Annotated in this window: 64 protein-coding genes, 2 tRNA genes and 2 pseudogenes; 46 read left to right on the top strand and 22 right to left on the bottom strand. The window is 44.0% G+C overall.

Annotation, left to right across the window (positions count from 1 at the left end):
• The first annotated feature begins 379 nt into the window (after positions 1–379).
• The 11 genes and pseudogenes from AB4133_RS09880 to AB4133_RS09830 all read left to right on the top strand — a co-directional run.
• Positions 380–892, top strand: coding sequence for a hypothetical protein (locus AB4133_RS09880; protein WP_372224315.1), 513 nt, complete (start codon positions 380–382; stop codon positions 890–892).
• 70 nt (positions 893–962) lie between these two features.
• Entirely contained in the window at positions 963–1478 is a 516-nt protein-coding gene (locus AB4133_RS09875; protein WP_372224313.1) for a hypothetical protein, read from the top strand.
• A gap of 254 nt (positions 1479–1732) precedes the next feature.
• Entirely contained in the window at positions 1733–4228 is a 2496-nt protein-coding gene (locus AB4133_RS09870; protein ID WP_372224312.1) for a TcfC E-set like domain-containing protein, read from the top strand.
• A gap of 10 nt (positions 4229–4238) precedes the next feature.
• Complete coding sequence (locus tag AB4133_RS09865) at positions 4239–4961, top strand: hypothetical protein (protein ID WP_102321099.1); 723 nt, start codon at positions 4239–4241, stop codon at positions 4959–4961.
• Positions 4961–5992, top strand: coding sequence for a hypothetical protein (locus tag AB4133_RS09860; protein ID WP_065583729.1), 1032 nt, complete (start codon positions 4961–4963; stop codon positions 5990–5992). Before AB4133_RS09865 ends, AB4133_RS09860 begins: the two co-directional genes overlap by 1 nt.
• A gap of 1 nt (position 5993) precedes the next feature.
• Positions 5994–6791, top strand: a complete 798-nt coding sequence (locus AB4133_RS09855) for an outer membrane beta-barrel protein (protein ID WP_102332842.1) — start codon at positions 5994–5996, stop codon at positions 6789–6791.
• A 394-nt stretch (positions 6792–7185) separates the two neighbouring features.
• Positions 7186–7905 carry a hypothetical protein gene (locus AB4133_RS09850; protein ID WP_241910598.1) on the top strand — a complete coding sequence of 240 codons (720 nt, stop codon included), beginning with the start codon at positions 7186–7188 and terminating at the stop codon, positions 7903–7905.
• Positions 7906–8107: 202 nt separating this feature from the next.
• The gene (locus AB4133_RS09845) at positions 8108–10684 is read left to right on the top strand and encodes an Ig-like domain-containing protein (protein ID WP_372224310.1); all 2577 of its coding nucleotides are present in this window, start codon (positions 8108–8110) and stop codon (positions 10682–10684) included.
• Between the two features lie 90 nt (positions 10685–10774).
• Positions 10775–11266 carry a hypothetical protein gene (locus AB4133_RS09840; protein WP_108150751.1) on the top strand — a complete coding sequence of 164 codons (492 nt, stop codon included), beginning with the start codon at positions 10775–10777 and terminating at the stop codon, positions 11264–11266.
• Between the two features lie 192 nt (positions 11267–11458).
• Positions 11459–11599 carry a DUF1566 domain-containing protein gene (locus AB4133_RS09835; protein WP_137001855.1) on the top strand — a complete coding sequence of 47 codons (141 nt, stop codon included), beginning with the start codon at positions 11459–11461 and terminating at the stop codon, positions 11597–11599.
• 154 nt (positions 11600–11753) lie between these two features.
• Positions 11754–12119 (top strand): annotated as a pseudogene (locus AB4133_RS09830) (IS5 family transposase); the annotation flags it as partial.
• A gap of 75 nt (positions 12120–12194) precedes the next feature.
• On the opposite strand, the gene AB4133_RS09825 reads toward AB4133_RS09830, so the two are convergent.
• From AB4133_RS09825 to AB4133_RS09815, 3 genes are all read right to left on the bottom strand, one after another.
• Complete coding sequence (locus AB4133_RS09825) at positions 12195–12509, bottom strand: helix-turn-helix domain-containing protein (RefSeq protein WP_017061716.1); 315 nt, start codon at positions 12507–12509, stop codon at positions 12195–12197.
• A gap of 117 nt (positions 12510–12626) precedes the next feature.
• Positions 12627–12866: a hypothetical protein gene (locus AB4133_RS09820; protein ID WP_017061717.1), complete on the bottom strand. Its 240-nt coding sequence runs from the start codon at positions 12864–12866 to the stop codon at positions 12627–12629.
• A 338-nt stretch (positions 12867–13204) separates the two neighbouring features.
• Complete coding sequence (locus AB4133_RS09815; RefSeq protein ID WP_065583723.1) at positions 13205–13798, bottom strand: TfoX/Sxy family DNA transformation protein; 594 nt, start codon at positions 13796–13798, stop codon at positions 13205–13207.
• A 192-nt stretch (positions 13799–13990) separates the two neighbouring features.
• Between AB4133_RS09815 and AB4133_RS09810 the strand changes: the two genes are divergently transcribed.
• From AB4133_RS09810 to AB4133_RS09795, 4 genes are all read left to right on the top strand, one after another.
• Positions 13991–14299 carry an Hpt domain-containing protein gene (locus AB4133_RS09810; RefSeq protein ID WP_017061719.1) on the top strand — a complete coding sequence of 103 codons (309 nt, stop codon included), beginning with the start codon at positions 13991–13993 and terminating at the stop codon, positions 14297–14299.
• A 10-nt stretch (positions 14300–14309) separates the two neighbouring features.
• Complete coding sequence (locus AB4133_RS09805; protein WP_372224308.1) at positions 14310–16646, top strand: ATP-binding protein; 2337 nt, start codon at positions 14310–14312, stop codon at positions 16644–16646.
• 258 nt (positions 16647–16904) lie between these two features.
• On the top strand, positions 16905–17765 hold the full coding sequence (locus AB4133_RS09800; protein ID WP_372058423.1) for a helix-turn-helix transcriptional regulator: 861 nt from the start codon (positions 16905–16907) through the stop codon (positions 17763–17765).
• Positions 17758–18960 (top strand): EAL domain-containing protein, encoded by a 1203-nt coding sequence (locus AB4133_RS09795; RefSeq protein ID WP_372126947.1) that lies wholly within the window; start codon positions 17758–17760, stop codon positions 18958–18960. The genes AB4133_RS09800 and AB4133_RS09795 overlap by 8 nt, the downstream gene beginning before the upstream one ends.
• 54 nt (positions 18961–19014) lie before the next feature.
• On the opposite strand, the gene moeB is transcribed toward AB4133_RS09795, so the two are convergent.
• Entirely contained in the window at positions 19015–19767 is a 753-nt protein-coding gene (gene moeB, locus AB4133_RS09790; RefSeq protein ID WP_065583719.1) for a molybdopterin-synthase adenylyltransferase MoeB, read from the bottom strand.
• A 12-nt stretch (positions 19768–19779) separates the two neighbouring features.
• Positions 19780–21015 (bottom strand): molybdopterin molybdotransferase MoeA, encoded by a 1236-nt coding sequence (moeA, locus tag AB4133_RS09785; RefSeq protein WP_372224307.1) that lies wholly within the window; start codon positions 21013–21015, stop codon positions 19780–19782.
• 216 nt (positions 21016–21231) lie between these two features.
• On the opposite strand from moeA, the gene folE reads away from it, so the two are divergent.
• Positions 21232–21885 carry a GTP cyclohydrolase I FolE gene (gene folE, locus AB4133_RS09780; protein WP_017061725.1) on the top strand — a complete coding sequence of 218 codons (654 nt, stop codon included), beginning with the start codon at positions 21232–21234 and terminating at the stop codon, positions 21883–21885.
• A 301-nt stretch (positions 21886–22186) separates the two neighbouring features.
• Here the strand turns inward: folE and AB4133_RS09775 are convergent, their stop codons facing one another.
• The 4 genes from AB4133_RS09775 to AB4133_RS09760 all read right to left on the bottom strand — a co-directional run bounded on the left by AB4133_RS09775 (position 22187) and on the right by AB4133_RS09760 (position 25233).
• Positions 22187–22840: a hypothetical protein gene (locus AB4133_RS09775; RefSeq protein ID WP_240492681.1), complete on the bottom strand. Its 654-nt coding sequence runs from the start codon at positions 22838–22840 to the stop codon at positions 22187–22189.
• Positions 22833–23372, bottom strand: coding sequence for a YaeQ family protein (locus AB4133_RS09770; RefSeq protein ID WP_017061727.1), 540 nt, complete (start codon positions 23370–23372; stop codon positions 22833–22835). Before AB4133_RS09770 ends, AB4133_RS09775 begins: the two co-directional genes overlap by 8 nt.
• 117 nt (positions 23373–23489) lie before the next feature.
• Positions 23490–23699 (bottom strand): cold-shock protein, encoded by a 210-nt coding sequence (locus AB4133_RS09765; protein WP_010430417.1) that lies wholly within the window; start codon positions 23697–23699, stop codon positions 23490–23492.
• Between the two features lie 448 nt (positions 23700–24147).
• Positions 24148–25233: a PQQ-dependent sugar dehydrogenase gene (locus AB4133_RS09760; protein ID WP_017064438.1), complete on the bottom strand. Its 1086-nt coding sequence runs from the start codon at positions 25231–25233 to the stop codon at positions 24148–24150.
• A gap of 270 nt (positions 25234–25503) precedes the next feature.
• On the opposite strand from AB4133_RS09760, the gene AB4133_RS09755 reads away from it, so the two are divergent.
• The 9 genes from AB4133_RS09755 (at position 25504) to AB4133_RS09715 (ending at position 37796) form a co-directional block, all read left to right on the top strand.
• Positions 25504–26697 carry a multidrug effflux MFS transporter gene (locus AB4133_RS09755; RefSeq protein ID WP_372224305.1) on the top strand — a complete coding sequence of 398 codons (1194 nt, stop codon included), beginning with the start codon at positions 25504–25506 and terminating at the stop codon, positions 26695–26697.
• A gap of 478 nt (positions 26698–27175) precedes the next feature.
• A complete protein-coding gene (locus tag AB4133_RS09750) occupies positions 27176–27988 on the top strand; it encodes a crotonase/enoyl-CoA hydratase family protein (protein ID WP_017064440.1) in 813 nt (270 codons plus the stop codon).
• Positions 27989–28081: 93 nt separating this feature from the next.
• Complete coding sequence (locus AB4133_RS09745) at positions 28082–29272, top strand: OmpP1/FadL family transporter (protein ID WP_017064441.1); 1191 nt, start codon at positions 28082–28084, stop codon at positions 29270–29272.
• Positions 29272–29961, top strand: a complete 690-nt coding sequence (locus AB4133_RS09740) for a hypothetical protein (RefSeq protein WP_102393100.1) — start codon at positions 29272–29274, stop codon at positions 29959–29961. Before AB4133_RS09745 ends, AB4133_RS09740 begins: the two co-directional genes overlap by 1 nt.
• 287 nt (positions 29962–30248) lie before the next feature.
• Complete coding sequence (locus AB4133_RS09735; protein WP_032546839.1) at positions 30249–31361, top strand: NADH:flavin oxidoreductase; 1113 nt, start codon at positions 30249–30251, stop codon at positions 31359–31361.
• Between the two features lie 419 nt (positions 31362–31780).
• Positions 31781–32416, top strand: a complete 636-nt coding sequence (locus AB4133_RS09730; protein ID WP_017061734.1) for a CatB-related O-acetyltransferase — start codon at positions 31781–31783, stop codon at positions 32414–32416.
• Between the two features lie 178 nt (positions 32417–32594).
• Positions 32595–34241 (top strand): ABC transporter ATP-binding protein, encoded by a 1647-nt coding sequence (locus AB4133_RS09725; RefSeq protein ID WP_017066510.1) that lies wholly within the window; start codon positions 32595–32597, stop codon positions 34239–34241.
• Complete coding sequence (locus AB4133_RS09720) at positions 34238–36490, top strand: ABC transporter transmembrane domain-containing protein (RefSeq protein ID WP_372224302.1); 2253 nt, start codon at positions 34238–34240, stop codon at positions 36488–36490. The genes AB4133_RS09725 and AB4133_RS09720 overlap by 4 nt, the downstream gene beginning before the upstream one ends.
• Positions 36483–37796 (top strand): HlyD family type I secretion periplasmic adaptor subunit, encoded by a 1314-nt coding sequence (locus tag AB4133_RS09715; RefSeq protein ID WP_017061737.1) that lies wholly within the window; start codon positions 36483–36485, stop codon positions 37794–37796. The genes AB4133_RS09720 and AB4133_RS09715 overlap by 8 nt, the downstream gene beginning before the upstream one ends.
• Positions 37797–37872: 76 nt before the next feature.
• Here AB4133_RS09715 and AB4133_RS09710 read toward each other — a convergent pair whose 3' ends face one another.
• Positions 37873–47466: a VCBS domain-containing protein gene (locus tag AB4133_RS09710; RefSeq protein ID WP_372224300.1), complete on the bottom strand. Its 9594-nt coding sequence runs from the start codon at positions 47464–47466 to the stop codon at positions 37873–37875.
• A gap of 233 nt (positions 47467–47699) precedes the next feature.
• On the opposite strand from AB4133_RS09710, the gene AB4133_RS09705 reads away from it, so the two are divergent.
• From AB4133_RS09705 to AB4133_RS09685, 5 genes are all read left to right on the top strand, one after another.
• Positions 47700–48164: a hypothetical protein gene (locus AB4133_RS09705; protein WP_372224299.1), complete on the top strand. Its 465-nt coding sequence runs from the start codon at positions 47700–47702 to the stop codon at positions 48162–48164.
• Positions 48165–48263: 99 nt separating this feature from the next.
• Positions 48264–49706: a TolC family protein gene (locus AB4133_RS09700; protein WP_372224319.1), complete on the top strand. Its 1443-nt coding sequence runs from the start codon at positions 48264–48266 to the stop codon at positions 49704–49706.
• Positions 49707–49717: 11 nt separating this feature from the next.
• Positions 49718–51457 carry an efflux RND transporter periplasmic adaptor subunit gene (locus AB4133_RS09695; protein ID WP_372224297.1) on the top strand — a complete coding sequence of 580 codons (1740 nt, stop codon included), beginning with the start codon at positions 49718–49720 and terminating at the stop codon, positions 51455–51457.
• Positions 51454–54597 carry an efflux RND transporter permease subunit gene (locus tag AB4133_RS09690; protein WP_372224295.1) on the top strand — a complete coding sequence of 1048 codons (3144 nt, stop codon included), beginning with the start codon at positions 51454–51456 and terminating at the stop codon, positions 54595–54597. Before AB4133_RS09695 ends, AB4133_RS09690 begins: the two co-directional genes overlap by 4 nt.
• Before the next feature lie 106 nt (positions 54598–54703).
• A complete protein-coding gene (locus tag AB4133_RS09685) occupies positions 54704–55234 on the top strand; it encodes a cupredoxin family protein (RefSeq protein ID WP_372224294.1) in 531 nt (176 codons plus the stop codon).
• A 126-nt stretch (positions 55235–55360) separates the two neighbouring features.
• Here AB4133_RS09685 and AB4133_RS09680 read toward each other — a convergent pair whose 3' ends face one another.
• From AB4133_RS09680 to AB4133_RS09670, 3 genes are all read right to left on the bottom strand, one after another.
• Positions 55361–55618 carry a hypothetical protein gene (locus tag AB4133_RS09680; protein WP_017067599.1) on the bottom strand — a complete coding sequence of 86 codons (258 nt, stop codon included), beginning with the start codon at positions 55616–55618 and terminating at the stop codon, positions 55361–55363.
• Between the two features lie 307 nt (positions 55619–55925).
• Positions 55926–56000, bottom strand: a tRNA-Gly gene (locus AB4133_RS09675).
• Between the two features lie 38 nt (positions 56001–56038).
• Positions 56039–56113 (bottom strand) — tRNA-Gly (locus tag AB4133_RS09670).
• A 524-nt stretch (positions 56114–56637) separates the two neighbouring features.
• Here AB4133_RS09670 and AB4133_RS09665 point away from each other — a divergent pair.
• From AB4133_RS09665 to AB4133_RS09640, 6 genes and pseudogenes are all read left to right on the top strand, one after another.
• Entirely contained in the window at positions 56638–57801 is a 1164-nt protein-coding gene (locus AB4133_RS09665) for a threonine/serine exporter family protein (RefSeq protein ID WP_004731486.1), read from the top strand.
• Between the two features lie 179 nt (positions 57802–57980).
• On the top strand, positions 57981–58319 hold the full coding sequence (locus AB4133_RS09660; RefSeq protein ID WP_004731484.1) for a zinc ribbon domain-containing protein YjdM: 339 nt from the start codon (positions 57981–57983) through the stop codon (positions 58317–58319).
• Between the two features lie 72 nt (positions 58320–58391).
• Positions 58392–58885 (top strand): annotated as a pseudogene (locus AB4133_RS09655) (GNAT family N-acetyltransferase).
• Between the two features lie 92 nt (positions 58886–58977).
• Complete coding sequence (locus AB4133_RS09650; RefSeq protein ID WP_372224292.1) at positions 58978–59409, top strand: GNAT family N-acetyltransferase; 432 nt, start codon at positions 58978–58980, stop codon at positions 59407–59409.
• 140 nt (positions 59410–59549) lie between these two features.
• The gene (locus AB4133_RS09645; protein ID WP_372224290.1) at positions 59550–60911 is read left to right on the top strand and encodes a DUF1800 family protein; all 1362 of its coding nucleotides are present in this window, start codon (positions 59550–59552) and stop codon (positions 60909–60911) included.
• 8 nt (positions 60912–60919) lie between these two features.
• Positions 60920–62107, top strand: a complete 1188-nt coding sequence (locus AB4133_RS09640) for a DUF1501 domain-containing protein (protein WP_372148967.1) — start codon at positions 60920–60922, stop codon at positions 62105–62107.
• Between the two features lie 68 nt (positions 62108–62175).
• Here AB4133_RS09640 and AB4133_RS09635 read toward each other — a convergent pair whose 3' ends face one another.
• Positions 62176–62787: a LysE family translocator gene (locus AB4133_RS09635; protein WP_372224288.1), complete on the bottom strand. Its 612-nt coding sequence runs from the start codon at positions 62785–62787 to the stop codon at positions 62176–62178.
• A gap of 102 nt (positions 62788–62889) precedes the next feature.
• Between AB4133_RS09635 and AB4133_RS09630 the strand changes: the two genes are divergently transcribed.
• The gene (locus tag AB4133_RS09630) at positions 62890–63771 is read left to right on the top strand and encodes a LysR family transcriptional regulator (protein ID WP_017064462.1); all 882 of its coding nucleotides are present in this window, start codon (positions 62890–62892) and stop codon (positions 63769–63771) included.
• 63 nt (positions 63772–63834) lie between these two features.
• On the opposite strand, the gene AB4133_RS09625 is transcribed toward AB4133_RS09630, so the two are convergent.
• The 6 genes from AB4133_RS09625 to AB4133_RS09600 all read right to left on the bottom strand — a co-directional run bounded on the left by AB4133_RS09625 (position 63835) and on the right by AB4133_RS09600 (position 69766).
• A complete protein-coding gene (locus AB4133_RS09625; protein WP_372052167.1) occupies positions 63835–64779 on the bottom strand; it encodes an ADP-ribosylglycohydrolase family protein in 945 nt (314 codons plus the stop codon).
• A gap of 192 nt (positions 64780–64971) precedes the next feature.
• Complete coding sequence (locus AB4133_RS09620; RefSeq protein ID WP_029235910.1) at positions 64972–65898, bottom strand: amino acid ABC transporter permease; 927 nt, start codon at positions 65896–65898, stop codon at positions 64972–64974.
• A 128-nt stretch (positions 65899–66026) separates the two neighbouring features.
• Positions 66027–66836: a transporter substrate-binding domain-containing protein gene (locus AB4133_RS09615; RefSeq protein ID WP_017067595.1), complete on the bottom strand. Its 810-nt coding sequence runs from the start codon at positions 66834–66836 to the stop codon at positions 66027–66029.
• 12 nt (positions 66837–66848) lie between these two features.
• The gene (locus AB4133_RS09610) at positions 66849–67646 is read right to left on the bottom strand and encodes an amino acid ABC transporter permease (RefSeq protein ID WP_372154452.1); all 798 of its coding nucleotides are present in this window, start codon (positions 67644–67646) and stop codon (positions 66849–66851) included.
• On the bottom strand, positions 67646–68392 hold the full coding sequence (locus tag AB4133_RS09605) for an amino acid ABC transporter ATP-binding protein (RefSeq protein ID WP_029224268.1): 747 nt from the start codon (positions 68390–68392) through the stop codon (positions 67646–67648). The genes AB4133_RS09610 and AB4133_RS09605 overlap by 1 nt, the downstream gene beginning before the upstream one ends.
• Before the next feature lie 225 nt (positions 68393–68617).
• Positions 68618–69766, bottom strand: a complete 1149-nt coding sequence (locus tag AB4133_RS09600) for an iron-containing alcohol dehydrogenase (RefSeq protein ID WP_372224285.1) — start codon at positions 69764–69766, stop codon at positions 68618–68620.
• Between the two features lie 193 nt (positions 69767–69959).
• On the opposite strand from AB4133_RS09600, the gene AB4133_RS09595 reads away from it, so the two are divergent.
• From AB4133_RS09595 to AB4133_RS09565, 7 genes are all read left to right on the top strand, one after another.
• Positions 69960–70844: an AraC family transcriptional regulator gene (locus AB4133_RS09595; protein ID WP_017108095.1), complete on the top strand. Its 885-nt coding sequence runs from the start codon at positions 69960–69962 to the stop codon at positions 70842–70844.
• Between the two features lie 253 nt (positions 70845–71097).
• Positions 71098–71574: a hypothetical protein gene (locus AB4133_RS09590; protein WP_017082065.1), complete on the top strand. Its 477-nt coding sequence runs from the start codon at positions 71098–71100 to the stop codon at positions 71572–71574.
• Positions 71575–72154: 580 nt separating this feature from the next.
• Positions 72155–73402: a RidA family protein gene (locus AB4133_RS09585; RefSeq protein ID WP_372224283.1), complete on the top strand. Its 1248-nt coding sequence runs from the start codon at positions 72155–72157 to the stop codon at positions 73400–73402.
• A 213-nt stretch (positions 73403–73615) separates the two neighbouring features.
• Entirely contained in the window at positions 73616–73972 is a 357-nt protein-coding gene (locus tag AB4133_RS09580) for a hypothetical protein (RefSeq protein ID WP_017062659.1), read from the top strand.
• A 94-nt stretch (positions 73973–74066) separates the two neighbouring features.
• Entirely contained in the window at positions 74067–74216 is a 150-nt protein-coding gene (locus AB4133_RS09575; RefSeq protein ID WP_017062658.1) for a hypothetical protein, read from the top strand.
• A 118-nt stretch (positions 74217–74334) separates the two neighbouring features.
• The gene (locus AB4133_RS09570; RefSeq protein WP_017062657.1) at positions 74335–74799 is read left to right on the top strand and encodes an acyltransferase; all 465 of its coding nucleotides are present in this window, start codon (positions 74335–74337) and stop codon (positions 74797–74799) included.
• Positions 74800–74868: 69 nt separating this feature from the next.
• Positions 74869–75387: a GNAT family N-acetyltransferase gene (locus tag AB4133_RS09565; RefSeq protein WP_017062656.1), complete on the top strand. Its 519-nt coding sequence runs from the start codon at positions 74869–74871 to the stop codon at positions 75385–75387.
• A 115-nt stretch (positions 75388–75502) separates the two neighbouring features.
• Here the strand turns inward: AB4133_RS09565 and AB4133_RS09560 are convergent, their stop codons facing one another.
• Positions 75503–75949, bottom strand: a complete 447-nt coding sequence (locus AB4133_RS09560; RefSeq protein ID WP_017064470.1) for a DUF417 family protein — start codon at positions 75947–75949, stop codon at positions 75503–75505.
• A 267-nt stretch (positions 75950–76216) separates the two neighbouring features.
• On the opposite strand from AB4133_RS09560, the gene AB4133_RS09555 reads away from it, so the two are divergent.
• A complete protein-coding gene (locus AB4133_RS09555; RefSeq protein WP_004731436.1) occupies positions 76217–76579 on the top strand; it encodes a RidA family protein in 363 nt (120 codons plus the stop codon).
• Between the two features lie 120 nt (positions 76580–76699).
• Here AB4133_RS09555 and AB4133_RS09550 read toward each other — a convergent pair whose 3' ends face one another.
• The gene (locus AB4133_RS09550; protein ID WP_372154455.1) at positions 76700–78286 is read right to left on the bottom strand and encodes a BCCT family transporter; all 1587 of its coding nucleotides are present in this window, start codon (positions 78284–78286) and stop codon (positions 76700–76702) included.
• Positions 78287–78762: 476 nt separating this feature from the next.
• Here AB4133_RS09550 and AB4133_RS09545 point away from each other — a divergent pair, with 476 nt between their 5' ends.
• Positions 78763–81930 carry a chitinase C-terminal domain-containing protein gene (locus tag AB4133_RS09545; protein WP_372224280.1) on the top strand — a complete coding sequence of 1056 codons (3168 nt, stop codon included), beginning with the start codon at positions 78763–78765 and terminating at the stop codon, positions 81928–81930.
• Positions 81931–81972: the final 42 nt, after the last annotated feature.

Here is an 81972-nt window from a genome sequence, read left to right as displayed (position 1 = left end):
CCAATTAGGAAACAAAGCCCTTGTTCTAAGAAGTGTGCAAACGTGAGTGGCATTCTTTGTCCTCGATAATCTCTATTATGGTAAGTATTGTTCGATTTCTTATGTAATTCAATCTTCTTTTATTAGAATTTAAACTATAGCTTATCGGGCAGGTTTTTATTATAGATGTAGATAAAACGAAGGTAGGTATTACTAGCTTTACTGTTGATGGTTTTATCGAATCGGCATTTTCGGCAAATGGAAATTTCAAATGCCCAATATTTCTTTTCCAGTGTTCCGCATAATTTATTTCGTCCTGTCACCGATGAGCGTTAACAAATTTAAACGCAGGAGCGGGATTACTAATTTATGAAATATTTAATCTTTAAAGGAAAATAAAATGTTTAACTTCAAAAAAAGCGCACTAGCATCAGTTCTTCTTATGGGTATGGCAGTAAGTGCAGGTGCTAACGCATCTTCAAATGCTACTGTTATATGGAACGGCGTTGTTCCAACAACTAGCGCATCAGATGCACTTATCATCACTGGCCTAGGAGGTGATACAACAGCGCTTAACGGTACTATCACTCCAAGCACAGACGGTGTGTTTGAATCAGATACTATCGTACTTGAGTCTCACTTAAATGATGGTGATGCTGTTACTCCTGTTGTTGGTGCATTAGCTTCAGCTAACTGGACTCTAGTTGATGCATCAGTAGCTTTTGACGGTGTGGCAAACCCATCTCAAGCTGTTGAGATTAATGTAAATGGTGCACCAGTAGCCGTTGGTGATGTTGTTTCTGGTGAAGAAACTATTTCAACTAAAGTTAAGCAGACTGCTGTATTACCTGAATCTGAAGTAGGTGGAACTACTGTTCAAGCATCAGTAACGGTTATGGCTGACCTTGTTTAATTTGTAGAAAATTCCCGATTCAAAGGCTCGTAGTAATTACGAGCCTTATTTCTCTACGATGGTAGTCAATATGAAAAAAGTTTTAATACTATTGGCTTTCATGAGTATGAATGCCAACGCCGATTTCAAAGTGCTTTACATTACTACGAGCCTCGATGTAGGCAAACTTTATACAAATTCAATTAATTCTGTTGAATTTATTCCGGCAGTTCTGGAGTTGACGTCAAATCAAGACAAAACAAAATTTGATGATGTTAATACCACATTAAGAATTGAAACAGATATACCTTTTGAGTCTTCGGATATTCCTTATATTTCAACGTTAACAAAAAATACGTCAATTTGTACGGACTACTCTGGAGTGAGCAATGTTCAGGATGATTTCGTTACATTAACGATTGACGGGAAAAGTTTGTCAGAGGGTGAATCCGTCTCTTTTTCAAATTTCAATTTAAATGATGGCGACAATAAGTATAGTGAGCATGGCATTATATTAAGTTTTCAGTCATTTAAAGATATCATCACAGCGGGCCAAGCGGAGAGGTGTAATGGTGAGATAGAGTTCAATATAGAGGTAGATATATAATGTTCAGGTTCAAACTCATAACAATGGCAATTTTAGTGTTATTGCCTGTGTATTCGTATTCAAGTTATAGTCAAAATGTTCTTGAAGGTTTTGAAGAACTGTTTGAATTGAAAGAGTCAACAGTCCGTATACGTAACTTAGATGGTTCCCTTACTTCACCGATCCCATTTTTAACGTCGTTTAACACGTTAAAATTAGACTCGAATAATAAAAAAGCGATCGCACAGGTATCTGACTATTTAAATGATAATACAGTGTCGGCTGAGTACCAGCAGAAGATCATAGATCAATTAATGGTTGGCATACAAGATCAGTCTGAGTGTTTAGGTAAGCTCGATGAGTGTGAGTTGTACCCAGAAACGTTTGAGATCGTTCATAACTATAACGATCAAGAAGTCTATCTTTTTGTATCTCCACAGGTGTTGTCATACTCGAATCTCGATGAAGAACTGGTATACCACTCGTCTCTGAGTCAACACAATGGGTTAATCAATTCATTTGATCTGTACGTGAGTGAATATCAAGATCAAGACTCAATCGTTTCTTCAAATAATGAAACGACACTGGGGCTACCTTACGGATACCTCAAAACTGATTTCAATGCCAACAACAGTGATAACGGTTCTGAATTGTATGAAGCGGCATATCATTTAGATATCGATTCTTACTCAATAAAAGCGGGTCATTTTGAATTTGAGCCAGAGGTTAACTCAACTGACTTCCTGAATAACACCGCTCGAGTTGCTCAAAACTCGCTCACGGTAGGTACCTCTAAAAAGTTGCTCGTAGGCGGACATAATAACGACAAAGTATTGAGCTTTTATGCGCCAACAAGTGGCGGTGTACAAGTTCTTCGTGATGGTCGATTGATTTTTCAAGATAACGTACCAGAAGGGCAGAACTCAATTCCTTACAGCAAGTTACCATCTGGTCGCTATGAAGCTGTACTTGAGGTGACAAGTGGTGGGCAAGTTGTTAATACCCAGACTTATCAAGTATATAACACCAAAGGTGACTCTCTGACTCAGGGGGAAGTGGATTTCGTTGCCACTGCGGGTATGTTTTCAGGAAGCCATTACGACTACACGGAACATGGCATTCAAAATATTGAAGACGATGTTTATGGCAAGGCATTAGCTAACTACCAACTCACCCGTTCGTTGCAAGTAGGCTTGGGCGGCTTGGTCACGGACAGTGGCACAATGTACACCGTTGGTGGTGCATACAATCTGATTGATTGGGATTTGAGTACTGAAGCAGTGTACAGCCAATTCGAAGACGCATCTCACTTTAATGCTAATATTGGTATCCCTTATTTAAGTCTATCTTATGAGTCTCTTGATAATGAACTTGGTGATCCAGTTGCTTCTTATATGTACGGATATGCCGATTATTCACGTCTATCGTTGAATTCTTCGTACAGCTTCCGCGGTGGACAATCTATGTATGCGGTTTACTCGCTTAATAACGACAAGCAGTTAGACAATTTAGGTAACTCGGATGAACAGGAACAGCAGTTTATTTCCGTTGGTTACAGCACGCCCACAGTTTTAGATTCTCGAGTTAATATTAACGTCGATTACTCTGAGGCGACGGACGACATATCAGTTAATTTGTTATGGAGTGTCCCGTTGTCAGACACAGTAGAAACTATCGTGGGCCTGACGAGTGATAGTGATGACATTAATCAATTTAAAACAACAGTAAGACGAAATCAGTTAATTGACTCAGACTCCTTTAATACGTCGCTTGAGGTGAGTAACACCTACGATCGACAACAGGATGATATGTATCAAGATGCGTTATTGGCGACCAGTGGCACGACTAAATACGCTCGAATGAATGCCTCCGCCCATACGTCCACCAATGGCACGAGTGGTATCAATGCTGGCTTGTCTAGCACTCAAATCGTGACGACAGACGGCGTTTATATTACCGATAAAGCGGCAACGTCTTATACGCTTGTCGATATTCATCAGTCGCAGAATACAGAGCAGACGTTTGATGAAAAAGGTTACTTCTCTCTTAAAAAAGAAGGGCGAAACAACAGTAAGTTCATCGTATATAACGATGAAACCGTTGTGCCTTTGGAAGACTATAGTCAATATCGTGCGAAATTTGATTCAGAGAGCGTTGATCTTTACAACTCTGGTGATAGTAACGTAACCGTGTTTACACACCCAGGTACGGTTGCTTCTATTGAGCCAAGAGTTAGTCGCGTCGTTTCGTTTGTTAGCGCCTTTAATGACATATCAGAACAGCCGATTACAGAAGTGAAGTGTCATGGAGAAGGTTGTATTGAAGTCAATGAAATGGCCGACGGTGTTTATAGAGTAACCGTATTGGAAGGCATGAACTTTGAATTGTCAGCGAAAGAAAGCCAATGCTTACTGCCTTATGAATTTACTTCAACAAATCAGATGAACTTTGGTCAAAACTATTGTTTGCCAATAGCTCAAGAAAAGCAGATAGATTTGATTGATGCAGGTGAACGACTACAAGCGATGTATTTAGGTGCATACGAAAGCTCGATTGAACTGAATAAAGCGCTTAAAAAGCTCGAATTACACGGTTATCGAATTATTCAGAAAGAAGTGGGTTCGTTTAAGGCAATTTATATAGCGCATGAATCTATAAACATGGCGGAAACAATAGCGCTTCATAAAAGAGATATCGATCAGTTAAAACTGTTGGCAAAACGACTTTATCGCACCAACGCCATTACATACCCAGTCGCACAAGTTAATTAAGGAGTGGGAAATGAAATCCAATAAAGTTCTACTAAATTTAGTATCACTCACCGCTATATTGTTATCTATAAGTGTACAAGCTTTTACGGTAGATAAAATGGTTATTGTCTCTGATGATAAAGGGAACGGTATCGTTACGTTAACCAACGACGAGTCTCACCCAATTTTTATCCAAGCAAAGGTGGATGAAATAAATATTATTGATGGAGAACAGGTAGAAAAAAAACAATATACAAGAGACAACTTAAACGATTGGAAGGTGTCATTAACGCACCAGAAGGTAGTTTTGAACCCTGGTGAAGAGAAAGACATTGGCATACGTAGTTTATGCCACAACGCTGCATGCGATAATTCAAAAGATTTGATGTTTATGCTGTCTTTTTCTCCAAGTAAATACAGACCTGGTGAAGTAGTGAGTGGTGTGGAAATTAATTACGGATTCGCACCTGTTTATATTATTCCTACAACACAACCGAATTATTCTTACGAATTAACCAACAACGGTGATAGCCTTAGAGTCGAAAATAAAAGTAATACAATGCTCAATTTTTTTGTAGATGCATGTGTTGCTGAAAACAAAGCCCAATGCAAACAAAAATTTACGGTTGTATCGGGAAGGAATAAGACGTTCCCTTTAACCGAAACTATGCGAAATAACGAGTTGACCATTACCGTGACATCTCACGACAGAAGCTATTCAAAGAAAGAAATGGTGACGAGAGGTAAAATATAATGCCTAGACCTATCCTATATATTGTAGCGTTTATTGCATTAATGACGACAAGCATGGCTCAAGCTGCGTTTGAAGTTCGCGCGGAAGTGAAGGCTGGTGGTGTTCGTTGGGACAATGTGACACGTTACAATGGCAAAATGCTGCCAAGTACGTGGGAAACTCCTCCTATGTTGCAGGCTTCAGAAGCTTGGGCGGCCGCGACATTTTCGGGTACACCTCCAACAGAGATGACTTTAATTGGGGGAAATGGGAATACTTCACCGTCAATATCGATCGATATATCGGGCGTTCAATACAATACTACTGGAATTGAATTTGCCCAGTCAGCGAATACGGTAGGTGGTGGGTGCTCATTTGATGAAGTGTCACTACCGATTGTGACTGTTGAAGGTCCAAACTGTGTTTCGTCTGTTCGATTAATTAATAAACAAAAATCGAGCCCATTTATTTTCCTGAGACCTATTTTCGATATTAACGAAAGTGAAATAGTGTCGGCATTAAGTGGGCTACCAGAGGGGCAATATTCAGCTTCAGTGCCGGTAAATATTCGTTACTACTATGAAAATGACGGCATTATGACTTATCGCAACATCAATGAAGTGATGTTGTTTTCATTTGATTATCAGCCTGTTCAACTCGACAGTGTTTTTGTAAGTGGAGATGGTGTCATGACGCCAGTCTACGACACAATTGGCAAAAGAATAACATCGACAACGTCATTTGATATTACAGCGAACGGCTATTTTAATGACGGAATTGTTTTAACAATGCCCTTACAGTCATACGAATTGGTTAATTCAAGTAACCCTGGTGTGGTTATTCCTTACAGCATTCATTGCGATCAGTGCAGCTCTGGTAACTTAGTTGATGAAGGGCAATTAATGTATCAAACAACGGCTATTTCAGAAGGAGCTGGAGTGCAAACAAGTATTAACTTTACTTTAGACTTTGATTACGATATTGAGGGCAGTTCTGCTGTTTCCGGAGATTATTTTGATGAAGTAACGATCATGTTGGAGCCTGGTATTTAAGATGAAAAAAATGAACTTAATGTCATCGATTATCGCTGTGTTCTTATCCATAAGTGTATCAGCAGAGGAGCTGCCTATCCAGATGAGTGGTGGCATGACGTTTTCTGCATTTGATGACAACATGGGACAGACTGAAGCACTTGGTTATAAGGCGGCGGTTGGATATAACATTAGTGAAAACGTACTATTTGAACTTGGCTATGCTGATTATTCTGCTTTTTCTGATTCGGAAATAGATAGTTTACGTGCGGTAATGGTTGAAACCGACTTATTGCTACCCGTCAGTGAATTTGCCTCCTTGTATGCAGGAGTCGGGGGCGCGTTTTCTAGTGACGACACCAATTTTACGGCATCGCTTGGTCTTAAATACCAATTGAGTAAAAATTGGAGCGCCGACCTTGGTTACCAAGGCGTCTTTGATTTAGCTCGTCAACAAGACGATCTATACGCATTTAATGCACTGTTGGTTTATCGTTTTTCAAGCAATGAAGCCGCAGAAGGCCTTTCAGATATTAACCCAAGGCCCAATGTTGACCAGCTTGTTGAAGAGTCGACCCAAGTATCAAGGCCGAAAACCCAATTGGCGTCTATTGTCCCAATTAAGAAGGCGCCATCGTGTCAGCAGCGTTTAGTTGAATACCGAGTGGTTCCTGGCGACTATTTGCTCCGAATTGCAAGAGCATTTGATAGCTCACTTGATGAATTAGTCGAAGCAAATCCAAATCTTAATAATCGTGATTTGAATTTGATTTACCCTGAAGAGAAAATACTTTACCCGAAAGTTAGCTGTTTAGATTAAATTGCCTTCCTTGAAACAGAAACACTGCCAATTTTTTGGCAGTGTTTCTTTGTTTGTAGCAGAGAGTATCTCGCCAATGTAAATGATATCTACACTTGTTTAGCTATCTCGCATCTTGCGTTTTTGAAATTCAAGAGTGCCCAATACCTTCAAACCTGAACGCGCGATACTGTTCACCAATCGAGCTACTCACCTTTATCGTTTGGGCTCGTAAATATGAAAACTAATACCTCAATTATATGCATGAAGGTCAAATATAAGAGAGCGGAGTAATGATCGGACCAAATATTTTAAACATGTATGTACTCATTCTTTTCGCGCTTGGTGTTATATACGCGCTGAGCAAAATAGACGAGTAGTATCCTAAAATTTATTATTTTTAGTAGAGAGAAATATGAAAATTAAATATAATCTATTAACAGTATTCGCAATTTGTTCAGCAATGACTTCTACTGCTGCCAATGCTTTTAATGTCGACAAGATGATTGTCGTCGCGGATAAAAAGGGCAATGGTGTCGTGACACTTATTAATGATGAGTCTCACCCGATTTTTGTTAATGGAAAAGTACAAGAAATTCAGTTTATTGATGGCGACAAAATCGTTCGTAATAGTTATACAAGAAACAATCTAGATGATTGGAAAATATCTCTTACGCACCCAAGATTAGTTTTAAGACCTGGTGAAGAGAAAGACGTGGGTGTTCGTAGCTTATGTCACAACACGTCTTGCGATAACAGCAAAGATTTGATGTTTATGCTGCCATTTACTCCTAGTCGTTATAAAGAAGAGGGAGAGAAAATTCACGGTGTCGAGATAAACTATGGTTTTTCACCGGTTTATATTCTGCCTACGACAAAGCCAAGTTTTGATTATAAGATTTACAATCAGGGCGAGAATTTACGCATCGATAATAATAGTAATACGCTAATTGATGTTTATGTTAACTCATGTACAACAGAAAATAATACGCAATGCAAACAAAAGTTCACTGTTGTATCTGGTCGGGATAAAACGTTTTCTCTTGCGGAATATACGCAAAGTGAACAACTTAATGTAACCGTAACATCTTACGATAAAAAATACTCTAAAGAGATGCAACTGCCTATTCAGTAATAGGAACGCTGAAAATAGACATAATTATAGGCCTTCAATGATTAATGCTAATCAAGGACGATCAGCATTCATTACCCATGTTCAGTGCTAATTTTAGCCTACATGGCATCACTGTTATCAGCAAAGTGTAAATGCCCAATACAACATTAAATACAAATCATAAAATCAATTTTGAAATCAATAAAAAGTAAAGAGAAGTAATATGAACCTTTTAAGCAATAAGCCAGGAGGAAGCATTCCCCTGGGTTTTGTCGTCGCTACTACGCTTACCCTTTTTGGGTGTGGTGGAGAGGGCAGTGAAGGAAGCTCAGCAAGTGTTTCCCCTAATACTCAAAGCGCGACGCTTTCCGCTCAAAATGCTACCTACTCGACTGGCTATGCTGAATCGTTCGAGGTTGACCTGTCGTCAAAGGTATTTTCATCAACGGGTGGTGGCTTTGCGCTGAGTGAAGTCGAGGTCTTGTCTAATGATGATAGCTGCCAAGTAGAAAGTATGACGGAAACAGGGTTTGTAATTCAGGCCTTTGATACCAAGGTGTGTGACTATCGATATCATGTGACTCCTAAAACATTGTCGCCAATGAGCCGTATGCCTGAAGCGCCAATGAGTGATAGTAGTAGCTCAGAAGGTTCGAGTTCTGCGGTTACGCGCATTGCGGTAAGTAGTAATCCTAGCTCAACCGAACTGGTTCCAGTAAGTGCAACAACACTGATTAATGAAGATGTGAGTGTTTTACTGAAGGACGAATTGGAGAAAGTCGGCTTTACGTTAGGTGACGAGTTTGTATTAACGGAGCTTACACTACCGTACGGTCGCTCGAGCTCAGTTCAAATAAATAGTACAGATGACCAGACTATGGATTATACCCCGCCGTCAGGTTTTACCGGCATTGACCGTGTTCTTTATACGTTAGAAGACTCGGTTAATGGCCTTGTGCTGATGGGGGTTTTAGATGTTGCGGTGGGCTACGAAGCTAACCAAGGTTTTACGATTGACGATAATATTGTATATCCAGTTGTTGTCAACGTATTGACCGATGAAGAAATCGACATCAGCGGCTTTGTTTCCTCGGACGATAGTGATGATTATCAATTGGTGTATGTTGAATCGTTTAACGCAAAAGCGGTACCTAAAGATCCACTGGACACTCAGAATAAAACGATCGTCTTTCAAGCGTCACAACCAGGTTACCACTATATTAGTTTTGCGGTTAGTGATCATAATGGAGTGTATGACATGGGTTTGATTCGTGTTGAAGTGACCGATCCTAATCAGTCATCAAAATGGGACGACATTTCTCATTTGTTGGATCTCTATATTGGACCACCCACCGCACTTGATGCAGCCGGGCAAGGCTCGCCTTATGATATAAAACTGAACGATGATGGCTACAGCCCAGCGATTGATATGGCTGGTTTTCGTTATCCGTCGGCCGTAGCATACTGCGACACCATCGGTGGTTCAGTGCCGACGTTTGATCAACTTAAGCTGATGGCCACTGATACCGATGTTCAGGCGTTACATAACTGGCCTGTTAAAGCACAATACCTCGCTTATGATGACGGAGCAGATCTGGTTAAGTGGGTGGATCTTAAAGATGGCAGCACCCTTACAGGCGATGTCGATCCAACATCGGCTTATTATGTGACATGTGTTAAGCAAGGTTTAATTACTGTATTGCCTACCTCAAGCACGGAAGTTGTCGCGGATGGAGTTGATGTTGGTTCTGTATTTGTTGAGTTAAAACTCGGTCAAGAAGTAAGACCAGATACCCTTGTGACGGCTTTTGTCTCTAGCCCAAATGTGACATTGGACAGCGATAACGTTACCACAGACAGCTATGGTATTGCCGAGTTTCGCTTAACCAGTTTAAAAGCGGAAACCGTCACATTAACCCTTTATGTGGGTGGCATTACTCAAGACTATGAAGTTAAGTTTATTGGTGATGAAAAGACGGCTGCAGTGTCATCAGAAGCAACGATTGACACGGTACCTTATACGTCAGTGGAAGGTGGCCAGGTTACTGCGACCTTGACCGATCAAAATAGCAACCCAGTAGAAGGTTACTCAGTCATTTCAGTGGTAAGTACAGAACAGCACCCAGACACCGCAGAAATGGTTACTCCTATCCTTGAAGCGGAAACGACTCAAACCGATGAATCAGGTGAGCAAAAAGTGCGGGTAAAGTGGGATACAAACTATCAAACCCCAACAACGACCATGACCTTTGATGTGGCGTCATCTTACACCACAACAACCAATACACAGACTAATGCGATTAGCCAAGTTACCTTTCATGCCTATTTGTGTGGTGGCCAAGTTGGGGATGGGGATGATGATCAACAAAACGCCGCGGGTGCCTGTGTTAAAATCGTGGAAAACGATGGAAAGTTGTTTACCGGTACTCCAAGTGTCAGCTTTTTAAACGCTGTTGGTTATAGTGATTATAGCAGTACTGACGTAGAAGATGGCTCTCTTGGACCTTCAGGAACTTTTGCACGTTTTAATAATCCTGCAGCAAATAACCTTTGTGAGCATTATAATACACTTGAGCTTTACGAGAGAGATGATTGGGCTTTAGCAGAAAAATATGAGTTGGAGAGTCTTTTTAATAACTTTGGTAGCATGTTCCTTGCGAAGGGTTGGGCGACCCGCTACAGCTACTGGTCTTCGACGGCTAATGGTTCCACCTACTACGGCGTGTACCTCGTCGATGGCAGCGTCTACAGCTTCTACCCATCCGATCAGCGCTACGTCTCGTGCGTATCAGGTTCTTAGGGTTCAACGTTCAGAGTTTGCGGCCCGCAGGGCCGTTTTTTCTTTTTATAGAGGGTAGCGGTTTATTTTCTAAACTCAGTAAGGATTAATATGGATATTGAAACAAAACTCAAGCTTAGTCAGCAACAAGGTAAAATTATCGGCATACATGAAGGCATGTTTGTTCGTTTTTATGATCAAGCGCTGTTCGCATGGCAGCAGTGGGTGGTCACTCACCCCTCTTTGCCTGTTTTAAAAGTGTCAGCTAAAGTGGTTAAAAAACTCGGGTCACAATGTGTTCTATCGGGCGGGTTACCTGTAAGCAGCCTTGCAAAAGTAGGGGTGTTTCCTGACGAAAAAGGTATCATCAGCATTGGTTTTTATGCCGATATGTCTAATTGGGAAGAGTGGTATCTATCGCACAAAAACGACTTACCTGTACATGAACGGTCTGACTTAAATCCTAGACTAAAAATAGATAACAGCTTCGCTAAAGTTTGGATGCCACAGTGGTTAGTACACCAGCTAGACGAATGCACACCGGACACATCTAACCCAGAGGGTAGGTTGCTGTTTGATGTTATTCGTTGGACTGAACGGTAGCCTTAGTAATGTTTTTGATAAGGCGATACGCTAAAAACAGGGAACATAGCAGCGTTGCTGCGCCTAGAGAACACCTTTGTTACGGCATTGGTGAGCGGGCCCTGGTATGTTATCGGCACTTATGGCCTTATTAGAGGTAATAAAGGGGGGCAAGTCGAAAGGCAACACTCAGTATAAACAATAAGTGCAAACGTGAAGGGTTGGGCGACCAACAACAACTACTGGTCGTCGACGGCTAATGGTTCCAACTACTACAACGTGAACCTCAACTATGGCAACGTCAACAGCAACAACCCATCCAATCAGAACTACGTCTCGTGCGTATCAGGCTGACATATACTCAGTGTTGTCGCCTTATCAAAAATGACAAGAACGGAGCTTAACGCTCGTATAGTATGCATTGGCAGGGGCTTTGTTGCGTAATTCAATGGAACTAAATCAAGAACCTACGATCTGATCAGCTACCACCACTCTCTCTCGTAGCCTTATGCCTAAACCTTGTTACAAAACAACCAACTGGAAGCAATACAACCAATCGCTCATTAACCGTGGTTCTCTGACCTTCTGGATCGATGAAGAAGCAATAAGTGGGTGGGCGCAAAGCAAACAGAATAAGCGCGGGAGGCCACGTCGGTTCAGTGATTTAGCTATTACGACAGCACTCATGGTGAAACGAGTTTTTTCTATGCCACTGAGAGCGCTGCAAGGATTTATCGACTCGATATTTAGGTTAGCCCATGTGCCGTTAAGTTGTCCGCATTACACCTGCATCAGTCGTAGAGCCAAGCAAGTTGAGGTCTCATTTAAGACTAAAGCGAGAGGAGCGATACAACACCTAGCCATTGATGCAACTGACCGAATGCATTGGTCATATTCAAAGGCAAGTTGTAGGTTGGCGGCGCTGGTTTTTGGACGGGAGTGTTTAAATTCACTGCAAAACACATATTTTGTCAGTTTTATTTAAACTATAACCTATCTTGTAAATGGTATTGATTTCTATCCATCCACCGAGCCTAAGAAGCTTCTTTCTTAAAGACATGATCACCATATTCAATGCATTGTCACAGACGAATGAATTGGGCCATCCCATTTTTAGTAGATGGTGTTTGGTTAAATGCTCCCCTTGATGAGTGAGTAACTCTTTTAGAACTAAAAATTCACTGAGTGTGAGCTGGATGGGTTTTATCGTTGGGTGGTCGGCTAGCGAAATTCTTAGCGACCCTTTATGTAAGATTAAGTGCATAAACAAACAGCCAGTTTAATTATCATACCCGTATTATTTATTTGCTGCGATTACATGCAAGGTCAGGTTGAATATTAATCTGGCTATTATGCCTACTTAATGGGTTTTCCTTTCATATTACACATCAAACGAAACCATTTTATTTGCTGTTTTTGTATTAGTTATTTCAGTTTGTTTAAGTTCAACCTTACAACGTTCGCTTTGTGAGTTGAACGCGACTTGATTGCTAATAGGGTTTGAAGCGCAGTCAGAAGTCGGTACTTTCCCTGTCCAACGCACAGTGACATTTGCGGCCGCCGACTGAAAAGAGATAAGAGTTGCTAATACTGCTGTTGAAATAAAGATTAATGAACGCATATTTAGGCACCTTTTATTAGTGTTGTGTTGATATGCCTAGTTTGGTAGCGATAGGGCAGGTTGTAAAATAAATAGTTATAAATTCAGTTGTATTAAAACTTGAATGGTAATTTGTAGCAGAGGGAATAGTAGGAAACCAAAATAAAGGCTGGCAGTGAAAATTAAAACGGAGTGGGCGATCAAATGAAAGGGGAGGCTAATTTAAAGACGTTAAACTTGAGTGAAATCACTTAAGGACAGCGGGTTAGCCTAATGAGCCGTAGCTAGGAATAGCCACGGCATCAAATTGACCGCATTTGGATTTAACAAGAATCTAAGCTTCGTTAAAACAATATAGGCTAACAATAACTTTGAGCTTGGGTGCGCAATGCATTTTTTAGGTTCGTCGGCAGTTGTGAACGGTGTATACCCTGGATTGCACCCTCTAACGACCAAACTAACTCGATGGTTGGTTTATGGTGGGTATGCTGTTGGATAGCCTCTACAGCACCAATCGTGCCCAGGTTTTTGAGTTTCTCAATGGAGTTTATACCCGCTTTCTCAAGAAGTTGCTCAGTTGAGAATCGCATGTTGGGTAAGTCTTTGAGCCTTTCGGGAGCAGAAATATAACTGCTTCGTGATCTCTTTATTTGCTCTAGTGCGATTTCTGCTTCACATAGAGTCAAAGAATACTTGCTCCAAGGGTTTGCTGGCAACTTGTAATAATCCGCATTCTGACTTACTCCAAGTACGCTCGCATTCACCTTGGGGTAGCCCTTGTTAATAAAGTAGCCTTTTTGTGCCGGTGTTCCTCTGAGGTACAGCTCCCCACTTTTATGTAGGACGAGCAAAACGTGATCTACATAGAAGGCCGTTACGCCAAATATTTGTTTTATAGACACTCGACCTAATTGTTCCAAGCGTCTAAAAGTATGTCTGAAAAGTTGAGCCATTATTTTCACTCGATAATCATAAAAAGTGTGATCTATTGTCCAAATGTAGCCAGCAGTGAATATGGCATAAGCCAAGTTAAAAAACAGACAATGCCATTGGGCATTCCGGTTATTTAAATTCTCGATCTGCCATATCAGTTTTGTAACAGACGGTCAAAATTAAGGGGGGTCACGAAGGCGGGAGAAATTGGTATGTATAGCATCGACACAAATGTATTTTTAATGGCGACGGGTTGTAACTTTCAATCGGATATTGGCGTTCGATTTCGTCAGATTGCTATTAGAAGTTTGCACAAGGTTAATGATGATATTCTTCAAGGAGGTGAGTCCAATCGAGCGCTCGCCCATAAAGTGAAAGGCATTGCGTTATCTTGCGGGGCTACAGAGGTTGCAAGAATTTGTCTTAAATTGGAGCACTACGACGCGGTAATCAATGAAAGTGCCGGAAAAAAGATTTTGATGGATGTGTCTAACGCCATGATTCAACTTTTTGACGCTTAAGTTGGAGGATATGAACGTGTCTTTTAAAAATAAAATCATTTTCACCAACGCAACAATACTGGTTCTATTTGTGGTGTTGCTTACGTACTCCGCTATCGAAATCGTTCAGGTTTCTTCACAAAACCAATTTGAAGAGATAAAGGAGAGCATTACGGGAAATAACAAAAAGCTTCTACTTACCTTTGTGAAAGCTCAAAGTGTAACCCTTGATAAAGAGGTCGAGCTGATCACTGAGGAAGTGGAGCATGTAGCGATTGATTTTGCTCATGATTTTGCTCATGATTTTGTTAATGAATCGAAAAACGAGGCACTTCGTAATAAACAACTGGCTTATATCAACACAGAGCGTAAGCCTTTTATCAAAAAGGTGCTTTTTATTGACACTGAACGCAACCAAGAAGTCTCTATCACCGAAAATGGTATTGTAAGCCGCTATATTTCTGTCGATTTTAGTCGCATGATCCACTACAAGAATTTCTATATAGGGAAAGAAGTTAAAGTGGGGCACGTCACTAAGTTTGCCATTTATATCCGTCCAGAGCACTGGGATAACGCGTTACTCAAATTTGATTTAGATTTAGAGTATTTTTCTCGTTCACTGACTTTTGAAAATATGATCGATGAATTCCAATACCGTTATTTCTTAGTAGACGACAGCGGCAAGCTTATCGCGTCGAATCTACAACAGAATGTCGACCAATTGATGTCTGAAAGTGTTTTTGATGAACAAATTCAAAAGAGTGTCGGAAGCCATATCATGTCACATTACTTGGGTAGTTTTGTGGTAAGTGGCGAAAAAGGTGTTTTCAATGTCACTTTTGTTCAGAACCGTCAAACCGGTTGGAGGTTGATTTTAGTCACGCCAGAGCATGTGATTCGTTCCAGTTATGCGACCACCAAAGAGCTGGTTTTATCTGGTGATAACTCGTTGATCAAACGCCTGTTCTTTGCTTATATCCTTTTGCTTGGTCTGTTTTTAGCTATTAACTCAATCGCGGTGAATAAGATGCTGATACCTATTTCTAAATTGATCGCACAAGCTAAATATCTAAAGCAGCGTGATTTTAATAAATCCAGACATACTGTTTATAGTAATGGAGACGAAATTGAACAGCTTTCAAAGGCTTATTCTGAGGCTGGGATCCAGATTCAAAATTTGATTGAAGGGCTTGAATATGAAGTTGAAGAGCGAACGAAGCAGTACGAGATAGCAGCGCAAGAGGCGAGTGAGGCCAATAAACAGAAATCGGTGCTGCTTTCAAATGTGTCCCATGAGGTTCGCACGCCACTGAACGCGATTATTGGTTATACACATATGCTAAGCCATAGCAAAAACTTTGACGAATATCGCCATCAGCTGAACGGTATTTCGAGTGCGAGCAATACTATTTTAGGCATTGTGAATGACCTATTGGATTTTGAAAGAGTAAAAGCAGCAAGCTATTCATTAAACCCTAAATGCCTGTCAGTAATGAGTTTGATGCGCGAAATTGAAAATACGTTTTTTCCGCTTAGCGAGTCTAAACAATTGTCGCTTGATATTATATGCAATGTCGATGCTTCGACAACATTGATGATTGATGAGCTTCGTATTAAGCAAGCAATCAATAATATAGTTTCGAACGCATTGAAGTTTACAAACAAGGGAGGGGTGACAATAGAAGTTTCAACCGACGATAGAGCATTCAATATCTCCGTAAGCGATACTGGAGTCGGTATTCCCCAAGATAAATTGGATGCGGTGTTTAACGGCTTTGAACAGGTTAATCAAGAAGATCAACAGTTTGGTTTTGGCTTGGGCTTGGCGATAACTAAAACCATCGTAGAGTTAATGAAGGGTTCGTTGCGTGTTGAGAGTGTGCTCGGCACCGGTAGTACTTTTGTTATCTCACTCCCAGCTCAAGAAATTATGAATGTTCTTGAGTGTTCTAACGGTGTTGCTGAACAGGTATATAACGTTAGAGAGCGCTTAGACTGCACAAGTAAAAAAGCCTTGATCGTTGATGATGTTGAGTTCAACCGAGAAATTCTAGAGTTCCACTTAAACGAGCTAGGTTGTGAATGCATGACCGCGAATGATGGTTTGGAGGCTTTAGCACTCGCTTCTGAACATGACTTTGATGTTGTACTGACGGATATTTCAATGCCGGTTATGGATGGCATTGAGCTTGCTTCTGAGTTGGAAAAGCGTAAGCCATCGTTACCTATAATTGCCGTTACGGCACGAGCTACCATTCAAGAAGAGGCTCGAATGGACCAATACTTTTCGTGTTATCTAACCAAACCGCTCAACCCGAGCGATCTAAAGCTAAAGCTTCATTGCGCTTTATCAGGTGGTACTTGCTAACTTAGTTAAATACTCCTACCTATAACCTGAGGGTAAGCCATCTTCGGATCTTCATGTATTATTTTCATCTGTTTTTCTGAGAGTTATGGGCATTGTCATCAAGATAATGCCCAAACTGTTATGAAAATAACTATCATCCAATAAGTGTTGAGAGTAGCTGGGCATTTTCAAATTATTCAATCACAGCTTGCCCTTAGCTTTTGTTCGTATTTAATTAAAAATAAGCTAAATCACAATAACGAATAAGAAAATAAAGCTATGTTTGGAAATATTATACGTACGTTTCGTGTTAATAATGGTTTGTCTCAAACTAATTTTGTTGATGCGATTCAAAGAAGTAACTCTAACTTTAACAACCTGGACGTTGTGACACTAAGCCGTTGGGAAAGAGGAGTAACAACTCCCCACTTAAAACGTCAAAACGAGTTACTGGACCTTATTGGAGTCAACATATTTGATGTTTGGGAGGCAAACGACTCACAAACAGTTCTCACAGGGTTAACGAATAAATTTAATAATAACGGTTATATTGATATGAACATGCACGTCCAAACAGAAGTTACGGTGATTAACTCAAATAATTCATTCCTTCTTGGGAAGATTACCAAGTTAATTGATGTCATCTTTGAATATGAGGATAACGTTATGCTCAGTAATTTAGAAGATTTAGGTCTGAGTAGAAAGGTAATTATTGAAAAAATAATAAATCAATATTCTGGAGAGTTAACGCTCGTCACGGTTAATGGGCAATTAATCGGACACTTATTAAGTGCTAACTATAATCTTGCAGCAGATTTTTTGGAGCAAGTCTTAGTATCTAAAGAAGATAGAGCACATTTAGTTGTTACTTTTAACTGCACTCATTATTCGTCATTTACAGACACAATGGGCAGAGAGGCGTACAAGTATCTACAAAGCTTAAATCCAGATAAAGAGCTTTATATACTACTGAAAAGCAAAAGGATTTTTGATCTGTTTTTTTCATTGGGCTGCGAGTATCGAAGTGTAAGAAGTAACGATAGATCAATGAAGGTCATGAACTTGGATTCAAAGAAAATGAAATCACAACGCACTTGGATGGATATTATTGCAAACTATAAAGGTGAAGAGAATGAATAACACAGTATTGATTGTTGACGATGTTGAACTATCGAGAGAGGTCATTAAAAATGCGGTCTCTTTATCTAATAAAAAAACATCTGTACAGTTTGCAGAAAATGCGTTCGATGCAATGAGCAAAATGCAAAACGCATCATTTGATTTGGTGATTATGGACATCATGATGCCCAATGGCGATGGATTTGAACTCTTGAGTATGATGTCGCAACAAAATGTTGAGTCTAAAATAATCATTATTTCAGGTTTGGATAAATCCATTGTTAGCTCGGTGAGTATGCTTGGAAAGCTCTATGAGTTAAATGTTGTCGCTTCACTAGAAAAGCCTATTTGGGCTAACCAAATAAGTGAGTTGGTTGATAAAGCACTTGAAGTTGAAACCATAACCAAAAGCGAGCTTGGCTTTGGTAACCGTGCAACAATCATCGATGACGATTTTCCCATCAATCTGGTTTATCAGCCGCAAGTTGTTTCGGATATAAATGTTATTTCGGGGTTTGAAGTGTTGTCACGATGGTCTGATGAAAACGGGACCTTACTTCCACCGAGCTATTTTTTGCCAGTAATTGAAGAGCTAGGAAAGCAAAAGGTTTTTACCAATATCGTGATAAATAAATTCATTCAGGATTATCATCTCCACTTCAGTGAACTTGATAAATCGTTGAGGTTCTCAATTAATATCGATCCTAATTTACTGACTGATGAATCTGTTGTCGATAATCTACTCGAGATCTATAAGCAAGGTATTGAGCATACTATCGTTGTAGAGCTGACTGAAAAGGGGCTTTCAGGCAATATTGAAAAAGAATTGTTGGCAAATATTTTACGGCTAAGGTTGAATGGTTTTGAGATCTCTATAGATGACTTTGGGATGGAAGCATCGAATATTGAACGTATTGTCAAACTGCCTATTAGTGAGATAAAAATAGATATAACCATTACATGGGGACTTTGCCATAACATTGATTACATGCAAAAAATCGATGAAGTTAAGAAGCTCGTTTCGGTAAAAAACGCACGTATTATCTATGAGGGTGTTGAAAATAAAGACACCTGTGCATTTCTGGAAGCTCTAGGCGGCTTTAACCAACAAGGTTTTCTTCATGGGGTTCCATCACTACCTGAAATTGTAGTTGAGATGCTCGCAGAGCAAAAGGAGCTAGATTACGTCGCTTCTGAATATACTTCTAATCATTAACAACGTATTAGGGTAACGAGCCAAAGCCAACTCAATGGGCTTTGGCTCTTTTTATTACTTACCACACACCGAACAATTAGGCATCTTTATTAAATTCATTTCACGCCAGCTGTGAGACATGGCATCGAGAATCAAAAGTTTGCCTTGCTTTGGTTGTCCAAACTTGGCAATAACCTTGATAGCTTCCAAAGCCTGAGCCGCGCCTACCATGCCAACAACAGGTGCCATCACACCGGCTTCAACACAGCTTAGAGCAGCGTTGCCAAATAGAGCGCTTAAACACTGGTAACAGGGTGCGTCAGCATCTTGATAAGTGAAGACACTAATCTGACCTTCCATGCGAATCGCAGCGCCCGATACAAGTGGCGTTTTTGAGGCGTAACACAAACGGTTAAGTTGATTGCGCGTTTCAACGTTGTCGCTGGCATCAAGTACTAACGAATGCGCTTCAATGAGCTTTGCTAGTGCCTCGTCATCAAGTCTGTGGTCGACCGTTTCAACTCTAAGGTGTGGGTTTAACACCTGTAATGATTCAGCGGCTGAAACGACTTTCTTCTTACCAATATCAGCATCGGTGTGAAGCACTTGTCGTTGCAAGTTTGAAAGCTCGACAACATCGTCGTCGATCAGCATTAGCTTACCAATACCCGCAGTCGCAAGGTATTGAGCAGAGGCACAGCCTAAACCACCCGCACCTAACACCAAAATCGAGCTCTGTTTCAGCGCTTCTTGACCCTCAAAATCAAACTGCTTGAGAATGATCTGGCGGTTATAGCGAAGCATCTCTGCGTCAGACAGTATTTCCATCAGCAAGCCTCGTTAGTAAAGCGTGGAGTTAAACAGTTGAATCTGAACCGTTTCACCGACTTCAACACGGCCACGTTCGCGCTCTAGTACCACAAAGCAGTTTGCTAAGCTCATTGAGCGGAAAGCGCCAGAGCTTTGGTTACCTGTTGTTTCTACTACAAACTTACCGTTTTCAATCGAGTAAATACCACGTTGATAATCAGTACGGCCTGGGCCTTTTTTGAATGCAGATTTAGTGATCGCAGGAATCGATTCTGGTGCTGTCCACGCAGTGTGACCGGCAAGTTTAGCCAGCATAGGTTGAACTAACACGTACATGGTCATCATTGCAGACACTGGGTTACCCGGTAGGCCACAGAACCAAGCGTTGTCTAGCTCACCAAATGCGAATGGTTTACCTGGTTTGATTGCTAGTTTCCAAAAGCCGATTTCGCCAAGCTCTTCAAGAATGTCTTTGGTGTAATCAGCTTCGCCGACACTTACGCCACCAGAGGTGACAACTACGTCTGCCAGTTCTTGCGCTTTTACAAAGGTTTCTTTAAGCGTTGCAGGGCAATCAGGAATAATACCTAGGTCAATTGCTTCGCAACCAAACGCTTCAATCAGTGGTTTGATACCGTAGCGGTTGCTGTCGTAGATCTGACCATCTTCAAGAGGCTGACCTAATGGCTTGAGCTCATCGCCAGTAGAGAAGAAAGCGACTTTAGGTTTGTGTGCCACAGTTACATGACTCACACCGAGCGAAGCAATCATTGGAATGTCACGAGGTGTTAAACGTTCGCCACGGCTAAGAACGATATCGCCTTGCTTGATGTCGTCACCGGTAGGGCGAATGTTATTGTTCAGCTTGATGTCGTCTTGCTGAATCTCAATGCCAGCGTCAGTTTCAGCCGTGTTTTCTTGCATGATTACGACGTCACAACCTTCCGGGATCTTTGCGCCAGTCATAATGCGAATACAGGTGTTTGCTGGCCATTCACCTTCAAAAGGTTGACCTGCAAAGGACTTGCCCGCTAAAGGCAGCACTTTACTGTTCTCTAGGTCTGCTAAGCGCAGTGCATAGCCGTCCATTGCTGAGTTATCAAAAGGAGGGACGAAAATAGGGGATAGAATATCTTCAGCAAGTACGTAACCCAATGCTTCTGCTAATGGCAGTGATAAGGTCGTTTGAATAGGTTGAATTGGTGATAGCAGCTTATTTAGTGCTTCTTCAATTGGCATCAAGCCCGGAGCGTCGCAACAGCCCATAATTGAAATCCTTTGATCGTTATTATTTTGATTTGGCGGTTGGCAATAGGGATTCAATAGTTATCAAATCATGATGGTTCGCCAACGAAATTCTAGCCACTCTAGCACAGTTTAAGCCCCGTAAATAATGACCTCCCTTAAAATATGGGTGTATTTATTCAAAATTCCGAGTATCCTTGTTTGCCATCCAGAAGGGGTAATAAAAGAGGAAGTTCAATGTCAGGTCTTAGCGAATCAGCGAAGTTGGTTAAAGATGCGCTAGCAAGCCGTGGTTTAGAGACACCAATGAGTCCAAACCAGGTTAGCCGAGAAGAGAAAAAGGAACGAATCGAACACCATATGCGTGAGATTCTCACTCTCCTTGAACTTGATCTTACGGACGATAGTCTGGAAGAAACACCGCAACGTATTGCTAAAATGTACGTGGATGAAATTTTCTCTGGTTTGGATTACGCCAATTTCCCTAAAATTACGGTAATCGAAAACAAGATGGGCGTTCGTGAGATGGTACGAGTAAAAGACATTACCGTGACCAGTACTTGTGAGCACCACTTAGTGACGATTGATGGTAAGACTGCGGTCGCTTATATCCCTCGTGGGAAAATCATCGGCCTTTCAAAGATTAACCGTATTGTTCGATTCTTTGCTCAGCGTCCACAAGTTCAAGAGCGTATGACGCAGCAGATCCTTGTTGCACTGCAAACGCTACTCGAAACTGATGACGTTGCTGTAACCATGGATGCGGTTCACTACTGCGTGAAATCACGCGGTGTAATGGACGCGACTAGCGAAACGACAACAACAGCTCTGGGCGGTATCTTCAGATCAAACCCAGCAACGCGCCACGAATTCTTACACGGCCTGCGTTAATACGTTTCGTTATTGGATGCACGTGATTTAGCCTTTGTAAATTGAAGTTCGTTGAAAATATTCTAAGCCTCGCTTTATGCGGGGCTTTTTTACGCCTGCAATGAAGTCAACTGTAATGGCTGAGAATGCTGTTATTCCCTAAAGTGAAGAATGAGCGACTTATTCACTTTCGCCATTCCCTAAAGTGAGGAATGAACGTAATAGGGAATCTGTTGCGGCCAAGCAGAAAAAGCACGCTCTATATCTTAACGTTTGTTGAAAGCATATAGAGCGTAACTAGAATCAATCGCTGGTGGAGTGCTTAAGAAAGGTTAAACAAACGCTTTAAGTGGTGAACAATACCGGATGGCTTGTTCTCGGCTTGATAGATGCTCAAACCATCGTAAAAACTCGCCATGAACTCTACGCGAATCTCATCATCACTGCTTCTCGATATACGAGACAGTAGCGTAGCGGCTACAGCTGCGTGATCATTGGCTAGGCTGTAATCCATTCCTAGTCGTCCTTGAATGAACAACCACAAATGCGTGACTAGTTTTAACTGTTGAGCGTTAGAGTTTTGAAACTTGTCGCTGTGCTCAGTTCCCACTGTATTATCGAATACATTTTGCATCGCCTCATTCGCTTCTTTATTGCTTTCAAAGCGATAGCTTGCATCGATATGTTCCTTGGTTAGCAAGCCAAGCAACGTCTGACGTGCAGAGTTCTCCGGCTTGTTCTCGCAAGCGTGTTTAAACAAAGCGTGGTTTTCATCAATAAATGACGACAGCTCTTTCTCGTAGCCTGTCGAGAGCGCTTTGACTGAACCTAAACCTGCTTCTTTTAAACACTGGTGAAGCTTGGTTCTAGCTTGTTGTTTAGCTTTGATTTCTTGCTGCGCGTCGGCTTGTTGCTTGGCTTCTTCTAGCTGGCTAGCTGCTGTTTGCGAATTATTCGGGGTTGGACGCTCAGTCATTACTCTGTAGCTCTTCCCACGTTACTTCTGCCGATTGAGTATCGCTGTTAATGAAAGCAGAGTTACCCGTCAGCATGACTGAAAGATCCATCGTACGTTGTGTCATCGCCGCTAGCTGCTCAATACCATCGTTGTCTAGACGAACGATCTGAGCTTTTAGGTAGCCGAATTTACCTTTGTTCTGCTCCCACCAAACGTTTGATTTAGTGTTGAAGCTGAATACGCGTACTGATTTAGATAGGCGAGTTGCCTTCTTAACACGCTCTGGATCGGGTTCGCCCACATCGACCCATTCTAGGATTTGATCGTCTAACGACTTCTGCCATAAATCGGGTTCTTCAATGCTAGACAACCCTTTAGTGAACTCAAGTTCAGGAGACGCATTGATACAGAAAGCCATGATTCGAGCCATCATTCGCTGTTCTGTTTCAGAAGGGTGTTGTGCAACCGTTAGATTGAAAGAGTCGTAATAGTCGCGATTCATATCGGTTAAAGAGATACGAAACTTGTAGATTGTCGGTTTAAGAGCCATTGAGAGGGTGTCTTAGGTAGAAATAGTGAAGGGGAATATTACCTTAAATCTCTGAATAGCGGGTAAAAAAATAGCCAGCAGAGGCTGGCTATTTTTAGAAAGCTTTAAAATACTAGATTAAAGTACTTTGATGCTGTCAGCTTGTGGGCCTTTTTGACCTTGAGATACTACGAACTCAACTTTTTGGCCTTCAGCAAGAGTTTTGAAACCGTCGCCAGTGATAGCAGAGAAGTGTGCGAATACGTCTGGGCCGTTTTCTTGTTGAATGAAGCCGAAGCCTTTAGTTTCGTTGAACCATTTTACTGTACCAGTAACTGTGTTAGACATGATGATATCCTAAAATTAAATTTTTATTTTGAGCCAATTGTGGCACTGATAGCGTGGAAAAGTTTATTGCTATTGCGTACAACACAACGGGGTTACTAGTAATCCAACGAAATGTTTATATACAAAGAACTTTCTTTCTAGCCGGCAACGAGTCTAAATCAAATCAGGGGATAGTCAATCGAATACATAGGGAAAGGTTGCAGAAACTTGGGGGTAGTCAAACTTTGCATTCCTTAAATATCATGGAGTTACAGTTGTATGGTGATTTGTTGTAGTTTTTGTGAAAAAGGTGGTCGAAATTGATGACGAATTTGGAGTAAATGCACTGTTTTAGCGCATTCATTTTTGCAAATTTAAAGCCGCTAACTGGGCGTTGAGCCCACTTTTAACGGCTTATATTTATAAATGTCGTTGTAAGGTAAGTGCCTTTACTTGAACGAGGTCTCGGCTACTTTTTCAAGCGGTACAGGTTGCCATTATCAGTGCTGAAGAAGATGTCTCCGTTTGGTGAAGTTTCGATGTCTCTTACCCTTTCGCCCAAGTCCTCTAAAATGCGTTCTTCCTCGATTGCCTCACCTTGTTCATTGACTGTCACAATATTGATGTGAGTAAGTTTTAGTGCGCCAGCCAGCAGTTTGCCTTTCAGCTCTGGGTACTTATCGCCTTGGTAAACAATCAAGCTCCCCGGAGCGATTGAAGGAACATAGACTTTTTTTGGCGCTTCAATACCATCTTTGGTTTCCGATTCGCCAACGCTGATAGGGCCCCAATACTCTTTTCCGTGTGAGGTGACAGGCCACCCATAGTTGGCACCCGCTTTTATTAGGTTAATTTCATCACCACCGCGAGGGCCGTGTTCAATCGACCAAAGCTTTTGAGTCGGGAAATCGTAATACAGACCTTGTGGATTACGATGGCCAAAGCTCCAAATTTCATTGAGCACTTTGTTGTTATCCGTGAATGGGTTATCGCTTGGTGTGCTTCCATCGGCATTCAGTCGTAATATTGATCCGGCGTGAGTCATGGTGTCTTGGCCGTTGTCTCGATCACCTCGATCACCGATTGAAAAATACAGGTGGCTATCATCAAAGGTGATACGGCTACCAAAGTGACGTCCTGTGTCCGTTCTGGATTTAGTTACAAACACGTCTGTCCAATTGATGACTTCATTATTGCTGTAATTAGCAGAAGCCAGTGTTGTTACGCCTTCATCATCGATGTCTTTACTGTAAGTGACGTAGAACTTTCCGTTTTCAAAAGGGGAAAGTGCGATATCTAATAATCCACCTTGGCCTTTCGCCCATACATTGGGCAGCCTGAAGAGTGTGTGTTGATCGCCAGTTTTTAAATCGACATGTTTAATGACGCCTGATTTTTCTGTGACTAGCATGGACTTATCGTTGACATAAGCCAGTCCCCAAGGGATCACGAGTCCGTCGGTGATCTTCTCTGCCTGCCAAGCAAAGGCTGACGTTACAGGACCTGAGGCAAGCAGCGCCAAAGCACATGAAAAAATACGGTGATGAGTGTTCATTGAAGTCCCTTGATTATGAGCATCTAGTGTTAGTCTAGCGCTTGTGGCCGATAGGCGGAAAGCCGAGGTTGCTGAAAAGTGACTATTCACATATTTAGTTGAACGCCTATTGTATGATTATACAAGCTCACGTATGTTTACTCTGCCTTTCTCTATTTGATCCTGTCGGAGCATTATGAACAACTCACCAGCAGCATTTTCGCTATTTTCTCAGTTTTTATGTTGTGAGTTAGATACGCACGATTTTTCTTCGAACGGACCTATTAAACGATGAGTCGTGGATTTGATTTTAAATCGATCTTACTTGCGTGTTTGGTCATCAGTATCGGCCAGCTCAGTATGGGCTTGGTGTTTCCTTCTTTGCCTTGGATCGCAAAAGATTTTGATGTCTCGCTAGAGCAAGCCCAGCTTTTGGTGAGTGTGTATTTATTAGGCTTTGGCCCTTCCCAGTTTATTTATGGCCCTATTTCCGATGCTTTGGGACGCAAGAAGGTACTGCTAAGCGGTTTGTTGATTGCCATGCTTGGGTTATTGATGATCATCTTCTTCAGCCATTCGTTTACTAGCATGGTGATGGGGCGATTCCTGCAAGGCTTAGGAACCGGTTGTTGCGCGGTACTTGCTCGTGCTTCTACGCGAGACAGATTCAGTGGGGCAGACTTGCCTTTGGCGATGTCTTACATTGCTATGGTTGCGTCTATAACACCTTTGATCGCGCCCGTTATCGGTGGATTCATTAACTTCCACTTCGGTTGGAGCATGGTGTTCATCTCACTACTTGGCTATGTCTCATTGGCTTGGGGTGTATTGGCGTTCAAGTTTAAAGAAACTGTCACTCAGGTTTCGGCGATCCCTTCACCGAATAAAATGGTTTCTCAATATAAAGAGCTACTCACTTCTCGTTATTTTATGAGCTTTGCGAGTATCGGTTGGCTTAACTTTAGCTTGATGATCACCACTGTGTCGGTGATGCCATTTATCATGCAAAACCAGATTGGTATGACGTCAGATGAATACGCGATGTGGGCGGTGATTCCAGCATTAGGCATGCTTGGCGGAACAGGCTTATGTAACCGTATTCGCCCTATGCTGGGTAACAAGAAAACTCTGTTATGCACACCTGTATTGCACGTTGCTGCGGCCTTGTGGCTGTTCTTCTGTCCACTCGAACCTTTGTATCTCATGCTTGGCCAGTTCTTGATGATCCTTGGTAATGGTATTGCGTTACCTTGTGCTCAGGCGTTAGTGATGTTGCCTTATAAGAAGAACGCTGGCGCGGCGGCTGCGATGTCTGGTGGCGGGCAGATGGTGGTGTCTTCAATTGTGAGTATGGGCCTGGTTCAGTTAGGGTTAGGGGAAGCGTGGCATTTATCGCTCGTTATCATGCTGTTCACATTGATTACCCTGTTTAACATTTTGCGTGGTTTCAGTAGCCAAGAAGCGAGAGAGTCTCAGCTCAGTTAGTTGCTTAGGTAATTAGCTAGCTGCCTGGCTAGTAGGAACGAGAAGGCCATTGAAATGATGAATTTCAATGGCCTTTTTAATGTTCAGCGCTTTGGTTTAAGTTACCAGAATATATGCTATTTTCTGACTGCTTAGGGCAAGTGGTAGTGTTCCGAGCGCAGCTTGCGGCAGGGACGTTAGTTTCCATTATTGCTGGCAGCTACTTTATCTTCTTGCTACTGAAATCTCGAAGAACATAGGTTTTGCTCATGACCGAAAGCCATTGCTAATCAAAGCTACTGGCAATCAAAGCCATTGGCGATAAAAGCTACGGATGAAAAGCAGTGAATGGAGCGATCCATCACTGCTTTTTTGTTGATGTCGTTTGTGTAAAGGGAAAGACGTTAAGCAACACAGGTCTCGCTTCTTAATGTGCAAGTTTGGCATATGTTAATAAAATGTATAACCTAAAGGTCTGACCACTGATAAGGTAGCCACCATGCCAAACCTCGATCGTATTACTTGTTCTATCGATGAAAACCAAATTGCGACGGTTGTGTTGAATCGACCCGATAAGCTCAATGCTATTGATATGGCAATGTTTCAAGGCGTGAATAACATGGTGACTCAGCTGAAAAAGAACACCGAGATTCGTGCCGTAATAGTAAAAGGTGAGGGTTCTGATTTTTGTTCAGGGCTTGATGTTAAGTCCCTATTAACCAGTAAATCTGGGGCGATGAAGCTCTTGTTTAAATGGCTACCGACATTGCCTAACGCTGCACAACGCTTTTCATTGGGTTGGCGAGATATTCCATGCCCTGTCATTTTTGCGATTCATGGTCGTTGTTGGGGAGGCGGCCTGCAATTGGTCAGTGGGGGTGATTTTAGAATTGCTAGCCCGGATGCGAACTTCTCTATATTGGAAGCAAAGTGGGGTCTGATTCCAGACATGGGAGGCGCTATCGCTTTTAGAGAGCTGATGCGTAAAGATCACACCCTTGAAATGGCGATGACGGCCAAAGTGATCGACTGTGAAACCGCTAAAGAATATGGGTTGGTGACCAAGATTGCCGAAGATCCTTACGCTGAAGCCTATGCGTTGGCACTTGAGTGTGCGAATCGGTCGCCAGATGTCGTCGCTGCTAACAAGAAGCTCTACAACAAGACTTGGTGGTCAAGCCCGGGCATGGCTGTATTCTGCGAAACTTGGTATCAGATAAAGGTTGGGTTAGGTAAGAACAGGGCGATTGCTGCTCAACGTGAAATTCATCGAGACAAACCACGCCCTTACGTCGCCAGAAAGTTTAAATAGCGCTTGTACAGGAATAATGGATATTCCCTTTGTTTATTGAGCTTTGCGGTAACCTTAGAGCAATTTAATGTCTAAGGCTAAATGAGCGCTCTGATGAACAAAACTTTTACTTACTCTCTAGCTGCCACTGCAATTTTTACGAGCTTAAATGCATTCGCAAGTGGCCTGTTTTTGCAAGAAGCTGTCGTTGCCAACGCTGGTACTACTGGCGCTGGTGATGGTGTTTACACTCGATCTGCAGCGGCGATGTGGACAAACCCTGCCACTATGTCTCACATGGGCGAAAGCAAAACGACCATCAACACCATGGCATTCGATCTTGAAATGAAGTATCAAGATAACGGTGGTAATCCAGATGGTAAAGCTCATTCCGTAATGCCGTCATTTGGTGCCTTCCACGCTCATCAAGTCACAGACAAATTACACCTTGGTATCGCGCTTGGCGCTGTTGGCGGCTCTAGCCTTGATTACGGCAGTGATTGGGCGGGTGCTGCACTTCTAGAAGATATCACTCTTACTGCAATGCAAGTGAACCCATCACTGAGTTATAAGCTGAATGACCAATGGTCAGTAGGCGCGGGTGTGCAATTCAGTTGGGCTGCATTCCAACAAACAACGTCAATGCTTACTGCGAAGCAAGATACTGACTGGGCATACGGCTATAACCTTGGCGTAATGTACACACCGACAGATAAACTTAAGCTGGGCGCAAGTTACCGTTCTAAGCTAGAGCATGAGTTTAACAATGATGTAAATGGCGTTATTAACCAAGGCGTATTGAATTCATTATCAACTGATATTGCTTTACCTGAAATCATCGATGTCAGTGCGAGCTATGCTTTGAACTCTCAACTTGACCTGCTTGCTAGTATTCAGTTCCACCGTTGGAGTGAATGGGATACAACCGTTCTTGATTTTGGAATAGCAGGAAGTCCAATTAATGGTGTTCCGATTGAGCGTGACTGGGATGACGTTTGGAAATTTGCGGTAGGTGCGGATTATCAATTGAATTCAGACTGGCGTTTGAAAGCTGGCTTCTCTTACGAAACTTCTCCGCAAGACGATCCGTCAATGCAATGGGTTGACCTTCCTGTGGGTGAACAGTACCGCTACTCAGTTGGCGCATCTACCTACTGGGACGACATCTTAATTGATGTGTTCTATGAATACGCTGATTTGGGTTCAGTTGAGATGGATCGATATGGTCGATTTGGTCAAGTTAATCTGTTGAATGGTTCGTTCGATGGCCGTATCCACTTTGTTGGTGTTAGCGCGACCTTCTAATGACATTACGTAATCTACTAATCATTACTTTAGTGTCTTTATTTTCAACGGGTGCTTTTGCTGAAGAGAAGCACCCTGATGATCCGACTAAAATCGTAACCAAAGCTGGCGTTGCTTATAACGAAGATCTGCAGTTCTCTGGGTCTATTGGGCTTGATGAAGCACGAATGATCAATGCTCGTGTTAACGCAGATGGCGAAGAATGGCGAATAGGCGGCTCATGGCTGTTGCCTATGGGTATTGTTAACTTCAACTTTAGCCGTTCTGAATATGACAACGATGCTTATAAGAACAACTACAGTATTGGCACATTTATACCACTGAGCTATTTCGATATTGAGCCGTTCGGTTGGCAAATCTTCCCTATGGCTGGCTACAGTTATAATGATGGCGAAGTGGCGGTTTTCGATGATGATAACGTTGGCTCTGATTATGTATTGATGCCGAGTTCAACACATGGTGGCTACATTGGTGCCTTTGGTTTAAAAACGATTACGGATGAGTGGTCGATTATGGGCTTCGGTGGCGGTTCAATGGGGTCTGATGATTATTCAGGGTATTGGGCAGGCGTCGGTGCTAGCTACAAGTTGAGTGACGCTCAATCATTCAACTTCTTCACTATTTTTGCTGAGGACGATTTCGGTGAAAATAACAGTGTTGGCGCGTCTTACACCTATGAGTTCAAATAACTGTTAGCAGGCAGAAATTCGCAGGTGGACACCTCTCGTAAGAACCATTGACTTAGTCCAGATTAAATTGAACAAAGTCGCTTATTAAAACTTAGCGACTTTCTTTTGTTACCATTTCTCCAATCTTTTTTATCTCTTTTTGATGCTTTCTATATCTTTCTCACATGAGAGTGCCGCTCTCTTAATCTAGATTAAGTTTTCGCTGCCTTATTCTCTGTAGTATCCGCCTGAATCAGTGCCCATGCTTAATGGGTAACTTGCGTAACACGATTTTGAGAGGAAGACACTTGAGCACTTTGTTTACAGAAACCCACATTGGCAAGATGACACTAAAGAATCGCTTCATGAGAAGTGCAACGTGGGAAAATATGGCCACCGAAGATGGGCATATGACAGATAAACTGTACGCTATCTATGAAGAGTTGGCTCAAGGTGAAGTCGGCCTGATCGTGACGGGCTACGCGAACATTGTTGAAGAAGAAAAGCCGAATGCAGGCATGATGGGTATGTATAACGACTCATTCATTGAAGAGTATCAAAAGCTGACTCAACTGGTGCACGACAACGACTCTAAAATCGTGATGCAATTAGCTTATGGTGGCACCAAAACCACGCATGATCTTGGCGAACGAGTGATCTACGCACCAAGTGAGGTTCCAGAAAAAGGCACTCAAACACTAGGTAAAGCGATGACCAAAGACGAGATCGACTACATTGTTGATGCGTTTGCTCAAGCGTCTTTGAGAGCACAAAAGTCAGGCTTTGATGGCGTTGAAATTCATGCCGCTCACACTTACCTGATTAACCAATTTCTAAGCCCTTATTACAACCAACGTGAAGATGAATACGGCGGTAGCTTAGAAAACCGCATGAGATTTTTGTTAGAGATCTATACCGCGACACGTAAGCTGGTGGGTGATGATTTCCCTATCTTGGTTAAGCTCACGGCATCCGAGTTTTTTGAAGGTGGCGTCACCTTTGAGGAAACACGTATTGTCTGTAAAAAGCTTGAACAAGTGGGTGTGGATGGCATTGTCGTGTCAGGCAATATTCATGGCAAAGCAGACACTATGATTGGCGAGTCGCACGATGGTTTTACCATTCAAGCTGAAGGCTACTTCCATGAGTATGGTCACGCGATTAGCCAAGACGTTAATATCCCAGTGATCACGGTTGGTGGTCTAACGGATTTTGATGCTATCGAAGCGATTGCAAACAACACGGGCATTGAGTACTTCGCGCTTTCAAGACCGCTGCTTTCTGAACCCCATTTAGTGAAGCGTTGGAAGGAAGGGGATAGAAGCCCTGTTGAATGCGAACGATGCTCTAAGTGTCGTACTAAGCGCGGTAACTTCTGCGTGGTGAATAAAGACAGAAAAGTACAGCTTGCACGCATGTAGTCGCTGAGCCCAGCTCCAAGCGAGCTCCGAAGTTTATAGCTGAGTCTAAGTTTGAGCCTGTGTAATCGCGCAGGCTTTTGTTCATTCCGTATTCCACGAAACGAAATTTGAAACCTTATTAATCACATCTTCCTCTCAAATTGGCGCGACTAAACAGTTACACTACGCCTGTAAATTATCCAACCAAGTTATCGATAAAAACTGAGTAAACTTTGAAACTACTTCCTCTTCTTAAGCAACCTCGAATCCACTGACGTCTCTTTAGTTTTAGCGATATTGCTATGATTTAAGCGTGATACTCACTATTCATCCCAGTGAACCCTGTGTTTATAGGGCGTTAGTTTGTGCACCTTGGATTTGCATCGTCGAACATTTTGATAGTTAACGAATAAAACTTAATAGATCATTCAGAGGTAAAAATGCAAAAGAAGCATTGGTCCAAATTCGAGTTGCTGCATGAAGTCGTAACCAACCCCAATATTCACGTAAAAGGTCAACACAGTTATTACAGCGATTGCTGGGATAATGGGTTCGAGCAATCTGTCGTCCGTTATTTACATGGCGACGAAGTCAGCCGCCAGTGGGAGCCTCGATGGGAAATCGACGAACTCCATATCGGCGATTATGTCTGCATTGGCGCAGAGGTTGTGATTTTAATGGGTGGCAACCATACCCACAGAGTTGATTGGTTTTCGCTGTATCCATTTATGGATGTAATCGACGATGCCTACATTGGCAAAGGTGACACTCACATTGAAGATGGGGTGTGGTTAGGCATGAGAGCGATGGTGATGCCCGGTGTGACGATTGGCGAAGGCGCTGTGGTTGCAGCGAATAGTGTGGTGACTAAAGACGTCGCTCCATACAGCATTGTCGGTGGTTCTCCAGCTAAAGTCGTCAAATACCGCTTTGATGAGTCCGTTATTGACGAACTCATGTCATTCAAAATATACGAGTGGCCCTCAGATAAATTTGAAGCGCTGAAACCGTATTTATGTAACTCAGACTTTTCAAAGTTAAAGCAGGCGATAACGGATTACGACAATTGTTTGTAAGGAGCACTTGTAACGAGCGTTTGTAACGAGCGTTTTTAAGGTACGGGTATAGCCACAGATTTGTGTAGAAAGATCTGTGTCATATTTATATTGAAAAACACGTTAAATCAGTCCGTTACCTTGCAATACTCAACATGGTGTACCAATCTTATTTCATAAGCATGGATAAGGATTGTGTATGCCCGCAAGTTCAATGAAAAACAAAGGGGTGGTGGGGAAAGTCTTACTGCCTTCTTTACTCATAAATCTTCTCTCTCTCGCCGTTCCGTTAACGGTTTTGCAAATTTACGATCGTATTTTACCTAACCAAAGTTACGGTACTGCCACTTTGTTGTTGGCGGGTGCAGCGTTGGCTGTTGCCATGGAAGCATTGATCCGGTTTGTGCGTACTTGGCTTTTGTCAGCCGCGGCCAGCAATACCGAGAAAGCGACCTATCAAACTTTGGTTGAAAGAGTAACAACGGCTTCATCAGGCCATCTCCGCCACATTGGTGTTGGCGGCGTGGAAGAGGGGCTTGGTTCTGTATCCAAAGTCAAAGATTGGTATTCCGGTGGTGTGATTGCAGGCTTTATTGATTTGCCTTTTGCCTTGATCTTCTTGGGCTTGGTGGCTTACATCGGCGGTGAGCTGGTGGCGATACCTTTGGCAGTTTGGCTGATTACTCTCGGAATCGTTTGGTTATCTTCTATTCGCGTTAAAAGCTTAAGTGAAGAAGCTTCCCAAGATGAGCAGGAGCGAAAAGCGTTCTTGATTTTACTGAGCCAAACCATTCAAGGAATCAAACGTCAGGCTGTTGAGTCTCGAATCTTCAATCAGTTTAAATCCCTCAATAACGTTCGCTCTCAGTCTAAAGCGAGAGAAGAAGAACAGAACGCCTTTGCCCAAGAATGTATTCAGCTTGCCGCATTAGCCACGTCAGTTTTACTCGTAATTACGGGGAGCTTGTGGGTGTTGGATGGTCAGTTAACTACTGGTGGCTTGGCGGCATGTTCTATCTTATCTGGCAGAGCGGTTGCGCCTTTGAGTGCTCTGGTTGGGGTTAGAATCAAGCTTAATTCAATACACAGTGCCAATCAGGCAATAGAAAAATTGAGTGACTTATCATTATCGGAATCTTCAGATTCTGAGCAAGTTGAGAACCACTTATCTGACTTTGAGACGTTGGAAATCAAGCAAGCGACCGTTGAAAGATATGGTGAACTCTCTCATGCAGATGTCACACTGAATAAAGGTGAGTTGGTTTTGTTAGAGAGTGAGGATCGCCACACCAACAGTCATTTATTGTCGTCGATTGCAGGTATTGATGATCTAAAAGCGGGTGAGTGCTTCATTAACGGAGCTGCAGTTTCAATCGCATCCGTAACCAATATTGCTGCCTACTGTGGCGTTAAAGGGCAGTTGGTGTCGGGTACTATTCTCGACAACTTGTGCGGGTTTGACCCTGAGAAAACGCAAAGCGCCAGTGACTATGCAAAGCGTTTGGGTTTAACCAAAGAGATTACTCGATTACCCGATGGACTAGAGACACAAATTGGCCATACGAGTGCTTCTTTGTTGAGTATGGGTAACGTGAAAATGCTCAATATCGCGGCTCAATTGGCAAGTGATAAACCCATAATCATGTTGGAAAGGCCGGATTCTTCACTTGATTTAGACGCCCTTGGGAATCTAGCTAAGGTGTTGGAAGAAGAAGTAACGGCAGGACGCACGATACTGATGGTGAGCTACCATTCGAAGCTTCGCGAATTTGCTAATCGAATCATTACAGTGGAAAGTCGAGCTATTACGGTCGACAGCGAGAGCAATCAGGAGGCCGTCGTATGAATCGTTTAGATATTGGTAACCCTTCAGGTACGAACAACCGTGCAGATACCAGCGGTCGACAAGAGGTGATGAATCATTTAGAAACCGAGAGCCTTTCCGTTCTTAAGCAGTTGGAAGTTAATGCTAATATCCAGTTGTTCGCACATCAATGGGTCGATGAAAATGGCATTGAATCAATCGACGATATGTTTGCCTTGTTCGACAGGCTTGCACTGCCTTATCGCTTGGTTGCCAACCTAGATGAAGTTGGTGAACATAAATTGGTCTTACTGGTACTTGGTGAACATGAGCTGGTCTCTGGTCATTTGGAATCCAAGCAATTTGTTGCCTTTAATGCCAATAACGACATCACCGATGTCCCTCAGTTTTGTATTGTTATCGAAGGGCCACCATTAGAGAAGGCCTCTCCTGATTGGGTTGGTGAAAGGTTACATGCGTTTCGCCCCATCATTCCTAAATTGTTATTGGTCAGCTTTATCACTAACTTATTTGCGCTTGCTGTTCCCTTCATCACGATGTCGATTTATGACCATGTGATTGGTGGTGATGCAGGGCATGAGTTGCAAGGTATCGCCATTGGCGCGGCGTTGTTGTTTGTGATGATGGGTTGGTTGAGAACATTACGTAGCCGAGTGTTTGCTTCAGTTTCCAACCGAGTAAGTCGTGAGATTTCTCAATCCCTCGTGCAGCGTCTGCTTCGTAATAGCTATGCTCAAAATCAGCAAACAGCTTCTTCTAGTCAGCAAAACCAAGTGATGTTGTCAGAGCGTATTTCAGGTGTGCTATCGGGGCCATTAGGAAATGCGTTATTTGACCTACCATTCATTCTAATTTTTGTACTAGCGATAGGAGTTTTAGGCGGATGGTTGGTACTGGTTCCAGTCGTCTCTTTAATCCTTTATTACTTGCTAGCAAAACGCTCGATACGCTCTAGCAGCAAGCGCTCGATGCAATCGACAGTCGCAGGTACGAATCGTCAAAACATGACTAATGAGCTGTCATCCAAGCTTGCCTTTATTCGCAGTGCTGGATTCTCAGAGCACTGGATTCAACGTTTCAAAAAAGCCAATCTTCTTGCTTCAACAGTGACCTTTAATCAATCGGTTCTCCAGAGTCGGTACACCTCGATTTACTATTTCATTGGTGTGGGCTCGACACTCGCCGTGATGGGGTTAGGCATAGGACTTATTTTTGAACAAGTGATGACGCCCGGTGGTTTGATTGCTTCAATGATGTTGATATCTAAGGTGACGGGTCCTGCTCAGGTGTTGGCAAACAGCGCGATGCGTTTTAATAGCTTTAATCAATCCAAGCTGCAAGTGAACCGTATTTTGTCTCAGCCGTCTGAGCGTGAATTCAGTTACCAGCATCACCCGTTACCCGTGGTAGCGCCTAACTTGAAATTAGACCAAGTGACGCTGCGCTATCCCAAACAGAGTCGCCCCGCTTTGAATGGTGTGAGTTTTGATATTGAAGCCGGTGAAGTTGTCGCGATTACCGGCCCTTCTGGGAGCGGTAAATCAACATTAATTGAAGTGCTGTCTGGCTTGCAGCCTATCCAAAATGGCATGGTCGAGCTTGAAGGCGTTAACCTCGTTCAATACGACCCGCAGCTTTATCGCCACTGGTGTTTCATTCGAGCCGCATATCCTGATTTGCTTACGCTGAGTATTCGAGAGTGGCTAAACGACGGTCACAAAGTCAAAGATCAGAAAATGATCTCTGCAATTGAAATGGTCGGCGGAAAGCGTTGGTTCGAGACATTATCAGGTGGGCTCGATACTTCCATCAGCAGTATTCAGCCGGACAGCCTTTTTGACATGTTGTCTGGCAGCGTCGCGCAGATCCTAATTGATGCAAAAGCGCTGGTTTATGACTACCCAATGTTCTTAATGGATAATCCTGTGCCTGATGCTCACCCAAATGCTAAACGTATATTTGGTGAGTTTGTGCAGTCGAAAAAAGGAAAAGCAACGGTGATTTACACGTCCCACGATCCGGATTTAATCAAGCTTGCCGATAAAGTGGTGGTATTAAATGAAGGTGCAGTGGTTTATGCCGGTCCATTAGAGCCGGAGCAGTCTTCGAAGCAGGAACAGCCTTCAGAGCCTCAAGCTTCTCAAGAACCGCAGTTATCTGAGCAACCGTTATCTCAAGAGCTACAGCCGTCAACTCAAGAGGCGTCTGCTCAACAAAATGCAGCCCAACAAGAACAATCAGAGTCTAAGCAAGGAGTCGCTAATGACTAAACAATCTATCGAGAAGGGCAAGCGCTACGGTGAGCTTGTTGAATCACAAAATACGGCTCGTACATTGGCGCTGGCCACATGGTCGGTTGCCTTATGTGTTATTGCTTTTGCCACTTGGTCTGTAGTCACTCAAGTTGATGAAATCGCCAAAGCCAAAGGTGCTGTGATTCCGGAAGGCGAGAAGCAAGTATTACAAAGTGCGATTGGCGGTAAGTTAAAGCAAATTCTTGTTAAAGAAGGCCAGTTGGTAGAGAAAGGCCAGCCGCTTGTTGAGTTTGATGCCACTTTCCAGCGTACCGCCCTTGAAGAGCTAAAGTCCCAACAAGTGACGCTTCTAGCCAGTGTGGAACGTATGAATGCGCTGCTTGAGCAACGTGAGCCTAACCTTGCTGAGTTTGAGGTCGATTACCCAGAGATCGTCAGCCAGCAAAAAGCGCAGCTGAACGCGCAAAAAGCCCTCTACTTCCAAAAGCGTGTGGTGCTTGAGAAAGAGAGCGAGCAAATTGCAGAGCAGCTTCGTAGCGTAGAAAAGGCCTTGCCGAGTTATGAGAAAGAGTTAAATGCGACTAAGCAAGAGTTGAACATACTGGAGAAGGGTTATAAAGCGGGTAACATTTCACGTTTACGTGTGCTTGAAATGCGACAAAAATTGGCCAGTATCGAACAGAAAATCGAAGAAGCTCGTGGTAAGAAGTCGGTATTGATTAGACAAGCTGACAGTAATGACCAAAAAATCATACAGCTTCTGGCGGAAGCGAAAGCTAAAGTGAGCGATGATCGTTCTAAAGCCGTATCTGACTTATCAGCATTGAATGCTAGAGTTCGTTCAAGCCAAGCTAAATTGACGAACACTATGTTAGTGTCACCGCTACAAGGCTTGGTGCAAAGCATACCAAGCACGCAGGATGGTGGTGTTATTCAGCCGGGTGGCACGGTAGTTGAAATTGTGCCTGTCGGAGGGAACGCTGACTTCAAAGCACGTTTGTCCCCAAGAGATATTGGTTTTGTGAGTGTTGGGCAGCCCACTCGAGTCAAGATTGATGCGTTTGATTACAGCCGCTTTGGGGCTTTAAAAGGGGCGGTAGAGAGTATTTCACCGACCACAAGTCAAAGCGAACGTGGCGAGATCTATTATGAAGTTGTAGTGTCGGTTGATACGCCTTACTTCCGTGATAACCCTGAAAGCTTTTCCATACTGCCGGGTATGACGGGTGAAGTAGACATCACAACTGGCGAGAAGTCGGTGTTCCAATACTTATGGAAACCGATTTATACCAATGTTAGCGTGGCGTTTGGAGAGAGGTAAAGTCCTCCACTCTGGCTTGCATAAAAAAGGAGCACATGCCGTGCTCCTTTTTTTATCTAACCGAAGGGGTGATGTTCTAGTTATTTGGGTCTATGTCAGGCAATCCGTCAATATCATTATGATGGTGTAAAGAATCATCAAAAGATGGGCTTTCGGTATGGTGAGACAGTGCGTCACTCATACTGTCGTCAGTTTGCTCAGCCCCATAAGCACTCTCGGCATCACTGAAAATGATATCGATATCATGCGCTACTGGTACATTGTGTGACGGTGAATCTATAGACGGCGAGTCAGCATTAATACCCAGAGCGTCTAGGTAAGCATGGGCACCAGAACGCTGTTCGTGTTCGCCTATCGCTGTATGTTCTAGGTTTGCCGTCACCTCATCAAAATTAAGAGTAACTTCATCAGGGGTGCTGAAAGAGGCATCCGGTTCATCCGCTTGGCTCATGCCGGGTGCTGGAGGAGGTGGTGGAGCGATTGGCGATAAATCCATGCCAGTTAGTGTGGTTTGGTCAATGTGATGTCCGCTGTTTCCATGGACGGATTGCGAGTGCAAATGTAGGTGCACCGCGACTTGTGAATTTTGATTACCCCCTAACGTCAAAACAAAGGAGTCGGTTTCGTCTGTACCATTACCGTAAGAGCCTCCTGTATGTGTCTTAACGACGCCTGATGAAGGTTGTTGGTAATCGTAACTCAACTCTCCCGTTGCAGGATTGACATGCAAAGTACCAAATTGACCGTGTAATGCAGTGAGAGAATGTCCGTGGTGATCTGATATTCCCCAGCCTGTCATCGGCGTAGGCGTTCCTTGGTGAATAATCGGAGGGAAACCGATTGAGGCATGTAAATCTTGATGTCCAGCACTACCCGATATTTGTGCTGGTGCAACCAAAGTCGGCATAGGGGGAATATCGCTGTGACCATTAATACTCATTTCGATCTCTTGTTGGGTGACACCTCCATGGCCATCATCCACTAATATTGAAAATTTATCCGTTAACTTATCACCATCATTTAATGCATTTACTTTGGCATTATTATTATTGAGGGTGTAAACCCAAGTTTGGCTATTGTTGTTATAACTGACAGAGCCATATTGTGGTGGATGCTGTGAGTCAATGCTTACAGCATGTTGATCGCTATGATCAACATCACTGATAATAATTTGCCCAGAGGTCGCATTTGCAGCATCTTCATCAATGTTATGTGCACCTGCGATAACTTCAGAAATTATTGGTTTATCATTAGTACCATGGACATAGAGGGTAATAACCTGCTTATCACCGCCAGCAGTCGTTACTTCATATTGAACCTGCTCGACTTGCCCTGCCGCTAAGTGTTGAATATTGGCATTGGGAACCGAATAAGCCCAATCACCGGCTTTTCCAATGGTCAGGTGACCGCCATAGGGATCACTGATCGCATGGGCATTACGAGTGTCGTAAAAATGATCTTCACCGGCATCAGGATCGATAACATTCAACACGCCAGTGACAAATATCGTATGTTGGGCATCACCTTGTATGTGGCGATCTTCTGTTATTTGACCGCTTTTATCTCCGGCGAAGATCGCAGCATCGCCAACTGCCGAGAGTGTTGTTGATGCACCGGTGTGGGTCACACCACCGTGGGCATCTTTGACGTCATAGCTAAAATGGACATCGCCGTTATAGTCTTTTTCTGGCGTAAAGGTAAAGGTGCCATCGCCATTAATTAATATCGAACCATGGTCGGCGTGTAGGTTTTCAATGGATAGTTTGCCAATATCGTTATCATCGATATCAGTTGTGTTAGCCAGTAGCAGTGCTGGGGTGAGGACAATTTTGCTATCTTCTAAGCCATTCGCTAAACGCACTTCAGCCGAGGCAATTGGCGCATCATTGGTGCCATGAACGGTCACTGTAATATCTTTTTTAGCACTGCCATCGATAGATTCAACGGTAAAGGTTTGCTGGAAGCTTTCCCCTGCGCCTAAATGTTGGACTTTATCATTGTCAATATCGTATGACCAATGGCCCTTTGCGTTGATATTGAACCGACCACCTTCGGCGGTGGTGATGGTTTGTGCAATAAAACCGGCTTGGTCGTGATCGGGGTCAATCACGTGTAACGTGCCACCACTGCTGAGCTGATTAGTGGTATTGCCAAAGGAAGTGTGATCTTCGTAAACATGATTATTGAGGCTGGAGTAGGGCGTCACTGCAATTTTTGCTTGGTTATCTTCACCGGTCACCTTCACCATAATGGTGAGCTTTTGACCATCAGTGGTTTCGACTTCGTAGGGGAGCTCCATCGACTCGCCAGCATGTAGGCTACTGATTAGATCGTCCGGATGATGATTGGTGCCTGTATCTAATCTGAATTGATAAGTGCCATTAGGCCAAACATCAAGGTGACCAGGTGCAAAACCTTGACCTAAATACTTCCCGCTAAATACAAACTGAGTGTTATCACCACTATCAGGGTCAATCAGCTGAAGCTGGCCTCTATAGGATTTAAATTCACTATCCAGCGCTTGTGTTTCAGTGAGCTGAATGACATTAGAAACCAGTGTGGCTTTATCATCTGTCCCGGCAATCGTAAGCGTGGCGGTTTGTTGCGTACTTCCACCATGGCCATCTTCTACTTGATAGGTGATAGCGATTTGTTGCGACTGACCATTGGCCAAATGGTTAAATGCGGGATCAGTGGCATCAACAATTAATGTATGACCATCAGTATCTAAGGTGATACCTGCGGGGATTTTCCCTGCCTGAAGTTGACCATCGATGGCATATTCAAGGTGACTGACGCTTAAAGCGTCGCCGTCTTTGTCTGTGGCACCTACTAGCAGATTGAGGGTGTGATGATTATCGACCCCCTCACTGACACTGTCGGTTAAAGGTGTCACATCAGGGTTGTCGTTAACCGCAGCTAAGTTGGTGGTTGCGCCGGTGTGGGTTACACCACCGTGTGCATCTTTGACGTCATAGCTAAAGTGCACCGCGCCGTTGTAGTCTTTTTCTGGGGTAAACGTAAACGTACCATCGGCATTGTTTAGAATAGAGCCATGGTCGACATGGAGGTTTTCAATGGTTAGCTTACCGGCGTCATTGGCATCCACATCGACGGTATTCGCTAATAGTTGCGCAGTGGTTAAGGTTTGGCGTGTATCTTCACTGGCATTTGCAAGCACCACTTCAGATGAACAGTAAGGTCTGTCGTTACTGCCGTGAATGGTGATGACAATATCGTGTGTTGTACCATCTTTTGAATGGACTGTAATCGTATCGGTTAGGCTTTGCCCTTCACCAAGCTGGTCAATTGCAGTGCCACGCGTTGTGGGTCTAGCACCTATACCTGATAGATGCCCAGCATCGGCATGGTAATGCCAGGTGCCATCGGTGAGTAAGATTAGATCGCCATAGGTGCCGTGATAGTCGTAACCATTGCTGCCTTGGCGTTCAAATCCTGACTCGCCTACATCGGGGTCTGTGATGGTCAGCTTGCCATCCGCATAGAGTGTTGTATTGCCAAGTGTGGCTATGCCTGAGTGAGCATAGTCAGGTGACATGTCGACACCCGCGCTGCTTTCGGTTATTGAACCAGTATCAACGCCAGCGATTTGGGCAGCATCGCCAACAGCCGAGAGCGTCGTTGATGCGCCAGTGTGTGTTGTACCACCATGCGCGTCTTTCACATCGTAGGTGAAGTGGACGCTGCCGTTGTAATTGTGGCTTGGAGTGAAGGTGAAGGTTCCATCGTGATTGTCTTGAATCGAGCCATGGTCAGCATGCAAATTAGCGATAGTGAGCTTACCTGCATCGTTGGCGTCTACGTCAACAGTATTAGCGATTAGCTCGGTTGCTGTGATGGTTTGAGCAAGATCTTCTTTACCGCTGTTCAGTTGCACTTCACCAGAACAATACGGACGGTCGTTATCGCCATGAACGGTGACAACAATATCGTGAGTGGTGCCATCAGCCGATTTGACGGTGACAGTATCCGTTATCGATTCACCTTGGCCGAGGTGATCAATCTTTCTACCTGTTGCGTCTTGGCCTATGGAAGCGTAGTAGCTCCAATCTCCGTTACTCTGAAGTATGACACGACCATGAGTGCCGTAATAAACGCCGGTTTGGGCATGGCTTTCACCGGAGTCTGGATCAACAATGTTCAGGTGACCATCAGTGTGTATTTCGTCGTTCCATAATTTGCCGATGTTTCCATGCATATGATCTGGTGAGCGATCATCGACGTAGCCACCAGACATTGTACCATCTGGTGCTGTATAGGTATGCCCTTCATGAACATCTCCAGTATAGACACCGCCGATAACGGCAGAATTATTAACCCCTGTAATCGTTATTGAGAGGTTTTGAGTGCTGCTCGCATTATGCTCGTCTGTGACTGTTACTGGAACAGTCAATGTCTTCGTGACACCTGATGCTAACGATTGATAGCTAGAGTGAGCAGGATCGAAGCTATAACTGCCGTCCGGATTAACCACCAAGCCATCAATCTGCGGTGCGCTGTAAGTCAAGGCCGCACCGGTATCAATATCTTGGCCAACCATTTGTCCATTTAGAACGCTTCCACCTTCAGTCACTGAGTGGGACTGAGCATTGATGGTTGGGGCATCGTTGGTACCATGAACCGTTAGCTCTATCGTGTGTGTTGTACCATCTGCTGAGCGTATAATGGCTGAATCGTGTTTAACTTCGCCTTGCGCTAAGTTCTGTATATTGCGGTTGTCGAGGGTATAGGTGTAGTGACCGTCGCGCATGAGCAGTATGTGCCCACCCAGTTTGGTGTCGTAGCCAATACCTTGATAGGTTTGTGAGCCTATATTCGGATCAAACTGTGCCTCTCCCTTATCAGGGTCTTGGATGTTTAATCTGCCGTCGTAATGCAGTTGGTAGTGGGTATCTATATAGCCGCGATCTTCAGTTACTCCCCGTAAGTCTGCATTGGCTTGTGCGTCGGTAATAATCGCGTTATCTGGAGTTGCGATAAGATCAAACTTAGCTTGAGTGCTGACGCTGCCCCCATGGCCGTCAACCACATCATAGGTGAGTCGAATCTCACCATTGAAATCTTTATCTGGCGTGAAGGTATAAGTGCCATCTTTATTATCAGTCAGGCTACCGTGTGTCGCTTGCAAATTTGTCACGTGCAATACATCGCTACTATCCACATCGCTTGCATGTGTTAGCAAGTCAGAAGCCTTGATGGTTACGGGTTGATCCTCTTTACCCGCAGGAAGCTGAGTCCACGCACTGACAATTGGTTTGTCGTTGCTGCCTTGCACATCGATAACGACTTTATGAGGGACTGTCGCTCCTGTTGAATCGGTAGCGGTGATCCAGAATGATTCAGACTGATGTTCACCAGCCGCGAGTTTATCCGCGGCACCGCCGGTTGAATTGTCTAGCTGATAGTGCCAATGACCATGCTGATCAATCGACAGCGTTCCCCATTGACCTTGGGGTTGATTGATTGCCCACGTAACGGTGTCGGACTTATCTATATCAGTCGCGATTAAGCTCCCTGTCGCATCGGGGTTTCCTGCCGTGTTCAAGCCCTGTTCGATCACCGCGCCACTTGAGGTACCTGAGATAGTAGGGCGGTCATTGGTGCCGTTAATCGTCACTTTGATGGTGGACGGTGTGCCATCTACAGACGACACCGTGAAGGTTTCTTCGACTTTATCGCCGACGTTTAATTGATTAAACGCGCTGTTGGCGGTGAAGACCCAATGACCATTAGTATCAATAGTCAGGTCACCGTTGGTGCCTGAAATCGAATCCGGCGTGAACGCATTATCTGGATTATCCACGTCGGTACTGGTCAATGTTCCTGAAGTCGTTACTGCTTTGTCGGTTTCATCGATAGCAACGGTCGCACTGCTGACAGTAGCGGCGTCGTTAGTGCCGTTAATCGCGACTTTTATGGTCGAAGGTGTGCCATCAACAGACGATACAGTGAAGGTTTCTTCGACTTTATCGCCGATGTTTAATTGATTAAATGCGCTGTTAGCGGTGAAGAACCAATGACCATTGGCATCAATAGTCAGGTCACCGTTGGTGCCTGAAATAGAATCCGGCGTAAACGTGTTGTCTGGGTTATCCACGTCAGTACTGGTGAGGGTTCCAGAAGTTGTTATAGCGCTGTCCGTTTCATCCACACTGACTGTTGCGGTACTGACTGTCGCTGCATCGTTAGTACCGTTAATCGTGACTTTAATGGTCGAAGGGGTGCCATCAACGGAAGTGACGGTAAAGGTTTCTTCGACTTTATCGCCGACGTTCAGTTGATTAAACGCGCTGTTGGCAGTGAAGCTCCAATGACCATTGGCATCAATAGTCAGGTTACCGTTGGTGCCTGAAATAGAATCCGGCTGGAAAGCATTGTCTGGGTTATCTACGTCGGTACTGGTTAGGGTGCCTGAGGTTGTTACCGCTTTGTCGGTTTCATCGATAGCGACGGTCGCACTGCTGACAGTAGCGGTGTCGTTAGTACCGTTAATTGTCACCTTGATAGTGGACGGTGTTCCATCAACAGACGACACCGTGAAGGTTTCTTCTACTTTATCGCCGACGTTTAACTGATTAAACGCGCTGCTCGCGGTGAACACCCAATGACCATTAGCATCGATAGTCAGGTCACCGTTGGTACCTGAAATAGAATCCGGTGTAAACGTGTTGTCTGGGTTGTCTACATCGGTACTGGTGAGGGTACCTGAAGCTGTTACCGCTTTGTTAGTCTCATCGATGGCAACGGTCGCGCTGCTGACAGTAGCTGCGTCATTAGTGCCGTTAATCGTCACTTTGATGGTCGACGGTGTGCCATCAACAGACGATACCGTGAAGGTCTCTTCGACTTTATCGCCGACGTTTAATTGATTAAACGCACTGTTGGCGGTGAACACCCAATGCCCATTAGCATCAATAGTTAGGTCGCCATTAGCTCCAACAATGGAGTCTGGCGTAAATGTGTTATCAGGATTATCAACATCGGTACTGGTTAACGTGCCTGATGTCGTTACCGCTTTATCAGTCTCATCCACACTGACTGTTGCGGTACTGACTGTCGCTGCATCGTTAGTGCCATTAATCGTCACTTTGATCGTCGACGGTGTGCCATCAATAGACGAGACAGTGAAGGTCTCTTCGACTTTATCGCCGACATTCAATTGATTAAACGCGCTGTTAGCTGTGAATACCCAATGACCATTGGCATCAATGGTGAGATCACCGTTGGTACCGGAAATGGAATCGGGTGTGAACGCATTGTCTGGGTTATCCACGTCGATACTGGTTAGGGTGCCTGAGGTGGTTACCGCTCTGTCGGTTTCATCGATGGCAACGGTCGCACTGCTGACAGTAGCGGCGTCGTTAGTGCCGTTAATCGTGACTTTGATGGTCGACGGTGTGCCATCAATAGACGAGACAGTGAAGGTTTCTTCGACTTTATCGCCGACGTTCAATTGATTAAACGCACTGTTGGCGGTGAAGAACCAATGACCATTGGCATCAATAGTCAGGTCACCGTTGGTGCCTGAAATAGAATCCGGTGTAAACGCATTATCTGGATTATCCACGTCAGTACTGGTTAGCGTGCCTGATGTCGTTACCGCTTTATCGGTTTCATCGATGGCAACGGTCGCGCTACTGACAGTAGCTGCGTCATTAGTGCCATTCACCGTAATCGTAACTTGATGTGTTGTGCCATCGGCAGAATGAACGGTGATGGTGTCGGTAGCGGTTGCTCCTTTACCTAATGCTTGAACGGCAGGGTTTTTATTATCAAGATCGTACGTCCAAGAACCAGTATCGGTCAGATGAAGCGTACCAAACGAGCCTACGATATCGGTGTGAGAGAAGTGTGCCTCGCCAGTATCCACATCCGTTACCGCAAGTGTGCCCGAGGTCTGAAGTTGGGACTCTTCGGTTACCACTCCAGCACTTGTTCCGCTTATCACTGCTTTATCATTGGTGCCGATAACGGTAATTGTAATTTGATGAGGAGTGCCGTCGGCGGAGTGGATGGTTATGATGTCTGTTGTCGCAGAACCTTGACCAAGAGCTTGAACTTGTGGTTTTTTATTATCTAGGTCATAGGTCCAATCGCCATTGTCTTTAAGGTGTAAAGTACCCAGTGTCCCCTTGAGGTCGGAATTAGAAAAATGCGCCTCTTTTGAGTCGATATCGGTGATGTTGAGTTGGCCCGAAACCGTTAGGTTTTTATCTTCAGTAACTTGGCTTGAGCCATTACTTTTCCCGATAGCCAAAAACGAACTTGGTGAATTTGCTGTACTACTCGTGATTACCGCATGGTCGTTGGTGCCATTAATCGTAACCATAACTTGATGCGCTGTGCCATCAGCTGAGTGAACAGTGACGATGTCTGTCGCAGTTGAACCTTGGCCAAGTCTTTGAACTACTGGGTTATTGTTGTCTAAACTGTATGTCCACGCACCGTCTTTGGTGATGCTTAGCGTACCGAAATTGCTAGTTACTTGTGATGCCTGAAAATGATCTTCTCCAAGATCTGAATCTGTTACCGAAAGCTGCCCTTGAACTTGTGTCGTTAAATCTTCAGTTAACGTGCCTGCATCCACACCTGTGATAACGGCGTTGTCGTCGTTCCCACCAATCGTCATATCGATGGTTTGCGGTGTGCCGTCTTTGGTGTGAATAGTGAAGCTTTCGTGCAATGAAGTGGCTGCGGTTAAAGCTTGAACATTAGAGAGCGAGTTATCAACTTGATACTGCCAATGTCCATCAGCATCGATAGTTAATGAACCATATTTACCTGAGATAACTTCCGGTGTAACCGAACTTTCATTTTGGTCAGGGTCTATGACATCGATTTTGCCGTTGGCATGTAACAAGCCTTGTGAATCAATATTGTGATCTTCTGTTACGACACCTGTTAAGTCTCCAGAAATACTTGGCGTGTCTTGCTTACCTGTTACTGGTATCTGGACAATGATGCTCGAGCCATTAGATAGATGTAACGCAAAATGATCAGTACCTGGTTGGTGCTGGTTTAACAGGATGTATTGAGGAGAATTTGGATTCAATACGAATGTGTATTGACCATTTGCATCAACATGAAGCTCTCCGTACGTACCTTTTATGACTTCTGGCATAAAGGTGACGGGTAAAGCGGGCGTCGTAGGCGCATTCGAATGAGTTGGCTGGCTGTTACTTCCAGAAGAAATGGCTGGGATAGATACCGAAGGAACGTAATGGACTTGCGGGTGAGAAAGTGTCGATAAATGATGAGAAGGAACCAAGTTAGAGCTCGAGCCATGGGGGTCGTGACTTGCACTTAAGGTTGAGTTTACGTCGTTGTCACTCGCCTGAGCGTCTTGGAGAGCAACCGCTGATGAGTCCGCCTTGCTATGGTCATCGGTGACATCTTTTTCGGTCACGTTATTTGCGGTTACTTGATCTGCAGCGTCGCTGGCATTGTCTATACTTTCTGCAGCAGCGTGTTTAGCCAATGATGGCAAAATCATCATGAGTGACTGAAAAAGTGGGATATTCACTTTTAGATGTGAATGCAGTCTGCGCTTCTTTTTTTGTGTTGGTTTCTTTTGTTCTAGCTCGTTACTTTTCTTATTTTTGATTTCTGTATTTTTCTTGTTTGCTTTGACGTTTTTTTTGTTAGTCATTTTTATCATCCGTGAATCGTGGTTGCACTATTTTAAGTAAAATACACAGATAGAGGTTTCGCTAGCTAATTGGATAATTTTTAAAGAAAAAACTGCAAAGTCGAAGAATTATCTCATTTTGATGAAAGAGAGGATGAATACTTTTTCAACGGTCAGGTAAATATCGGCACAATGGCATTGACCTTACCCTAAGGGGAACGTTTATAGTTGCGTTGTAAATTCAAAGGTAAGCTATGACAAACACATTCCGAAAAACTTGGATTATTGTTTTCAGCATCATTGTGATGTTGATGTCTAGCTATGCCTCAAGCTCCTCAGCCTTGATGACTGAAGTAATGATGATGGAAATGGGGTCGAGCAAGTCGGCTTGTTACCACAGCGATACTTCGGTTAATGATTCAATGGCGGGGTGTCATGTGATGAGTGAAGAAGTACACGCTGAAGACTCTAACATGAGTGCCCATGCTTTGATGGCTCAATGCGATATGTCTTCAATGAGCGAAGACGGTAGCTCGATGATGGGTAACCATTGTTCGAGTGTCGATTGCTGTGCCTCAATGTGTTCTGCAAGTCCCTATCCAATTCAGGCTGTTCAAGCCGTTGATCAACTTTCCTTTTCATTAGCTCGTTTTCAATCGGTCACGATTGGCCAGAAAGTCGCACGCGCTCAATCTTTGCTACGCCCACCTTCCGCATAAATCTATATCTAAAAATACAGCTCTATCAGTTAGATAAATCTGATAAGCCATTCTTTTTTATGCGCTAATTAGCGTTAGATATGGACATTCATTGTGAATATGAAACCAACAACCTCTGTGTTTGTCATGAACACGAGCTTAGTGGTTGCTGCTACCTTGCCTATGGCCTTGTTTTCAAGTGCTACGCTCGCGGCTACCACGGCGTCAGCTTCAAATGCTCAACACATTTCAGCACATGACCAAGCAAGCTCGACGCAGCAACTCAATACACTGATTGAGATTGCTTTAAGCGAAGATGGAAATCGCAAACAGTACTTTGCTCAGTCTCAAGCGATGCGAGAAACGGGCATTGCCAGCTCGACCTTAATGGACCCGAAATTGAAAGTTGGATTTGGCGGTTTGCCTGTCGATAGCTTTCAATTCGACGAAGACCCGATGACCAATATATCGGTAGGGTTGATGCAGCAGTTTGAGCGTGGCGATACGCTTAACCTTCAACAAAAAAAGGCAGGCCAACAGGCAGATGCTTTAGCTTTGCAGGTGCAAGCAAGAGAATTGACGGTTGCGAATAGCATGACGCAGCTTTGGCTTAAGTTAGGTTATCAGCAAAAGGCTGAGTCGGTGATTCGTCAAAATCGTCGTTTGTTGGTTGAGCTTGAAAACTATGTACAAACCAATTACTCGATTGGTAAAAGCGAAGCGCAAGATCTGCTTAATGCTCAGCTCCAAGTGAGCAAGCTTGATGAGAAACTTCAGGCAAACCAGCAGGTTCAGCGTCGTCTAATCTCTCAGCTTTCTGAATGGTTGGGTTCTGATTGGCTAGGCTCTCAGGTTCTTGATTCTCAGGGCACACTGAATGCAACTAACCAAATCGATTGGTCATTGTTAGAAAGCAAATTAGCGACCAATATCGATTCAACCAAGCACTACCAGTTACTGACTGACCATCCTTTGGTTAAGATCTCCGATGTCAGTATTTCCTCTAATCAAACTCAGGTTGAGTTAGCCGAGCAAGCTTATACCCCGCAATTTGGGGTGGAAGTGATGTATGCACACCGTCAAGCCAATAACATGGCGGGTGAACCAGCTTCTGATCTGGTGAGTGCTTATCTGACAGTCGACATCCCGCTGTTTACAGGGAACCGACAAGATAAAAACTTATCGGCTGCTCAGTATCAAGTTGGTGCGGCTAAATCTCAAAAAGACACCTTACTTTCCCAAATGAACGCGCAAGTGAACGCATTGCTGGTGGACAGAGCAAATCTGATCCAGCGATTAGATCGCTATCAAACGTCCTTGCTTCCTCAAACTGCGGCACGAATCAGCGCGGTTGAAAGGGGCTATCAAAACAATACCGCTCAATTTAACGATGTCATTTTAGCAACGACCGATGAGCTGGCGCTTAAGTTAGAGCAACAACGTTTGATCACCGATCTCAACATCGTTAACAGCAAACTGGCGGCGTTAGTCAGTGGCTTTGAATACCAAGTAAACCAACCACAACTCAATTCAAGCGCAACTAAACACACAGCCAATCAATAAGGGAATAGACAATGAGTTCAGTAAAAGTAGCAACAATCGCTTTATTGGTCGGTGGTGCATTGGGTTTTGGTGTGAGCCATTTTCTAATTAATCCAGCACACGACATGTCAGCAATGGCAACGAGTACAGACGCCGAAGTAAGTAAACAAACCAAGGATGAACCTCTGTATTGGGTGGCTCCGATGGACCCAAATTATCAGCGAGACAAGCCGGGTCAGTCACCTATGGGGATGGATTTAATCCCTGTTTACGCGGATGACTCAAGTGGTGTTAAAGATGAGCCCGGTACCGTGTTCATTGATTCGTCGGTAGAAAATAATCTGGGTGTCAAAACAGCGAAAGTTAAGTTCGAAGCGCTGTCTCCTCGGATTGAAACCGTGGGTTATGTGGCGTTCGATGAAAGTACATTGTGGCAAACCAACGTAAGAGCAGCTGGTTGGGTTGAGAAGCTCTACATCAACGCAGTGGGTGAGAAGGTAAACAAAGGTGATGTGCTTTTCACACTCTATTCTCCAGAGCTTGTTAAAGCACAAGAAGAGTTGATCAGTGCTTATAAAACGGGTCGTAAAGGTTTGATCAAAGGTTCGACTGAACGCTTAATTACCTTGGGTGTTGATAAGACTCAAATCCGCGCTATTACGCGCAAAGGCAAAGCCTCGCAAACAATTGAAGTCAAAGCGCCAGCCGATGGTGTTATAGCGAGTTTGAATATCCGAGAAGGTGGTTACCTTTCACCTGCACAAGCGGTGATCAGTGCAGGCCCACTAGGCGAAGTATGGGTTGATGCTGAGGTGTTTGAGCGTCAAGCGCACTGGATCTCGTCAGGCAGCAATGCGGTGATGACGCTAGATGCCATTCCCGGCAAAGAGTGGTTGGGTAATGTCGATTACGTTTACCCAATCCTTGACCCAAAAACTCGAACTTTGCGCGTTCGTTTGAAGTTCTCCAATCCAAATGGTGAGCTTAAGCCAAATATGTTTGCCAATATTGCGCTGAAACCCATCAGTGATGAAGCCGTTCTTACTATCCCAAGATCTTCGGTGATTCACTCCGGTGGTATGACTCGAGTGGTGATGTCAGAAGGTTCTGGCAAGTATCGTTCTGCTCGTATTGAGGTTGGTCGTGAAGCTGGCGAAAAAATAGAGGTGCTTCAAGGGCTGGAGCAAGGTGAAAACATTGTCACTTCTGCGCACTTCATGTTGGATTCTGAATCGAGCCAAACTGCTGATCTGTCACGCATCAATGGTGTTGAAGAAGAAGCTGAAACCGTATGGGCGAACGGTGAAATTTCCGATGTTATGCAAGGCAGTCGTATGGTGACGATTAACCATCAGCCTGTTCCAGAATGGGATTGGCCGGGCATGGTGATGAATTTCACCTTTGCGGAAGGCTTGGACATGAGTGACGTGCAACGTGGTAAGGCGATTGATTTCGAGATGCGAAAGACAGAGTCAGGGCAGTACGAGGTTGTGGATTACAAGGTCAACAAACACAAGATCGCCGGCGAAGTTTGGGTAACGGGTGACATCACCATATTGATGTCAGATTTTGGCATGATCACTGTAAAGCATCAGCCAGTCCCTGAGTGGAATTGGAAAGCGGGTGAAATGAATTTCCAAGCCAGTGATGACCTTGATTTATCTGAGTTTGCCGAGGGTCAAACCATTCGGTTTCTAGTGGCGAAGCAGGGTTCTGATTATGTGCTCAAATCTCTCGAACCGACGAATAGCACAGGTGAGGGCGAACTATGATCAATGCAATCATTCGCTGGTCTATTAGCAACCGCTTCTTAGTGCTGGTTGCTACTGTAGCCATCGTATTTGGCGGCTTATACAGCGTTAAAAACACACCGGTCGATGCCATTCCAGATCTGTCAGATGTTCAGGTGATCATCAAAACCAGTTATCCGGGGCAAGCGCCACAAGTGGTTGAGGATCAGGTGACTTATCCATTAACCACCGCCATGTTAGCTGTACCAGGAGCTGAAACGGTTCGTGGTTACTCGTTCTTTGGTGATTCCTATGTCTATATCATCTTCAATGACGATACTGATATGTACTGGGCACGTTCACGAGTGCTGGAGTACCTAAGCCAAGTTGCACCTAACTTGCCTTCGAGTGCTAAGCCAACACTAGGGCCAGATGCAACCGGTGTGGGCTGGGTCTACAGCTATGTTCTGCAAGATAAAACAGGTCAGCACGACTTAGCGGAACTTCGTAGTTTGCAAGATTGGTTCTTGAAGTATGAGTTGCAAACCGTAGAAGGCGTGTCTGAAGTGGCGACCGTTGGCGGCATGGTGAAGCAGTATCAAGTACAGATTGATCCTGCCAAGTTACGTGCTTATGACCTAACACTTCAACAGGTCAACAAGGCGATCCAAGATGGTAATCAAGAAACAGGAGCGTCTGTTGTCGAGATTGCCGAAGCCGAGCACATGGTTCGTACGACGGGTTACCTGACAAGCATCGAAGACATTCAATCTCTGCCGTTAAAAGTGACAGACAAAGGTACACCGCTACTATTAGGTGATATTGCTGACATTAACCTCGGCCCGCAAATGCGTCGTGGTATCTCGGAACTCAATGGTGAGGGCGAGGCGGTTGGCGGCGTTATCGTGATGCGCTTTGGTGAAAATGCAGGTGAAGTGATCGACTCGGTGAAATCCAAACTCGCTGAGTTGCAAGCCGGCTTACCTGATGGTGTCGAGATTGTCGCGACTTATGACCGTTCGACTTTGATTGATTCAGCCGTTGAAAACCTTTGGAAGAAGCTGGCTGAAGAGTTCATCGTGGTCGCCGTGGTGTGTGCGCTGTTCTTGTTCCATATTCGTTCATCGCTGGTTATCGCTCTAAGTCTGCCTGTTGGTATCTTAGGTGCATTCATTGTGATGCATTGGCAGGGTATTAACGCCAATATCATGTCTCTTGGCGGGATCGCGATTGCGATTGGCGCCATGGTGGATGGTGCCATAGTGATGATCGAGAACGTTCATAAACACATTGAACGGACTCCGCTCACTGACAAAAACCGTTGGCAAGTGATTGGTAAGGCAGCAGAAGAAGTTGGCGCGCCGCTGTTCTTCTCTCTGATTATCATTACCTTGAGTTTTGTGCCTGTGTTCGCGCTAGAAGGGCAAGAGGGCAAGATGTTCTCGCCACTTGCGTTTACCAAGACGTATGCAATGGCCGCTGCAGCCGGTTTGGCTATCACGCTTGTGCCTGTGCTAATGGGTTACTTCATTCGTGGCAACGTGCTACCTGAACACAAAAACCCAGTAAACCGCAGCCTAGTGGCGATGTACAAGCCGCTTCTAAATCTCAGCCTAAAATATCCAAAGGTGATGATTGTTATCGCACTTGGCTTAATGGCGTCTGCTTATTACCCAACCAGTAAGCTTGGTAGTGAATTCATCCCTCCTTTGGACGAAGGGGATTTGATGTACATGCCAACCACGTATCCGGGTATCTCAATAGGTAAGGCTCGTGAGTTGTTGCAACAAACCAACAAGCTCATCAAAACCATTCCAGAAGTCGAAACCACGTGGGGCAAAATTGGTCGAGCAGAGACAGCAACCGATCCTGCGCCACTGACTATGATTGAAACGGTTATTCAGCTTAAACCGCGAGAACAGTGGCGTGACGGTGTCACTACGGAGTCTCTGCGTAAAGAGTTTGATGATCTGATTCAATTCCCCGGTTTGACCAACGCTTGGGTCATGCCAATCAAAACACGTATCGACATGTTGGCGACGGGTATTAAAACGCCAATTGGTATCAAAATCGCAGGCCCAGATCTGAGCGTGATTGAGGATATTGGCTCTCAACTTGAACCCATCCTCAATAGCGTGAGTGGTACTGCTTCTGTCTACGCTGAGCGTGTTGCGGGTGGTCGTTATGTCACGATAGACATCAAGCGCCGCTCTGCTGCTCGTTACGGATTAAGCATCAAAGAGGTTCAGCAGGTTATTTCGACCGCAGTTGGCGGTATGAATGTCGGCGAAACGGTAGAAGGGCTAGAGCGTTATCCAATCAATGTCCGTTATCCGCAAAGCTATCGTGATTCTGTCGTTAAGCTGCAGAACCTGCCGTTAGTGACACCAAATGGAGCGCGAATTGCTTTGTCTGATGTCGCGGATATTCGCTATGAAGATGGGCCACCAATGATTAAGACGGAGAACGCGCGTCCTAATGGCTGGGTGTTCGTTGACATCGAAGGTCGCGACCTTGGTTCTTATGTGGCAGAGGCGCAAAAAGTCGTTACAGATCAAATCGTCTTGCCTGCCGGATATTCACTGGCATGGTCTGGTCAATACGAATACATGGAGCGCGCCAAAGAACGTTTAAGTGTCGTTGTGCCAATTACCATCGCCATCATCATGTTATTGCTCTACCTCAGCTTCCGCCGTGTCGGTGAGGTGATGATGATTATGCTGACATTGCCACTCGCGATGGTTGGTGGCCTATGGCTGATGCATGTCCTCAATTACAACTTCTCGATTGCGGTGGGTGTGGGCTTTATCGCCCTTGCCGGGGTAGCTGTTGAGATAGGCGTCATTATGTTGGTCTACCTAAACCAAGCATGGCACTACAAAAAATTGGATGCGGAGCAGAACCAGCAAGCACTTCAGAGTGAAGACTTAACGGATGCGATTCGTGAGGGTGCAGGACTGCGTGTTCGCCCAGTGATGATGACAGTACTTACGGTGATCATTGGCCTCATTCCAATTATGTATGGCGAGGGAACGGGCTCTGAAGTGATGCAGCGAATTGCCGCGCCGATGATAGGCGGAATGGCGTCGGCACTGTTGCTTACCCTACTGGTTTTGCCTGCAATCTTTAAGCTCTGGAAACAGCGTGAGATTACGCATAGCCAAAACGAGACAAACAAATAACGTATTGATTATTAACCCTTACTTACCAATACAGAGTGGGTAAGGGCGTACCACATGAACATGTGAAACTAACAAATAAATAACTGAATTAATCTAAGGAACGACGATGAAAAAGACACTAATTGCTATCGCTCTAACACTGACTACAGCAACCGCGTTTGCTGCAATGGACCATTCAAAAATGGATCACAGTATGATGACGAGTGGAAAGATGGACCATTCAAAGATGATGAATATGGATGGAATGATGGACATGGAAGGTATGTCAGAAGTTGGGATGCCAGCTCAAGGCGCGAAGCCCGATAAAGTGGTTCATGTGCTGCTAAGTGATGATATGAAAATCACATTTAAAAACAAGGTCGATATAGAGCCAAATGACGTAGTGCAGTTTGTTGTGATGAATACAGGCAAGATTGATCACGAATTCTCGATTGGTTCTGCCTCAGAGCAGCTAGAGCATCGTGAAATGATGAAAAACACGGGTAATCACGCCCATGACTCGGGTAGCACAGTTACAGTTAAGCCGGGTAAAGCGAAGCAATTGCTGTGGTATTTCCATGGTGATAATAACGTAGAGTTAGCGTGCAATATCCCTGGTCACGCTGAAGCGGGTATGGTGAAGTCGTTAACGCTTTAGACGTTAATCAATAGCGCTTTGTTGAATTAGAAATTCAATGAGGGCTAGAAAATTAAAGATAAGTCTTAACTTATACCTAAAGCGCTTTGCTGTGAGGGATTCGCTGAGGCTTATCTTTATTTATAGTCACTGTAGCAAGATAGAAGTTTCAAGCAGATGGTGTGCTTCGCCGCTCAGATGCGGTAGCTCTGCCATGATCTTTTTAAACTTGTCATCGATTGACTCTGCTTCATTCAGCGATCGAAAAGCCAGTACAGCCTGTTCAGGCTCGCTGTTCACATAACCTTTCAATGTATCTAGCTGAATTTTATTGGCATTTTCAACTTTTGCTAGCGCGACATTAATTGCTTTGATGCTAATTGTTAACTCATTGCTTTTAAACATTTTTTATTATTTATGGGTTGTTGCTAATGCGCGCACATTAACACAATGATTTTTGCAGATATTGACCAAGATTATTAAATTGGAACAATTTTGAAAATCATTAAAAGCTGAACTGCAATGTGTGATTTGGATAGGTGTCAGAAATACGAAGCGAATTAAGGAGTTAATAGCTTTGGTTGGTCAATCTAAGCTTAAACAAAATAAGTTTAATCAGTATAGATTTAATGACTATGGATTTAACTAACGGAGAAAGTTTTTGAATAGCGTGTCGCTGGAAGAAAGTGCGTAATGAAGCTTAAGGAGAAGTTGGAGCGTGCAGCGGGAATCGAACCCGCATCATCAGCTTGGAAGGCTGAGGTAATAGCCATTATACGATGCACGCACACTGTCTTATGAGTCAGACTGAGGCGTTAAGAGACTTGGAGCGTGCAGCGGGAATCGAACCCGCATCATCAGCTTGGAAGGCTGAGGTAATAGCCATTATACGATGCACGCACATCGTCTTAACGAGTTTGATAATGCCACATCTAACTGAAAACGAAACCTTTTTCTTTCATTTTTATTCTAAGTGCTCGCATAACCACCACTCCGCTAGTTTTTCCATCATGTTCGGCGTTTTCAGAGTGAATAAAATGTGACTAAAATCTCGTAAAAGGAGGGCGAGAAATATTAGTAGATGTCATGCTGCTTTTTGCGATAAATCCGAGTCAATTTATAAACACGCTTTGGTGGTGCTTAGTTGTCATAAATCTCATGAAAATTAAGGAATTTGGAGTGTTAACATAAACTGATTTTTATTTGTGTTTTGGCGTCCACTAATAACAATCTGAATGCATAAATTTAACTTATCAGCCTGTCAAAACATTCAGTAAACTAATCCCAAATGAGTAGAGTTATAGGCACTTATAAGTCTTTGCAGAAAAAAGTAACGAGTTCAGTTGATAATTCACGCAAAAGTCTCGTCATTCCGTCTATCGTTTGGTACATTTGCCGCACATTTTGTCTCCCCTAAAATTCCCATGCCTTCTCAGTTCCGAATTAACAAAATTGTTGAAATTGGTGACACTCTTCACCGCAGTGGTTGTGCTCCTTACAAGCTAGAGAAATACACTCAATTCTATGCAAAAAAGCATGGTGTGGATGTGATGATCCAAGCAACGCCAACTGCGATTAACTATCAATTTCCAGACGATAACAACGCCGTTATTCTTAAGCGTCTAAAGCCTGCGTCAATTAACCTGAGTTTGTTGGCCAATACGATCATTCGTATTAACCAGCCAAGCAGTGAGCCTGTACCAGAACCTGTCGGTTACTCAAAATTTGTGACTGCACTTGCCAATATGGGTATTCCGCCTGCTTATTTGATGCTGGTGGGCAGTACGTTGGAAGCGGTGGGCTTTTCTGCGTTATTGGGTTTGATGGTGTGGGTATGTCAGCAAGTTCTTCATTCACGTCGTGCTATCGCGGTTGAGTTCATCTCGGCACTGCTAACCGGTATCTTCGTGGCGTTTCTGGCGAGCACAGGGTTGCCGATTCCGGTGTGGGCGTTGTGTATCGCCTCGATTGTCTTGTTTGTCCCCGGGTTATCCATAGCTAACGCATTAGAATGTTTGGCGTTTAATGACTTGGTTTCTGGTACCAGCTTGCTAGGGCAGAGCGCCTTAACCCTGATTAAGCTGTTTGTCGGGATTATCATGGGGCTCAACATCGGTGAAGCGATATGGGGACAAGCGGTCTCCATCGACTATACCAACGCGGTACCGATGTGGATGCACATATCTGGCTTGGTGCTGATCTCTGTGTCTATCGGTGTGATGTTCAATGCTCGCCCTAAAGACATCTTACTTGGTTTGCCAGTTGCCGTTCTCGGTATGTGGGGCCCATTCTATCTAGGTTTTGATAGTGGTTGGGTTGTCGGCACTTGGGTGACGACGGTTCTTATTACTTTGTACGGAACTTGGATTGCCAAGAAGATGGAGCTCACGGGTTCTATTTATATCGTGCAAGGGATCATCATCTTGGTTCCGGGTAGCCGAGTATTAGTGAGTGCCAGCCAGTCGGTGTTTGAACAATCGATTTTGCCTATCCCGAGTATTGGTTTATCGGCGTTATTCATGTTCTCGGCAATCGTGGCAGGGCAAATTACCGCTTACTCGATTTACTCACCAAAAGTCGAACGTTAAGCCGTTCCGCTTTTCAAACCTTTAAACAAACACAGCTTAGCGGCTGTGTTTGTTCGTTTTAGGTGCTGCTCTTTTTTGAAGACAATTAGCTCTCCGTAAAACTTGTTAGATTTATGCTCGCTAAGCCTGACAAGAGCCATTAAAATGGAACAAATTCTATTTAAATTAAGTATTAACGTATGTCTCTACCTCCTTGCCCGCAATGCCAATCTGAATATGTTTACCCAGACCAAAACAACCTAATCTGCCCTGAGTGCGCCTACGAATGGAACCCAGAAGAAGAGCGTTTAGAAAGAGAAGCCGCGCGTGTTAAGGACGTGAATGGCGTTGTATTGGAAAGTGGCGATAAAGTTACCTTCATTAAAGATCTAAAAATTAAAGGCAGTTCTAGCGTATTGAAAATTGGTACTAAAGCTGTGATTCGACGCATCAATGAAGGCAAAGATCACCAACTAGATTGCAAGCTGGATGGTGGCGGTGAAATGCTGGTTACGGCGAAGTACGTTAAGAAGCAGTAGTCGATAATAGGTCAAAATTGCGAGTCGCTCCTGAACTAAATAGCGTAGAAGCCGTTGGAGAATCAATATCATATGGACATGGTTAAAGCTGCTCTTTCACATTCAACGGCCTTTCATTACTATGTGAACGCTTGCGCTGAGGATGGGGTAGATATTTACACGGGGATTTCCGATGGCAGTGATGCCTATTTAGAAAGACGAATTGCTTATTCAAAAGGCGAGGGTTTGCCAGAAGGGTGGACGCCTGCTTCTACGTATTTTTGTATCGACTCTGGTCAAATCCTTGGTGTCATAAGAGTTCGTCATGGTACCAGTCCGCACATTCACGATGTTATTGGACATATCGGATATGAGACGCTGCCACAAGCCAGAGGGCGGGGTATCGCAAGTCATATGTTGTCTTGGGTTCAACGACACGTATTGACCGAAAGCGCTATTATTACGTGTGAGAGGGGCAATATTGCTTCGCAAAGGTGATAGAGAAGTGCGGTGGACAATTCCTGAATACCTTTTATTCAGAGCAAGATAAACACGAAGTCTTACGTTACCAACTAGAACCAAAATGAACATTTAAGCGTGGCATTTTTGGTTGTGTCTGGGGCTCTGAATTCCGGCTTAAACGAAAATGAAACCATAGCCAATTATTGTTGGAGGTATTTTGAAGTATTCAACAAGACCGGCTCAGTCATCAGATTATGAATTTCTGTTTGAGCTCAAGAGGGCCGCTGAGTTCGAACCTATCAAGGCCGTCTTTGGCTGGGATGAGCAGGTTCAACGAGATATACACGCTGAAGAGTGGGCAGAAGAACGGCCTGAAATCATTGAATATCAAGGTCAAGCGATTGGCAGTGTGTTGTTGCAAGACAAGGGCGAGTACTTCTATTTTTGCCGATTCTTCTTATTGCCTGAGTATCATGGAAAGGGCATCGGCAGCCAAGTACTGAAAGATTGCTTAACTAAGGCTGACAGCCTCAATAAACCCGTCGAACTTTGTTACCTGCAAGGTAATCGAGTTGGGGAGTTGTACTTGAGGTTTGGCTTTGAAATCACCTCTCAGAACGAGCAGTTTGTCTATATGTGGCGTAAATAGACACTCATTCAAAATGATCACACCGTGTCGGTAACTTGATAGGCACCTGACACTTATCTAACGTAAAACCTTGTAAAGCTCCCTATGCTTGATGACTAAGCGATTACACTTAGAAAAGATCGAGCGTAAGGGAGTGTGCAATGAATTATTACCCGACTTCAAAAATCGTGGGTGAACAAAGGTTTGGCTTTGGGCCAAAACTAGGTCAAACAACCTATTATTCTCCTGTAGAACAGTTGGATAAAAAGCCATTCGTTCACCAAGCTATACAAGACTTACCGAGTACTGAATCTACTCTGATTAAAGTAGGAGAGAATCGTGTACAACGAATGAAGGCCAAGGGTGACGAACAACAGATGCAAGCCACGAAGAAAGAAGCGCAGTCTTTTCTTCGAACGCAGTATCGACAACAAGCTCAAGCTCGCCACCTACAAAGTGTTGAAACTCCTTATGGTTTTCAAGAGCGCATCATTCAGTTTTGGAGCAATCACTTCGCCATCTCGGTCGATAATCGAAAACTGATGCCCTTGGCCGCCAGCATTGAAAACGATGTGGTTCGCCAGCATTGGAATGGTAACTTTGGCGAGATGCTGATGGCTTCTTCTAAACATCCTGCGATGCTTCTGTATCTCGACAATCAACTCTCGATTGGTCCCAATTCAAAAGTCGGAAAGCGCCGTAATAAGGGGCTCAATGAGAACCTCGCTCGTGAGATCTTAGAACTCCACACTCTTGGCGTTGACGGTTCTTACACTCAGCAAGACGTCATTGCCTTAGCAAAAGCGATTTCAGGCTGGGGCATTAAATTCAAATCTCCTGATGCTGGGTTTCGATTTGCTAATAACCTGCATGAGCCAGGAAGTATCACACTGCTTGGAAAGGCTTATTCTCAATCCGGCGTCTCGCAAGGAGAGTCGTGTTTAAAAACCTTAGCGACCCACAAAGACACTGCTGCGTACTTGGTTGGTAAGCTGTGCCAGCATTTCATTGGCGACATACCTAAAGAACTCTCAGAGCAAATGGTTGCTGAATATCTGAAAGGCGAGGGAGATTTACTGCCTATCTATCGCTTGTTATTGAACAGCGCTGAGGCGAGTAAACCTAACCCTAATCGTTTTAGACCGCCGAATGAGTGGCTGTTTGCCGTTCTTCGTAGTGCCGATATTTCTTTAAACGAGAAACAGGCATTCAATGCACTCAACAATTTAGGGCAGCCTCCTTTTAAACCGGGTTCACCTGCAGGCTGGTCGGATCAAGACAGAGACTACAATAGCCCTTCGGCGTTGACTCAACGTATGCAAGTTGCGAATAGGCTTGCGTCTGCTGCAATAAAATCGGCTAAAGCGTCAGGAGTTAAGCCGAAAGCGGTAGTGGATAAAGTGATCGCGGGTTTATATGGCGATGCTATTGATGAACACACCCAAATTGTATTGAACAAAGCCGACAGCGCTGCAATGCAACTTTCCCTGTTGTGGCTAAGTCCGCAGTTTCAATATCGTTAGGAGTGGGTATGAAAAAGTCAGATTGTTCTCAGAATAAAGCGCCACATAGTATTAACCGCCGCCAGTTCATGGGTATTGCGGCGGCTGTTGGCGTCAGTGCGATGCTGCCATTTCCAAGCTTTGCCAAAACAGGTTCAGACAATATCTTCATTTGGGTATCACTGCGTGGCGCGATGGATGGTTTAAATGTTGTAGTGCCGCATGCCGATCCGGATTACTCTAATTTGAGACCCAACATCGGATTAAAACCTGAACAGCTAGTGAAGTTGGATGATTTCTTTGGGCTTCACCCATCCCTAAAGCAATGCCATCAATGGTATGAGAGTAACGAACTCAGCTTTGTACACGCTTGTTCAACCGCTTATCGCGAGCGCTCACATTTTGATGGACAGAAGATATTGGAGAATGGCACTTCCGACCCGTTTAACACCGTAGGGTGGATTAACCGTTTACTCACGTTGAGCTCAGAAAAATACGATGGAATTGCGATTGATTCGGGCTTACCACTCATCATGCAGGGCGAATCGACCGTGGCAAGTTGGTACCCAAACCGCTTAAAAACACGCGATAAACAAACGGAATTGCTGGAAGAGTTGTTTCAAAGTGACCAAATGCTGTCTTCAAACTTTGAAAGTGTCATGAAGATAGATCAACTGGTGGGAGACCAAGGTGTCGGCAAACAGTTTAAATCATTGATGGGTAAAACAGGCGACATATTGTCGGCTGATAACGGACCAAACATCGCAGCGTTAGAATTGGGTGGATGGGACACTCACGCCAATCAAGGCAACGTAAATGGACGGTTGAGTAATCAACTTAAAACTTTGGATGGTGGGTTAGCGGCTCTCAAGGCTTCACTAGGTGATCGTTGGCAGAAGACAGTGATCATGGCGGCCAGTGAATTTGGTCGAACAGCAAAAGAAAACGGCACCAAAGGCACCGACCACGGCACTGGCAACGTCATGTTTGTTGCGGGTGGTGCGCTGCCATCGTTGAAAGGAGTGGGGGGTAAGGTTATTGCCAATTGGCCGGGCTTGAGCCAAAGCCAGCTATATGAGGGCCGAGACCTTAATCCAACGACTGATATGCGCTCGGTTATCAAGGGCGTGCTCTACCAACATTTATCGGTAGAAGTGAAACAACTCAACATTATCTTCCCTGATAGTGCCGATATTAGACCGATGAATCTTGTTTAGAGATTTACCAAGACCCTGTTAGATGCGATTCAGTCGTTTGAATCGCATTCTATTTCTGACTCGCTTGTTTACGATTTAATTGCCAACAGTGCTCCGAACGTCACTAAGCCAAATCCACACGCTTGATTAAGCCTTTTCTTTGCTCTCAATAGATGCTTTTGCAATGTACTCGAAGTAAACAGCATAGCGACAATCCCAAACCACAAGCAGTGAAGAACGATCATGTAAAGCCCATAGCCGAGTGCGACATGCTGGTTTTCTGCATCAGGTGAGATGACTTGGCTGAAGATGCTCAAAAAGAACAACATGGTTTTTGGGTTGAGCACGTTACATAAGAAGCCTTGGGCTAAATAGCGCCAAACACTGGTGCTTTGCTTTGCATCTTCCATCGGTGCAAGCTTGTTGTCCGCACTCAAGATACCTTTTAGCCCTAGATAAATAAGGTAGGTTGCACCTGCGTATCTAATTATGTCAAACAGCTGCTCATTCTGTGAGATTAAGTAACTGATCCCAAGCATTGAATAACTGATGTGAGCACAAATCGCTAAACTCACACCGATTGCAGTCCAAATCCCTGCTTGTCTTCCTTGATTGACACTGTTTTTCAAAACTAAAACGAAATCAGCGCCTGGGCTGATAACAATCAATAGTCCCAATACTGCTAGGATTAACCACTCCATAATGACTCCAACTCTTTATATTTGATGAGCCAGCATTGTATGGTTTTTTATTGCTGCCTATAATCGAAATGAATTCCACCTATCTGTGAGAAAAAATCACACATGAGACATTTGAAAGCATTTCATATTTTCCACGTAGCAGCGCATTCGAGTAGTTACAGTGAAGCGGCGGATAAACTCAATATCACACATGGCGCGGTGAGTAAGCAGATCAAGGTATTGGAAAATCACTTATCCCAAGTTTTGTTCTACAAACAGGGCAGGAATGTGTGTCTCACCAAAGAAGGGGAATTACTCAAAGGTTACACAGAGCAAGCGTTCCAAGCCTTGGAGACTGGAGTCCATAAGCTTAATCAGCTGAATCATCAAGCGTTGGAAGTTTCATGCGAACCCACATTGACCATGCGTTGGTTAATGCCTCGACTCGGTGATTTCTATAACGAATCCGGAATTGATGTTCGATTGTCGACTGCTGGTGGGCCTGTGAACTTGAATGCGACAGGGCTCGATATGGCGATTCGCCGAGATGACTTTAAATTAACCGAGCGTTACGAACAGATACCGCTAGTTGAAGAGTGGGTAGGCCCTGTGTGTTCCCCGGGTTATTGGCAGCAGGTAAAAGATAACTTAGATGATGTGAAATTACTGCACAGCAGTACACGGCCAGATGCTTGGAGTCATTGGGGTGCTATCACTATAGATAAAGTTAATGGTGGAGAGTGGTCAAAAGCTCGAGCGAACCAAACATTTGCACACTTCTACTTTTGCTTTCAGGCGGCTGTCGATGGGTTAGGCATAGCGCTTGGGTCTTATCCACTTGTCGCCGACGATCTTGAAAGAGGTAACTTGATCGCGCCGTTTGGCTTCGTACCTTCTGGTCACCAGTACATATTGCTCACGCAAGATAGCAACCATGAAGAGCCAGAAAGCCCGTTTGTTGTTTGGCTGAAGAATGAGTTATCGCAGTGTGTTCCAACTTTATAGGAACGACATCCGACCTAGAAGTGTGCTTGTCTTATGTCAGGCTCTAGTTCGTTGTTGTGGAAATCACTCAATAGGCAAAGACAGCACGCCACCATTGAGTTCGACTTGTTTTAGCCATTCGGTTGGAATTTCGCCATCTCCTTCGTAGAAACACGCCGCTAATACCGCGCCAATTACAATCGCACGACCGCAGCTATCGCCCCCACATAAAATGTTGTCGCGGATACCTTGTTTAAAGCTCTGAGCGCCAGCAATGATGCGAATCAGCAGCGGGAACGCGGCACTCAATTCGCAATGCAACCCGAACTTTTTCGCGGCATCTGTTATTGAAAGCTCAGGCGCTGAGAGGGCTTCATCGATTTGATCGTGTATAAACTTGCTGCAGGTTTGTCGTACCATCTCTACTGATTGTAATGGTGAATTGCCTTGTATCGCGGCTTGAATCAGTAGGGTGATGGCTTGTGCCCACTCTACCGCTTTATCATTATTATTAGTGACTCGTACCGCACTCTCTACCATTGCAGGTAAGGTGTGAGAGGTGTAAATACACGCCACTAATGGAATGATCTTTGAGACTGCGGGGAGCTGTGTATCATCCGCGCCACAGGCAGTAATCGGGGCATTTGCCAATTCTAATTGATGGATGTTCAACAAGCTCATACGAGTCGCTTTATCAATATAGCCTCGCCAACTACCACCAAAATCAAACCAGAATCGGAAGTGCTTGATGTAGCTCGCTTCATCGTACTGTTGGTTGTCGACTAAACTGTCGACCATCGCCAATAGCTGAGCACCATACTGTGATTGTTCACCTGCGGTTTTTCCTTGGTGAGCAAAGTAGCCCTTGTCTTGATAATCGAACTGATTCGGTGAGCGAAATTCTGGCTCAAAACCTGCTACGTGTAAGATCCTCTCTTGGTCATATAGCCAGTGCAGCCCCATTGAAGCAGCGTCTCCAACTAATGCGCCGACAACGGCGTAAAAAGCTCTTTCTTTATGATTGTCCATGTTGAGCGATGTCCTTGAGATGAATCAACGTAGTTCGATACGTTAAGTATAGTGATTAGCCGAGCATTTTGCTGTGTTTCTAAGAAGAAATATGAAGGAATAAATCCTGACTGATCAATAACTTAAACCAATCAGGTGAAATGGGTAAGGGTGATGAATAGCTGGGCGAGTCGGTACTTCTTATTAATGACGTTACTGATGGTTAAGGTAAGCACTAGAACGTTGCTCAATCACTTTGAACAGACGCGAAAGCACAAAGCATAAAGCAAAATATACGAAGCCTACAATCAGCCAGATCTCGAAGATCAAACCTGACGAGTTTGCCATTTCAGTACCAACGAAAGTCATCTCTTGGATAGAAATCAGAGACACAATCGACGTGTCTTTAACCAAAGAGATTGCTTGGCCAGCCAATGGCGGTGTGATGGCCGTTAATACTTGCGGGCCAACCACAAATCGATACTTAGACAATGCCGATAAGCCGAGTGAATCGGCCGCTTCCCATTGGCCTTTTGGAATACTTTCTAAGCCAGCTCGAATCACTTCTGCGATGTAAGCCGAAGAGAGCAAACCGATACAGATAACACCAGACGCCAAGTTTTCCCAAAGGTTAGCAGGACCAAACAGAAAGGCTTGAACAGCGTTAATATCGCCGTTGTGTTCACGCAAGATACTTTCTAAACCAAGTAATGGAATCAGTTGGTTTGAAACGAAAAAATAGAATATGAAGACAAACACCAGCGGCGGAATATTTCGAACCAACTGGATAAAAATCAGTGCAGGGGTACGAAAGAAAGTGATTTTAGAGTGCCTTGCAACGCCAAGTAATGTACCAAAAGAGAGTGCTAACACCATACTCCAAACACTCAAGCGCAGTGTCGCGATCAAGCCTTGGAAAAAGTAAGGAATATTGCCTTGAGAAGGCGGAATGAAAATCAGGGTAAACGCATCTTCCCAGCGCCACTGGTAGTTAATACCAACAGCGGAACGATAATAAAGCCAGCCTGCAAACACACAAATGACAGCTAGTAACACGCCATCTAAAAGGTTAAGGCGTTGATACCAAGGCTTCATATGAACGTTGGGCTTAGGTGTTGTTAATGCGCTAGTACTACTCACGTCATTCCTGTTTAAACGATAATAATTGATGTGTTGTGAGAGGTGGCTATGAGGTCATAGCTATCTCGTTGTTTTTAACAAGGCAGCGCAAACAATGCACTGCCTCGATTCACTAGCAAAAGTTCTGATTACTGACCTTGAGCAATCTGGTCTTGCCAATCTAGAGTAGAGAACCAGTACTCGTAACGCTCTTTCAACCAACCGTCTTCAGTACGTGCTTTGATCCACTCGTTGAAGAATTCTGTCTTGTCAGTTTCACCTAGGCGAACTGCAAATGCTTCATTACCTTTTGATAGGCGTTCTTCGAATGGAATAAATAGCGTGTCTGCGTTTTTAATCGCTTCGTGTTCTGGTTTCGGGCTAGACGCGATAACCGCGTGTGCGTTGCCGTTTAATACTTCTTGGAATGCTTGAGCATCGTCATCGAACTGTAGAACTTTCGCTTTAGGGAAGGTTTCACGAGCTACTTGCACTGTGAATGCACCACGACGCGCTGCAATTTTTACACGGCGAGAATCAAAATCAGAGATTTGTGTAAAACCTTCTGCTAGCTCTTTATTCGCTGCCAGTTGAACGCCAGAGTGCGAGTAAGGTTCAGTGAACAATACGCTTTTAGCGCGAGCTTCAGTGATAGACATACCGCCAATGATTACATCAAACTTGTTCGAAAGTAGAGAAGGAATAATGCCATCCCATGCCGTCGGTACGAATTCAACTTTCCAGCCAGAATCTTCAGCAAGACGTTTTGCTACATCGATTTCAAAGCCAACAAGATCGCCTTGTTTGTTACGCATCGCCCAAGGAACAAATGTCGACATACCAACGCGTAGAGAGCCACGTTCGTTTATTTTGTCTAGGTTAGGCGTTTCAGAAGCAAGTGCAGGCAAACTGACGGCAAGCGCAAGTAGGGCTGTAATTGCGGTTTTAAATAGCTTCATGCTGATAAATCCTTATTGTGTTCGCCAGTTAGCTCCGAGCTTATGCTCAAGCCAAGCTGCAACGGCAGAAAGTGAAAGTGTAAGTGCAAGGTAAATGATCGCCACAGAGAACCAAATCTCAAATGGCATCGCGGTTTCAGAAACTATGTTTCTGGCTTCGGTTGTTAGGTCAAAGATAGCCATGACACTCACAATCGAAGAGTTTTTGATAAGAGAGATCACTTCATTAGTCAAAGGTGGCAAGGTGCGTTGCACCACCTGAGGAAGAATCACATCCCAGTAAGTATAGGTCTTTGATAAACCCAAAGATTGAGCTGCTTCAAATTGTCCTCTCGCAATACCATTTAAACCAGCACGGAAGATTTCGGCGGTGTAAGCACCTTGGAAAAGTGCCAAGGCCAAAACGGCAGTGCTAAAACGATCCAGCCCTAATACGGGGCCAAATACAAAATAGAGCAAATAAATTTGTACTAATAACGGCGTGTTACGAATCAACTCAACATAGCTGGTGGCTAAGGTGCGTCCAACCACCGAATTGGAGTTTCGCAATAGGGCTGTGGTTAAGCCAATCACCAGCGTTGCAACCAAAGAAATCAAAGAGATATTGATGGTAACTAGTAGCCCTTCAACTAATTCTGCAGGCCACCATTCACCATCTTCATAGAAAGCAATATAGTCCGGCACACGCTCCCATTGCCAGCTGTATCCCATGGTTTGTGCACCAGAGTCGAGAATCCAAACAACAGCAGACGCCAGTACAACAATCTGTACCAAAGCAGATAGGGCGGGTTTAATAATTCGAATCAACATCAATAAGTCAGGATCTGATTTAGGAACGCTTGAGTACGTTCATGTTGAGGGTTTTCAAAGAGCGCTTGTGGGGTATTCGATTCCACAATTTGTCCTTCATCCATGAAGATAACGCGGTCGGCCACTTGTTTTGCAAAGCCCATTTCGTGGGTGACACACACCATAGTGATGCCTTCGCTCGCCAGTTCAACCATCACATCGAGTACTTCGTTGATCATCTCCGGATCAAGCGCTGAAGTGGGTTCATCGAACAAGAGTAATTCCGGCTTCATACACAGAGAACGGGCGATAGCCACACGTTGTTGCTGGCCGCCAGAAAGTTGCACTGGGTATTTGTTGGCTTGTTCTGCAATGTGCACACGCTCGAGATAGTGCATTGCTATCTTTTCGGCTTCTTGTTTGCTTTTTTTAAGCGTACGAATTGGAGAAAGAGTAAGGTTCTCAAGCACGGTAAGATGGGGGAATAAATGAAAGTGCTGAAACACCATTCCGACTTGGCCCGGTGTGTTGAACTTACTCGGGAGTACTTGTTCTAGCACGGAAAGTTCGCCACTTTCGAAAGGTTCTAGCTGATTGATGCAACGGATCAAGGTTGATTTACCCGAACCAGACGGCCCGCAAATCACCACTATCTCTCCTTGTTCAATATTTAAATCGATACCCTTTAGGGCATGAAAATCACCATACCACTTGTTAAGTGACTTAAACTTAACCATTTCCTTGAGATTGTTCAAATCGTTGTTCATACCTAGTAAAGAGACAGGTTTACCTTAACAATATAGAAATATGATTGCACATAAAATTAGGGACTTATGAGAATTTAATAGCATCTTATAGGGCAAATTAAAAAGCAGCGCTCAAAATGAACGCTGCTTCTGTTGTACGAAAGAAAAAAGTAATGGGTTCAGTCAGATGTGAAAATTCATCGTTGTATGACCACTATCTTTACTTTCTCTCTATTTTCCCGATTCTTAGTGAATCGCAGACTCTAGAATCTCACGTGTTTTCTCTGGCGTGATTGCTTGATTCTCACCAAGTTGTAGGTAGCCGTGTGATTCAAGTTGAGCGACAACATTGTCAATCGCCGTTGCTTTGTTTGTTTCGTAGCCGTCAAACATGGTTGCTACGTCTAGGCTGTGGTAGAACGCTTCGATTGCAGCGATTGTGCGTTCTGCTAAATCAGCACCCGCTTCTAGGCCAAATACGTTACGACCCATTTGCTCTAGCTTGCCACGTTTTGCTTCGATTTGGTTACGAAGTAGTGAAGGTTGAACAATCGCAAGCGAACGTGCGTGGTCTACGTGCCATAGTGCTGTGAATTCGTGGCCAATCATGTGAGTTGCCCAATCTTGAGGAACACCCGTACCAATTAGGCCGTTAAGCGCTTGGTTTGCTGTCCACATTAGGTTTGCACGCCATGCGTCGTTGTCACGCTCGTCGTATTGCTTACCCAGTACAAGTAGGTTCTTAAGCAGTGTTTCCGCGTAACCGTCTTGAACCATCGCGTCTGTTGGCATCGTGATGTATTGCTCACACACGTGTACCCACGCATCAACTAAACCGTTGATCAATTGGCGCTCAGGTAGAGACTTCATTACATCTGGGTCCATTACTGCAAACTTAGGCTGCACCGCAGGGTTCATGAATGCCAGTTTTTCTTGAGTTGCTTTACGAGTGATTACTGCACCCATGTTAGATTCAGACCCTGTAGCAGGAAGCGTCAGCACTGCGCCGATTGGCGTCGCTTCTGTTACTTGGTGTTTGCCCGCTAGGATGTCCCAACCGTCACCGTCGTATTTAGCCGCTGCAGCAACATACTTAGAACCATCGATTACCGAACCACCGCCAACAGCGATAATGAATTCTACGTTTTCTTCTTTAACAAGAGCGACGGCTTTATCTAGCGTCTCTTTGGTTGGGTTTGCTTCAACACCAGAAAACTCAATCCAAGCGTGATCTTTAAGAGATGCGACTACTTGGTCGTAAACACCATTGCTTTTGATTGAGCCGCCACCGTAGATGACAAGTACTTTCTTCGAAGTATCAACCGCTTGGCTGATAGCGTTGATTTGGCCTTGACCGAAGTGGATGACTGTAGGGTTAACATAAGTAAATTGCATTGTAGGTTCCTTGTGTAAAGCTAGATTTTTTATTCTGATGTGTTGCTCAATTTCTATATTTGCATATTAGTACAGTCATTCGGGGTAATGAAGGGCTGTTTCTCCAAATAAATTGCCTATTTCTACAAAATTGATATTCTTCCTCTGCTTTAGCTTACATACTCTTAGCACTTGGAATGGAAAGTCGCCACTTATGAAAGAACTCGCGCAGTTATTACAGTCTTACGTTGAACACAAAGGTTGGGATGATCTTGAAGGGATCAGAGAAACAGAAATTGACGGCGTGTGGTTATATAGAAGCAGCGGCGGCAATCAGCGCCAGCCTTTTACTTACCAATCTGGCATCATAATGCTGGGGCAAGGTAAAAAGAACATCTATATTGGCGAACGCCCAGTCACTTACGCAGCTGGTGATTACCTTGTAGTAGGTGTGCCAATGCCGTTGGAGTGTGAGGCCTTGCCTGTTAATGGTGAACCATTGCTTGGTTTATCTATCAACATTGACTCTCAACGCCTGCACAGCTTGGTAAAAAAGTTAGAAGACCAAGGCTTTCTTGAGAGCTACTGCAATAAGCACAAACAGAATTCTAGCGGCTTAGAGTCCACGCCGATGGAAGAGCAAATGCTAGAAAGTTTTACTCGATTGGTGAAAATGCTGCATTGCGACATCGAAGCCAACATATTGGGTGATGCCATGGTCAGCGAAATTGTCTACCGTGCCTTAACCGGTTCAGAAGGGCGAGTGCTGTTTGATTTGGCTCATCATGACGGCCATTACGCACGTGTCGCTAAAGCACTATCTAAAGTGCATGAAGAGTACGACCAAACTATTACTGTTCAATCGCTTGCCGACGAAGCCAACATGAGTGTGTCTGCCTTCCACAATGCGTTTCGTAATGTCACTTTTGAATCACCGCTTCAATATTTGAAGAAGGTCAGGCTTAACAAAGCCAAAGAACTGATTCAACTAGAAGGTCTACGAATTAGCGATGCTGCACGCCGAGTCGGCTACTCCAGTCCATCTCAATTCAGCCGCGAATTTAAGCGCCACTTCAATACTACTCCAAGAGCGGTTTAGTCTTTACTCAATATTTATGTCCCGAAACGTGCGGCATTAATGTTGTGTCGATTCTTTCTGCTCTTTCTTGTTTACTAAGAGAAATACAATCTAAATCACTGTTATTTATAGACCGAACAGAATACTATCAAATGGTCTTGAGAAACTAGATAGAAACCTTCACTCCAATATAGAAACTTTCTTTCTAATGCTTTTAGCTGTACTGCGATATAAAAACCACGAGAAAATTGCTACAAAAATAGGTCGTTTGTAAATGAAAAAATGCTTTATATTTATAGTTTTATTGTTAACAGGGTGTGCTGCTAAGCAGGTGCCTTATTCACCTTTAGATGTGGTAAACAAAAAGGTTGCTGCGAATGTGATTGAGCAGGTTGTGATGGAGCAGCCAACAAAGTTTAGACCTGAAGGCCTTGTTGTTACCAATTCTTATTTAGGTTTATCTGAAGGTTATAATTCTAAAGTTGTGGCAGTTGGCAATTATAGTGACGCTTCAAATTTGGTGGTCTTATCTGCAAACGTAAAGTTATCAGACATAAATTCAAGGTATTATTTCAATTCGATATCTGCTTTAGAACTCTATAGCAAAAGGGACTGGTTTATCATCCAGTTAAAAAATGATGAGAAACGTGTTACTAAGCGTTTTTATACGAGAAGCTTAGAAAAGGCACAGCGGTTCATCGATTCAATGAATTATATGCAGTCTTCGACTAAACCATTTGGTGTTGAGTAGTACAACCAACAAATGTCTATGGCGTCGATCGTTCTTTTTGATGCCATCTTCATCACGTAGACACTATTCAACCTCACACTTGTTTAAATATATGAGTAAATGTATCTAATTATAGGTATTGTCAGTTTGTTGGTATTGGATTGTCGAATATATTATTAACCGGTTTTATGTGTGATGAGTCCGCTAAAATAATTAATTAAATAGCCTAAAAGTTTATGCACGGGTATAGGGAAAAATTAACTAATTCAGCTAATAACGAAGTTTTAGTGTGAACAACCTATCAAATATTATCTAAAATTCGGTAATTACTCACCGTATTCTCAGAGAGAGTATTCAGGATTATTGAATAGACTTGAAATTAAAGAGAATTTAGCAGTTGATAAAGCCTAGTATGACGGATAATTAGTCGTTTGATGACTAATTATTCTGTAACTTGCTGATTTATAGTCAACTGAGAGTCTGATGGATATCACGTTCACCCTAAAATAATTCACTTAACATGGCGCTACTTTAATCATTCTTTCCAATACGATTGTTCAATATAAATACGTATTCCTATATTATTAAAAGGATCACTCCGATGAGTAGCGATATCATTAAAATTTCAAGAAATACTGAAAACGCACCAATTAATTCTGTATCTACACAAACGGTCGCTTTTTCTCATTATAATAACTTTTCAGCTCAATTACCTGTTGACCCTAAAACAGGTGAAGTCGTAATCGGTAATATTAAAGACCAAGCAGAACAATGCTTAAATAATATTAAAGCCATTGTTGAGAGCATCGACCATGTTATGGATGATGTGGTGAAGATTAATGTTTTCGTTAAGAATATTTCTGATATTGATGCTATCGATGAAGTTTACAAAAGCTTCTTTAACAACAGCCTGCCTACACGTACCGTTGTGGGTGTAGCTGCGCTGCCAAACAACGACGCGCTAGTGCAAATGGATGCTCTGATTTCTAACGGCGAAGGCACTAAACCACAAGCACCTTGCGCACTAGTTAAGGTATCAAGAAATACAGATAATGCACCTCAGAGTGTTGTATCGACGCAGACAGCGGCTTTTTCTCACTACAACAACCTTTCGGCTCAATTGCCTATCGATGTAAATACAGGTGAGTTGGTTTCAGGTGGTATCACAGAGCAAACGACACAATGTTTAGTAAACATTAAGACGATTCTAGAGAGTATCGGTCATGTCATGAATGATGTGGTTAAAACCACTATCTACCTTAAAAATGTTGAAGATGCTGAAAAGGTAAATGAAGTTTGCGCTAAGTTCTTCCCAAGTTATGTACCAGCGCGAACGGTTGTTAATGCCGCTGAACTACCAATGGGCGCTTTAATTCAAATTGATACATCCGTTTCACATGGCGACGGTACACCGCCGCAATTACCAGAAGACACTCGCTTACTGGTTATTGAAACCAATAATACTGTTTCTGCACCATTCATGCCTTATTCGCATACTGTTGCTTTCTCTCACTACAATCATATTTCAGCCCAATTACCTTTAGATCCGAAAACAAATGAAATCGTTGCTGGCGGGGTAAAAGAACAAGCGGAACAATGTTTAAACAATATTAAGGCGATAATTGAAAGCGTTGACCATAGCATGGACGATACGGTGAAAATTAATATTCAACTTAAGGATATTTCAGATATTGATGTGGTAAACGAAGTCTACACCACATTCTTTAATGCTGAGCTGCCTGCAAGAACGGTAGTAGGGGTTTCAGAAATCCCAATGAATGCTTTAGTACAAATTGATGCTGTCGTTTCTAACTGTGAAGGGACACCTCCACAAGACGTTGTTGCATAAATCAATTGAACCCTTCTCGATAATATCGATCAGATCTCGGTTTAGCTTCCAAATAGGGAGCAAACTCAACAGGCCGAGATCTGATCCGTTCACTTCATTACTCAAGTCCATCGAAGCGACACACCTAAGCTTATCCCGTAAACATGGTATTTATAAGGTTGAAGTGTTTTAATATGAAAAACAGACGCTTAACGTAATAAAGAAAACCAGTTTATGCAATTTCGAGCCATTTTACTGCTATGCCTTACCCTAATAGGGTGTTCGTCCAATCAAGAGTTGGTACCCGACCCAACAACCATCACGCTATTTTATGGTGATACATCCATCGCCGCAGGTGTTTTAGAGGATAAAACATTCAATTCAGTCCTTGCCGATAGGGTTGAAAGCGTTACGTTTTCGGGCTCAATATCAAAGAAAGACTCTGGCTATTTTGTCGATATGTTAGTGATTCGAGAAACAAAAGAGCCACGTTCAACACGACAGCTTAACACCTCGCTTCTAATGAAACCGGGAGAGTTAGTAGATGTTGGCGGCGTGAATAACGATGTGTTCAGGGTAATCCTCGAGTAACAAAAATAAAGTGTTCAATTAATCTGATTTTTTGCTTTACCTCAACCTAACTTCAAGTCTTAAGCTTCTCTTACTGATTAAGAAGGAGCTTATTATGCAAAATAACTACGTAAAAGAACTCGCCGTTAAAACTTACCAAGAAGACCTTCAAAAAGAGTACGTTAGATCTAAAGCTCAGCCATTCCACGCCCCAAGTTTTATCGGTGGGGTGCTGTTGTCAGTTGTGCTGGTAGGACTGTTTTAATTTATGCAGAATTTCTGATCCATTGCCAACTCTCAACATATCTATTTGCTGCACTTTAATGGCTACGGCATAATCTCTTAGGTTGAATTGTGACGCTAATGTCGAGAGGAAGTGAAGTATGGCAAGTCCAAGAGTATTAAAGTCACAGATTACTGATATTACCTGTGGCGAGAATGTCACTATCATCGAGCCAAGTAACGTTTATGGCTGTGAGCTTAAAGATGATGTGTTCGTTGGCCCCTTTGTTGAGATTCAAAAGAACACCGTGATAGGTGCGAGAAGCAAGATTCAATCTCACACCTTTATCTGTGAGTATGTGACCATTGGAAGTGACTGCTTTGTTGGTCACGGAGTCATGTTTGCCAACGACTTATTCAAAGAGGGCAAGCCAGATCCTAATCCTGAAAGTTGGGGGCGTACCTTGATAGCTGACAACGTCACGATCGGTTCTAACGCTACGGTTCTGTCTGTCAGCATTTGCGAAGGTGCAGTAATCGGCGCGGGCAGTGTGGTAACGAAAGACATCACCGAAAAAGGTATCTACGCAGGTAACCCAGCCAAGAAATTGAGAGGTTTACCGTAACCGAATTAATAAGCCGTGGTTCATGAATCATAAGGTGCGGCTTTTTAGGGAAACATTAGAGTATTTGTCATGGATGTATTTTTACACTTACTTCAACCGAATGACGCGAGTGCGCTTTTGGATTTTGAGGTCGAAAATCGAGAGTGGTTTGAGCAATTTATTCCAGTTAGGGGTGATAGCTTCTATTCAAATGCAGGTGTGACCGAGCAAATCACCAGCTTTCTAACTGAATACGAGAATGGTGAGATGATTCCTATGTTGATCAAAGATGCCAATGGCACTGTCTGTGGAAGAATCAACATCCGCGATATCGACCAGATCGCCCATAGTGGAGAGCTAGGGTATCGAGTAGGTCGTTCCTTTGCTTCAAAAGGCATTGCGTCTAACGCAGTAAAGCAGTTTCTACTCTATTTGGAGGAACAGACCAACCTTAAATATGTTGATGCCTATGCGTTAGTGGGCAATATCGGTTCCAACAAAATCTTATCCAATACCGGTTTTGAATTGGTCGAGTATGTTGAGAGCTACGCGGTGTTTAAAGGAGAACATCAAGATGCTAATTTTTATCGTAAGGTTTTAGCTGACTAGGTGACTATCAGTGCCTTATACATTAGAAGCTGGCAGCGTCCTTCTAGCCAGCTTCGAGTCTTTTTATTTAAAGGTTTAAGGTTACTTCTAGGTTTGGCCACTTCTAGATTTACGGTTACTTCTGAGGTTTGTTATGTTCGATTACGCTAATCGCGATAGCCAAAAACAGGATATCTTTCACTAGGAAGAAGTTAGTGACTAAGATGCCATCCGATACTTTCCAAGCGTTTGGCGTTGTAACCAGGAAGCTAAGTGTCACAACAAAGATAGCCGATGCAGCAATGCCTGAGTAGAAAGCTACTGTCGGCTTCTTAAATCCAACGATCAATCCAATCGCGACGATGATCTCCGCGCCACCCACCATGTTAGACACAGCTTGTACTGAGAACAGATTGTAAAGCCAGTTCATTGCAGGATGATTCGCGATTAGCGGTTCAATGAGCATCGCTTCAGTTGGCGTAAACTTATAAATTCCAATCCAAGCGAGCACTAATGCTACTCCAACCACTCCAAGGTTATATCCCACATTACTCTGTTTTAAATCATAGGTTTGAACATGCATAAAAGTACTCCATTTAATAAAATCCTTGAATATGACCGCAAGAGTTCAGATTAAATTTCGCATTGAGAATAATAATTAATATATTTATCTAGAGACTTATTGTCTCGATATGAACTTAAATACTGGTGATGTTGAGAACCGAAGCAATGTGTAGGCGATAGTGCTGTTCAAAAGGTACAGCGAGCCTTCCAATTTTTGTTTTCAATATTCACGATTTGGATTAGATTACGTTGACGTAAACCCCTAATTATAAGAAGAGAATCGCTCGTGAAAATCCATAGAATTAACCCGACCAAACGTTGGTCAGATGTAACTGTATTTAATGGCATCGCAAGTTTTGTTGAGGTACCAGAGACTGATACAACGGCAGGAATTAAGAGTCAGGTTCAGCAAATTTTTGATCAAGCTGAAGAAATGATGAGCTTGGTCGACAGTGACAAATCTCGCGTATTGTCGGTAACTATTTACCTAACAGATTTTGCCAATTTTGACGCGTTAAATGAAGTGTGGGAATCGTGGTTCCCTGAAGGCTGTGCGCCAAGCCGTGCATGTGTGAAAGCAGAACTTGCTAACCCTGAGCTATTGGTTGAGATGTCGTTTATGGTTGCTGCAGGTGAAAAATTCCAGTAATTGAAGATACTGATACCAACAACCTTATAGAACGTTATAAATACAAAAAAGCCACTCAGGTGAATCACTTGAGTGGCTTTTTAATTTTATACGCTCCCCGAAACTAAATCGGGTCAGGCATTAAACGAGACCTTGATCTCTGGCCATCTGTTTCGCGATTTTCGGTGCGTGCCATAGACACGGCAACAAGATGAACGATACAGGAACCGCAGTGATCACAATGAACGACTGTAGAGCGGAGATGCCGCCTGAACCCATTGAGATAAGTGCGATCGCTACCGCACCCATGATGATACCCCAGAAAGTACGTACCGCTGCGTTTGGCTCTGTCGTACCCGTCATTACCACACTGATGGTGTAAGTCATTGAGTCACCTGTTGTCACGATGAACGTGGTCGTCAGGATCAGGAACAGAATTGCAATCAGAGTTGGGAACGGCAGTTGCGCGGTAATTGCTAGAAGAACCGCCGGAAGGTTGAAGCCTTCGAACGCACTAGAAATCACACCTGGGTTCTCTAATTCAAACGCTAGACCACTACCACCAACGATGCTGAACCAGAAACACGTTACAAGCGGTGCAACGATGCTAATAGAAACGATCATTTGGCGAATAGTACGGCCACGTGAGATACGAGCAATGAAGATCGCCATCATTGGGCCATAACCTAAGAACCAACCCCAGAAGAACACAGTCCAGCCACCTAGCCATGCTGTATCTTGGCGGTATAGCGCCATTGGGATGAAGTTATCAACCATTTCGCCCATACCTTGCAGGTAGCCATCAACGATGAAGCTCGTTGGGCCAACAAGAAGGATGTAGCCGATTAGACACACAGACAAGATGATGTTGTAACGGCTTACCAGTTGGATACCTTTGTTCACGCCGCTCAAAGCAGAAAGCGTGTACATTGCGATAGCAAAGATAATAACAACACTTTGAGTTGCAAAGCTGTCTGAAATGCCAAACAGTTCGCTCAGTGCGTAGCTGATTTGTAGGCCAAGGAAGCCGATAGGGCCGATAGTACCTGCGGCTACAGCCACGATGCTGCATGCGTCGACAACGTTACCAACCCAACTGTTAATCGCTTTGTCGCCAAGTACTGGGTAAAGCAGAGTGCGAGGCTTAAGAGGAAGGCCTTTGTCGTAATGCAGGTGCATTAACACGATGGAAGACAAACCACCTAAGATTGCCCATGCAAGGAAACCCCAGTGCATGAAAGATTGTGATAGAGCATTGAACGCCATCGCTTGAGGATCTGCGTTGCCATACAGTGGCGGAGCTGAAACAAAGTGAGCGATAGGCTCTGCGGCTGCCCAGAACACACCACCGCCGGCTAGCAGCGTACATAGGACGATAGACATCCATTTAAAGGTGGTCATTTCAGGTAGGGCAAGCGTTCCTAAGCGAACGTGGCCGGTGCGACCTAGTGCAAGCACTAAACCGATAATGAAGTTGAGAAGTAGTAGGACTTGCCAGAAAGCACCGAACCACTTAGTTGAATAACTAAAGCCGATGTTTACAAGTTCGGACAACACGGAGGTGTTGGTGAAGGCTAGGATGACAAAGAGGGTTAAAAAACTGCCACTAAGCCAAAAGACTGGGTTTCCGAGTTCCAGTTTTTCACCCAAAGATTGAGCTTTATTGAAATCGATAGAAGTAGATTCTGCGTTGATGTTTTCGTTGGCGACTTGCGTCAAGTTGGACATTATTTCTTCGCTATATTTGGCTCTTTCGAGCCTATGTATTTCTCCCACACTTGCATTGGAAATGTGAGGTTCGTCAAAAAAATCCGCGATACTACCACAATTGTTAAGAAAAAGTGGGCAAATTTAGAAAAGAAATCAGTTCTACGGCGAAATCAATCCCTTTTGGTTAGTTTTAAAACGAAATTTCAGAACGAACAAATAAAGCAGATATGAATAGAGTTTTGTAATTAAGGATACGAATTAGGCGATATTTTTTAGCGTACCGAAATAAATTTAATATTAGTTGTTCGTGCAAAATAAGTGTCGACTCATTGCATGCTATAAACAAATTAATGCGAGTCATTTTATAAATATCGAATATTTTAGGTGTTAAATTGGCACTGTTACCTACAGTTGTTTTGCGAAGAGATTTAAGTGATGAGAAATATGACACTTAAATTAAGCATCTTGAAACAATAACTTAAGGGACAGCTAACATGCACCTAAACCAAGGAAGAGTGGCCAAGAAGGTTTTTACACTCAGTACTCTCACCGCGTCATGCTTAATGGCGTTCAACAGCTACGCGGCTGTGGATTGTTCAACGTTAGAAGCGTGGGATTCCGCCACGGTGTACACCGGTGGTGATCAGGTTTCACATGACGGCAGCGCGTACTCAGCGAATTACTGGAATCAAAATAACAACCCGAGCCAATTTGAGGGTGACTATGCACAATGGAAAAAGATTGATGTGTGTAGTGGTGGCGGAGGTGGCGGTACGCCAAATGAAGTACCAACGGCTTCATTAACGGCACCCTCTGCTTCTGACGTGATTACTGAAGGCGATAATGTTGTATTGAGTGCAACAGCACTAGATTCTGATGGCAGTGTGGCTTCGGTTGAGTTCTTTGTTGATGGCGCATCTGTTGCGGTAGTCACAGCGGCACCTTTCGAAGCGACTTGGGCTGCAACGTCGGGTAATCATCAGGTTTCTGTTGTTGCAACGGATAATGAAGGCGCAGCAAGTGTTGCAAGTGCGGTTTCTGTTTCTGTTGATTCAGCACAACCAGGGAATGAAGCACCGACAGTTTCAGTTGCACTTTCAGTGACATCTGTTGATGTTGGTGGTGTAGTCACACTGACAGCAACGGCAGCAGATAGCGATGGCACGGTTGATAAGGTTGATTTCTACGTAGCGGGTGCTCTTGTGGGCACTGCTGCAACGAGCCCTTACACGTTAGATTACACAACAACTCAAGCGGGTTCTTTAGCGGTTTACGCGAAAGCAACAGACGACCAAGGTGCGACTGCAGATTCTGCGTTGGCATCTTTGACCGTGAACGGCGCTCCAACAGTGAGCACATGTCGCCCTGATGGCTTATATCAAACTCAAGGTGTCGATGTTCCTTACTGTACAATTTACGATGATGAAGGCCGTGAGAAAATGGGTGCAGACCATCCCCGTCGTGTCATTGGTTACTTCACAAGTTGGCGTGCAGGGGATGACCCACAAGCTGCTTACCTAGTAAATGATATTCCTTGGGATCAACTCACACATATTAACTACGCGTTTGTAAGCATCGGTTCAGATGGCAAAGTGAACGTTGGTGACGTAAATGATCCAAATAATGCTGCTGTAGGTAAAGAGTGGCCGGGTGTAGAAGTCGACCCTGCATTAGGATTCAAAGGTCACTTTGGTGCGTTGGCAACCGCAAAGAAAAAACATGGTGTTAAAACGCTAATCTCAATTGGTGGTTGGGCTGAAACGGGCGGTCACTTCGCGACTGACGGAAGCCGAGTTGCTGATGGTGGCTTCTATACTATGACGACCAATGCTGATGGATCTATCAACCACCAAGGCATTGAAACATTCGCGACTTCAGCGGTTGAAATGCTACGTAAATATCAATTCGATGGCCTAGATATTGATTATGAGTACCCAACGTCAATGGCCGGTGCGGGTAACCCATACGACAAAGACTTCATGGAACCGCGTCGTGAGTACCTATGGGCTTCCTACCAAGTGCTGATGAAAGTATTGCGTGAGAAGCTTGATGTGGCGTCTGCTGAAGATGGCAATCACTACATGTTAACTATCGCGGCACCTTCTTCTGGTTACCTGTTGCGCGGTATGGAAACATTCGATGTCACTCAATATCTTGATTACGTGAACATCATGTCTTACGACCTTCACGGCGCTTGGAACGACCACGTTGGGCATAATGCAGCCTTGTTTGATACAGGTAAAGATTCAGAACTAGCGCAGTGGAATGTATACGACACTGCGGCTTATGGTGGTATCGGCTACCTGAACACGGATTGGGCTTACCATTACTTCCGTGGTTCAATGCCAGCAGGTCGTATTAACATCGGTGTTCCATATTACACGCGTGGTTGGCAGGGCGTAACAGGTGGTGAAAATGGTCTTTGGGGCCGAGCTGCACTGCCTAATCAATCTGAATGTGCCGCTGGTACAGGTGAAGGTGAGAAGAATAACTGTGGTCACGGTGCGATTGGTATCGATAACATGTGGCATGATACCGACCCTAAAGGAAACGAAATGGGCGCAGGTTCGAACCCAATGTGGCATGCGAAGAACCTAGAGAAAGGTATTTGGGGTTCTTATGCGGACGCCTACAAGCTAGATCCTGTAAATGATCCAACGGATGTTCTAAGAGGTACTTACACGCGTAACTACGACAGCGTGGCGGTTGCACCTTGGCTATGGAATGCTGAAAAAGGCGTGTTCCTTTCTACGGAAGATAAAGAGTCTATCAACGTGAAAGCGGACTACGTTATCGACAAAGAAATCGGCGGCATCATGTTCTGGGAACTGGCTGGCGACTACAACTGTTATGTACTTGATGCAAGTGGCAACCGAACAACGGTTGATACCACAGAGCAAGCGTGTAACAGTGGTAACGGTGAGTTCCACATGGGTAACACAATGACTAAAGCTATCTACGATAAGTTTAAGTCGGCAACGCCATATGGAAACAAAGTCGCGACTGGTGCAATTCCTACCGAAGCACTAGACATCGCAGTATCGGTTGGTGGCTTCAAAGTCGGTGACCAAAACTACCCAATTAATCCTAAGATCACGTTTACCAACAATACGGGGCAAGCACTGCCTGGCGGTACTGAGTTCCAGTTCGACATTCCAGTATCTGCACCAGACAACGCGAAAGATCAATCTGGTGGTGGTTTGACTGTGATTGCTTCGGGTCATACTCGTGCGGATAACATCGGCGGATTAGACGGTACTATGCACCGTGTGGCCTTCACATTACCTGCATGGAAAGAACTCCCTGCTGGTGGTGTATATGAGCTGGATATGGTGTATTACTTGCCAATTTCAGGCCCTGCAAACTATGCCGTTAACGTAGGTGGTGTCGATTATGCCTTCAGCTTTGAGCAACCAGATTTACCTTTAGGTGATATCAGTTCTGGTGGCGGTAACCCTGGCGACGGTGGTACAAACCCTGGTACTTGTGATACTGCAGGCTTAACTGTGTACCCAGATCTGCCTCAGAAAGACTGGGCAGGTAACCCAAGCCATGCAAACACAGGAGACCAAGTGGTTCACAACGGTAGTGTTTACCAAGCAAACTGGTGGACAAGTTCTGAACCGGGTAGCGATGGTAGCTGGACTCAAGTTTGTTCTTAATTTAATGCTAAGCAAACTATTTATAGACAATAGAGTGTAGTA

Origin of the sequence: Vibrio sp. 10N.286.52.F8 (assembly GCF_041468745.1) — a bacterium.
In the GTDB taxonomy this organism is placed as follows: Bacteria; Pseudomonadota; Gammaproteobacteria; order Enterobacterales; family Vibrionaceae; genus Vibrio; species Vibrio crassostreae_C.
The sequence above is the reverse complement of the archived record's forward strand: the minus strand, read 5'-3'. Positions and strand labels throughout refer to the sequence as shown.

What these genes read in the sequence shown, in the direction of transcription:
- AB4133_RS09880 (WP_372224315.1), top strand. Translation starts at nt 380, where the DNA reads ATGTTTAACTTCAAAAAAAGCGCACTAGCATCAGTTCTTCTTATGGGT.
- AB4133_RS09875 (WP_372224313.1), top strand. Translation starts at nt 963, where the DNA reads ATGAAAAAAGTTTTAATACTATTGGCTTTCATGAGTATGAATGCCAAC.
- AB4133_RS09865 (WP_102321099.1), top strand. Translation starts at nt 4,239, where the DNA reads ATGAAATCCAATAAAGTTCTACTAAATTTAGTATCACTCACCGCTATA.
- AB4133_RS09860 (WP_065583729.1), top strand. Translation starts at nt 4,961, where the DNA reads ATGCCTAGACCTATCCTATATATTGTAGCGTTTATTGCATTAATGACG.
- AB4133_RS09855 (WP_102332842.1), top strand. Translation starts at nt 5,994, where the DNA reads ATGAAAAAAATGAACTTAATGTCATCGATTATCGCTGTGTTCTTATCC.
- AB4133_RS09850 (WP_241910598.1), top strand. Translation starts at nt 7,186, where the DNA reads ATGAAAATTAAATATAATCTATTAACAGTATTCGCAATTTGTTCAGCA.
- AB4133_RS09845 (WP_372224310.1), top strand. Translation starts at nt 8,108, where the DNA reads ATGAACCTTTTAAGCAATAAGCCAGGAGGAAGCATTCCCCTGGGTTTT.
- AB4133_RS09840 (WP_108150751.1), top strand. Translation starts at nt 10,775, where the DNA reads ATGGATATTGAAACAAAACTCAAGCTTAGTCAGCAACAAGGTAAAATT.
- AB4133_RS09825 (WP_017061716.1), bottom strand. Translation starts at nt 12,509, where the DNA reads ATGCACTTAATCTTACATAAAGGGTCGCTAAGAATTTCGCTAGCCGAC.
- AB4133_RS09820 (WP_017061717.1), bottom strand. Translation starts at nt 12,866, where the DNA reads ATGCGTTCATTAATCTTTATTTCAACAGCAGTATTAGCAACTCTTATC.
- AB4133_RS09815 (WP_065583723.1), bottom strand. Translation starts at nt 13,798, where the DNA reads ATGGCTCAACTTTTCAGACATACTTTTAGACGCTTGGAACAATTAGGT.
- AB4133_RS09810 (WP_017061719.1), top strand. Translation starts at nt 13,991, where the DNA reads ATGTATAGCATCGACACAAATGTATTTTTAATGGCGACGGGTTGTAAC.
- AB4133_RS09805 (WP_372224308.1), top strand. Translation starts at nt 14,310, where the DNA reads ATGAACGTGTCTTTTAAAAATAAAATCATTTTCACCAACGCAACAATA.
- AB4133_RS09800 (WP_372058423.1), top strand. Translation starts at nt 16,905, where the DNA reads ATGTTTGGAAATATTATACGTACGTTTCGTGTTAATAATGGTTTGTCT.
- AB4133_RS09795 (WP_372126947.1), top strand. Translation starts at nt 17,758, where the DNA reads ATGAATAACACAGTATTGATTGTTGACGATGTTGAACTATCGAGAGAG.
- moeB (WP_065583719.1), bottom strand. Translation starts at nt 19,767, where the DNA reads ATGGAAATACTGTCTGACGCAGAGATGCTTCGCTATAACCGCCAGATC.
- moeA (WP_372224307.1), bottom strand. Translation starts at nt 21,015, where the DNA reads ATGGGCTGTTGCGACGCTCCGGGCTTGATGCCAATTGAAGAAGCACTA.
- folE (WP_017061725.1), top strand. Translation starts at nt 21,232, where the DNA reads ATGTCAGGTCTTAGCGAATCAGCGAAGTTGGTTAAAGATGCGCTAGCA.
- AB4133_RS09775 (WP_240492681.1), bottom strand. Translation starts at nt 22,840, where the DNA reads ATGACTGAGCGTCCAACCCCGAATAATTCGCAAACAGCAGCTAGCCAG.
- AB4133_RS09770 (WP_017061727.1), bottom strand. Translation starts at nt 23,372, where the DNA reads ATGGCTCTTAAACCGACAATCTACAAGTTTCGTATCTCTTTAACCGAT.
- AB4133_RS09765 (WP_010430417.1), bottom strand. Translation starts at nt 23,699, where the DNA reads ATGTCTAACACAGTTACTGGTACAGTAAAATGGTTCAACGAAACTAAA.
- AB4133_RS09760 (WP_017064438.1), bottom strand. Translation starts at nt 25,233, where the DNA reads ATGAACACTCATCACCGTATTTTTTCATGTGCTTTGGCGCTGCTTGCC.
- AB4133_RS09755 (WP_372224305.1), top strand. Translation starts at nt 25,504, where the DNA reads ATGAGTCGTGGATTTGATTTTAAATCGATCTTACTTGCGTGTTTGGTC.
- AB4133_RS09750 (WP_017064440.1), top strand. Translation starts at nt 27,176, where the DNA reads ATGCCAAACCTCGATCGTATTACTTGTTCTATCGATGAAAACCAAATT.
- AB4133_RS09745 (WP_017064441.1), top strand. Translation starts at nt 28,082, where the DNA reads ATGAACAAAACTTTTACTTACTCTCTAGCTGCCACTGCAATTTTTACG.
- AB4133_RS09740 (WP_102393100.1), top strand. Translation starts at nt 29,272, where the DNA reads ATGACATTACGTAATCTACTAATCATTACTTTAGTGTCTTTATTTTCA.
- AB4133_RS09730 (WP_017061734.1), top strand. Translation starts at nt 31,781, where the DNA reads ATGCAAAAGAAGCATTGGTCCAAATTCGAGTTGCTGCATGAAGTCGTA.
- AB4133_RS09725 (WP_017066510.1), top strand. Translation starts at nt 32,595, where the DNA reads ATGCCCGCAAGTTCAATGAAAAACAAAGGGGTGGTGGGGAAAGTCTTA.
- AB4133_RS09720 (WP_372224302.1), top strand. Translation starts at nt 34,238, where the DNA reads ATGAATCGTTTAGATATTGGTAACCCTTCAGGTACGAACAACCGTGCA.
- AB4133_RS09715 (WP_017061737.1), top strand. Translation starts at nt 36,483, where the DNA reads ATGACTAAACAATCTATCGAGAAGGGCAAGCGCTACGGTGAGCTTGTT.
- AB4133_RS09710 (WP_372224300.1), bottom strand. Translation starts at nt 47,466, where the DNA reads ATGACTAACAAAAAAAACGTCAAAGCAAACAAGAAAAATACAGAAATC.
- AB4133_RS09705 (WP_372224299.1), top strand. Translation starts at nt 47,700, where the DNA reads ATGACAAACACATTCCGAAAAACTTGGATTATTGTTTTCAGCATCATT.
- AB4133_RS09700 (WP_372224319.1), top strand. Translation starts at nt 48,264, where the DNA reads ATGAAACCAACAACCTCTGTGTTTGTCATGAACACGAGCTTAGTGGTT.
- AB4133_RS09695 (WP_372224297.1), top strand. Translation starts at nt 49,718, where the DNA reads ATGAGTTCAGTAAAAGTAGCAACAATCGCTTTATTGGTCGGTGGTGCA.
- AB4133_RS09690 (WP_372224295.1), top strand. Translation starts at nt 51,454, where the DNA reads ATGATCAATGCAATCATTCGCTGGTCTATTAGCAACCGCTTCTTAGTG.
- AB4133_RS09685 (WP_372224294.1), top strand. Translation starts at nt 54,704, where the DNA reads ATGAAAAAGACACTAATTGCTATCGCTCTAACACTGACTACAGCAACC.
- AB4133_RS09680 (WP_017067599.1), bottom strand. Translation starts at nt 55,618, where the DNA reads ATGTTTAAAAGCAATGAGTTAACAATTAGCATCAAAGCAATTAATGTC.
- AB4133_RS09665 (WP_004731486.1), top strand. Translation starts at nt 56,638, where the DNA reads ATGCCTTCTCAGTTCCGAATTAACAAAATTGTTGAAATTGGTGACACT.
- AB4133_RS09660 (WP_004731484.1), top strand. Translation starts at nt 57,981, where the DNA reads ATGTCTCTACCTCCTTGCCCGCAATGCCAATCTGAATATGTTTACCCA.
- AB4133_RS09645 (WP_372224290.1), top strand. Translation starts at nt 59,550, where the DNA reads ATGAATTATTACCCGACTTCAAAAATCGTGGGTGAACAAAGGTTTGGC.
- AB4133_RS09640 (WP_372148967.1), top strand. Translation starts at nt 60,920, where the DNA reads ATGAAAAAGTCAGATTGTTCTCAGAATAAAGCGCCACATAGTATTAAC.
- AB4133_RS09635 (WP_372224288.1), bottom strand. Translation starts at nt 62,787, where the DNA reads ATGGAGTGGTTAATCCTAGCAGTATTGGGACTATTGATTGTTATCAGC.
- AB4133_RS09630 (WP_017064462.1), top strand. Translation starts at nt 62,890, where the DNA reads ATGAGACATTTGAAAGCATTTCATATTTTCCACGTAGCAGCGCATTCG.
- AB4133_RS09625 (WP_372052167.1), bottom strand. Translation starts at nt 64,779, where the DNA reads ATGGACAATCATAAAGAAAGAGCTTTTTACGCCGTTGTCGGCGCATTA.
- AB4133_RS09615 (WP_017067595.1), bottom strand. Translation starts at nt 66,836, where the DNA reads ATGAAGCTATTTAAAACCGCAATTACAGCCCTACTTGCGCTTGCCGTC.
- AB4133_RS09610 (WP_372154452.1), bottom strand. Translation starts at nt 67,646, where the DNA reads ATGTTGATTCGAATTATTAAACCCGCCCTATCTGCTTTGGTACAGATT.
- AB4133_RS09605 (WP_029224268.1), bottom strand. Translation starts at nt 68,392, where the DNA reads ATGAACAACGATTTGAACAATCTCAAGGAAATGGTTAAGTTTAAGTCA.
- AB4133_RS09600 (WP_372224285.1), bottom strand. Translation starts at nt 69,766, where the DNA reads ATGCAATTTACTTATGTTAACCCTACAGTCATCCACTTCGGTCAAGGC.
- AB4133_RS09595 (WP_017108095.1), top strand. Translation starts at nt 69,960, where the DNA reads ATGAAAGAACTCGCGCAGTTATTACAGTCTTACGTTGAACACAAAGGT.
- AB4133_RS09590 (WP_017082065.1), top strand. Translation starts at nt 71,098, where the DNA reads ATGAAAAAATGCTTTATATTTATAGTTTTATTGTTAACAGGGTGTGCT.
- AB4133_RS09585 (WP_372224283.1), top strand. Translation starts at nt 72,155, where the DNA reads ATGAGTAGCGATATCATTAAAATTTCAAGAAATACTGAAAACGCACCA.
- AB4133_RS09580 (WP_017062659.1), top strand. Translation starts at nt 73,616, where the DNA reads ATGCAATTTCGAGCCATTTTACTGCTATGCCTTACCCTAATAGGGTGT.
- AB4133_RS09575 (WP_017062658.1), top strand. Translation starts at nt 74,067, where the DNA reads ATGCAAAATAACTACGTAAAAGAACTCGCCGTTAAAACTTACCAAGAA.
- AB4133_RS09570 (WP_017062657.1), top strand. Translation starts at nt 74,335, where the DNA reads ATGGCAAGTCCAAGAGTATTAAAGTCACAGATTACTGATATTACCTGT.
- AB4133_RS09565 (WP_017062656.1), top strand. Translation starts at nt 74,869, where the DNA reads ATGGATGTATTTTTACACTTACTTCAACCGAATGACGCGAGTGCGCTT.
- AB4133_RS09560 (WP_017064470.1), bottom strand. Translation starts at nt 75,949, where the DNA reads ATGCATGTTCAAACCTATGATTTAAAACAGAGTAATGTGGGATATAAC.
- AB4133_RS09550 (WP_372154455.1), bottom strand. Translation starts at nt 78,286, where the DNA reads ATGTCCAACTTGACGCAAGTCGCCAACGAAAACATCAACGCAGAATCT.
- AB4133_RS09545 (WP_372224280.1), top strand. Translation starts at nt 78,763, where the DNA reads ATGCACCTAAACCAAGGAAGAGTGGCCAAGAAGGTTTTTACACTCAGT.